We start from the raw sequence: 84298 nt of genomic DNA on the forward strand, positions 1-84298 counted from the left end.
ACCAAGAGGGCTACCTCAACCGATCCAAGATCGGCCGCCGTAACCGCTACACGGTCAACCCGGATCGCAGCTTCCGCTACCCCACCGAGGCCGATATGCCCGTCGGCGTACTGCTGGACATCTTCACCCGCCACCAGCGACGCGACATCGATCAGTTGCCGGGACGGTAGGGCGGCCCCCGTGCCACACGGTGCGGTGGACGCGAGCATCAGTGCTTCAATCCGCCGATCACGCCGGCGACCTGCTTCCACAGCTCCGGATTGCCGAACAGGTAGCTGAGGAAGGGGATGAACAACGCGAGGTTGTTGAGGCTGACGGCGCAAGAGCGCAGGTTTTCCGCCGCTCGTCTTTCTGTAACTCCAACGGCGGGTGCGTGGAAGTCGCCCGCGACGCCCGCGGCGCGGCGGTCCGGGACGCCAAGAATCCGGACGGGCCCGTTCTCCGCTTCACCGACGACGAGTGGCACGCCTTCGCCCTGGGCGTGCGCGCGGGCGAATTCGAATAGTCAGGAGTTTCAGAAGCGGACCAGGGCGTGTACCCCATCTCCACGTGTCTCCGTGCCTCGCACGGTCAGGGGAGGCGGGCACCGCCTGACGGGATCGCCGAGGACCGGCCAGTTCCCCTGGGTCGACTCCGACCGCGAACCGTGCAGCTCCACCCGCCTCGGAGAACCCCACCAGCAGCCGCGAGGTGAACCGCAAAGACACCGGCGCCTACGCCGCCGGGGGTGGATCGGGCTGGTTCATCGCATACAGGGCACGCCTGATGAGGACGTCGAGTTCGTTGGCGTCCGGCAGGCCCAGGTCGTAGAGCAGACGGTAGTGCAGCGGGCCGTAGAGCAGGTATAGCGCGACGTCCAGGTCGGCGTCGGGGCGTAGCTGCCCGTGTTGTTGGGCGCGGCGCATGCGTTCTCTGAACAGGTCGAGCTGTGGTTCGAGCAGGTGTTCTCGTAGCTGGCGGGCGACGTCGGGGTTCTGGAGCCCTTCGGCGATCACACCGGCCAGCGGTGAGGTCTGTGGCGGGTCGAGGGCGCTGATCAGGCCCAGCATCTGGGTGCGCAGGTCGACGGCCAGGTCGCCGGTGTCGGGATAGCCGGTGGTCTGCTCGGCGATCTCGCCGAGCAGGTCGATGGTCACCATGGCCTTGGACGGCCACCAGCGGTAGATGGTCGGCTTACCGACACCGGCGCGGGCGGCGATGGCCTCGATGGTGACGCCTGCGTAGCCCTTTTCAGCGATCAGTTCGGCGGTGGCATCCAAGATCGCACGGCGGGCACGGGAGCTGCGCCGCGCCGGGTCGGGCGGGGTGGCGGCGGTCGATCGCATGCCGAGATCCTACCTCTCGGGTTACGTAACGTTTCGTTTTGACACACGCGCCGAGCTCGGTCTAACGTCATCAACGTGACGGAACGTTTCGTCACGTTGGTCGAACGAAAGAGGAGCACGGAATGAAGCACGGACGCGTGACCGCCAACGGGATCGACTTCTCCTACGTCGAGGAGGGTGAAGGTCCCCTGGCGCTGCTCCTGCACGGTTTCCCCGAGTCCGGAGAGGCGACCTGGCGGCACCTGATCCCGGCCCTGGCCGAAGCCGGTTACCGAGCCGTCGCCCCGAACATGCGGGGTTTCGCACCCACCGCGCTGCCGGCCGACGGCAGCATGCTGATGGCCGACCTGGTCGCCGACGCCAATGCCCTGCACGAGAAGCTGGGCGGCGGAAGCGACGCGGTCATCATCGGCCACGACTGGGGCGGCGGCACCACCTGGGCCGCGGCGGTGGCCGCCCCGGAGCGGTGGTCCAAGGTGGTCGTCAGTGACGTCCCGCCCCTGCAGTTCTTCGGCGACTACGCCGGCACCTACGCCGGCATCGAGGCGCTGAACCACTTCTGGTTCTTCCAGATGGACATGGCCGAGCACATCGTGGCCGCTGACGACATGGCCTACCTGTTCCAGCTGATGCAGAACAAGTGGACGGCACCTGACTACGACGCCACAGAGGACTTCGAGGCCACCCGCAAGGCCATCGGCGACCCCGAGCGCCTGCGGGCGGCCCTGGGCCTGTACCGGCAGAACTTCGGAGCCAAGATCATGGGAACCCCGGAGTGGCAGGCAGAGCAGGGTGCACTGTGGGGGCCGCTCCCGCAGCAGCCGACGCTCTACCTGCACGGCACCAAGGACAACAGCGTCGTCCTGGACCAGGCCGGCTTGGACGCCATCAGGGCCCTGCTCTCCGAAGGCTCCCGGACGGCCTTCATCGAAGGCGCCGGGCACATCGTCCCCGCCGAGAAGCCCGCCGAATACAACAGCCGAGTCCTGGAGTTCCTGAAGAACTGACCCGTTGGGCCGACAGGAATCCTCGGGTGTATCGGGCTCGAGCAGCCACGTACATCTGCGTCCCTCGGCCGCAGGTCAGCACCTCTTGTCGGCCCAGGCCCTGGTGTGCGCGTTGGCGTAGTGGCCCATCGCCGGTGGCAGAGCCTCGTCCAGGTGGGTTCGACAGGTGCCGATCATTTGTGGCCGGGCAAGCTTGCGGCCATGACCAGGCCGCTGGCGGTGAGGATGAACATCCAGGTGAGGGCTGGGGCGAAGCCGCCGGCCTGGAGGATGACGGCCATCAGCGCGGTGCCGGCGGCGGCGCCGATCCGTTGCACAGTGGTGCTGGCGCTGGTGGCGTGCGGGATGGCGGCCGGGCGCAGGGTGCGGTAGACGGCGACGCTGACGGGCAGGCCGGCGACGCCGAATCCGACTCCGCGCAGGAGCAACGCCACGCTCAGCAGGAGAGTGTCGGTGTCAGGGGTGGCGAAGGCGAACGGAAGGGTGCCCATGGTGGCCGCGGCCATCCCGGCCAGGGCCAGCGGACGCGGCGGCAGACGGTCCACGTACCGTCCCACCAGCAGGGACGCCACTGCGATACCGAAGGTTTGGGGAGCGAGCGCGAGCCCGGCGTCGAGCGCGGACAGGTTGTGCAGTCGCTGGTAGTACAGCGGCAACAGGAACATCGGCCCCCAGCTCGTGACGCCGAGGACGAACATCATGACCGTCCCCGACCGGAAGGCGCGATCGGCGAAGAGCCGCAGGTCGAGCAGGCTCGCCTCGGCCCGGCGGAGCGAGCGCGTGATGAACGCGGTCAGGAGTCCGGCCCCTGCCACCGCCGTCAGGGCCGCGGCCCCGATCCCGGCCTGTGTCTCCAGCCCGGTCAGCGCGTGCAGCAGGGCGACCACTCCAGCCGGCAGCAGGAGCAGCCCGACAAGATCGAGATGACGTTGGTCGCGCTCCTCATCCCGGGGGAACCACCGCCATGTCATGGCCAACGAGACCAGGATGAGCGGCACGTTGACGAAAAAGACCCAGCGCCAGCCCCAGCCGTCGATCAGCACGCCGCCGAGCACGGGCCCGGAGATCGGGGCGATCTGCCCGACGAAGCCGACCTTGCCCATCACCCGGCCCAGGCGCTCGGGTCCGGCCGCCCGGGCCAGGACGAGCTGCGTCACAGGCAGGATCATGCCGCCGCCCAGCCCTTGCAGCACGCGGAAGGCGATGAGCGAGCCTGCCGACCACGCGGCGCCGCACAGGATCGACCCGAGCAGGAACAGCCCCAGGGCCGTCAGCCACACGGCGCGGGCGCCGAAACGGCCGACCGACCAGCCCACCAGCGGGATGACGGCGGTCATGGCCAGCACGTAGGAGGTGGTGACCCACTGGATCGTCGTGACCGGCGCGGCCAGGTCCCTGGCGAGCTCGTCCAGTGCCACCGCGACGATCGTGGTGTCCAGCAGCGCGGCCATCGCGCCCGTCAGCACCGTCACGGTCAGCGGCAGCAGGCCGCGCGTGCTCGTGGCCGACGGGATCTCGTTCGCGGACGGCGCTCTCATGGGATCAGCAGGGTCTTGCCGACCGTGGCCCTGGCCTCGATCGCCCGGTGCGCCTCGGCTGCCTCGGCCAGGGGGTAGGTCTGGCCGATGACCGGACGCAGCCGTCCGGCCGCCGCGTGCGCGAGTGCCTGCTCGGCCAGCGCCCGGATCTGCGCCGGGGACGGTACGCCGCCGTCAGGGACGAGCGTCACGTGGGTGGCCGGCTCGGTCCAGGAGCCGGAGGCCATGCCGTACACACTGGCCCGGCCGCCGGGCCGCACGGCGCGCATGCCCTGTGCGCCCACGACGCCGCCGACTCCGTCGAAGACGAGATCGACGCCTCCGCTCATCTCGGCGACCTCGCGTTCCCAACCCGGCTGGGAGTAGTCCACGTACGCGGACGCACCCAGCGAGGTGACCAGCGCCTTCTTGCCCGGGCCGCGGGCGGCGCCGACCACCTTCGCCCCCGAGGCGGCGGCCAGCTGGACCAGCAGGCTGCCGACACCACCGGCGGCCGCCTCCACCAGCACCCACTCGCCCGGACGTACCTCGGCCTGCCGGTGCAGCAGCACCGCGGTCCGTCCATCGGCCAGCAGCGCCACCGCATCCCGCAGCGTCACCTCCGCCGGGACGGCCACGAGGTCCTCCGTCCGGGCCACGGCCAGCTCCGCGTAGCCGCCGGTGCCGCCCGTCGTGGTCACCACGGTCTGCCCGATCCACGCGGCGTCCGTCCCCGGGCCGACAGCCGCGACGCGCCCGCCCACCCCGTTGCCGGGGACGCGCGGCAGCGGTGGCCGCTTATGAGCCGCTGGACCGCGACCGGCCCGCACCTGTGTCTCGACATAGGTGACGCCGGCGTAGTCCACGGCCACGAGCGCCTGACCCGGCCCCGGCACCGGGTCGTCGACCTCCCGGATGCGCAGCACCTCCGGCCCGCCGAAGCGGTCCATGACCACAGCATGCATGACTGCCTCCTCAATAGGAGCAAAACGCTCCGCTTGGAAGACTGTATGACCGGAGTGATTCGCTCCGCAAGTTCGGTATGCTGCCGGCATGACCGAATCCAAGCGCCGCGGTCCCCGGCGGGCGGAGGCCGAGCGCAACGACCGGGCCCTCCTGCGGGCGGCGCGCCAGGTGCTGGCGGCCGACGGGGAGCATGCTTCGGTCGCGGCGATCGCGGCGGCCGCCGGGGTCGGCATCGGCAGCCTCTACCGCCGCTACCGCACCAAGGAGGAGCTCTTCCAGCGGCTGGCCGAACTGTCCCTCGACAACTGGAATCAAGCGGCCGAACGAGGTCTCGCCGAGGACGATCCATGGGAAGGACTGGCCGGCTTCATCGTCGCCTGCGCCGAGTTCGGCCAAGGGTCGCTCGCCCCCGTCGCGGGCACTATCGAGGTCACCACGGAGATGCAGGCCAAGTCCGACCGCTCGGATGAACTGCTCGCTGCGCTCGTCGCGCGCGCCCACCAGGCCGGCGCGCTCAGGCCGGACGTCACACCCGTCGACATCTCGCTGCTGATCGAGCAGTTCGGCAGGTCGCCTGCCCTGGACCAGCTGCGCAAGCAGGGGCGCGAGGACCTCGTCGAAGCCGCCGCCGACGCTCACAAGCGCGTTCTCGCCATCGCCGTGGACGGCCTGCGCGCCTGCCACCCGCGTCCGCTACCCGGCGCCCCGCCCACTGACCGGCTCTTCACCGAACGCTGGGTACACGAAGGCGGCCAATCTCGCCGCTCGTCATCGACGAGCGCCTGATCGCTTCCTAGCCGCCTCGGTCCGGGCTCAGGCCGGCCGGGCGGCGGGCCGGAGGCCGTCCATCAGGAGGTCCAGCAGGCGACCGGCCTTGGCTTCCTGCTCGCGCCGGGGGGCCACGGTGAAGATGCCGATGAGGGAGGCGGCGATGTCTTCGGCGGTGATGTCGGAGCGGAGGTCGCCCGCTGCGCGACCGGCGTCGAGAATCGTGGTGATGGCCGCCAGTAGCTCGCTCCGGGTCTGTGCATGGGCGATCTCGCCCGACTCGATCATCGCCAGCAGCGTGTCGAGCATGCCGTTCTTGGTCGCGATCCAGTCCCCGAACAAGTCCATCCAGCGCCGCATCGCCGCAGCCGGGGGCAGCCGGCCGAGCAGCTCGCGGGCGCCGGTCGTCAGCCGCACGACCTGATCCCGGTAGACCGCGTCGACCAGCGACTCGCGGGTCGGGAAGTGCCGGTAGAGCGTGGCGATGCCGACTCCGGCCTCGCGGGCGATCGCACGCATCGACGGCTCTGCGTCAGCCGACGCGAACACGCGGGTCGCCACCGCGAGCAACTGGTCGCGGTTACGGGTTGCGTCCGCCCGTGGCGCACGCGTCTCCGCCTCGGTCAAAACGGATCGCGCTCCGGTTGTGTTAGGGTCACCCATGGAAACGGAGCATAGTCCGTTTCGAGGTGTTCCCTCCATTCGCAAAGAGGCAGGCGTACATGCAGGAGCAGAGCGATCAGCCGCCGGCGGGCAGGAGCAGGGCGGTCCGGCTCGATTCGTTCGGCGGCCCCGAAGTCCTGGACATCCGTGAGGTTCCCGCTCCACAGGCCGGCCCGGGACAGATCCGCGTGCGGGTCACCGCGGCCGGCCTGAACCCGATGGACTGGATCATGACCGCCGACGCGGACACCGCCGCCCGGTTCGGCTTGAGCCTCCCGGCCGGGTTCGGGACCGACTACGCGGGACTGGTCGACCAGGTCGGTGACGGGGTGACCGGCTTCGCGCCCGGCGACCGGGTGTTCGGGGGCGCCTTGTCCCGCGCGGTCGCCGACTTCGTGGTGATCGACCCGGCCGGGGGGATCGCGGCGAACGAGGCCCATCACACTCCCGACGGCGTCGACGACCGCACCGCCGCCACCCTCACGATCGCCGGCCGCACGGCATCCGCCGCCCTCGCCGTGGTCGACCCCGGCCCGGACGACACAGTGCTGATCGGCGGCGCGGCGGGCGGGGTCGGGGTGTTCGCTGTCCAGCTGGCCCGGATCGCAGGAGCGCGCGTGATCGGGACGGGATCGGCGACATCATCCGACTTCCTGCGCGATCTCGGAGCCGAGCCGGTCGCCTACGGCGACGGCCTGGCCGACCGGGTCCGAGCCCTCGCTCCCGGCGGTGTCACCGCCGCCGTCGACCTGCACGGGACGGAGACAGTACACGCCGCAAGGGAACTCGGCGTCCCGGACGGCCGCATCTGCACCATCGCCGCTCAGGTCGACGGCGTGCCGACGGCGAACGGCGCGAACGCCGCCCCCGGCGCCCTGGAAGAGGTCGCCCGCCTGGTCGCGGCGGGCCGACTCCGAGTGCCTATCGCGGCGAGCTTCCCGGTCGAGCAGATCCGACGCGCGGCCGAGATGCAGGCCGGCCGGCACGTGCATGGCAAGGTCGTCATCGACCTCTAGATCAAGGCCGTCGCGACGATGAACGCCAGGCCGAGGAGATGACGATCAATAGTGACTCTAAGCTACCTGGAATTACAATGAGTGACTCCGGCTTTCGGGAGGAGCACCAGGCGATACCCAGGACTCCCAGCGTGTGTCACCAGCGCAGCCCTAGCCGCTGCCACCTTGATATGGCGCTTGCGCAAGTAGGCGCGATTACCGCGGGAGGAGTAGGACCGCCCTAGGCGGACCGGCCCGGTGCGGACAGCGCGGCGTGCAGGTCCTCGCGGAGGCTGCCGGCGTCGCGGAAGTGGATGGCGCTCATGCCGGCCGACTCGGCGCCGTTGACGTTCACCAGACGGTCGTCGACGAAGACGAACTCCCCCGGCAGGGCGCCGAGCCGCGCGGCGACCCGCAGGTAGATCTCCGCGTCCGGCTTCACCAGGCCCATGCGGCCGCTGTAGAAGCGGGCGTCCATGGCCTGGATCCAGGACAGGCCCTCGATGCCGTCGGCCAGGCAGGCCGGGGCGTTGGACAGCAGTGCCACCCGATGCCCCGCGTCCTGGAGCTCCGAGAGAAGAGCCACGGTCTCGTCGTTGGCGTGCGTCCAGCTCTCGATGTCGAGCTCGACCAGCCGTTCGATCTCGGCGTCGGCCGCCCGGCGGTCGAGCACCTCCGACCAGTACGCGCCGGGGGTCAGGGTGCCGCGGTCGAACTCCAGCCGGTGCTCCCAGTAGCGCTGCCAGAACCGGTCAGGGTCGACGCCGGCGGCCCGCGCCAGCTTCTCCCGGTCGGCTTCGGGCTGCGCGTGGCACAGCACTTCCCCGTAGTCGAAAAGCACCCATTTCATGATCGTGATAGTACCGAACTTCAAACCTTGAGGTACGGCTCCACGTGCTCGTTGACGGCGCCGCAGCCGAGGTAGTTGCGCACGGTGTGGAAGTCCGCCCAGTCGATGTTGACCTTTTCGTCGGCGGTCACACCGTCGAAGTGGCTCTTCAGCACGCCTGGAATGGCGGCGATGTCGTCCTTGTCGGCGATGTTCACCCAGCGGCGCACACCCCGGGGGCATCGGCCGCGACCGGCCTGCGGCAGCGGCTGCAGCCGTTCGAAGACGACGCCGCGCATCGCGAGCGGGCTCCCCAGGGTGATCAGCAGCTCGACCGAGAGATCGGGATGCGCCCACAGCGCCTCGTAGGCGACGACGCTGCCGAGGGAATGGGCGATCACCACCTGTGCCCGGGTGCGGCGGATCACCTCGGCGACCGCGTCCCGGGACCGCACCCGGGCGGCGGCGTCGGCGCCGGCGAGGTAGGCGGCGACCTCCGGGCAGAAGTCCTCGGCGAAGTCCTTGGCGTGCGGGCCGAGCCGGACCAGCAGCCATTCGGCGAAGCGGTGGATGAGCCCGGTGACCGTCTCGCCCGGGCCCGTGCAGGAGGCCGCGACCTGCCTCATCCAGTCGGCCAGCACCAGTTGCGCGGCCGGGTCCATCCTGCGCAGGTCGCCCTTGGTGGCGGGCGGCTGCTCCTTGCGGAGCAGGTGGGCGTAGTAGGCGACCTCGGCGAGATAGGTCTGCCCCGTGTACGGCGCCCCTCCGGTGAGCCCGGCGTGCAGGTAGCGGTCCCACTTGGCCCGCATCACCTCCGCGGCCCCCTCGGCCGAACCGGCGGCCAGGAAGTAGCGGTACTTGCCGATGCCGTGAACCCCCACGATCCTCGCCACCGCGCGGCCTCCCACCATCACCGGCCCCGCCCAGCGGGGGCGATCACACCGGCTCGAGAACACCGTCACTGTGCACCAGACCCTTGATCATCACAAGAGGCCGGCCGAGCCACGATCGCCCTCCGATCGGACCTTCGCGTCCGGTTCGACGCGGGCGTCCGGGGCCGTCGCGCTTCACATCGGAAGCCGGCCGCGCCCCCTTGCGGGGGAAATAGGGTGATCATTTATGCGATTGATGGCCGCCCTCCTTCTCGTCGTCCTCCTCGCGGTGTGCGGCGCCGACGAGGGCTCGACACGGGTGCCCAGGTGGCGGCTGACGTACGCGGCGCGTCAGGTGGCCTCGACGGAATTCGGCGCGATAGGCGTCACAGGGCAGGGCCAGGCATGGGCCCTGCTGCTCGAGAAGAACCGGCGAGACCCCAGCAGGCCCCGGTGGGCGATGCGCCGCTGGGACGGCGCTTCCTGGCGGCCCACCGCGCTGCCGGAGGGCGTCAGGGGCTTCAACCCGAAGTTCGCCGCCTCCCCCTCGGGTGACGACCTGTGGATGTTCACGGGCGACCGCCCGTTCCAGCTGACCGGCGGCCGGTGGGTTCACCGCGCGTGGGGCGGCAGGTTCGAGCGTGGTTCCGTCGCCGTCGTGGCCGAAGACGACGTCTGGATCTCCGAGTACGGCGGTCCCGACGACTACATGGAGGCCGGACTCGGTCACTGGGACGGCCGCTCCTGGAAACCGGTGCCCAGGCCGAGCACCTTCGGCTACGCGATCTCGCACCTGGCCGCCCCCGGCGGAGGCGAGTTGTGGGCCTTGATCGAGACTGGGAAGGGGAGCGCGGTGATCCGGCGGAACGGCTCCGGATGGGTCCCCACTCCCTCCCTGCCTCCCGCACCCGGCTGCCCCCCTTCGCCCGCCGGCGGGTTCTCCGGCATGACGGCCCGCGCCCAGGACGACGTGTGGCTGTACACCGCCGCCGGCGCCCGGCGATCCGGGTCCTGCAAGGTGCCCGACCGCGGCATGGTCGCGCATTGGGACGGCACCGCGTGGACGTGGCCGAACCTGCCGCTGGCCGAGACGTGGCTGCCCGCCGTCCGCGCCGACCGGGTCGGCGGTGTGTGGTACAAATCGGTTGATCAGGGGTGGGAGCTCCCGGTTACCCTGGGGGCATGCCTGGTCACCTTCACGTCCGCGGCTCGATCTCGATACCCGAGGCCGAGCTCGCCTGGCGTTTCTCCCGGTCGTCCGGGCCGGGCGGCCAGGGGGTCAACACCACCGACAGCCGGGTCGAGCTGAGCTTCGACCTGCTCGCCACCGGCGCGCTCCCGCAGCCGCTCAAGGCCCGCGCGCTGGAGCGGCTGGGGTCACGGCTCGTCGACGGCGTGATCACGATCGCCGCCTCCGAGCACCGCTCTCAGCTGCGCAACCGCGAGGCCGCCATGGTCCGGCTGGCGCGCCTGCTCGACGAGGCCATCGCTCCCCCGCCGAAGAAGCGCCGGGCCACCAAGCCCTCCAAGGGAGCCGTCGAGAGGCGCCTGACGGCCAAGAAGCACCGCGCCGACCTCAAGCGCCTGCGCCGCTCCGACGGCCTGTGACCGCGACGCCGCCGGTCACAGGCGGCGGTCCTCCATCTCCCAGATGTGGTCGACGACGTGCCAGGCGATGCGCCGGGCGGCGTAGCGCGCGGGCCAGCCGCCCGGCACCAGGGGCCCGCCGTCGGACGGCTTGGACAGCACCTCGGCGATGTCGTCCCGCATCGCGGCCAGCGCCACGGCGTCGTCCGGTCTGAAGGGCTTGTGCCGTACGCCGATCTTGCGGGCGTACGACCGTTCGGCCTCGATCACGTGCGAGATCATCTTGTCGCGGTCCCGGCCGCCGCCGCGCGGCCCCTTGCGCAGCTCGGCGGGTGAGGCGGCGGCCACCTCGTCGAAGACCTCCCACGCGGCCCGGACCAGGGCGGTGTCCCGCTCGGCGACCGGCGCGTCCACCGGCCGGGCGTCCAGGCCGGGGACGGCGAACGGGGCGCCGAAGTCGGTCATCGCGTCGCCGGGCACCCGTTCCACCACCACCGGAGCGCCGGGCTCGAACGGCAGCCCCGCCCGTCCGGCGATGACGCGGTAGCGGGGCGCGTACTCCTCCAGCCGTTCGAGGGCGCCCTCCTCTCCCTTGCCGACACGGCACCACCCGGGCCAGTCGAGCGAGCAGGCGAAGACCTTCTTCGGGCCGATCTCCAGATAGACGTCGGTCATGCCCGCATCCTCCCCCAGGAACGTGACAGGTCCTGTCAGCTACTCGACCAGCTCGATGAGATCGGCCACCGACTCCACGACCGTGGAGGGGCGGAAGGGGAAGCGGTCGATCTGGTCCCTGGTGGTGACGCCGGTCAGCACCAGGATGGTGTGCAACCCGGCCTCCATGCCCGACACCACGTCGGTGTCCATGCGGTCGCCGATCATGGCGGTGGTCTCGCTGTGGCCGTTGATCGCGTTGAGGGCGCTGCGCATCATCATCGGGTTCGGCTTGCCGACGAAGTACGGCTCGACCCCGGTCGCCTTGGTGATCATCGCCGCGACCGCGCCGCAGGCGGGCAGCGATCCCTCGGCGGACGGCCCGACGGGGTCGGGGTTGGTCGCGATGAACCGGGCGCCGGCCTCGATCAGCCGGATGGCCTTGGTTATCGCGGTGAAGCTGTAGGTGCGGGTCTCGCCGAGCACGACGTACTCGGGGTCGATGTCGGTGAGGATGTAACCGGTCTCGTGCAGGGCGGTGGTCAGGCCCGCCTCGCCGATCACGTACGCCGATCCGCCGGGCCGCTGGTCGTCGAGGAACCGGGCGGTGGCCAGCGCGGAGGTCCAGATCGACTCCGGCGGCACCTCCAGCCCGGCGCCGCGCAGCCGTACGGACAGGTCACGCGGGGTGTAGATCGAGTTGTTGGTCAGCACGAGGAACCGCTTGCCCGAGTCGCGCAGTCTGCGGATGAACTCGTCCGCCCCCGGAACGGGCTTCCCCTCGTGGACCAGGACTCCGTCCATGTCCGACAGCCAGCATTCGATGGGCCTGCGCTCGTTCACCGTGCCCCCGCGTTTCGCACCTGGATGGACCAGACCAAGGATGGCAGGTATCTGGAAGACATTTCACCTTGTACAGCCCATCTTGTCCGATTGGCGAGACATCACCGCATGGTGCGCCAGGTCTGCTCCTCGACCAGCTCTCTGCTACGCCAGCCGGCGGGCGTGCGGACCATGCGGTGGTGGTACCAGCCGCCGCCCTGGATGAGGCCGGAGGTGTCGGCGGCGATCGCCTCGCGCGAGGGGGCGAGGGTGTCGGCGAAGGCGGCCGAAACCGCGGCCTCGTCCCCGTCCCCGTCGAAGGTGACCGACATGACCCCGATGAGGTGCAGGCGGCCGGGCCAGTGCCGCAGGACGTCGGCCAGCCAGGCCTTGGCCTCGTCCCTGCGTCCCCGGACGCCTCCGGCCGAGGTGTAGTCGATCAGCGCGTCCTCGGTGAAGACGCTGTCGAGCCGGTCCCAGTCGCCGCTGTCCACGGCGTAGGCGTACCGGGCGAGCACGTCGGCGATCTCCAGCCGGTCGGCGGTCTGCGTGGTGAGCGTCATGACCGCCATTCAACCAAACGCTTGGTCGGCTCGCCCGGGAAAGCCGGTCAGCCGTTCCCCGGCGCGAAGGGACCGCCGTCGCCGAACACCAGCCGGGCGAAGTTCTCGCCGATGCGACGGTGTCCCTCGGGGCCGGGGTGGACCTCGTCGGGCAGCGGCAGTTCGGCGTAGTCGGCCTCGCCGTAGAGGGCACGACCGTCGAGATAGTGCAGGTTCGGGTCGTCCGCCGCCCGTTCCGCGACGATCCGGGCGAGCTCGTCGCGGATGACGTTGAGCGTCAGGCGCCCCAGGGCCCGCTCGGCCGGGTCGCCCGTGGCCTTGAACCGCGGCGTCGTGCCGTCGAAGTCCGGCATGAGGGGGCCGGGGGTGTCCTCCTGCACCGGGCACAGGATGGGCGAGACGACCAGCAGCGGCACGGCGGGATGCCCCTCGCGGACGGTGTCGAGGAAGCCGTGGACCGCCGGGGTGAAGACGCGCAGGCGCATCGCGTCGGCGTTGACGATGTTGATGCCCATCTTGATGCTGATCAGGTCCGCGGGGGTGTCGCGCATCGCGCGGGCGGTGAACGGGTCGAGCAGCGCGCTGCCGCCGAACCCCAGGTTGACCAGGTCGACGCCACCCTGCGCGGCGGCCAGGGCCGGCCAGATGGCGGTCGGGTGGACGGCGTTGGAGCCCTGGCTGATGGAACTGCCATGGTGCAGCCACACCCTGCGCCCGCCGTCCGCCGCCGGCTCGACCGGGGCGTCGGTGCGCAGGGCGATCAGCTCGGTGATCTCCGTGTGCGGCAGCCAGATCTCGACGTCCTTGCCCCCGGCGGGCAGGCCCGCGAAACGGGCGGTGCCGGGCGGCCCCTCCCGCAGCTCCACGGCTCCGGTGGTCATGTCGAGAGTGCGGACGTTGCCGCCGGTCACGGTGGCCTGGGCCGTGAGGCGGCCGTCGACGAGCAGGTCGTACACGCCGTCCGCGGGGATGGGCAGGCCGCGGTAGGCCCTCTTGGTGGGCAGCGTGTCCAGCTCGACGATGGTGGCCCGGGTGCGGAAGGCCAGCCGTACGCCGGACGGCTGGGCCTCGGCCACGGCCAGCTGCTGGTCGGGGATCTGCCGCCGGGCCCGGGCCGGCAGCCGGTGCGGCAGCAGGCCGCACGCGGTGCGTTCGGTGTCCAGGGCGCCGCGCAGCATGTCCGCGGTGACAGGGGTGGTGATGAGGGTGTGCTCGCTGCTCATTCTCTCGGCTTTCGATGGTTCGGGTGGGCGGCGCGGTCAGGAGGCGGACCGGTTCCGCAGCAGGGCGTCGAGGGAGTCCAGGACCCACGCCCAGGACTCCTGCGTGTCGACCGGGGTGTGGCTGAAGCCTCCGGCCAGCTCCAGGCTGACGTAGCCGTGGAAGACGCTGCCCAGCAGCCGGACCGCGTGCGTCTGGTCCGGTTCCGCCAGGTCGTAGCCGCGCAGGATCGCCCGCATCATCCGCGCGTGCCGCACGCCGGCGCTGGCCGCGGCCGTCTCCGGGTCGAGCCTGAGCCGCGCCGCGGCGTAGCGGCCGGGATGCTCCCGCGCGTAGTCGCGCAGGACGTCGCCGAAGGCCGCCAGGGCGTCCTTGCCGGCGCGCCCGGCCACCGCGTCGGCGGCCCGGTCGGCCAGTTCCTCCAGGGCGAGCAGGGTGATGCGGGTCGTGAGGTCCTGGGAGTTCTTCAGGTGCGAGTACAGGCTCGCGACCTTGACGCCGAACCGCGCGGCGAGCGCCGAGACCGTCACGTTGTCGAGGCCGACCTCGTCGGCCAGCTCCGCTCCCGCCTGGACCAGGCGTTCCGTCGTGAGCCCTGCTCGCGCCATGTCCTGCCTCCCGTCTTCCGAAAAGGATTATGCACTTACCTAAAGTCTTTAGGCAAATCGCACCCTTGCTTAGGGAGGCGGATCCGGCACGAGACCTCCTTATTTCCGATCACCACGTGCCCGGCTAAGGTTCGGGAGGGTGGAAAAGATCGAGATAAACGGGCGGCTCGCGACGGTGGACGACCTGCGCCACACCGCCCTGCGCGGATACGGCCACTTCACAGCGATGCAGGTGCGCGACCGGCGGGTACGCGGCCTGGACCTGCACCTCTCCCGCCTCCGCAACGCCACGCGGGAACTCTTCGACCGCGACCTCGACACCGAGCTCGTGCGCGCCCGCGTCCGGCACGCTCTGGAGGGCGAGGACGGCGACGCCTCCGTGCGGGTGTACGTCTACGGCCACGACCTGCCCGTCTGGGACGAGGTGGAGCCGCAGATCATGGTCTCGGTGCGGCCCCCCACCGAGCCCCCGTCCACCCCGCGGGGCCTGTGGCCCGCCCCCTTCCAGCGCGAGGCCGCGCACCTCAAGCACATCGGCGGCTTCGGGCAGGCCTACTTCTCCCGCCTGGCCGAGCGGGCCGGCTTCGACGAGGCCCTGCTCGTCGCGGCCGACGGCACGATCGCGGAGGGGGCGATCACCAACATCGGCTTCTGGGACGGCACCTGCGTCGTCTGGCCGGAGGCCCCCATGCTGCGCGGCATCACCATGATGCTCGTCGAGCGAGGGCTGGCCGACATGGGCGTCCCGGTCCGCCACCAGGTCGTACGCCTGTCCGACCTGCCCTCCTTCCGCTCGGTGTTCCTCACCAACTCCTGGGGGGTGATGCAGGTCGACCGGGTGGACGACCTGCGGTTCGCCCTCGACGAGCGGATGATGGCGATGATCAGGAAGGCTCACGAGCGCAACCCGTGGGACCTCATCTGACCCGCTGGCCGGCCCGGAACACCGCCGAGCCGGCCGGGTGAGGGTCAAATCGACGCGCGGTGGGTCCAGCGGCCGGCCAGGAGCGTGCCCAGGACCTCCATGCGGCGCAGTTCCCCGGGGCTCGCCTGCGCCGGGTCGGAGGCGACGACCACCAGGTCGGCGGGGTCGCCGGCCGTGACCGTCGTACGTCCCCGGCTCGCCGCGGCGAGCGCCGTCGAGACGGGGATGGCCTGCTCGGGGTGCCACGGCGGCCGCTCGTCGTCGGTCCGGCCCACGGCCGAGGCGATGCCGTCCCACGGGTCGAGCGGCGCGACCGGCGCGTCCGAGCCGAGCTCCAGGGTCGCCCCCGCCGCCAGCAGCGCGGCGTAGGCGTACGACCGGCCGGTCCTGTCGCGCCAGAGCCGGTCGGCCACCTCGCGGTCGTCGGGAGCGTGGGCGGGCTGGACCCCCGCGACCAGTCCGGGTCTGGCGAACCTCGCGAAGTCCTCCGGCCGGACCAGCTGGGCGTGCTCGATCCTGCCGGGGCAGCCGATCCGCTCGAAGGCCTCCAGGGCCAGGCTCACGGCCGCGTCGCCGATCGCGTGCACGGCGGGCTGGATGCCGTGCGCCGCCGCCTGCGACATGACGTCGTACAGCTCCGCCTGCGGCGTCTCCAGCAGGCCGCGGTCCTCGGTGCCGGGGTAGGGGTCGTCGCAGTAGGCCGTGCGGGTGTTGAGGGAGCCGTCCACGAACAGCTTGACCGGGCCGACCTCCAGCAGGCCGCCCGATCCGGCCACTTCCTGGCCCGTGCGCCATCCGCGCGCGATGGCCTCCTTCAATCCGTGACGGGGGATCGAGCAGCGGACCCGCACGTCGACCCGCCGCTCCCGCACGCGGCGGCTCCAGTCGTCGACGTTGTCGGCGAACTCGAAGTCCAGCACGCCGACCACGCCGCGGGCCGCCGCGGCCGTCATCGCCTCGGCCACCCACCCGTCCAGCTCGTCCTGCGGCGGCGGGGGCAGCGCGGCCATGGCGGTGTAACACTCATGCTCACGCAGCACGCCGGTCGGATGGTCGGCCATGCCGACGGCCGCCAGGGCGGCGGGACTGAACCAGGCGGTGTGCAGATCGTTGCCGACCAGCACGATCTCCCGGTCCGGCGCCGCCGCCTGCAACAGCGACTTGTGCGGCTTGTCCGGCCACAGCGCGTCCCGGAAGCCGTACCCGACCGTGAACCCGGCGTGCGGGAGCACGAGCTCGACGGCCTCCCGCGCGGACGCGGCGGAGCCGAGGTCCACGCGGCGGCGCGTCTGCGCCCACTGGACCGAGTGCACGTGCGCGTCCCACAGGCCGGGCAGCAGTGTCGCCCCCTGGACGTCGACCGCCTCGCCCGAGGCGGGGCCGGGCATCGGCTCGGCGCTGACCTCCTCGACCCGGCCCCTGACGATCAGGACATCCCGCAGCGGCCCCGCAGGGCCCAGACGCGCGTTACGCAACAGCAGAGAAGACATGCGACCGACGGTACGCGCCACAGCCGGAGACTCATCGTCCGGACCGGACCGGTCCCCGCCCGGAACGTACGGGGCCCTCTACGACCCCGGGGCCAGGGCCTCCAGGGCCTCCTCGGCGCGGCGCATCGAGACGGCCGGGTCGGCGTCCGGGGCGCCGATCTCGGGGTCGAAGTTCAGGTCGTGGAACAGCTCGGTCACCCCGGCGCCGGCGAGCGCCTCGGCGTCGGCGCGGATCTCCTCCAGCGAGCCGGTCAGCGGCACGCGGCCGGGCAGTCCGGCCTCGCGTACCTTGGTGACGCCCCGGCAGACGAACCGCAGCGCCTCGGGATCGCGCCCGGCCTCCCGGGCCGCATCCTTTACGATGTAGATCTGTTCACTGATCGTGGCGAGGTCGGTGCGGCTGGAGCTGATCCAGCCGTCGGCGAGCTGCCCGGCGCGCCGCAGCGCCACCTCGGCCGCCCCGCCGAGCAGCACCGCCGGCGCGGGGTGCGGCTTGGGGTCCTGGTGCGACGGCGGCACCTCGTAGAACTCCCCCTTGTGCGAAATCATCTCCTCCTGCCACAGCTGCCGCAGGACCTGCAGGTATTCGACCGCGCGCCGCCCGCGGCCCTCCATCGGCACGCCGGAGGCGACGAACTCCTCCCGGAGCCAGCCGAGGCCGAGGCCGACGTCCAGGCGCCCGCCCGCGACCTCCTGCAAGGTGGCGAGCTGCTTGGCGAGCAGCGCCGGGGAGTAGTACGGCATGTTCAGCACGGCGACCGACAACCGGACGCGGCTGGTCACGCCCGCGAGGTACGCCAGGGTGACGATGGGATCCTGCACGTCGCGGTAGGTCGGGCCCATCTCGTGGCCCACCGGGTAGAGCAGCCGCTGGAACGTCCACAGCGACTCGTAGCCGAGCTCCTCGGCGCGCCGGGCGACGCGGAGCATGTTCGCGGGCCTCGCCCACGAGCCGGAGACGGGCACTCCGAAGCCGATCTTCATGGTCTCCACCCTACGACCATGAACGTAGATTGGGCGGATGACCGTTCAGGACGGAGCGGACGTGGCGCACGGCGATCGGCCCGGGCGAGACGGCGCCTCCGGCTCACCCCCGCCCCCGCCGGACATCGCCGCAAAGCTGGCCGGGATCGCCGGCGACGGTCCCTTCGCCGTCCTGAAGGACACGCGGGTGACGGTCGTGCGGGTGGGCGACGTCGTGGTGAAGGCGCACCCGGCGGACACCGACGAGGCGGCCCTGACCGCGCGCGTGCGCGCCGCACGCGCGCTTCCCGGGCTCTTCCTGCCGCCTCTGGACGACCGGGTGCGGCGCGTCGAGGGCCGTCCGGTGACGCTGTGGCCGACCGGCGAGCCGGTGGACCCCTCCGACCCGGACGCCGCCCCCTGGGAGCCGGCCGCCGAACTCCTCGCCCGGCTGCACGCGGTGCAGGCCGCCGGCCTCCCGTCCCTGCCTCCCGCGGGCGGACCGGCGAGGCTCCTGCGGGCCGTCGCGTCCCTGGACGGCCTCGACAGCGCGTACGCCGCCGGCGCGCGCGCCATCCGGGAGGCCTTCCGCTCCCTGCCTCCCGGGGCCGCCGCCACGGTCCCGGGCACGCGGCTCGCGCACGGTGACTGGCACCTGGGGCAGATCGTGCGGTACGAGGGCGAGTGGCTGCTGATCGACGTCGACGACCTCGGCGCCGGGAGCCCCGCCTGGGACCTGGCACGACCCGCCGCCTGGTACGCCACGGGGTTCCTCGCCCCGGAGGTGTGGCAGCGGTTCCTGGCCGCCTACACCCGGGCGGGCGGAAGCGCGGTGTCGCAGGCGGATCCGTGGCGGGAACTCGACGTGCCGGCCCGGGCGTTGACGGTCCAGTTGGCGGCCACGGCCGTGGCGGCGGCGGGCGCGGCGGGCGTCCCACTCGGCGAAGTGGAGCGCTCCCTCGTCTCCTCCTGCGGGAGGATCGCCCGCACCCCCGCCGCGCAGTAGGGTCGCCTCAGACCACCTACAAGGAGAAGCACTCGATGTCCATGCATTGCCCGAAGTGCCACGGAACCATGCGGACCTACGACCGCAGCGGCGTCCACATTGAGCAGTGCGAGAACTGCCGTGGCATCTTCCTGGACTACGGCGAGCTCGAGACGCTGTCGCGCATCGAGAGCCAGTACGCCCAGCAGCACTACGCGCCCCCGCCCGCGCCGCACGGCCCCGCCTGGGGCAGCCACCACCACGGCCACCACCACGGTCACCACGACCGCGGTTTCCTGGGCATGCTCTTCTCCAGCTGACCCCGCCGCAGCCCGTCAGCCGGGGAAGTCGTCCGGGTCCACCTCACTGGTGCGGGCGTTGCCACCGACGACGGGCTGCAGGGTGAGCTTCCAGGTGCTCCACCTGATGAGGGTCGCGGTACGGATCGTCCGGAACCTCAGCGAATCCTCGAAGCGCTTGAAGGAGCAGTCACGGGTAAAGGCCCGTGCCCTGTCGTCCCAGTCGGCGCCTCCCGTGAAGAAGATCTTGTAGGTGCCGTCCGGCACACCGTTGACGGTCGCCTTGCGGCCCTTGCGGACGTAGAAGCTCGTCACCTTCTTCGTGCCGCGCACCAGTGTGAGGACCGCGTCCTGCCCCCCGCCGTTGTCGACGGTCAGCTGCCCGCGCCCGGAGCGGCTTCCGGAACGGATGAAGGCGCCGTTGGCCAGACGGCGGTCGAGCGCCTTGGGCGCCTTCAGCTTCACGACGTCGGCGGGGTAGTCGCCCTTGGCGGCCAGGTGGCCGCCCGCCGACTTCACCGCGCCCAGCCCGTCCGCCTTGCCGAGTTCGGCCAGGACCGCCGACGCCGTGCACAGACGCCGGCCGTCCACCGACTCGCGCGCGTCGCCGAGGTCGTTCCCCAGCCCGCGAAGCGCGGCGACGTAGTCGGAGTGTTCGGCGCCGATCTCCGGCGGCGGGGTGAGCCCTCCCAGTCGCTCGGCGGCGTCGCCGACGGCGCTCTCGGCCTGTTCCAGCCGCTTTCCGAGCGACTTCAGCGAACGCGACCCGGCCACGGCGTCGAGGGACGAGCCGACCGGCCCGAGCGCCGTCGTGAGCGTGGAGCGGTACTCCTCGGGCGAGGTTCCGGGCGGGACGCTGGACGACGCGCCGGGAGCCGGCGTCGCCGCGGCGTCCGCCGAAGCGCTCGGCGAGGGCGGTACGGGCTTCTCACCCGGGCTGCACGCGGCGAGGGCCGACATGAGGACGAGTCCAGGGGCGAGCAACCGGGGGGAACGCATCCGCCGATGATCGGCGAGCACCGCGGTGCTGTCAAGGCGCCGGAGGGACGCTCAGTCGACGGGACGGAAGACCAGCAGGGAGCGGGGGCGCTTGGTGAGGACGACCTCGGCCGGGGCGGTGAAGGTCTCCCCGTCGCGCGCCAGGCGCAGGCCCGCCTCGGGGACGCCGGCGGAGGTGACGCTCAGGTGGTCGGCGCGCCACTGCAGGTAGTGGCGCGACAGGCCGAACCCGCCGAGGAAGGTGCTGGCCATGGCGCGCAGGCGGGGCAGCCGTGAGGTCGCCGCCAGGAGCCGGATGTCGAGCACCCCGTCCTCCAGCCTGTCGCGGCGGGTCGGGGCGACGCCATGCGACTGGTAGGCGCAGTTGCCCGCGAACAGCAGCCACACCTTGCGCCGCACCCCGTCGACGACCAGCTCCTCGGGGCGGCGGTCGTGCATGAGCACGTCGGCCATGGCCAGCATCAACGCCGGCCACTTGCCGATCTTTCCTTCCCAGTCCTCCCGCCGGTCGACGACCAGCGGGTAGATGCCGAGGCTCGCGGTGTTGAGGAACACCCGGCCGGCCACCTCGCCGACGTCGACCGCAACGACGTGCCCGGCCCGGTAGGCGGCGACCGCCTCCTCGATCGTCTCCAGGCCGAGCGTGCGGGCGAAGTGGTCGAACGTGCCCGCCGGGATGGGCAGCAGCGGGATGCCGCGCTCCATGGCGGCCTGCGCCCCGCAGTTCATCGTGCCGTCGCCGCCCGCCACGGCGAGCACCCGGGCCCGTGCCGCGGCGTCCTGGAGGACCTTCATCAGCTCGTCGCCGGGCTCCGCCTCGACGACCTCGGCCTCGGGCAGGGCCCGCCGGACGGCCTCGGCGGTGCTGGGGTCGCGCCCGGCCCCGTTGTTGACCACGACGACGACTCCGGCACCGCCGGGGTCGAGGTCGTGCAGGGGGGCGGTGACGGCGACACGGGCGTCCCCCAGCACGGTCTGCCCCGGCCACAGCCGCTTGGTGACGAGCGCGGCGGTCGCGCCGATCGCCATCCCCGCGAGCACGTCGCCGGGATAGTGGACGCCGGTGTAGACACGCGAGAAGCAGACGGCCGCGGCCGTCACGGCGACCGGCACGGCGATCTTCGCCGGCGCCTCCATCGCCACCGCCGTCGCGAACGCGGCCGCCGAGGCGGAGTGCCCGGACGGGAACGAGTGGGAGCTCGGCACCCTGCCGAGGCGTTTGAGCGGGAAGTCCACGATGGAGGGCCGCGCCCGCGCGAACGCCTGTTTGCCGAGCAGGTTGACCACCGGGCTCGCGAAGCTGATCGCCAGCAGGCCCCGCGTGGCGGCCCGGCGCATCTGCCGGCGCCCGCTGAGCGCGAGGGCCCCGGCGACGCCGGCCCAGAGCAGGGAGTTGTCGGCCGCCCGCGACAGGCGCGGCAGCACGTGGTGCAGGCCGGGCAGGTGGGCGTCGGCGACCGACCTGAACAGCCGCCGGTCGAGCGCGCCCAGCCGCTTCTTCAGCCCGGCGATGTCGAACGGGCCGCCCGTCCCCGCGGCGACCGGCATCCCGAGCCGCCCGGCCACCCCGGTGGCGTCGAGCCGTCCCATCAGCCCCGTGTCGTTGCTCGTGACCTTCCGCATGCCGTCGTTACTGCCCAGCGAGGGCCCGGTCAGTCCCCCGGACGCCGATCGGTCTCGAACGTCGGCGCACGTCAGGGGCGGGTCGGAGACGGTGCGGCTCACGGCGGGCGGTGCGGGCCGGCGGGAGCGGCGCCGTCACGGGAGGCGGCGCCTGCCGGGGAAGCCGAGCTCGCTCCGGTGGTACCAGGCGAGGCCGGCCTCGCCCTCGATCCAGCACAGCCGCACCGACACGCCGCCGAGCTCGGCGGGGAAGTCGACCAGCACCGGCGCGATGCCCTTGACCTCGATACCCTGATCCTCGAACCAGCTCAGGATCTCGGCGATGCGCGCCTCGAACGCCTTGGCCTCGGGGATGCCGCCGAGCGCGGAGAAGCCGGCCGTGTTGAGGTCGTGGGCGAGCTCGGCGAGGTCGGCGCGGATCGCGACCAGTTCGTCGACGTGCTCACGCACCTGCGGCATCAGGCTCCGCGCCTGGTCGACCGTGAAGATCTTGTCCACCCTCAGAACGGTATCGGCCCGCGCGGGCCCCTGTTCACCGGGGTTCGGCGGGGCCAGGGACGTCGGCGCTGAGGGCGGTGTTCAGGACCTCTTCGAAGTCGAGCTCCACTACCCACGTCTCACCGCCGCCGGCGCCGGGGGCGCCGCATTCGTGCTCGGGCCGCACCGGGCTGAACGCGGCGCTGAAGAAGCGCTCCTCGCCGACCAGGCGGCACAGCTGGATCACCCGGGTGTAGAGGCGCGGGTGGTCGGCGGCCGCGAAGCGGTGGCCGGCGGACGGCTGCCTGTGCTCACCGAGTGCTCCGGCCACGGCGTTCGACGGCATCGGATCACCGCTCATGCCCACCTCCCGTAACAGAGTGTGTCGCTATGGTGACACCAAAGCGTCGATCCGGGGGCGGGAAGGCGCGGCGTGGGAGAGATTTCTTCTCCCCGGGGTGAGCCTCTGTGCCCAGGCGAATAAGTCGCCACGTTGCGGGCGCATCACCGCAGGCGGCCCCAAGCCGCCGCCTCCGAGCGGGTCTCAGCGCGGCAGGCGGGTCACGTAGACGCGCCTGGCCTCGTCGATGAGGTCGAGGTGGTCCTCGAGCTGTTCCTTGGTGTCCAGGCGCGCCCGCGCGCGGATCAGCTGCTCCAGCAGCTCCAGCCACGACAGGCACCAGCGCAGGTCCTCCTCCCGGGCCACCCGCCGGCCGCGCACGTCGACGTACACCGGGCTGGTGTGGGCGAAGACGTGGCTGTAGAGCGAGCGGGGGTGCGGTCCCCCGTCGGCGATCGCGACCACGTACGTCGGCGCGCCGGCGGTGAACTCGGCGCAGATCTCCCCCGGCGGCCCCTCGGCGAGCAGGCCGTCCGCGGTGTGGATGGCGAGCCGCTCGACCTCCGGGCCGATCACCCTGGCCGTCACGCTCACGCGGTCCCCCGGCGCGAGGTCGACGGTGTCCCCCGGCTCGTGGCCGTTCACCAGCAGCTCGACGAACGGGCCCGTGGTGGCGAAGGTGCGCCCGCGGCGGACCGCCTCGGCGTAGGAGGCGGCGGTGAGGGGGCCGGTGACCTTCGCGTAGGTGCGCTCCCAGCCCGGCGGGCCGGCGACCATCTCCATCCGCTGGCGGGTGAACGACAGCATCGAGTCGGTGCCGGCGACGGCGGCGAGCCGGTTGCCCGCGCCGAGCAGCCGGCGGTAGACGGCGGCCGACCCGGCGGCGGAGGCGTAGTGCAGGATCTCCATGCCGTCGACCAGGCCGAGCGCGGCGTCCACGACGGCGGCGCGGGCCGAGCACTGGGGCCGGCCGGTGCCGAAGATGTCGCCGGGGTCCTCGATGGGCGACTTGAAGGTGTGCGCGTAGCCGACGAGGGCGCCCAGCGCCTTCAGCTCCTCGCACACCCTGCCGCTCGGCGGCCAGTCAGGGGCGCCGCCGAACCCGCTGTGGTACCGGCCCGGCGCGGCGGTGAGGCCGAACGCGTGGAGGTGCCCGAGCAGGTCGTTGCGGTACTCGACGCCCATGCGGGCGACGTGCGTGGCGTCCGACCACGGCAGGTCGCGCCCCGCCCAGTGCTCCAGCGCCTCGCGGTCCAGCACGCGCGTCCCGGCGACGTTGGCGGCGAGCAGGTTGAGCACGTGCAGGTCCTCGCCGTGCTGCGCGGCGGCGGCCATGCCGGGGGTCGCCACCACGTCCCCGACGAAGTTGAGGTGGACGTGCAGGTCCCCGCCGTACCAGCCCTCGGCCGCCGCGTCGTACAGCCGGTCGGGAGTGAGCCGGACCAGGGTCACGTCGGAGGGGGCGGGGGTGACCGCGCGTTCGGCGAAGTCGTATTCCATGCCGCGCGTCACTCGCACGGTCAGCGGCTCGGCGGGCACGTCGAGCACGACGTCGTCGCCGTGGAAGTACGGCACGCCGTGGTGGTCGCGCCTCGGCGGCGCGCCCTCGGGGTACCAGCCCTGGCCGTCACCGCTCCACACGCTCCACCGGCACGGGAACCCGGCGCGCAGCCGCAGCCGCGCCGCCGGGGCGGGCCGGGTGAGCCCGGACAGTTCGACCCGGGCGAGGTCCCCTCGGAGGGTGGGCACGGTGACCTCGGTGGCGGTGTCCAGGTCGATCAGGCGGGCGCCTCCCGGGGCGAGCCGGTACGTCCGGTCGCCGGCGCGCACCTCGGCGGCCGAGGGGCGGGCGTTGTCGACCAGGAGGGACAGCGGCACCGGGCGTTCGTCCAGCACGGTGCGCGCAGCGCCGTCCAGCCGGTGCCCGGCCTCCGTCAGCCGCAGCACGGCGAGCCCCTCGGGCGGCTCCCCGCCGCGACCGGCGAGCGCGTCGCGCAGCACCTCGTCGAAGTCGAGCTCCAGGACCCGGGTCTCGAGGTCGGCCTGGTCGCCGTCCGGCAGTTCCGCGCGGGCGCGGGCGAAGGCCGCGCCGGAGAACGTCTCCTCGTCCAGGAACCGCGACAGGCTCATCGACCTGACGTACGGGGTCGCGGGCTCGCCCCAGCTCATGCCGTGCTCGGCCAGCGCTCTGCGGTACCCCTCGAGCGCCTCTGCCACGGCCTGCGGAAGCATCCGGTCGTCGTGCACGTGGACCTCCTGTGACGGAATGTGCCGCCATGGTCACATCCACGCAAGCCGTCGATTTCCGGGGGCGAGCGCGTCGGAGGACTTTTCTTCCACTCCGGATGACCTGTCTGCACAGGCGAGTAATTCCTGCGGTTTGTCAGTACGATTCCCCCGATCACCCTGTAGATCGGTCCAAAACGGCGAGATCAGCTGTCGGCCGCGGCGTCGCTCGTGCTGGCCGCGGGCAGGATCCGCGACTGCTGCGGTTGCTGCGACCGCAACTGAGGCGGGCGGGAGCGCCGGGGGCTCACGAGAACAGCTGGTCCAGGTGGCGGTCGAGCAGGCGCAGGGCCTCCTCGGGGGTGTGGACCTCCAGTAGGACGTAGGTGGTCAGGCCGTCGACCAGGGCGATCAGCAGCATGGCCTCGTCGTCGGGGTCGCGGTGCGGGGCGATCTGCCCGTTCTGGACGGCCTCGCGCAGGCGGCCGGCGATGAAGGCCCGCAGCGCGGGAATGCCCTCCTTCGCGGTGGCCCTCAGCCGCTCGTCGTGGACGGCGCGGATGAAGTAGGCGATCTGCACGAGGATGCCCGAGCGGCTCTTGTCGTCCAGCGGCAGCATCTCGGCGAGCGTCTCGCGCACCACCTCGCGGGGCGAGGGCGAGCCGCTCAGCGCCCTGATCCGCGCGATCACACGGCGTTCGGACAGCTTGCCGATGTGGTCGAGGGCGAAGACGAGCATCTCGTCCTTGGTCGTGAAGTAGTGCTGCAGCCGTCCGAGCGAGATCCCCGCCTCCGCCGCCACGTCGCGCAGGCTCGCGCTCTCCAGGCCGCGCGTGCTGGCGATGCGCCACAGCGCCTCGGCGATCTGCTGCCTCCGCTCGTCGTGGTCGACCTTCTTGGGCACCCGTCACCCTTTCACAAGTCAGTTGTATTGCTATAGTCGTGCCGTATTTAATACAGATGACTTGGAAAGTCTAACCGGACGCCGGACCGCGGCGAGGACGAGGACATGCCCATGACAGAGCACCTGCCGCCGAGGCTGCGGCCTCCGCGCCACAAGGCCGACCCCCTGGCCCGGCGCTGGTGGACGGCCCAGGCCCTGCTGACCGTGACGGCACCGGCGACGCTGACCGGCCTCGCCCTGTTCGTACCGGCGCTGCTGTTCTTCCCCGGGGCGCTGGTCTGGCTCGGCCCGCCGCTCGCGCTGCTGGTGGCGCCGGCCCTGGCGTACGCGCTGGTCATGCCGTCCTGGCGCTACAAGGTGCACGGATGGGAGCTCGGCACGCTGGCGGTGTACGCGGCCAGCGGGTGGTTCTGGCAGAAACGACGCATCGTGCCGCTCTCACGCGTGCAGACCGTCGACACCGTCCGCGGGCCGCTGCAGCGCTCCTACGGGCTCGCCACCGTCACCGTGACCACCGCTTCGACGCACGGCGACGTGAAGATCGCGGGCCTCTCGGACGCCGACGCCGAGCACCTCGCGCGGCGCATCGGCGAGGCCGCGCAGTTGGTGCCCGGGGACGCCACGTGAGCGAGTACCTCGCGGACCGGTCCGCGAACGTGAAAGAGACCGCCGCGGCACCGTGGCGCGGCCTCGATCCCCGGACGATCGCCGTCCACTGCTCCTGGCTGGCCGCGCCGCTCGGCTCCCTCGCCCTGACCGCCGCGGCCTCGGGCGGACGGCTCGGGCCCGGCGAGTGGATCACCGTCGCGTCGATCGGTGTCGCGTTCTCCGTGGTCACCGCCCTGGGACTGGTGCGCCTCGCCCGCACCCGGTACCGCGTGACGGAGGACGCCTTCGAGGTCCGGACCGGGCTTTTCGTGCGGAGGTACCGGTCGGTCCCGCTGAACCGGATCCGCGGCGTCGACCTGACCGCGAACCCCGTGCACCGGCTCTTCGGGCTCGCCGTGCTGCGGGCCGGCACCGGGGGCGGCCCGGGCTCCGGCTCGGGCGAGCTGGCCCTGGAGGCGCTGTCCCGGCCCGCCGCGGAACGACTGCGGGCCGAGCTGCTGTCCCGTGCCGGCGTGGCGGCGTCGGCGGACCCGGTCGTCTCGGTGCTCGACCCGCGCTGGACGCGGTACGCGCCGCTGACGTTCTGGGTGTTCGGCGGGGTGTTCGTGGTGATCGGCACCGCGTACCGGATCCTGCACGACCTCGGCGTCGAGCCGTGGCGCATCCCCGTGGTCCGGCGTGCTCTCCTCACGCTGGGCGGGGTGTCGCCGTGGACGGTCGTCCCGGTGTCCGTCGCGCTGATCGCGGTCGTCGGGTCGGTGGGCGCGGTCGTGCTGTACGTGGAGAACTGGTGGCGGTTCCGGCTGGAATGGACCGACTCCGGGACGCTCGCGGTACGCCGGGGGCTGCTGACGACGCGGTCGGTGTCCATCGAACGCGCCCGGCTGCGCGGGCTGGTTCTGCGCGAGCCGCTGCTGCTGCGCGCGGCCGGCGGCGCGACGCTGAAGGCGGTCGCCGGCGGGCTCGGCGACGCGGACGAGAACCGCCGCCGCAGCGCTCTCCTCCCCCCGGCGCCGCGCGCCGAAGCCCTGCGCGCCGCGGCCCGTGTGCTCGCCGGGCCTGGATCGGCGCCGGAGCCGCGCCTCACCGCCTCGCCCCTGGACGCGCCGCGTCTGTCCCCGTTGGACCGTCCGCGGCTCACCGCGCATCCCGCGGCCGCGTTCCGGCGGCGGGTGCTGCGGGGGATGATTTTCGTCGTGCTGCCCGTCACCGCGGCCCTCGCCGTGCCGGGCGTCCTGTTCACGACGGTGCTGGTGCACTGCGCGTGGGTCTTCCTGCTGGTGGGCACGCTCACGACGTTCTGGCTGGCCCGGGACGCCTACCGCGCCCTCGGCCACGGCCTGGACGGGCCGTATCTGGTGACCCGCTCCGGCACGTTCAGCCGCGACACCGTGGCGTTGCGGCGGGACGGCATCGTGGCGTGGACCTTCTCCAGCTCGCCGTTCGCCCGGCGCGCGGGCCTGGTCACGCTGACGGCCGCCGTCGCCGCCGGAGAGAACGGCTACCGCGTACCGGACATGGCAGAGCGGGAATCGGCGCGTCTCGCCGAGACGGCCACCCCCGGAATCCTCACCGAGTTCCTCGAACGGGCCTGAGCGGCCCCCACCGCGTCGGCGCGGGGGAGAAACCCGACCCGCGGCGACGGGGTTCTCGCGATGACTACGGGAGGGGTCAGGGGGTGTGGTGGGTGAAGGTGGACAGGAGGCGGTCGGCGGCGAGGGTGGGGGTCAGGGTGCCCTCGAGGACGTCGCGTTCCAGCTGGGCGGTGATGGCGGCCACCTCGGGGTCCTGCTTCAGCCGGGCCAGCAGGCGGTCCTGGACGAGGGTCCACATCCAGCGGACCTGCTGGCGGCGGCGCCGGGCGGCGAGTTCGCCGGAGGCCTCCAGGAGGTCCTGGTGGCGGGCGATCTGCCGCCACAGCTCGGCAAGGCCCGTACCGGTGAGGCCGCTGCAGGTCAGCACCGGGGTGTCCCACGAGCCGCCGCCCGCGCGCAGCAGCCGGAGCGCGCCCGCGAGCTCGCGGGCGGCCTTGCGGGCGTCCATCTCGTGGGAGCCGTCGGCCTTGTTGACCGCGATGACGTCGGCCAGCTCCAGCACGCCCTTCTTGATGCCCTGGAGCTGGTCGCCGGTGCGGGCCAGGGTGAGCAGCAGGAAGGTGTCGACCATCTCGGCGACGGCGGTCTCGGACTGCCCGACGCCCACGGTCTCGACCAGCACGACGTCGAACCCGGCGGCCTCGACCACCACCATCGCCTCGCGGGTGGCCTTGGTGACCCCGCCGAGGGTGCCGGAGGTGGGCGAGGGCCGGATGTAGGCGTTGGGGTCGGCCGCCAGCCGTGACATGCGGGTCTTGTCGCCGAGGATGCTGCCCCCGGTGCGGGTCGAGGACGGGTCGACGGCCAGGACCGCGACCCGGTGTCCCTCCCCCGTCAGGTGGACGCCGAGCGCGTCGATGAACGTCGACTTGCCGACCCCCGGCACGCCCGTGACGCCGACCCGGCGCGCCTTGCCCGACAGCGGGGTCAGCTCGACCAGGAGCCGCTGCGCCAGCTCACGGTGGTCGGCGCGGCTGGACTCCACCAGGGTGATCGCCCGCGCGATCCAGGCGATGGACCCTTCGCGCACCCCCTGGACGTAGTCCTCAAGCGGTGGCATGGCCCAGCCGGGCGGAGAGGTCGCGCAGCAGGTCGAGGGCCGCCTCGGCGACCACCGTGCCGGGCGGGAAGATCGCCGACGCGCCCGCGTCGCGCAGCGCCTGGAAGTCGCCCGGCGGGATCACCCCGCCCACGACGATCATGATGTCGTCCCGCCCCAGCTCGGCCAGGCGCTCGCGCAGCTCGGGGACGAGCGCGAGGTGACCGGCCGCCAGCGACGAGACGCCGACCACGTGCACGTCGGCCTCGATGGCCTGCCGGGCGACCTCGGCCGGGGTCTGGAACAGCGGGCCCACGTCGACGTCGAAGCCCAGGTCGGCGAAGGCGGTGGCGATGACCTTCTGGCCGCGGTCGTGGCCGTCCTGGCCGATCTTGGCGACGAGGATGCGGGGCCGGCGGCCCTCCTCGTGCTCGAACGCGGCGCACGCGGCCCTGACCTTCTCGATGTTGGCGGCGTCGCCCGCCTCGTCGCGGTACACCCCCGAGATCGTACGGATCTGGCCGGCGTGCCGCCCGAAGACCGTCTCCAGGGCGTCGGAGATCTCCCCCACCGTGGCCTTGGCGCGGGCGGCGTCGACGGCGAGGGCGAGCAGGTTGCCGTCCCCGGCGGCCCCGCGGGTGAGGGCGTCCAGGGCGTCGCGGCAGGCCCGCTCGTCGCGTTCCTCGCGCAGCCGGCGCAGCTTCTCGATCTGCTGGGCGCGGACGGCCGAGTTGTCGACCTTGAGGACCTCGATGTCCTCGTCGGATCCCGTGCGGTACTTGTTGACCCCGATGACCGGCTGCTTGCCGGAGTCGATGCGGGCCTGGGTGCGGGCCGCGGCCTCCTCGATGCGGAGCTTGGGCAGGCCCGCGTCGATGGCCTTGGCCATGCCGCCGGCCCGCTCGACCTCCTGGATGTGCGTCCAGGCGCGGCGCGCCAGCTCGTAGGTCAGCCGCTCGACGTACGAGCTGCCGCCCCACGGGTCGATGACCCGGCAGGTGCCGGACTCCTGCTGCAGCAGCAGCTGGGTGTTGCGGGCGATGCGCGCGGAGAAGTCGGTGGGCAGGGCGAGCGCCTCATCCAGGGCGTTGGTGTGCAGCGACTGGGTGTGTCCCTGGGTGGCCGCCATGGCCTCCACGCAGGTGCGTACGACGTTGTTGAAGACGTCCTGCGCGGTGAGCGACCAGCCGGAGGTCTGGCAGTGGGTGCGCAGCGACAGCGACTTGGGGTTCTCGGCCCCGAAGCCCTTGACGAGCTTGGCCCACAGCAGCCGGGCGGCGCGGAGCTTGGCGACCTCCATGAAGAAGTTCATGCCGATGCACCAGAAGAACGACAGCCGGGGCGCGAACGCGTCGACGTCCAGCCCCGCGCCGACCCCCGCCCGCAGGTACTCGACGCCGTCGGCCAGCGTGTAGGCCAGCTCGAGGTCGCAGGTGGCCCCGGCCTCCTGGATGTGGTAGCCCGAGATGGAGATCGAGTTGAACTTCGGCATCTTCTGCGAGGTGTAGGCGAAGATGTCGGAGATGATCCGCATCGAGGGTCCGGGCGGGTAGATGTAGGTGTTGCGGACCATGAACTCTTTGAGGATGTCGTTCTGGATGGTCCCGGCCAGCTGCTCCGGGGCCACCCCCTGCTCCTCGGCGGCCACGATGTACAGCGCGAGCACCGGCAGCACCGCGCCGTTCATGGTCATCGACACGCTCATGCGGTCCAGGGGGATGCCGTCGAACAGCTGCCGCATGTCGTAGATCGAGTCGATGGCGACGCCCGCCATGCCGACGTCGCCCGCCACCCGCGGGTGGTCGGAGTCGTAGCCCCGGTGGGTGGCCAGGTCGAAGGCCACCGACAGGCCCTTCTGCCCGGCGGCGAGGTTGCGCCGGTAGAAGGCGTTGGACTGCTCGGCGGTGGAGAATCCGGCGTACTGGCGGATCGTCCACGGCTGGGTGGCGTACATCGTGGGGTAGGGGCCGCGCAGGTACGGCGCGATGCCGGGGTAGGTCGACAGGAAGTCGAGCCCGTCGAGGTCGGCGGCCGTGTAGAGCGGCTTGACGGCGATGCCCTCGGGGGTGTCCCACACCAGGTCGGCGGGGCTCTTGCCGACCTGGTCCTGCACGGCGCGGGCCCAGTCGGGAAGGGAGGCGCCGGCCTCCGGCCGCTCCCCCGGGTGCAGCGGGATGCCTGAGAAGTCGGGGATCATTCGCTCACTCCCAGGTCGTCGAAGGTCGTGCGCAGCACCTCGAGGGCGTCGCATCCGGCGTAGAGGTTGGCGTCCACGCCATCATGGTCCCCCTTCCCCGCCAGCCAGATCCTTCTCGCCCCGGCCCGGCGCAGCTCGGCCGCGACGGCCGCGGCGTGCTCGCCGTACAGCTTGTCACTGGAGCACAGGCAGGCCACGGTGGTGCCGCCGCGGCGGAAGGCGGCGGCGATCTCGGCCGGGTCCGTCGAGGGCCCGCTGGTGACGGTGGCGATGCCGCCCGCCTGGAAGAGGTTGGCGGCGAACGAGGCCCGCGCGGTGTGCGCGGCCACCGGTCCGATCGTCGCGAGGAAGACCTCCGGGCGCGGCTCGGCGCGGTCGGCGCGGTCGCGCAGGGCCTCGAACTCCTGGGCGTAGTGGACGCGGGGCAGGCCGCCGCCGGGTGGCTCGGGGGCGGGCTCGCGGGCGGGGCGGCGCTCGTCGAGGTGCGGGAACTCGCTGACCCCGGTGATCGGATCCTTGCGGCGGGCGACGGCGCGGGCCCGGCGCGACCAGGTGGCCGAGAGCCGCTGGGGGATCAGCCGGTCGAGGGCCGCCTCGACGCCGCCCGCGCGCTCGATCTCCTGGAACCACTCCCAGGCCTTCTCGGCGAGTTCGGCGGTGAGCCGCTCGACGTACCACGAGCCGCCCGCCGGATCGGCGACCCTGGCGACGCCGGCCTCCTCCACCAGCAGGCTGTGGGTGTTGCGGGCGATGCGCCGGGCGAAGGCGTCGGGCAGGCCGAGCCGGGCGTCGAACGGCTGGACGGTGACGGCCTCGGCGCCGCCGACGCCCGCGCCGAAGCAGGCGAGCGTGGTGCGCAGCATGTTCACCCAGGGGTCGCGGCCGGTCATCATCGCCGAGGAGGTGACCGCGTGCTGGGTCTGGCCTCCGCTGCCAGGCGCACCGCAGGCCTCGGCGACGCGGGCCCACAGCAGCCGCGCGGCGCGGAACTTCGCGATCGTGAGGAACTGGTCGGCCGTGGCGGCGTAGCGGAACTCCAGCTGGCCGAAGGCGTCCTCCAGCGGCAGGCCGGCGTCGGTGAGGGCCCGCAGGTAGGCGACCCCGGTGGCCAGGGAGCAGCCGAGCTCCTCGGCCTCGCCGCCGCCCGCGTCGTGGTACGGCGTGGCGTCCACGGTGATCGCCCGCAGCGAGGGGACCTCCAGGGCGCGCCGGGCCAGGCCGGCGACCGTGGACGGCGGGAGCACGACGCCCGTCCTCGCCCGCAGGCCGATCGGGTCGGCGCCGAGGTTGCCGCCCGCCGGCGCGACGCCTCGCTCCTCGGCGAGCCGCAGGAAGGCGTCGGCGGCCTCGGCGGTGCGCGCCCCGGCGTCGAGGACGACGGGGGCGAGGTCGAGGTAGACGCCGTCGAGCACCCGGGGCAGGGCGGCGGGGTCGAGCCCGCCGTCGCCGAGGACCAGCCACAGGGAGGTGACGCCGTTCTCCAGGTCGGCGAGCACGGCCTCGCGGAACACCTCGGGGTCGGGGTGGGCGTGCCGCTGGCGGACGTCCCAGCCGGACGGCACGGACCCGGCGGGGCGGGCGCCGCGGGTGTAGGGCGCGAAGCCGGGCAGGCCGGGATCGCCGGGCAGGTCGGCGGCGTCGTACAGCGGCGCGACGGGCACGCCGTCGTGGGTGGTGAAGGCCAGCGCCTCTTCGGGGGAGTCGACGTCGGCGCCCGACCTGCGCAGCACGCCCACGGCGAGTCGCCGCCAGTCTTCCCGCGTGACCGGCGGGAAGTCGGCGGCGGTCTGGAGTTCCTCAGGCTGCACGGTCATGTCCCGGATGGTAGGCGCTGCCGTACCAGAACAATACTTCGGGGCCCCCGAACGCCCCGGCGCGCCCGTGCTTGATCGCCTCGCTGCGCTCGGCGGCGAGGAGCGCGGGTCAGGTGATGGGGGCCTCGAAGGAGGCGTTCCAGGTCGCCTTGTCGACGACGCCGTCGTCCTTGAGGTTCTCCTGCTGCTGGAAGCCGACGCAGACGTCACGGGACTGCGGCCCGTAGGCGCCGTCGACGTCGAGGGTCCAGCCGCGCTTCTCCATCTGCGCCTGCCAGGTGCGCACGTCGTCGCCGCGCATGATCGGCGGGTACTTCAGCGCCCGGCCGGGCCACTGGGGGTGGGTGGACGGCGGCCCGGGCGGCGTCGGCTGCCGGTCGCCGGGGCGCGGGGCGCCCTTCTTCACCCAGGCGTACAGGGCGTCGCCGGGGCAGTCGGTGGAGTACCCGTCGCGGTGGCCCTTGATCTCCTTGCCCGCTCCGCCGTGCTCGCGCAGGTAGTCGACGGCGTCGAGGATGCCGTGGAGCATGGCGTCCGGCGGCTGGACCAGGCCGGAGTTGCCGACCAGGCCGAGCACGGCGTAGTGGCCGGAGTTCAGGCCGGGGCCGTTGGCGGCGGGCAGGTGGCCGGGGCCGCGCCCGACGAAGACCTTGCGGTGCGGGCAGGCGATCATCGAGTAGCCGATGTCCAGCCAGCCGTTTCCATCCATGTGGTAGTTCTGGATGGATTTCACCATCGCGACGCACTTGGTGTGGTCGTTCACGATCGCCGGCTCGACCCGGCCGCCCGTGTAGTGCACCTTCACGCCCTTCGTGGAGGTGAGCGTCGAATAGGAGCCGCGCGGGGCACGGGCGCCCCACTCTTTGCGCGACACGAGGTCGATGGCCACGAACTTCTCCAAGGGGGAACGAACATTCCGGACGACGACCCACTGTCCCCGCACCGGGTCTCCAAACCGGCCCATTGCGGATCGCAGCGGATCGAATCCGCTTGGCTAACCCTAACCGGGGATTCATCCCGCATCAGGCGGTTTGCGGATGTGCGTTCCCTGAACAACAGCTGAAGACCGGCTCTATACCCTGATTTGCGCGGTCAGCGGGGGAAAACCCTTGGACGGCACCCCGCTCCGGACTGAATCATGAATATATGTCTGTTGTGGAGGAGGTACGTTTCCCCGCCGCCGAGGCTCTCCCGATGAAGGTGTGGCTCGACGACGGCGACTCACCGATCGATGTCATCGACGCGCTCGCGCTGTCCCCGTTCGCCCTGGGGAACCAGCCGTGGGCCCGTTCCGCCGACCTGGAAAGGGTGCGTCCCGACGCGCCGCTGATGCCGGCCAAGGCCCGGCTGACCCGCTCGGCCAAGGAGGAGGACGGCCGCGAGTCGCGGCTGGCCTGCGGCGACGGGTGGACCCTGCGGGTGGTCAGGTACCGCAACCGCTCGGCGACGCTCACCGTGACCGCCGTCAGCGACGAGCTCGCGCGCTCGGTGCTGGAGGAGGCGGTCAAGGACGCCGTCGAACGGCCGCAGGAGGACGGCCAGGTCGAGATGGGCTTCTGGTGGACGGGCGGCCACGGCCCCCGCCGCAACCAGCGCCCGATCACCGCGCCCCGCTGGGAGGCGATCCGCGCCAACTACACGCGGCGGGCGGGCGAGTCGCTGGGACGGCTGATGGCGATGACGCCGTCGGAGGTCAACGGGCGGCTGATCCTCCTGCACGGCCCGCCGGGCACCGGCAAGACCACGGCGCTGCGCGCCCTGGCCCGCGAGTGGGCCGAGTGGTGCCAGGTCGACTGCGTGCTCGACCCCGAGAAGCTGTTCGGCAGCCCCGGTTACCTGATGGAGGTCGCGGTCGGCTACGACGAAGGCGAGGAGCGGCGCCGCTGGCGGCTGCTGGTCCTGGAGGACTGCGACGAGCTGATCCGCGCCGAGGCCAAGGACGCCACCGGCCAGGGGCTGTCGCGGCTGCTCAACCTGACCGACGGGCTGCTCGGCCAGGGCAGGGACGTCCTGGTGGCGGTGACCACCAACGAGGACCTCGCCCGGCTGCACCCGGCCGTCGTCCGTCCGGGCCGCTGCCTGGCCCAGGTGGAGGCGGGCCGGCTGTCGCGGGAGGAGGCGGCGGCGTGGCTCGGCTCGCCGGACGGCCTCGGCCCCGCGGGGGCGACGCTGGCCGAGCTGTTCGCCCTGCGCGCCGGGCGCACCGACGTCGTCCCGCCCGCGCCGGCCGAGACGACCGGCCTCTACCTCTGACGGTCGCGGTCCGCGGACGGCTCCCTCGCCGTCCGCGGACCGCCCGTCCGCCGTCACGGGACGTGACGGCGCCGGACGATCTTCGGCGACGTCCCGGAATCTCACAAATACGGTACGTAAACCTGGCTGTGCCCGCACACGTAAACGCGCCCGTCAAGGCGGGCACGGACGCAATCATCCTCACTATCCGTGAAGTCGTGATGGCGATTAGAAATATCGGGCGACCGCTTCCTATGGCTGAATCCGCGACGTAAGATCCCGATGAGGTTTAACAGGGAGTGCCCCGCGCGCCCCGCGTATGCCATGGCATTCCCTCTATTTCGGGAGGTTTAATGAGCAACGCTTTCCTGCTGGACGACGCCACGACCGACATCGAGAACCTGGACCTCGACCTGCAGGTCTCCTTCGACGCGCAAATGGCCGACGTGAACGGCTTCGACATGCTCGGTTCGCGTACCTCTCCGAACCGGACCTACAACCACCAGTCGATGTGCCCGACCTGCTGCTGAACCAGCGCTGACGGGTCAAGGGAGGGCGCCGCTCCTCGGCGCCCTCCGCCTTTTCCCGACCATATGAATTCGGTGGCGAGCGCGAGGGAACCGGTTTTTGCGAGACGACCTTTTCGAGACGGCCGACGCGATCCTCGTCCGGATGGGCACCGTTCCCCGGGATGGCGTGAAGCACGACGGTGCCGCCGATCCGCATTCTGTGATTCGACAGGTACAGGCCGATCCCCTGCTTCGCGAGGCGATCCGGGTGGCGAGCGGAAGCCTGTCGGGATTCCTCGACAAATTCGCGGACGGCACTGCGGGGAACAGCGAGAAAAAGCTGCTGCGGGCGGCGATTTCCGCGACCCGGTACCGGCTGCGCATGGGCGGCCGGCCGACCCCCTTCGGCCTTTTCGCCGGCGTCGCCGCGGCCCGGTTCGGACCCGAGGCCCGGGCCGAGGTGCGCGGGCCCGGCGAGAAGTCGGTCCGCCTCGACGGCGACTGGCTGCTCGGCCGCGTCCGCGCCTGGCTCGAACTGCCCGCCGTACGTCGGCGCGTGCACGTCATGGTCAACGACCTGTGCTTCCCGCGCGACGGCCGCCTGTTCATCCGGCAGGCCGACGGCGAGATCTCGATCCGTGACACGCCGGTGGTCGCCTGGATCCGCGAGACCGCCGCCTCCCCCGTCCCGTACCCCCGCCTGCTGCGGGACGCCGCCGGGCGCTTCCCGGACGTCCCGGAGGACAGGATCGACGGCGTGCTGGCGCAGCTGATCCGGCACGGGTTCCTGGTCACCTCGATCACGCCTCACCTGTTCGACGCCCACCTGCTCGACCGTCTGGAAGCGGCGCTGGGTGAGGTGCCGGGCGCCGTCGACGACCTGCGCGGCATCCGTTCCGCGCTGGACGCCTACCGCGCCACCGAACCGGGCAAGGGCGAGGACGAATGGCTCCGCCTGGTGCGCCGCCTCGACCCGGCCGGCACCGCGCCCCACCCTCCGGTGCACGTCGACCTGGCCATGGACGCCACCGTCGTGCTGCCCCGGCAGGTGGCCGACGAGGCGCGCCGCTACGCGCACGCCATGTGGGCCATCTCCCCCGAGTGGGTCACCCACGGCCACATGCGCGAGTACTGGGACCGCTTCGTGGAGCGGTACGGGGTGGGCGACGCGGTGCCGCTCGCCGAGCTGGTCGACCCGCACCGCGGGCTGGGCCTTCCCGCGAGCTACCTGACCCCGCCCTCCGCGCACGCGCCCGCGCCCACCGGCGCGGAGACCGAGCAGGGCCGGGAGCGGCGCGCCCTGATCGCCGAACTGGTGCAGGAGGCCCTGCTCGGCGAGCGCCGTGAGCTGGTGCTGACCGAGGCCGACATCGACCGGCTCTCCTGCGCCTCCCCCGCCGACCCGCCCCGCACGCTGGAGCTGTGCTTCCAGCTCCTCGCCGACAGCGTCGCCGACCTGAACCGGGGCGAGTTCCGCCTGCTGTCCGCCCTGCACGCCGGCTCGTGGATGGCCGGGGCGACGGCGGGCCGGTTCGCCGCGCTGACCGGCATGAGCGGCGACCTGTCCCGGATCATGGCGAGCGGCGCCGGGGAGGCCATGGCCGCCCAGGTCTCCTTCCGGCCGCTCAGCGACCGGGGCGCCAACCTCGTGCAGGTGCCGCGGCTGCTGCCGTACGAGATCCCCGTGGGCGTCTTCGCCGACCGGGAGGACCCGCATGTCCTGGACTGGCGGGAGCTGCTGGCCACCGCGACCCCCACGGGGTTCCAGCTCGTGTGGGGACGGGACGGCCGGCAGGTGATCCCGGTGGTCCCCCACATGCTGGCCCTGGATCGCGAGGCGCCCGCCATCGTGCGGCTGCTGGTGGACATGGCCCTCGGCGCGCCCAAGACGCTGACCGGCTGGGACTGGGCCGGCCTGGCCTCCATGCCCTTCCTCCCCCGGCTCTCCTTCGGCAGGGTGGTGGCGGCTCCGCAGCGCTGGAAGCCGGACCGGCGCGTGCGCGAGGCCGCCGCCGACCCCGCCGCGTGGGCCTCCGCGCTCGCCCGGTGGCGCGACCGCTACCAGGTGCCCGACCGGGTGCAGATCGTCCAGCAGGACCGCGTGTACGGCATCGACCTGAGGGACGACTGGCACCAGAGGCTGCTGCGGCACGAGCTCACCAAGGGACGGCTCCTGCTGGTGGAGGACGTGACGGCCGGCGGGCGCGGGCTCGGCTGGGCGGGCGGCCACAGCACCGAGGTGGTCGTGCCCATGACCCGCCGGGACGGCGTCGCCGCCGCCCGGCGGCCGTCGGTACGACTGCGGCCCCGTGAGGAGTACCAGGCGCACCTGCCCGGCGAGGAATGGCTCTACGCCAAGCTGTACGCGGTGCCCGAGGCCCAGGACCCGCTGCTGCGCGACCACCTTCCCCAGCTGCTGCGCGAGATCGACGGTTCGGTCGACCGGTGGTTCTTCATCCGCTACCTCGACCCGGACCCGCACATCCGGCTGCGCCTGCACGGCGACCCCGAGGCCCTGCGCGCGACGGTGCTGCCCGCGCTGGCCCGGCACTGCAGGGCCTGGCAGCGGGCCGGGGCGATGCGCGCGCTGACCCTGGACACCTACGAGCCGGAGACCGGCCGGTACGGCGGCCCCGCCGCGCTGCCGCACGCCGAGCGGCTGTTCTGCCTGGACAGCCAGTCGGTGATCGCCCAGCTGCGGGCCCGCGCCCGCGGCGGCCCGGCGATCCCGGACGAGGTGCTCACCGCGGCCGGCCACGCGATCCTGCTGGAGTCCCTGGGCGACTGGGACTGGTGCGCCTGGGTCGAGCGCACCTTCCGCAAGGGGCCCGAGCACGCGACCTTCCAGCGGCACCGCGCACTCGCGACCGATCTCATCCGTCCCGGACGGACGGCGGAGCGCGTCGCCGAACGCCTCTCCCTCCCCGGGCTCGCCCGGCTGTGGACCGGTTCGCCCGAGGCGCGCGCCTACGGGGCGATCGTCCTGCCGGACGGAGAGCCGGGGGAAGCGTCGCGCGACATCCTGCTCGCGCTGCTGCACATGCAGCACAACCGGCTGATCGGCGTCGACCGGGCCAAGGAGACCGCCGCCGCGGCGATCCTCCGAGGCGTCGCCCGCGCCCACACCGGACGGCTCCGGCACGGCGCCGGGCTCGGCTGACCGCGGCACCAGGCAAGGGGAGGACATGAGCAGGCAGGACCAGCGGGAGCGGGCACGCGAGGTCGTGGACCGGTTGCTGGAGCGGCTGGCCGATCCGGACGCCACCGCGGCCGCCACCGGATTCGCCGCAGAGGTGTCCGACGACGGGCGGGCGCAGTCGCTGTGGGAGGACCTGTCGCTGGCCGACGGGTACCCCGGCGTCTCCCTGGCGTTCAGCGGCACCACCCACCGAGACAAGCGGCAGGTCGTGGCCGCCCACCGCTACCTGGCCCGCGCGACGGCCGCGGGCGAGGGGGCCGCGGGCACGGTGAGCATCTACGGCGGCGTCGGCGCGCTGGCGTTCGCCACCCTGGTCGCCCACCGGCGGACCGGCGGGTACGTCGCGGCGCTCGGGCGGCTGGACGACTACGCCAGGCGACTGACGCGCGCGGCCCTGCCCTCGGTCACCGGCGCCCCGGTGGCGAGCAACGGCGAGTTCGAGGTGGTCCGCGGGATGAGCGGCCTGGGCCGCTACCTGCTCGCCCGCGCCGAGACCTGCGGCGCCGAGCTGGAGATGGTGCTGACCTACCTGGTGTCGATGTCGCGGGGCGACGTCGCCCACCGGGGCCTGCGGGTGCCGCACTGGTGGTCCATGGCACCGCCGCGGGCCGGCATGGAGGACAGGCTGCCCGACGGGCACCTCAACCTGGGGCTCTCGCACGGCGTCAGCGGGCCGCTGGCCCTGCTCTCCCTCGCCTGGCGGGACGGGCACGTGGTCGAGGGGCAGCGGGAGGCCATCGAGAGCATCGTCGGGCTGCTGCGGCGGTGGGCGGTGGAGGACGAGCACGGCCCGCACTGGCCCTCCCACGTGAGCATCGAGGAGTGGGCCGCCGGACGGGCCTCCCCGCGCACGCGGCAGCGCCCGTCGTGGTGCTACGGATCGCCCGGGGTGTCCCGTGCCGTACAGCTGGCCGCGCTGGCCCTCGGGCGGGACGACTGGCACGAGCTGGCCCACGCGTCCGTGCTGGCCGTGCTCGCCACCCCGTGGGAGGAGTGGAGCGTCCCGGACGCCGGACTGTGCCACGGCTGGAGCGGGCTGCTGCACCTGGTCGGGCTGCTCAACGGGCATCTCGGCGACGAACGGCTCGACCGGGCCCGGGACGAGCTGGCCGCGACCGTGATCACGCGCTTCCGCGAGGACCTGCCGTTCGGGTACCGCTTCGCCCAGGGCGCCGACATGTCCGGGTTCCTGGAGGGCGCCGCCGGGGTGGCGCTGGCCCTGGACGCCTACGCCTGTGACGGGCCCACGGTCGGCTGGGACGCCGCCCTGCTCGTGTCCTGACCGGCGCGCCGGGTCAGGGGGAGGCCGGCCGGGGAGCGGTCCTCGCCTCCGGCGACAGCAGTGACGGGTCCGAGCGCGCCAGCAGGGCCGGCTCGGTGCGGGGCAGGCCCCATCTCTCGCCCCCGGACGGGCCGGGCGGCGCCGGGGCGTTGTCCCAGAACGGGCCGACCAGGCCGAGCTCGCGGAAGAACGCCCGCGCCTCGTCGGGGGTGCGGCGGCGGTACTCCCGGGTGAGCCGCCCCTCGTACCAGCGGGTGGCGAGCAGCCACAAGGTGTGCATGTCGAGCAGGACGCCCCGCGGGTAGCGGGTCTCGCGCAGCCACCGTCCCACGTGCTCCTCCGAGCAGAACAGCGACTGGTGCGAGCAGGCGAACCGCACGTCGTCCCACATGCGCGCCACCGGCACCAGGAAGTGCGCGACCAGCTCGGCCGTGGTCGGCTCGTCGGGGCACACGTCGACCGCCAGCGCCCTGCCGCAGCCGGGGCAGTGGGTGGCCACCAGGCACTTCTGGCCCACCAGGGCCGGGATCGCGAAGGAGTCCCACGCGCAGCCGCCCCACCACTTCACCTTCTCGCCGGCGACGACGAATCCGAGCGGCACCGCCGACCACGGGTGCGCCATGATGACGCCCCGCCGCTCGGCGTCGAGCACGAGCAGGTTGGAGTCGTGCAGCAGCCGCAGCGCCGCCAGGGTCTCGTCCAGGCCGATGCCGAACTGGGCGGCCACCTCCTCGGGGGCGGGTGGGTCGCCGGTCTCGGCGAAGCGCCGGTAAACGAACACCCGCACGTCTGCCAGGTCGTCCATGCGTGTGGCCATACCCGCCCTGACCTGGATCGATACCGCTCCAGGTCCGCCGAGGCGGGCCGTCGTGACACGGCTGGTAGCCTCGTGGATCCGCTTCCGCCGCGGCGACGGAACGAAGGAGAAGCCTGGGAGGCACCGGTGGGCAGGCCGAGGAAGGGCTCACGGCGCATCGTCGTCGACGGCGCCGTCTTCCGCTGGCGGGTCCCGAGGAGGCCCCGCTACCGGCAGGGCGACGACCGGATGCCCCTCACCTTCACCGTGGAGCGGGCCGAGGAGCCGGGGTCCGTCCTCGTGGTGTCGCTCCCCTGCGCCCGGCCGGACAACCAGGTCGGAGAACGCACGATCGCGGTCCGCCCCCTCCTGGTCGCCGGCTGCGTCCGGCGGGCCGTCGAACAGGGCTGGGACCCCGGGAGACGCGGATCGGCCTTCCCCCTCACCGTCACCGAGGACGAACTGGCCGTGCTCCTGGGCGGCCCCCCTCAGTACCTGATCCCCTTCCTCTGGGGCATGATCCCCGAGGGCGGAGGCATCAGAGACCTCCCCCGATGCACCCAGATCCGGAGCCGGGACCAGCAGGACACCGGCCAGGGTCGGTAGGGACGGACGGAGCACCTCGTCGGCGGCTTCTCAGGCGTCGTCGGGTGACTCCGACGCCGGCTCCAGACCGAGGCGGGCCGGCAGGCTGCTCACGGCGGCCGTCAGGTCGGGCGGTGCGGGGCGACGGGTCACCATGAAGAGGGTGAGCCTCCCCGGAACCGCCACCGCCGAGATCCGCTCCTGGGGCTCGGCGTAGGAGAGGCCCAGCCCACGGGGCATGACGATCGGGCAGCGAAGCAGGCGCCCCATGCGTACGGCCGTCTCCGCCGTGGCCGCCGCCCGGGGGCGCCCGCCCAGCTCGGAGAGCCGCCGGTGCAGCGTGGCGGTGGAGGTGTCGTAGGTGTAGGCGACCACGTCGAGGCCCGCGAACGGCTTGCGCCCGGAGCCGAGCGGCACGTCCGGCGGGGTGAGGACGGCGAGCCGGTCGCGTGCCACGGGCACGCCCTTCACCGTACCGGGCAGCCGCATCTGATCGGCGATCGCGACGAAGGCCGCGTCCAGCGACCCCTCGCCGACCCACTCGACCAGCCGTTCGCCGTGGTCGGTGACCTGGTGCACCGTCACCTCGCCCAGCAGTTCCTGCAACGCCGGGAACAGCCACGGGGCGAGGCTGCCGAACGTGCCGACGGTGAGGATGGCCGCGCGCGCCGCCGCCCGGGTCCGGTCGAAGATCGCCTCCAGGTGCCGGAGGACATGTGCCGCCTCCGCGGCGAGCGCCCGCCCCGCCGGCGTCGGCCGGGCACCCGTGGTGTCCCGGTCGAAGAGCCGTTCGCCGATCCTGCGCTCCAGCGCGGCCAGCCGGTTGCTCGCGGCCGGCTGGCTGATGAGCAGTTCCCGCCCGGCCGCGCCGATCGAGCCGTGCCGGGCGAGCGCCTCGACGAGCCGCAGATCCTCGACCGTTGGTAATGAGCTCATATGCCGACATTATGAGCTGACAGGGCGATCCGCCATCTACCTGGGGATCTCACCCGATTCCAGGATTGGCTCCGTGACTGCTCGCCGTGACATCGCCGCAATGCTGACCACGACGTTCCTGACCTGGATGGGGCAGCGGACGACCGCCGTGGCGCTCCCCCTCGTCGCCCTCGCCGAGACCGGATCCCCCTGGACCACCGGATTGGTCGGCGGCGCCGTCGGGCTGCCCATGCTCACATCGGCGTGGTGGGCCCGGGGACTACGGCAACGCCTGACGACCGGCCGCGCTCTCGCCGTCGTGCTCGCCGTCCAGGTGGTGGGGCTGCTCGTCGTCCCGATCGGCGCCGCCGTCGGCACCGTCGGCCCGATCCACCTGGCCGCCACCGGCCTGATCACCGGCTGCGCCACCGCCGTGAGCGCCCCGGCCCAGCGGGCGCTGCTCGCCGACATCTGCGACCGCCTGGGCTCCGGCGTCGCCTCCCGGATGCTCGCCTGGCAGGACTTCGCCCACCGCAGCACGATGATCGTGGCGCCGCCGCTGGCCGGCTGGGCGATCACCGTCGGCGGCCCGTTCCGGTTGCTCTGGGCGGAGGCGGTGGGCGTCGGTCTCGGTGCGGCCGTGCTGCTGACGGTGAGAGGCGGCGCGGCCCCCGCCACCGGCGGCGGGATGACGGACGCGCCGGCCCTCCGGCACGTACTGGCCCGTCACCCGGAGGTACGCCGCGCCGTGACCATGTCCGGTGTCGGCGGCCTCGTCTGGTTCGCCTTCACCCTCGGGCTGGCGATCCTCGGCGCCGAGACCGGCCGGCCCGGCCTGCTCATCTCGGCCGGCATGACCGGTTACGGGGCCGGCTCCATCGTCGGGGCGCTCATGGCGCCGGCGCTGGTCCCCCGGCTGCCGTCACTGGGCACCATGGCCACCGGATGGATCATCCTCGGGGCGTCCTTCGCCGCCCTGCCCGCGGTGACCTCGTCGCTCACGCTGATCGCCTGCCTGGCCGCGGTCGGCGGCCTGGCCATGCCGCTCGGCATCGGAGCGATGAACCGGCTGATCACCGTTCGGACCGACGGCGCGGAACGGCGGGCGGCCTTCGCCGCCGAGAGCCTGGTGCACGACGGGGCGGTGTCGCTCGGCCTGCTCGCCGGCGGAGCGGTCATCGGCCTGGCCGGCGCGGGGCCGACACTGATCGTCGCCGGGGCCGCGCAGGTCGCCGTCGCGCTCCTGGCCGGGCCCTGGGTGATCCCGGTGCCCGCTCACCAGGTGCGGGACGACTCCCCCCTCCCGGCCGGACGAGCCCGATCCGCGTCCAGCACCTGACCGTGCGGTGCGCGGGGCCGGCTCGGGGAAACGGCGCCCGGGATGCGTTCGACGGTCAGGGCGGCGGGCCGGGCGAAGGCCGCCGCCGCCGGGCACCTCCCACGCGTGTACGCTGCGGCTTGCACTGGCGGAACCCTCCTGAAGGGGCGCGAACGGGGCAGGTCAGCGGCCCTCCCCGAGCCTCGGGGCGGCCTTCGGGATCGCCGGCGCGACATCGAGACAGGTGGGCACGGCAGATGCTGAAGCTGGACCGGTTGGTGAACGTCCTCGGCGGCTACGGGGCGCGGCTGTGCTGCGCCGTGCCGTCACGGGACGTGGAGCTGCGCAGCGTGGTGGTGCACGATCCGACCGACCCCCGCCCCGCGACCGGTGACGTGTTCCTTTCGGTCGGTGTGGAGTCCGCGGCCGACGCCGTACGGCTGGCGCGGTCGGCGCGTGCCGCCGCGGTGCTGGTGCGAGGGAAGCCGCCCCTCGACGAGAGCGCTCTGTCGGACGCGCGCGACAGCGGGATCGCCGTGCTGCTCGTGGAACCCGCGGTGTCCTGGAGCCAGCTCTTCGGCGTGGTGTACGGCCTGACGCTCGAAGGCCGGGAGACCGAGGCCGGGCGAGGGCCGACCGATCTGTTCGCCTTCGCGGACACGCTCGCGACCGATATCGGCTCCCCGGTGACGATCGAGGACCAGATGTCGCGGGTTCTGGCCTACTCCCGCTCGCAGCAGTCCGCCGACCCGGTACGGCTGGAGACGATCCTGGGCAGACGGGTACCGGACGCCATGCACCGCCTGCTGGAGAGCAAGGGCGTCTTCGCGCACCTGACGGCCTCCGACGAGCCGTTGTTCGTCGAGCCCGCGCCCGAGCACGGGCTGCGGGGCCGCATGGTGGTGGCCGTACGCGCCGGACGCGAGCTGCTGGGATCCATATGGGTCGAATGCGAGCGCCGGCTGTCCGACGATCAGCAGATCGTCCTGTGCGACGGAGCACGGGCCGTCGCGCTGTACCTGCTGCGTTCCCGGGTCAGCGCGGATCTGGAACGGCAGGTGGAGTCCGACCTCGTCATCCAGCTGCTGGAGGGCTCGGCCGACACCCCCCGGGTGATCAGCAGGCTCGGCCTGCCACAGGGGCGGTTCCGGGTGATCGCACTCCAGGCGCACATCGCCGAGGAGAGGCACGCGGCGGTCCTGCTCGCCTTCGAGCGCGCGACCACGGGGTTCGGCTGGTCACGGCCCGGGCGTAGCGCGCTGTTCGGCAACACCCTGTACACGGTGCTGCCCTGCGCGAGCGACGTCACGCCCGCGCGCGACTGGCTCGCCTCGATCTCGGGCGTCCTGCCGCGGCCGGTCACCGTGTTCGCCGGCATCGGCGGAGCGGCGGAGGCCGCCCAGCTGCCCGCGAGCAGGCGGGAGGCCGACGAGAGCCTCGCCCTGCGGGCCGCGCGGCCCGGCGGTGCCCCGGCGGTCGTGTACGACGAGTCGTGGGACGAGATCCTGCTGCAGCGCCTCCGGGCGGCCGCGGCGTCGGGGCGCACCCCCGCCCGCGGGCCGGTCGCCGAGCTGACCCGGTACGACGCGGAACGCGGCACCCGATACGTCCCGACCCTGCGCGCCTGGCTGGAGGCCCAGGGGGACCTGGGCACCGCCGCCGAGCGTCTCGGCGTCCACCCCAACACCGTGCGTTACCGGCTCAGGAAGATGGCCGAGATCACGAACCTGCAGCTCGACGTGCCGGAGAAGCGACTGGCGATGATCATCGCACTCGCCGTCCACCAGGACACACAACCCTGACCGCCCGCGCTTGTCGGAGCAGGACAAACCGCCCCGTCGCGCTTGTCCGACGCGGACAGCACGTTTCCCGTTCACATCGGCGATCCTCATGGCAGGCAAGAGACGCGAGCGGAGAAAAAGGGCAATGCATATCGACGGTGGGCCGCGTTCCGCGGTAGTGATCGGCGCCGGTGTCGTTGGACTGTCCACTGCGTGGTTCCTGCAGGAACGCGGCGTGGACGTCACCGTGGTCGACCGCGGCGGGGTGGCCGCGGGCGCCTCGTGGGGCAATGCGGGCTGGCTCTCGCCGGGGCTGGCGATCCCGCTGAACGAACCCGGCGTCCTGCGTTACGGTCTGAGCTCCCTGCTCAACCCGAACGCCCCGCTGCACGTGCCGGCCACTCCCGACCCGGGCCTGTGGGCCTTCCTCACCCGGTTCGCCCTGAACTGCAGCTGGAAGTCCTGGGGCCAGGCCGTACGGGCGAACATCCCGCTCAACGACGAGTGCCTCGAGGCGTTCGACGTGCTCACGTCCAACGGCGTCGAGGCGGCCACGATCGACGCGCCGATCATGGCCGCCTTCGAGACCGAACGCCAGGCGGTGGGGTTGCTGCACGAGCTCCGGCGCATCAACGAGTCGGGGCTGAAGATCGAGTACACCGCGTTCAAGGGTGACGAACTCGGCAAGCTGCTGCCGCAGATCTCCCCCCGCGTCCGGGCCGGCATCCGGCTGGAAGGGCAGCGCTACATCGACCCCGGGGAGTTCACGCACTCGCTGGGCCGCGCCGTCACCGCACGCGGCGCCGAGATCCGGTCCGGCTTCGATGTCGCCGACGTGCGCACCGGGACCGGCGGGCTCACCGTGGTGTCGAGCGCCGGCGACTCGGTCACGGCCGACGCCGTCGTCCTGGCCACCGGCGCCTGGCTGAACCGTCTCGGCAAGGCGTGGGGCGTCCGGGTGCCCGTGCGCGCCGGACGCGGCTACTCCTTCACCGTGCCCACCAAGGAACCCGTGCCCGCGCCGATCTACCTGCCGGCCGTACGCGTCGCCTGCACGCCGTACCAGGGCAAGCTCCGCGTCGCGGGGACGATGGAGTTCCGCGGCCCGGACCACCCGCTGGTGCGGCGGCGCATCGACGCGATCATCAAGTCCGCCGAGCCGCTGCTGGCCGGGGTCGACTGGGACGCGATGACCGACCTCTGGGTCGGCCCCCGGCCCGTGACCCCCGACGGCCGGCCTCTCATCGGAGCCACCAACGTCCCTGGCGTCTTCGTCGCGGGCGGGCACGGCATGTGGGGGATCACCCAGGGGCCGATCACCGGGCGCATGCTCGCGGAGCAGATCACCACAGGAAAGCAGCCCGCCGCCCTGCGGGCCTTCGACCCCACCCGCTGACATCAGCTCGGCCGGCGACGGCGTCGTGCCCCTCGGTTACAGGCGCTTGGCCAGGAAGGACAGCACCGCGTCGGCCATCTCGTCGGGTACTTCCTCGGCGAGGTCGTGACCGGCGTCGAAGACGTGACCGGTGACGTCGTGGGCCATGAGCCGCATCTGCGCCTCGTTCCGCTCGCCGATGAACGCCGAGCCGCCGAGCGCCAGCACCGGGATGTCCAGCTTCTTCTGCGCCGCCTGCCGGTTCTGTTCGGCGTCCACGAGCATCGCCCGATAGATCGACAGCATCGCGCGGATGCCTCCGGGCATCGAGTAGCAGCGCACGTATTCGTCGACCGCGTCGGTGGTCGCGGTGTCAGGGTGGCTGCGCTCGTTCTTGATCATGTAGGTGATCAGTTCGCGTTCATGGCCGGCGATCAGCAGCTCGGGGACGTCCGGCTGGAAGTAGAAGCCCAGATGCCACAGGTGCAGGCCGCTGGAGACGTTCTCGGGGGTGAGAGCGGTGTGGTCCTCGAAGCCGAATCCGGGGAAGAGCGCCTCGGCGAAGACCAAGGCGTTGACGTGATCACGGTGCCGGGCGGCGAGCTGGTAGCCGATCACCGCTCCCCAGTCCTCTCCGATCACTACGTAGGACTTGTGCCCGAGGTGAGCCATCAGGGCGGCGATGTCGTCGCTCATCGTCGCCGAGTCGTATCCGTCAGCGGGCCGGGCTGAGTCGCCGAGGCCACGCAGGTCCGGTACGACCACGGTGTAGTGCGGCGTCAGCTTCGGGAGGAGGTGCCGCCAGTGGTAGCCGGTCTTGGGCACGCCGTGCAGCAGTACGACTGCCGGGCCGGACCCGCCCGTCCGGTAGTGCAGACTCGTTCCGTTGACCGTGGCACGGCCCGTGCGGACCGGGTCTCCGTGGTGGTCGAACATCATTTGCCTTACCAACTTCCTGTGTTCCTCGGTGCGGCGGCGGCGGAGGCCGGTGCCCGCCTCAGCCGTCTGCCACCGCATCTTCGGCGGTCTGTTCTAGCGGTCGGTGATGTCGTGGTCCGGCAGGTCGATGACGAGGCGGCTCGGCCCGTTGCCGCCCGCCGTCACCGGTTCGGCGCGATGGCCGGCGGGGCGCAGGACGACGTTCTCCGGGTAGAGCCGGCCGAGCAGTGCCAGCACGACGGTGTCGTCCTGACCGGTGGCGTCCAGGGTGACGTCGCCGCCCTCCGTCCACACCAGCCCGGGTGCGCGCAGTGCGGCCCACACGTCCGCGGTCCGGGTGTCGCCGGCGGTCGCGTTGCCTGTGGTGGGGCGGTGGCGGTGGCGGTGGGCGAAGCGGTGGCCGCGCAGGGCCTGGCCGAGGTCGACGCAGGCGGTGGTGCCCTCGTGGGCCACGGCGATGTGGGCGGTCCGGGTGCCGTCGGCGACCGGCCCGATGACGATACGGAAGGGGAGCGGCCCTTCTACCGGGGCGGCGGGCGGCAGATCCTCGATGAGCGTGCGAGGCGCGGCGTAGTAGTCGTCCAACTCGGCGACGTAGGTGGCGGTCTCGCCGACGGCGGGGTCGGGGCGCCAGGTCAGCAGGTGCTGGGGCGCGGTGAGCGGCGGTGCGTCGATGACGGCGGGCAGGGCGGTGCCGCCGTCCGCGTCGAAGCCGTAGCCGTCGGGGCCGGAAGTGCCGGTGACGACGTGGCGGGCGAAGTCGACGATGCTGGTGTGCCGGATCTGGCGGACCAGGAGTTCGGTGAGGAATCGGTCGCGGGCCGCCTCGGTGTGCCGCAGGCCGCTGGGAGTGACCAGGAGCGGGACGTCCTGCCAGTTCGTGAAGGGCAGCAGGGCATCCCGCAGCAGGACCATCTGGTGCAGCCACTCGTTGTAGAGCTGCATCGTGACGGGCCCGCCGCGGCGGCCCCGGAGCAGGTCGGCCGCGGGCGGGGTGAGCAGGTGACCGTAGCAGTGGCTGCGGACGACGAGCGGGCCCGCGGGGAAGGGGATCGGCTCGGTCAGCAGCCGGTCCAGCGCCGTGGTCGCCCATGAGGCGATCACCCGCCCTATGGCCTCGGCCTGCGCGCCCACTTCGCGGGCGGCCGTGGCGCTGTCAGGGCCGACGGCCAGCGGAAGGGAGGTCTCCCGTGTGCCCAGGCCGAGCGTCGCGCGGATCTGGGCCTGAAGCACCTCACCGTCCGCGCTCGTCAGGGCGTTGTCATCAATGATGCCCTGCAGCAGCGGCAGGGCACCGGTGAAGAACTCGCGGGCGGTCATGGTGCTCGCCTCGGGGAAGGTGTTCCATCGGCTGCCGCCAAGGACCGGGGCGGTTTCGGTGTGCGAGGGTGGCATGGTTCCTCCGATGTCGTGGACGAGGCCGCAAGCGGCCTCACCGGCGTCGGTGTCGACGGCGGCGACTTATCTGGATCGCCCGATACAGATTCCGGGCGTGAAAAATCAGCCGAGCGTGCTCAGGGCTACCTCCACGAGGGGTTCGAGGGCACGGGCGTCCGGGGTGATCTTCGAGGAGACGAGGAGCCCGTTGAGGAAGGTGACAAGGAAGGCGGCGAGGGTGTGCGGGTCGTGCCGCGCCGAGATCTCGCCGCGCTCCACCGCCGCGCGCAGCAGGTCGGTGAGCGCGTCCTGGTTGGCGCCCAGCACGTCACGCAGGGTGCGCCGGGTCGGCTGGTCCTCCGGCAGGCGCTCGGTGGCGGCATTGACCAACAGGCAGCCCCGGCCGCCGTGTTCGACGGCGATCCGGATCCGTTCGACCAGCAGCGCGCGGATCGCCGAGCGGGCGTCCGTCCCCTCTTCAAGGCTGCGCAGGGCGGCCGCGGCGAAGGTGGCACGATAGTGCTCCAGCGCGGCCCGGTACAGGCCGTCCTTGTCGCCGAACGCGGCATACAGGGAACCCTGCCCGATCCCGAGGTGCCGGGTCAGGTCCCGCACCGAGGTCGCCTCGTAGCCACGCGCCCAGAACAGCTCCATCGCGCGACGCACCGCCGCCTCGGTGTCGAATTCCCGGGTCCTTGCCATGCGCTCACCCTAGCGTATCTGGATCGCCCGTTCAAGAAAGCGGGTGGCGGGCGCGACCGGCACGGCTCTGCTCTCGTATGGCTACGGCGAACGAGCACGTGGCGCTGTGTGATGCTCGGGATCGAGCCCGCCGCGAGGGCCGGCGGTGCTGTCGCGCCCGTAGGGCCGTCGACGAGCGGCTGTCCGGCATCATGTCGTCCCAGGGCGCGCACGAACCGATCGCCGCTGCGGAGTGCGGGTTCTGGTCGTCGCCGCACGGCGAAACCCCGTCCCGCTTCACCGCTGGACGGGGTTTCCGCACATCAACGCCTACTTCAGCAGCTGCCTCGCCATGACCATGCGCTGGATCTGGTTGGTGCCCTCGTAGATCTGGGTGATCTTGGCGTCGCGCATCATGCGCTCCACCGGGTAGTCACGGGTGTAGCCGTACCCGCCCAGCAACTGCACCGCGTCGGTGGTGATCTCCATGGCCGCGTCCGAGGCCGCGCACTTGGCCGCGCTGGAGAAGAACGTCAGGTCGGCCACCTTCTCCCCCCGCATCGCCTGCTCGGACTTGGCCGCCGCCGCGTAGGTCAGCTGCCGGGCCGCCTCCAGCTTCATCGCCATATCGGCGATCATGAACTGCAGGCCCTGGAACTCGGCCACCGGCTTGCCGAACTGCCGGCGCTCCTTGACGTACCCGATCGCGTAGTCCAGCGCCCCCTGCGCGATCCCCAGCGCCTGCGCGGCGATCGTGATGCGGGTGTGGTCCAGCGTCGCCAGCGCGGTCTTGAACCCCGTCCCCGGCTCACCGATCATCCGGTCCGCCGGGATCCGCACGTCCTCCAGGATCACCTGACGGGTGGGCGAGCCCTTGATGCCCAGCTTCTTCTCCTTGGCCCCGAAACTCACCCCCGCATCCCCCTTCTCGACCACGAACGCCGAGATCCCCCGCGCGCCCGCCTGCGGATCGGTCACCGCCATGACCGTGTAGAACTCGGAGATGCCCGCGTTGGTGATCCACATCTTGGTGCCGTTGAGCACATAGTGCTCACCGTCGCGCACCGCCCGCGTCTTCATCGCCGCCGCGTCCGACCCCGCCTCGGGCTCGGACAACGCGTAGGAGAACATCGCCTCGCCCCGCGCCACCGGCTCCAGGTAGCGCCGCTTGAGCTCCTGCGACCCCGACAGCAGCAGCGGCACCGTCCCCAGCTTGTTCACCGCCGGGATCAGCGAGGACGAGGCGCACGCCCGCGCGACCTCCTCGATCACGATCACCGTCGCCAGGGCGTCCGCCCCCGCCCCGCCGTACGCCTCCGGGATGTGCACGGCGTGCAGATCCGCCGCGACCAGGTCCTTGTAGACCTCCCAGGGGAACTCCTCGTTCTCGTCGGCCGCCGCCGCACGCGGCGCGATCTTCTCGTCGGCGAGGGCGCGGACCGTCTCACGGAGCATGGGGTACTCCTCGGCCGCGGCGTGCAGGTGGCCATCCAGGCTCATGTGTCTCACCCAATCCCGGGAATCGTGCACTTCGTGCCGTATCGTAAGTCACTGAGTGACGTAAGGAAAGAGCGAGTGTTACGGTGGACCGCCCACCGACGCTCGAAGGGGTCAGATGTCCACGAGGCGAGACGTGCGCCGGGAGTTGATGTCCGCGGCGATCAGCCTGTCCCTCACCACGGGGTTCGACGAGACGACGGTGGACGAGATCGCCGCCGCGGCCGGCGTGGCCAGGCGGACGTTCTTCCGGCACTTCCGCAGCAAGGAGGACGCGATCCTCCCTGATCACGACGAGTGCCTGAAGCGCGTGGTGGCGTTCCTGGAGTCGGCCTCTCCGCTGCGCTCCCCCCTCCTGGTGATCGCCGAGGCGGCCGGCATCGTGCTGGACATGTACCTCGAGGACCCGGAGACGGCGGTCAAGCGCTACGAGCTGACGCGGCGGGTGCCCGCCCTGCGGGAATGGGAGGTCGGCGCCACCAGCCGCTACCAGCGGGCCTTCTCGGCGTACATGAACGACCGCGACCCCGGGGGCGCGGAGGAGGCGGTCCGGCTGCGCAACGAGGTGGCCTGCGCCTCGATGGTGGCCGCGCACAACCACGTGCTGCGGAGCTGGCTGCGGGCCGGCGGCTCGGGCGACGCGCGCGCCCGGTTGACCGCGGCGATGGCCGAGGTCACGCGGGCCTTGCGGCCGTGGGTGGACGGCCGGTCGGCGGGGGACGACTCGCCGTCCGACGAGGTCGTCGTCGTCCTCACCACCCGGCGCGCCCCGCTGTGGCGGATCGCCGAGGAGATCGAGACCGTCACCGGCCGCTCGCCGTCCTGACCGGATCGCCGGCCCGCGACCCGGACCAATACCACCTTTCGGACATGGGAAAACGGCTCCGGATCACGAATACGTAAACCATCCGATGCGCCGCCCCGGAGGCGAAACCACAATCGGCAAGGTGGTCACCCCGTCGCCCGCCGATCCGAGCCGCGTCGTCTTCCACCGATGGACCACCGTGGTCCCGTCGGAGAGCGGCGTGACCGGCTACCTCGATCCCTTCGGCAGCGAGCCCACGACCTGGCCCTACACCCGCTGGACCTCCGAGGAGCGCGAGATCGGCTTCCCGGCCACCGAGCTCGTCCCGTCATGGACGGCCGAGGCGCCCAAGGGGTCGTGGCTGCGGATGGAACTGCAGGCGCGCACCGTGACCGGCGGCCTGACCAAGTGGTACGACATGGGCCGCTGGGCCGAGGGCGACGGCGACATCCACCGCACGTCGCTGCCGGGACAGGGCGACGAGGACGGCGACGTCGCCGTGGACACCCTCGTGGCGACCCGCCCGGTGGTGGCGTACCGGCTGCGGGTCACCCTGCACGGCGCGGGCGCGGCCGTCCACTCGGTCGGGGTGATGGCCTCGGCGCTCCCGACGCGCCCGAGCGTGCCGCCCAGCGTGCCCGGAGAGGGCGCCGGGGTCGAGCTCGACGTGCCGCCGCGCTCGCAGAAGATCCACGCCGGCCACCACCCGGAGTGGGACGGCGGCGGCGACTCCTGGTGCGGCCCGGCCTCGGTGACGATGGTGCTGCAGTACTGGGGACGCGGGCCCGGCCCCGCCGAGCTCTCCTTCGTCGACCCGTCCGACCCGTGCCCCGCCGTCGACCACGCGGCCCGCGACATGTACGACCACAGCTACCAGGGCACCGGCAACTGGCCCTTCGGGGTCGCCTACGCCGGCCGGTACGGGCTGCGCGGCTTCGTCACCCGGCTGCGCTCGCTGGCCGAGGCGGAGCGCTTCATCAGGGCGGGCATCCCCCTGATCACGTCGCAGTCGTTCAAGGAGCACGAGCTGCCGGGCTCGGGCTACTCCACACGCGGCCACATCATGGTCGTGACGGGCTTCACCCCCGAGGGCGATGTCATCGCCAACGATCCGGCGGCGCCCTCCGACGAGACGGTCAAGAGAACCTACCCTCGGTCCGCGTTCGAGAACGTCTGGTTGCGCAGCACCAGCAGCGGGGGAATCGTCCATGTCATCCACCCGCACGACATTCCGCTCCCACCGTCAGAAGGCAACTGGTGATCGAATCTCCTATCACTGCCGTCGATGTCGCACGCGTGGACGACCGCCCGCTGTGGGTGGAGATCGTGCCCGCCTCCACGGGAGAGGAGGTGTGGTGGGACGAGCCGCGCCCGGCGGAGGGCGGCCGGCGCTGCGTCGTGCGGCGCCTGCCGGACGGCAGCGTCCACGACGTCCTGCCCGAGGGCTGGAACTCGCGTAACCGGGTGATCGAGTACGGCGGCCGCTCCTGGCGCCCGCTGCCGGACGGCGGGCTGGTGTTCACCAACTGGGCGGACCAGCGGCTGTACCGGTGCCCGCCCGGCGGCGAGCCGGTGCCGCTCACCCCGCCGGGACCGTCCCGGTACGCCGACCTCGTCCTGCACGGCGGGGAGGTGTGGTGCGTGCGGGAGACCGAGAACGTCCGCGACCTGGTGGCGGTGCCCCTCGACGGCGGCCCGCTGCGCGTGGTGGTCAGGGCGCAGCACTTCATCATGAACCCCCGCGTCTCCCCCGGCGGCGACCAGATCGCCTGGATCGGCTGGGATCACCCCGACATGCCCTGGGACGGCACGTCGCTGTGCGTCGCCCCGCTGCTGGACGACGGCACGGCCGGGCCGTACCGCGTCGTGGCGGGCGGTCGCACCGAGGCGGTCGCGCAGGCCGAGTGGCGTGACGACGGCGCGCTGTACGCCGTCACCGACCCGACCGGATGGTGGAACATCCACCTGGTCCCGCTCGACGGCACCCCGCCGGTCAACCTCACCCCCAGGCCGGAGGAGTTCGGCGACGCGACCTGGAAGCTCGGCTACCGCTGGTTCGCGCTCGCGGGCGACCGGATCGTCACCACGCACGGCACGTCGGACGGCAGGCGGCTCGGCGTGCTCGACCCGGCCACCGGCGAGATCACCGACATCGGCGGGTCGTACACCCACTGGGCGGCGACCATCTCCACCTCGCCGGACGGGCGCCGGGTGGCGGCGGTCGGCGGGTCACCGCGCAAGCCGTACGAGGTGGTGCGGGTCGACGTCGGGACCGGGGCGCACGAGGTGCTCTCCCCGGCCAAGCGACTGCCCGACGCCTCGGTGCTGCCGACCCCCGAGGCGATGGTGTTCGACGGCGTGCACGCCCACGTGTACCCGCCGATCGACGCCGAGGCCGGCCGCCCCTCGCCGTACGTGATCTTCGTGCACGGGGGCCCGACCGGCTCCAGTCCCATGGCCTTCGACCTGGAGATCGCCTACTTCACCAGCCGGGGCATCGGCGTCGCGGAGGTGAACTACGGCGGCTCCACCGGGTACGGCCGGGCCTACCGCGAGCGGCTGCGGCACAACTGGGGCATCGTGGACGTCCGCGACAGCGAGACGGTCGCCCGGGGCCTGGCCGAGGCCGGGCTCGCCGATCTCGAGCGGATCGCGATCCGGGGCGGCAGCGCGGGCGGCTGGACGTCCGTGGCCGCGCTCGTGCACAGCGACGTCTTCCGCGGCGCGGTCGCGCACTACGCGATCACCGACCCGGAGGGCTGGGCACGGGAGACCCACGACTTCGAGTCGCGCTACCTCGACGGGCTCATCGGGCCGCTGCCCGAGACCCGCCAGCGGTACCTCGACCGCTCCCCCACCCTGCACGCCGCCCAGGCCTCCGGCCCCGCGCTGCTCATGCACGGCCTGGAGGACGCCATCGTCGACCCCGTCCAGGCCGAGAGGTTCGTCGCCGCGCTCGACCAGACCGGCGGACAGTGGGCCTACCTGACCTTCCCCGGCGAACAGCACGGGTGGCGGCGGGAGGAGACGATCATTACGGCGCTGGAGGCCGAGCTCGCCTTCTACGGGCTGATCTTCGGTTTCCCGACCCCCGAGGTGCCGCCGCTGACACTGAAGGGAAGATCGTGACCGAGGTCGCCGCCATCTGCTCGGACCTGCTGCGCATCGACACCACCAACGACGGGACCCCCGACGGCTCCGGCGAGCGCCCTGCCGCCGAGTACGTCGCCGGGCTGCTCGCCGACGTGGGGATCGAGCCGACGGTGTTCGAGTCCGCGCCCCGGCGCACCAGCGTGGTCGCCCGCATCCCGGGGGACAGCCCCGAGGCCCTGCTCATCCACGGCCACCTCGACGTCGTCCCCGCCGACCCCTCGGAGTGGAAGCTGCATCCGTTCTCCGGTGAGGTCGCCGACGGGTGCGTGAACGGGCGTGGCGCGGTCGACATGAAGGGCTCGCTGTCGATGACGCTCGCCCTGGTCCGCGAGTGGGCCCGGCGCGGCGCCCGCCCGAAACGGGACATCGTGCTGGCCTTCCTCGCCGACGAGGAGGCCACCGGCGAGTACGGCGCCGGCTACGCCGTCACCCACCACCGCGACCTGTTCGAGGGCTGCACCGAGGCCATCAGCGAGTCGGGGGGTTTCAGCGTCACGCTCCCCTCCGCCGGCGGTGTGGCGGCCGGCGAGCGGCGCGTCTACCCGGTCGCGGTCGGCGAGCGCGGCACGGCGTGGATGAGGCTCACCGCGCACGGCGTGGCCGGGCACGGCTCCAAGCCCCCGGTGGACAACCCCGTGGCCGAACTGTGCCGGGCGCTCGCCCGCCTCGCCGACCACCGCTGGCCGGTGCGGCTCACCCCCGGCGTGGCCACCCTCATCGAGCGGCTCGGCAAGGCCCTCGGCACGACGATCGACCTCGACCGGCTCGACGAGGAGGCCGAGCGTCTCGGCAGGGCGGGCACGCTGTTCAAGGGCGTCATCCGCAACTCCGCCAACCCGACCATGCTGGACGCCGGATACAAGGTCAACGTCATCCCGGGCACCGCCGAGGCGCACGCGGACGGCAGGTTCCTGCCCGGCTTCCGGGAGGAGTTCCTGGAGACGCTCGACCGGCTCCTGGGGCCGAAGATCACCAGGGAGTTCGTCAGCTTCCAGGACGCCGTCGACTCCCCCACCGTCGGCCTCTTCGACGACCTGTGCGCGGCCCTGCTGACCGAGGACCCCGGCGCCCGCCCCGTGCCGTACATCATGAGCGGCGGCACCGACGCCAAGTCGTTCGCCTCCCTCGGCATCAGGGGCTACGGCTTCGCGCCGCTGCTGCTGGACCCCGGGCTCGACTACTTCGGCATGTTCCACGGCGTGGACGAACGCGTCCCGGTGGCCGGCCTCGAATTCGGCGTCCGCGTCCTCGACCACCTCCTCACCACGCCCGCCTGACACGCGGGTCTCCCGGCGGGTCCTCACGGAAACCCGAAGGCGTTCCATCGTGGGCTGATTATTCGGGAATCCTTCCCCCGAAGGGGTCATATCTGTCTTCTGATTTCACCAGAAGGTGCGATACGCCCTTGAGGATCCCGCCGGATATGTGGTTATACATTTGCTTCAGGCGCGCTTCGTTCGGGGGGGAACGTGGGAATTCATCGGCATGTGAAGACACTGATCCATATCGCGGCCGCCGGCGGGCTCGGACTGGCGCTCACAGGCGCGGCCTCGGCGCCGATGCGCTCCCCGGGCCCCGCGGCCGACACCGACCGAGCGGCTCTCGCCCAGCTCTACCAGCGGCAGGCCGACGCCTGGGCAAAGGGCGACGCCAAGACGTACGCGCAGACCTACACCCCGGACGCCGACTTCGTGAACGTCACCGGGGAGCACATGCACACCCGCGCCGAGATCGCGGAGCGGTACGAGGGCTTCCTTCACAAGCAGCTCAAGAACACCCGCATCCTCACGATGGAGGAGCGGATCGACATGCTGTCCCCCTCGCTGGCCCTCATCCTGCGTAAGGGCTGCGTCCTGTTCGGCGCGGAGCGGACCTGCCATCCGAACACCTTGTCGTGGAACACCAGCCTGGTGGTCAAGCAGGCGGGCCAGTGGCTGGTCAGGTCGTTCCACAACACCCTGGTCGACCAGTCGAAGATCGCGCCGAGGGCGCCGAAGACGGCGAGCACGCTCCCACCGCGCGCCTCTCGGTAGACCGGCCCAGGACCGGCCGGGCGGGGCGGACCACCTCCCCCGCCCGGCCTTCGCCGTGCCCGCGCCGCCTCCGCGATCGAGCACCGGCTGCCCATCTCTTGAATGTCGGCAGAACGCGGCAAATGTCTTAATTGCGATGAAAGTGGAGAAATATCTCAACGTCAACTCCGAGACTCACCATGAGGGCACGCCCCGGCCTTCACCGTCGAAGGGATCAATTCTTATACGTTTGGTTCAGATCAACTTCGTACGGGGGTGCAGATGAGAATTCATCGTCGCGTGAGGAGAAGCATCCACTTGGCGGCCCTGGGAGGGATCGGCGCCGCCCTGGCCGCCGGCCCGGCGGGCGCCACCGCAACGACCGGCCCGACCACGCCGGACACCCTGATCACCCAGGCCATCGGGGCCCCCACCACCCCGCGGGGCGCGGTCGTCGCCCCACCGCCCGGCAGCGAACGCGATCTGGCCGCCTTCGAGGAGATCCGGCGGACGCAGGAGGCCGCCTGGGCGCGCGGGGACGCGAAATCGTATGCCGCCACCTACACCGAGGATGCCGATCTCATCAACATCCTGGGGGAACACCTGCACTCCCGTGCCGGGATCACGGAGGGGATCCAGCGGCACCTCGACCATGAGTTGAAGAACACGCGCCTGCACGGCTACGGGGAGCAGGTCCGGTTCCTGTCCCCCACGATGGCGGTCATCGTCCGCAAGGGGTGCGTGCTGTACGGCACCGAGACCGCCTGCCGTCCGGACACCCTCTCGATCAACACCAGCCTCGCCGTCAAGAGCGCCGGCCGGTGGCTGCTGTCGACCTTCCAGAACACCCTGGTGCGGCCGCCCGGACGGCCGCCCGCGGCCGGCACCGAGCCCCGGCCCGCCAAGGTGGCGCCGCCCGCGGCACCGCGGGGATCGCGCACCTGAACCGGCGCGCGGTACGTCACAGGGCGTAGGGCGCGCGCCTCCCCCGGGAGGATTCGCCGGCGCGGCGCGGCCGCCGAGACTGGCCCCATGCGTGGACATGAGCGGTTGGGGTACGGCACAGCGGCCGCGCTCCTGGCGAGCAGCGCCTTCCACCTGGTCGTCTACGCCGTCGACGGCGGCGGCTGGGACGGTCCGGTGTCGTGGCGGAAGCCGATCCTTTTCGGGTTCTCGTTCGGGGTGACGCTGATCAGCCTGGTGTGGGTGGTCGGCCGGCTGCGCGTGCCGTCCCGGCGGGCGTGGTGGCTGGTCGGCCCGCTGGCGGCGGCGAGCGTTGCCGAGGTCGGGCTGATCACGCTGCAGCGCTGGCGCGGCGTACCGTCGCACCTGAACTTCGCCACGCCGTTCGACGCGGTGGTCTCGGCGGTGCTGGCCGGGTTCGCCATCGTGGGACTGATCCCGGCGATCGTGGCCGTCACCGTCCTCGCGTACCGCCGCCTGGACGCCTCCCCCAGCATGCGCCTGGCCGTACGGGCGGGGCTGGCCATGCTGGTGCTCAGCCAGGTGGCGGGCGCGACGCTGATCGCGAACGGACGCGCCAAGGGGCTGCCGCCGCAGGTCACGGACCTGTCCATCTTCGGCGCGGCCGGGCAGCTGAAGGTCCCGCACGCCGTCACGCTGCACGCCTTGCAGGTGCTCCCCGTGCTGGCCTGGCTGCTGACCTTCTCGGCGTGGGAGGAGAGGGTCCGTACCCGCCTGGTGGCGCTGGCCGCCTGCGGGTACGGCTGCCTGGTCCTGGTGAGCGCCCTGCAGGCGGCCCAGGGCCGGGCTCCGGCCGACCTCACGGTCCTCTCCGGCGTCGTCCTGCCGGCCGGATCGGCGGCCCTGGTGACGGCAGGAGCGGCAGCCCTGCTCCCGGCGGCGGCGACGGCACTCCGGGCGGCCGGGACGGGCGGCGGGCCTCGCCCGGCAGTGGTGCCGCCTGGACGGAAGGAGGCCCCGAGCGTGAGTGCTGATCGCTAAGGTAGCCCTCATGGCGCTGCTGTCCCGGCTCGGCGAATTCAACCGGCGGCACCCCTGGAGTCACAACGACCACTACGGCCGCTGGGTCGCCGGCCGGGTGGCCGCGTCCGGGGCCCGCCACGTCCTCGACGTCGGGTGCGGTACGGGCAACCTCGTCGATCTGCTCCGCCGCCGCGCCGCCACCGTCACCGGGCTCGAGCCCGACGCCGCGACCGCTCGCGTCGCGGCGGAGCGCTTCGCCGGCGACCCCGCGGTCACCATCGTCGAGGCCGGCTTCGCGGGGCGTGCGCGGCGGCGCTGGGACGCGATCACCCTCGTCGCCGTCCTGCACCACCTGCCGCTGGTGCCCACCCTGCGGGAACTGCGCGAGTGCCTCACCCCGGGCGGGCGCCTGGTGGTCGTCGGCTGTTACCGGGAGGCCGGGCCCGCCGACCTGCTCGCCGCCCTGCCCGCCATGCTGGCCAACCCGATCATGGGGCTGGTCAAGCACTCGGCCCGCGCCGACGCGCCGCCGACGCACATGACGGCGCCCACCGCCGATCCCCGGGAGACCCTGGCCGAGATCCGGCTCGCGGCCGCACGCGAACTACCCGGTGCCCGGGTCCGTCGCCGCCTGTTCTGGCGGTACACCCTGGTCTACGACGCCCCGGGACCCGAGAACCGGCCTGCCTGACCCGGCGAGTCACGCCCGCCCTGCCCCCACAGAGCAGGCCGGCGAACGCCCGTACCAGCCGAACCGGTCGCCGCGTAAACGGAGTGAGTCCTCACTTCTTCTTGACGGAGTGAGGACTCACTCCTTATGGTGCCGTCATGTCCTCCACTCCCCAGCGGCTTCAGCCGCCTCATGACAGCGCCGCGCCGGACCCGTTCGAAGCGCTGACGCCCGTCCACCGGCGGCTGCTGACCGTCGCGGCGCTCGGCTGCGCGTTCCTCGGCATGCTCGACGGCACGGTGGTCGGCACGGCGATGCCGCGCGTCGTCGCCCAGCTCGGCGGCGGGCAGGCGTGGTACGCCTGGACCGTCACCGCCTACCTGCTGACCTCCACCGTCACCGTCCCGCTGTACGGCCGCTTCTCGGACCTGTGGGGGCGCCGCACGCCGTTGCTGGCGGGCCTGGCCATCTTCCTCGCCGGGTCGCTGGCCTGTGGGCTCGCGGGGTCGATGGGCGCGCTGATCACGTTCCGGGCGGCGCAGGGCGTCGGCGCGGGCGCGCTGCTGACGGTGGGGATGGCGGTCGTCCGCGACCTCTACCCGCCGCATCGCATGTCGGGCATGGTGAGGATGCAGACGGTGCTCGCCGGGGTCATGGTGGCCGGGATGGTCGGCGGCCCGCTGGTCGGAGGAGTGCTCACCGACCACGCCGGCTGGCGCTGGGTGTTCCTGCTGAACGTGCCGGTCGGCGCGCTCGCCGCCGCCGCGATCGCGGCCCTGCTGCCGCGCCACCGTCCGTACGGCGACGGCGAGCGCGGGCTGGATCTGGCCGGCATCGGGCTGCTCACCGGCGGGCTGTCGCTGGTGCTGCTGGGCCTCAGCCTGAAGGGGTACGACGCGGGGGCGGGCAGCCCCTCGTGGGGCTCCCCCGCCGTCGCCGTTCCGCTCGCGGCCGGACTCGTCCTGCTCGCGCTGCTGGTCCCGGTGGAGCGGCGGGCGCGCGTGCCGGTGCTGCCGCTTCACCTGCTCGCGCGCCGCACGTACGCGGCGGTGGTGGCCGCGGGCTTCTTCTTCCAGGTGGCGAACCTGCCCGCCATGGTGTTCCTGCCGCTGTACTTCCAGCAGGTCCGCGGGTACGGCGCCACGGCGTCCGGGCTCCTGCTGCTGCCCGCCATGGTGGGCATGGCCGGGGGTAACCGCCTGACCGCGGCCGTGATCACGCGGACCGGACGCGCCAGGCCCGCCCTGCTCGCGGGGGCCGCCCTGCTCACCGCGGGGACCGTGCTGTTCGTCCTGCTCGGGGCCACGACGCCGCCGGCGGTCACGGCCGTGCTGCTCGCGCTCGTCGGGCTCAGCCTCGGACCGGCCATGGGCGGGGCCAGCATCGTCGCCCAGTACAGCGTGCCGCGCGCCGACGTGGGCATGGCGGTCGCGGGCAGCGCGCTGACCAAGCAGATCGGCGCGTCCGTCGGCCTGGCCTGTGGCCAGTCGCTGCTCGCGCAGCTGCTCGCCCCCGCCGGCTCCGGCACCGCGGACAGCGCCGCCGCCATCGGCACGACGATCGCCTGGATCGGAGGGACGGGCGGGCTCCTCGCCGTGGCCGCCGTCCTCCTCATGCGTGATCTTCCGCTCCTGGCCGGTGACCGGCCGCCGGCGGACGGCACACCGGACCGGCAGAAATGACGCCACTGATCACGCAAAGGCCATAACAGCCCGATATTCCCGGAGTTTTCCGGACGAAATTCCCCCGGCCGTGAAGCGCACGAACGACCATCCGGGAATTCACCCTCCACGGCGATTGACGCCCGCCGGACCGCGGCCATAATGAAGCGTGCCGGCGGAGATTCCCGGCGCGCGCGACCGGGATGCCGCGATCTTCATGGAGCGGGGGCCGAAGATCAGAACACCGATGCACCTGGGGCTCGACCGTAGAGCGCCACGACGGGAAAAGAACGGCAGATCGTTTCCCGCCCGATTCACGTCATCATCGGCAGTGGTCATTTCCATCACATTTCCGATATCGATGGCGACCTCGGCCGCACCGCCGGCGGCCCTCACCGACGACATCGTCTTCCCCTATTCCGGGTTGACGCCCATATCGATCGTCAGCGGCGTCGTGACCCGCGGGGGCGCCCCGGCCGGCGGGGCGGACGTGCTCGCCATCGCCTACCCCGCCGGGGACGCGCTCGACGTCCCCGAGGGGAGCGAGCTTCGCACGCTGGTCGTCGGCGCGGCGAGCACGAGCCCGCTTGGCCGGTTCTCGGTGAACGTCGACCCGGCGGCGCTGCCGGCCCGTTACGCCGACGACCGGGGGCGGGTCCATCTGGAGATCGCGATCTCCGACGGCCGCCGGGAGGTGCGCTGGATGACCACGGCCGTACGGTCCTCCCACACCACCACGATCGGCGACGACCCCGAGGAGCGGTGCGGGCCCGACGTCACCGACGGCTGCGATCCCGGCGATCCCGTCTACGTCGTCCCCGGCACCGAGCCGCAGGTGGTCATGGTCGAGACGGCGGACGGCCGCCCGGTGCGGCCCGTCTGGTCCACCGCGTCGGCCGAGCTGCTCGGAGCGTCCGTGCCGGCGCAGCTCGTGGCCGACCTCGGCGCCCGGCCCACCGTCACCGACGCCAACGACGACCCTTCCGCCTGGGTCACCGCGCCCGCCGGAGAGGACGTCTCCCCGTCACCGCCGCCGAGCGGCACGCGCCCGTCCTCGCCGCCCGGCCGGTCCGTCCCGATCGGGCCGCCGGCCGCCGCCGAGGCGAGCCGGGTGGCGGTGACACCCCGCACGCCCGCCTTCCCCGCCCTGGCCGCGGCCCTGCGCGACGGGGTGATCACGCCGCGGCAGGTGTCGGGCGGTAGGGTCGCCGCCGCCGGCATGGCCCCCGGGCCCTGCACCACCCGCCTGGTCAAGAGATACAACGGGCGCGAGGAGACCTACATGGGCGTCTACGCCTGGCGCGGAGCCCTCGCGACCGTCACGCAGGCGGCCGGCGCCGACCACACGCTCGGCGTCGGGGCCGAGGCGGGCCGCGGCAAGTGGTCCGGCGGCGGTTCGCTCACGCTGTCGGTGAAGGGCGGCAACAGCCACGAGGTGTCGCGGGTCTCCGACGCGTGGGCGATCGGCACCGTCAACTACGGCATCACCGCCGACAGCTGCGACGGCAGGCGCGCCCTGGTCCCGTTGAGCCTCGGAGACCCGCTGAAACGCTTCGCCCGCGCCTACCACCCCGCGTTGGCGGCCTCGTGCGTGACGCTGTACGCCCACAGCTCCACCTGGGTGAAGGACGAGGCGCGCAACGTGAAGATCGGCGCCGCCGTGGGCCTTCCCGGCTTCGAGGCGTCGGCGCAGAGCGGGTACGACCGGCGGTCGAAGCTGTCGTTCCAGCCGACCAGGCCGACCGTGTTGTGCGGCGACCGCGGCACGGGCGTGCGGTCGTCGTCCGTCGTCGAAGCGCACAAGGGCTGATGCCGGCCCCCCACCGGCACGGCCGCCACACGGCCGTGCGACGCCGTTCCCGCCGCGGGCCGCTCACCCGTGCCGCTGTGCGCCGCGTCTGCCGCCACGCGGCACTGGCCTGCCTGCTCGTGGGCACGGCCGCCTGCTGCCCCGGGGAGGCCGTGCGCCTGGCGGCGGTGCCGTTCCCGAGCGCGAGGCTGGTCGAGCCGGGGGACGGCGGCCGGCAGTCGTTCGGGCTGCGCACGACCGTGCGGGGGCAGCCCTACCTGTTCGGCAACCTCGCCCTGTGTCTCGACCGGACCGGAGTCGCGGACGTCGTCGACGTGCGCTTCGACGATCCCACGGGCGGCATGACGGTCGAGGCCTGGGCCCTTCGGCCCTTCTACCGCCCGATGGGAGCCGACGGCGTCGGCTGGGGCGAGCCGGACAGCCTGCGGCGGCGCAAGCTGTCGACCTCGCTCAGCACCGTCACCGAGGTCTGCCGGCCGGACGATTCCTCGCGCGTCGAGTTCGCCGAGCTGGTCGTGCAGACCTCCCGTCCTCGCGGCGTGAGCGCCTCCAGCTCCGGCGTCGTCGTCCGTTACACCAGCGGCGCCTCCGAGGGCGTGCTGCGCATACCGTTCGGCATCACGCTCTGCGCGCCCTCGGAGCGGTCGCTGCCGCTGTGCCAGTCGAAGACCTGAGCCACGACGGCTCCTCGTGCCCTAGTCGCTCGGCGTGAGGAAGCTGTCGATGAGGTACACCGTCGCGTTGCGGGTCTGGATGGCGCCGCAGACCACCTTGGCGTCGTCGACCATGTAGCTGGAGTCGGAACGCCTGACGGTCAGCTTGCTCCCCTCCATCGTCTTCACCGGCCCGGCCAGCAGGTCGTTGAGCGACTTGCGCCCCTGGACGACGTGGTAGCTGACGACCTTGGTGAGCTGGGACTTGTTGCGCCGCAGCCTGTCCAGCTCGTCCTTGGGCACCTTGCGGAAGGCGTCGTTGGTGGGCGCGAACACCGTGACGTTCTTGACGGAGTCGGCGGCGCTCAGCATGCCCGCGCTCTTGGTGGCGTTCACCGCGTCGGACAGCTGCGGGATGTGCTGGGCGGCGGTGCCGAGAGGCTCGTTGGCGAGCTGCGCCGCGCTGCCGGGGCCGGACTTCGGCAGGGAGGCGCATCCCGGTCCCACCGGGGACGAGGTCGGGGCCGGCGCGCCCGGCGAGCCCGGCGCCGACACGGACGGCGACGGCGGCACGGACATCGTCGGCGAAGGCGACATCGGCACCGACATGGTCGGCGACGGGGACGGCGGGACCGACATCGTCGGCGAGGGCTGGTGGCCCATCGGCTCGCCGGAAGTGGTCCGTTCGTTCCCGTTCGTGGCCGCGCCCGCACCACGACCGCTCGCCGGGGTGCCGTACGCGGCCGAGAACGACAGGGCCGCCACGACCGGCAGGGCGAGTAGACGAGTGTTCATGTGCCTGTCCCCTTCTGCTGGTGGAGGGGCCGCCACGCTCGCTCGTGACGAGCGGGCCGTGACGTGGCCGGTGGGAGCGGGAGGCGGCGCGCCCGCCGCCGCAAGAGTCGCCGGCCGTCGGGCCGGTGAGAGGACGGCGGGGAAGCCACCCGGCCCGCCCCGCCCGCGAGAACTGACGTCGATCGCGGGCCCTGCGGCGGCCCTTATGAGAAGGCCGCCCCCGCGGCCCCCGCTTCAAACACGGCACCCGTGCGCGGCACGGTCCGCGGCTCCGCAGGGGAGCCGATCGGGACCTCTCCGCACACGGCGACCCTCTCATTATGGCCGAGCGACCTCCAGCGCCTTACATGCTGCGGGACGGCACGCGACAAAGCGTCCACCATCTTGTGCACTGCCCGGACGCCGCCACGGCGGAGATGCGCCAAGGCGCGGTCGGCGGGCGGAGGTCACGCCGGGCGGCGGGAGGCGAGCAGCGGGCCGAGGACGCGGGTCCCCGGGCCGACCCGGCCGCCGGGGCCGGGGACCTGCGTGGTGTTGCCCACGGTCAGCGGCTCCCCGCAGTGGCCGCAGACCGTGACCGGCGTGGTGTCCTGCCCGCAGGAGAGGTGGTGGACGCGGGCGGGCGGGCCGTCCTCGCCGGAGTACCAGCGGTCGCCCCAGTTCATCAGGGCGAGCAGCACCGGGTACAGCTCCTCGCCCTTCGCCGTGGCGCGGTAGTGCTCGCGGGGCGGCCGTTCCCGGTAGCGCTCGCGCACGAGGATGCCCTCCTCGACCAGCCGGGACAGCCGGGCCGAGAGGACCTTGCGGGAGATGCCGAGATCGGTGGCGATGTCGTCGAAGCGGGTCACCCCGGACAGCACGTCACGCATGATCAGCGCGGTCCAGGCGTCCCCGAAAAGGTCGGTGGCGCGGGCTATGGAGCAGGCCACGTCGGTGAGGGGAGTACGGGTCACGACACAACGGTATACGAGTTCCCTGAGGGAACCCAGACAAGGTAGGGTTCCTTTAAGGAACCGAAAGCCGCACGGGTCGAGGAGAGCAGCATGGCCGTCCCCACCATCGCACTTGACACACGATCGCCCGAGGCCGTCGACGGCAGGCAGATCAGGGCCGTCGCCTTCCAGGAGGTGCGGCTGGCGTACGTGTCCGGGGTGCTGAACGACCACGGCCTGGTCGCCGTCGGACGCCGCGCGCTGGTCGTCGGCAGCGGGCGGGGCCTGCTCGCGCGCGGACTCGCGGGCCTGGGCTTCGAGGTGACCGCCGTCGACCCCTCCCCCACCGCCACGGCGATGGCGCGCGAGGCGGACGACGGTGCGGCCGTCGAGTACCACACGGCCCCCGCCGAGGACCCGCGCCTGCCGGAGGCCGCCTTCGACCTCGCCTACTACGCCGACACCTTCGAGATCACCTCCGACCTCGACCGGGTCGTCGGGCACGCCTCCCGGGCGCTCAAACCGGACGGCCTGCTGGTCTACGACACCGTGAACCGCACGCTGCCGTCCCGGCTCGTCTACCTCCTCGCCTTCCAGACCCTGCCGATGACCCGCATCATGCCCGCGGGCCGCTACGCCTCCGCGCGGCTGCGCACCCCCGGTGAGATGACCGCCGCCCTCGCCCGCCACGGGCTGCGCAACGACGACGTCTGCGGCTTCAAGCCGCGCCGGATACGCAACCTGGTCACCGCCACCCTCGCCCGCCGGCGCGGCGAGATCACCGATGACGGGATCCCCGCCATGGCCGACTTCGTCCTGGACCCGCACGGCCGCCCGGTCGTCACCTACCTCGGCCACGCCCGCAAGGTGTGAACCCCGCCGGTTCCCTGGGTACGGGACAGGTGAGGACGCGCCCCGCCCGGGGCGCCTCGGCTGCGACGCGGAACGTGCACGGCGATGCGCGAGCTTCGGGAACTGGCGGAGCGGACCCCCGCACGGCGGGACCGCCACGTCGACCTGGTGCGGGCCGTGGCGATCACGGCCGTGGTCGCCGGGCACTGGCTGGTGGTGGACGTCACCCACGACGCCGAGGGGTTCCGGGGGCACAGCATCCTGGAGGTGGTCGCCTGGACCCGGCCGCTGACCTGGCTGTTCCAGGTGATGCCGCTGTTCTTCCTGGTCGGCGGGTACGCCAACGCCGCGTCCCTCACCTCGCACCTGGCGCGCGGCGGCCACGCCACGGGCTGGGTGCTCACGCGGACGGCCCGGCTCGTCCGGCCCACCACGGTGCTGCTGTGCGGGCTGGTGGCCGTGGCCGTCGCGGCCCGGGCCTTCGGCGTCGCCCCGTCCCTGATCGGGCTGGGTGTCTGGCTGGCGGTGATGCCGCTGTGGTTCCTGGTCGCCTACATCGCCGTGGTGGTGCTCACCCCGCTCACCTACGCCCTGCACCGCCGCGCGGGCCTGGCCGTCCCGGTCGTCCTCGCGGGGCTGGTCGGCGCCGGGGACCTCGCCCGCGTCGTCTTCGGCCTCCCCTACGGCGGGCAGGCGAACTACCTGTTCGCCTGGCTGGCCGTCCACCAGCTCGGCTTCTCCTGGCAGGACGGCCGGCTGCCGTCCCGGCCGGCCGTGGGGCTGCCGATCGCGGCGGGCGGGCTCGCCGTCCTGCTGCTCCTCACCGTGGCCGGCCCGTACCCGGTCAGCATGGTGGACTTCGGCGACGCGAAGCTGCAGAACACCGCGCCGCCCACGCTCGCGCTGCTGGCCCTCGCCGTGACGCAGGCGGGGCTGGCGCTGGCGCTGCACGACCTGGGCAACCGGTGGCTGCGGCGGCCGGGGCCGTGGACGGCCATCGTCGCGGAGAACTCCGTCGTCATGACGCTGTTCCTCTGGCACATGACCGCGCTGGTGATCGGCGTCGTCGCGCTCTACGGGACCGACCTGATGCCCTCCGCCGCGCCCGGGTCACCGGCCTGGCTGCTGCTGCGCGTCCCGTGGCTCGCCTTCCTGACGGCGACCCTGGCCGTCCTCGTGGCGGTGTTCGGCCGCGTCGAGCGGCGCGGCGTCCTCGGGGACCGGCGGGCCGTCACCCGGCCCGCCGGTGAACGGCCCAGGCGGACGGCGCAGGCCGTCCTGACCGTCGCCGGGGCCGCCGCCGTGCTGGCCGCGCTGCTCCAGGTCGCGCTGGCCGGGTCGGCCTACCACGGTCTCACCGGCCTGCCCCCATCGGCGCTGGCGGTGTACGGCGCGGGCGCGGCCCTGCTGGCCGGCGTCCGCGCGGGCGCCGCTCGTGAGGGGGCCGGGCGCCGCTCCGGCGCCTAACCGGCCCCGGCCGGCACGCCGCGAAGACCGTCGCGCCGTCGATCATCGGCGCGGCACCGCCACCACCGCCTCGATCTCCACGGCCAGATCGGGCCTGGCCAGCGCGGCCACCACCACGAGCGACTGCGCGGGCCAGTCGCCGCCGGGATACCAGCGGCCGAAGGCCTCCCCGATGGCGGCACGGCAGCCGGCGAGATGTTCGGTGCCCGCGACCATCGTGAAGAGCTTCACCAGATGCTCCGGGCCCGCGCCCATGGAGGCCAGCAGCGTCTCGATGTTGGCGAACACCTGGCGCGCCTGCGACTCGGCGTCCGGGCCGGCCAGCTCACCGTCCCCGAGGACGCCGACCTGGCCGGCCACGAACACGATTTCGTGTCCGTCCGGGACGGCGGCCAGGTGGCTGTACCGGCCGATCGGCGGCGCGAGGTCGTCCGGGCTCCAGCGGCGGATCATCGTTCACTCCTTCGGTCGGGGGGGCGGCACACACGCCGGGCCGCCCGAGCCGGCGTGCTCGGCCGGCGGGATGCAGGATTTCATGGCGGAACGCCCCGAGGCGGGAGGAGCCGGAGGCAATGCCGTAGATCAAGCATTTACCCACGTGACGGCGTGGAGCCCGGTGGCGCGGGGGAGTCTCACGATCACACCTGGGTGCGTGTGGGCAAACCTGGGAATCGGGCAAACCGGAGATATCGTGGAAGATCTGTACTTGCCGGCGGTGAGCCGCCGTAAGCTGCTGGGCCTGTCGACCGTCGCCCTGGCCGGCGCCGTCCCCCGCGCCGCCTGTCCCGAACCCGAACCCGACGACTACCCGGCTCCCCCGGCGGCACCCGATCTCACGCTTTACAAGCATGAGAGCAAGCCGCACGGGCATGAGGACAGACCGCCGCTGACGCCGCCGGAGGACCTCATGCGCGAGCACGGGGTGCTGAAAAGGGTCCTGTTGGTGTACCGGGAAGGCATCCGGTGGATCGAGCACGACGAACAGGTTCCCGCGCACGCGTTGCACGCCGCCGCCCGCGTCATCCGCGACTACATCGAGCGCTACCACGAGTACCTGGAAGAACGGTACGTGTTCCCGCGCCTGCGCAAGGCAGGCCGGCTCCGCCACACGGTCTCGGTGCTGGAGGTCCAGCACAAGCGGGGACGCGAGCTGACCACCCGCATCCTGGCCGCCACGAAGCACTCGCACGCCTCGTCCCACCGGCGTGAGGCCCTGGTCGACGACATGGCCGCCTTCATCAGCATGTACGAGCCGCACGAATCCCGGGAGGACACGGTGGTGTTCCCCGTCTTCCGCAAGGTGACGCCGGCCAAGGAGTTCCGGCACCTGGGCGAGGTCTTCGAGGCCGAGGAGCACCGCCGTCTCGGCCAGCGCGGTTTCACCTCGGTGGTCCACCGGGTCGCCGACATAGAAAAGGCCCTGGACATCCACGACCTGTCCCAGTTCACCCCGCCGAAGTCGTCACCTCACCGGGAAGAGGGAGGACGTTCGGCACGGTGATCGACGACCGTGGACCGTCCCGGACCACTTGACCACGCCAAGCTCCGCCTGGCGATCCGCTCATCGCCCCGCGCGCGTCCATGTTATGTTCTCCATACCAAACCTTTTGGTATGGAGAGAGGGAGACGTGGGAAGCACGGGAGAACGGGCGTGGCTGTCGGCGGGCCTGGCGTTGCTGTCCGAGCAGGGCGCCCCGTCGGTGACCCTGGAGCGGCTGTGTGAGCGCATGGGCATGTCGAAGGGCGCCTTCTACCACCACTTCGGATCGATGCCGAGGTTCCGGACCCGCTTGCTGGCGCACTTCGAGGCCGAGCACACCACGGCGATCATCGATGCGGTGGAGGCGCCAGGCGGCCTCCCCGCCCGGGAGCGGCTGACCCGGCTGATGGCGGAGGCGATCAAGAACACCGGCCCGGAGCTGGAGATCGCGGTGCGGGCCTGGGCGAAACAGGACCCCGAGGCGGCGGCGGTGCAGACGCGTGTGGACGCGACCCGTGTCGACTATCTGCGCAAGCTGTGCGAGGAGGCCGGTCATGCCACACCGGACATGATGGCCAAGCTGCTGTACCTCGTGCTGATCGGGGGGTCGCACGTGATGCCCCCGCTTTCCCCCGCCGACAAGCACCGCGTATACGACCTGCTGCTCCCGCTTCTCGGCTGACCGCCACCATCGAGGAGGCCACCTGTTGAACAGCCACGTGTCGGGCATCATCGACACCACCCCCGAACTGGCCGGTTTCGTGTCCGAGGCCGACCACATCGATGTGAAGACGGCCGAATCCCGGGCGAGCCTGCGGGAGTTCACCGCGGGGGCCATGAGCTGGCGGCCCGGCTGGCTGAGGGCGCTGTTCCGCGCCAGGGCGGTGCTGGCCAGGCTGCTGCGGCTACGCGATCCCGACGTCCCGGCCGGCAGGCCTCTGGCCCCGGAGGAGATCTCCCTCGTCCCCGGCGACAAGATCGCCTTCTTCGCCGTCAGCGCCGCCGCCGAGGACCGCTACATCGTCCTCGAGGCGGCGGACACCCACCTGACCGCCCGGCTCGCCATCGTCACCACGCCATCGGCGGACGGTGACGCCAGGTTCGATGTGATCACCGTGGTGAAGTACCACCGATGGACCGGCCCGCTCTACTTCAACCTGATCCGTCCCTTCCACCACCTGGTGGTCGCCGGCATGACCCGCGCGGGTGCCAGTCGGGCACCCGGGAGCACGCCGTCATGAGGAGCTCCGCACCCCCGGAACCCGGCAGGCCCGGCACCAGAGGCCGGTGGCGCGACGCGGCGGACCCGCGCCGGGCCCCGGCAGGACGGCCACTCGCACCGAAGAGCCCGGCACCGCTGGTGGCTGAGGACGGTCGGCGACGCTAGCCCCGCCGGCTCCGGTGGCGGATCTTGATGTCGCGCATGTCGGTGACCGCCACCTTCAGGATCCGGTACGGATGGCCGTGCGCGTCGAGCGCGGCGATCGCCGCGTCGGTCGCCTCCTTCTCGCCGTCGTCCGGGCCGGAGGGCACCTGGCAGCGGAAGGTGAACGCCGAGACGCTCTGGTCGAAGGTGAAGGTGCCCGCCTCGGTGAAGGCCGCGGTGCTCTGCTCGCGGAGGGCGGCGCGGGCGGCGTCGCCCAGCCCCTCGAACGTCCCCCGGATGGTGACCCTGAACATCGTCATTCCTCTCGTACGGCATAGGTGAGGACGCGTTCGCCGAGCAGGCCCTCGACGGCGTCCAGGAGCTCCAGCACGGCTTCGGCGATCACGTCGGGGGAATCCCCCGCCGAGACGCGGGCGCCGATCTCGGCGAAGACCAGCGAGTGGAACCAGCCGATCTGGCCGGCGACCAGGCGGGGCAGCGGGTCGCCGGGCGGGGCGGCCGTCTCCTCGGCGAGGACGGCGGCGAGCTCCTCGACCATCTGCCTGCCGAGGTTCCCCAGGCGGGCGGTGAGGGTGGGCGCGGCGCTCATCATCTCGAAGACCCGCCCGAAACCTTCGGTCAGTCCCAGCTTGCGCTCGCGCCGGCGCAGCTCGCCGCGCAGATGGCCGAGGACGGCCCGTGCGGCGGACTCGCCGGCGGCGCGGTCGCGGACGATGTCGGCGAGCCGCCGCGGCGAGGCCTCGTCCGGCGGCAGGACGAGGTCCTCCTTGGCCTCGAAGTAGTTGTAGACGGTGTTGACCGACACCTCGGCCGCCGCCGCCACCTCGGCGATCGTGACCTGCTCGAAGCCCCGCTCCACGAACAACGCGATCGCCACGTCGGCGATGCGCTGCCGCGTCTGCCGCTTCTTCCGTTCCCGAAGCCCTTCTGACACGGCGAGAAGCTTAACCACATTCAAACTTGCAATCGACTCCATTTTTGTTGTCGACTGCAATGGGATGCCCGCCCGCGGGAGGAACGGCGAAACCCTTCTCAGGGAGGCCCCTTCTCCGACGAGAGGATCACCTCGAGCGGGGCCATCGCGACGAAAGTCGTACCCCTGGAGTCGTCTGCGCGACCGAGGTACGCCCGGGGTGCGCGCCGCGATGATCGTCGCCATGCGAACACCTTTCATCGGCGGCGCACTGGCCGCCGCCGTCACCGTGCTCGTCGTCCTGACGCCCGCGAACCCGGCCGGTGCCGCGGCCACCCCGCCGGGCGACCTGCTCAGCAGGGTGCGGACGAACGCGGTCGCCGACGCCACCCCCACGGGGCGCAGACACGGCCTCCCCCTCGCCGTGCTCGGGTTCCGGTCGTGAGGCGGGACGGCGGAACGCGGAAGGCACACCACCTCCTGGCGCCGGTCATGGCGGCGGCCCTCGCCCTGACGGCGTGCACGACGCCGAAGCGTTCGGCACCCACCGCGTCCACCTCCGCGGAAGTCACCCCGGCCGCCTCGGCGTCCGGCGCGGCGACGGCCGCCCCGGACACACCGGTGGGCAGGCAGCTCGGCTGGTTCCTCGGCACCGTGACCAGGCTGCCGCTGCCGGAGAGCGAGGTGACCGCGCACATGAGCGCCGGCTTCCTCGCCGAGGTGCCGCCGGCCAAGCTGAACGAGCTGCTCGGGCAGCTTGCGGATCTGCGCCTGGACGGGCTGACGGAGGCGAAGCCGACGGCTCTGACGGCCATGGTGACGGCGGCCGGACAGCGGTTGACGCTGACGATGGCGGTCGACGAGGCGGGGAGGATCGAGGAGCTCCGGCTGTCCGGAGCCGACCAGCCGTCCTCCGCCCCGGCCCCCGCCGACTGGAGCGAGGTCGACACCCGGCTGCGGGCCGTCGCCCCGGACGTCGGCTTCCTGGCGGCGGAGCTCACCCGCGACGGCGCCTGCCGCCCGGTGCACGCGATCGAGCCGGCCACACCCCGGCCCCTGGGGTCGATCTTCAAGCTGTACGTGCTGAGCGCCGTCGCCGACAGGATCCGCGACGGGAAGCTGTCGTGGGACACCTCCTTGACCATCACCGGCAAGGTGAGGATCCCGCCGGGCGTGCTCTACGAGAAGCCCGAGGGCAGCACGGTGACGGTTCGCGAGGCGGCCAAGCTGATGATCTCCATCAGCGACAACGCGGGCACCGACCTGCTGATCGACACGGTCGGCCGCCCGGCGGTGGAGGCCCAGGTGCGCGAGTGGTCCGGCCACGCCACGCTCAACATCCCGTTCCTCACCACCCGGGAGTTCGTCCTGTTGAAGGCGGCCGACTACCCGAGGCTCGCCGACACGTACACCGCGCTGAAGGGCGAGCGGCGGCGCCACTATCTGGAGACGACCGTCGCCGGCAGGTCCCTGGCCGGCCTGAAGGACTGGAGCCGGCCCCGGCACATCGGCAGCGTGGAGTGGTTCGGCTCGCCAGGTGACGTCTGCCGCGCCTACGCCGGTCTGGCCGCGCTCGGCGGCGAGCGGCTCCACGAGGTGATGTCCGCGAGCGACGCCGGGCTCAAGCTGGACCCCGGCGGGTGGCCCGCCGTCTGGTACAAGGGCGGGTCCGAGGCCGGGGTGCTGACCATGGCCTTCCTCGCCCGCTCGGCCACGGGCCGGACGTTCGTCGTCACGGTCCTGACCTCCGATCCCCGCACCGCATACGACGAGGCGAAGGCCGCGGCCGAGCCCCTGTCCCTGGTCCGCGGTTCTTTCTCCCTACTGGCCAAGAAATGACGACCATGAACATGAAGATCATGACCCCGGTGACGGCGGCGGTGCTGCTGACGGCGGCGCTCGCCGCACCGGCCGAGGCCGAGGCCCCCCGCGGCGTGGACGGGCTGTGGAAGACCGGCGGCTACGGCCTGGTGCTGTCCGTCCAAGGCGACACGCTGAAGTGGTACGAGGTCACCCGTATCAGCTGCCTGCCGGCCGGTGACCCGTTGAGGAGGCTCGGGCGTGCCGCCGACGGCACGGTCACCTTCGGCACCGCCAAGGGCCCCGTCCTGACCGTCCGAGCCGAAGGGCGCGACCGGGGGCTGGCGCACGTCACGGGCGACGTCGCGGACAAGGACCTGACGCGGATCGGCAGGCTGCCCGAGCGCTGCGCGCGCCCGGCGCGCGAGGACCCGGTGACGACGTTCGACGTCTTCTGGCGGACCCTCCAGGAGAACTACGTGAGCTTCGCGGCCAAGCACGTCGACTGGCGGGCCGTGCGCGACCGGTACCGGCCCCGGGTGAACGCGCGGACGGGCGACGACCGCCTGTTCACGATCATGACCGACATGATCAGGCCGCTCGGCGACCCTCACACCAGCGTCATGCGGGACGAGCGGCACTTCTTCCTCGGCCGGCGTCCCGGCACCCGCCTGCCCGTCGGCGACGACCTGAAGCCCCGGATCGACAAGGTCGTCGCAGCGGAGCTGGGCGGGCCGGCGCGGACCTGGGGAGAGGGGCAGCTGGCGTACGCCGACCTGCCGGGCGGCCTCGGGTATCTGCGGATCACCGGCTTCGGCGGTTACGCCGGGGAGAGCGGCACCCTGGAGGAGGATCGGGCCGAGCTCGACCGGATGCTCGACGAGGTGTTCACCCCGTCCAGGATCCGGGACCTGCGCGGGCTCGTCGTCGACGTCCGGTACAACACCGGCGGGTACGACGATCTCGGTCTCCGGGTGGCGTCCCGGCTGACCGACCGGCCGTACGTGGCCTACACCAAGAGCGCCCGCGACGACGCCGACGACCCGGCGCACCGCGGCCGTACGCGGTCGGTCACGGTGCGGCCGTCCCGCGCCCCCGTCTACAGGGGCCCGATCGCGTTCCTGACCAGTGACATGACCGTCAGCGCCGGCGAGACCTTCACCATGGCGATGATGGGCCGCACGCCCGAGCCGCGCAGGATCGGCGGCGCGACCCAGGGGGCGTTCTCCGACATCCTGGGCCGACATCTGCCGAACGGCTGGCGGTTCGGGCTGTCCAACGAGGACTACCGCGCGCCCGGCGGCCGATCGTACGAGGGCGTGGGGATCCCGCCGCACGAGCGCACGCCGGTGTTCACCGAGGACGAGCTCGCCGCCGGTCGCGACTCGGCCTTCGACCAGGCCGTCGCCTGGCTTTCCCGGCCCCTCTCGGCGACCGCCTCACCGGCTTCGCCGCCCCGGAGCCGCTGACGCCAGCAGGGCCACCACCCTGGTGAGGGCCTCGGGGGTGGCGGTGAAGGGCAGCCGCAGGTAGTGGTGGAGGGCACGGTCGGCCGAGAAGCGCGGACCGGTCGCGAGCGCCAGGCCGGGCACGGGACGCACCGGCTCCGGCAGGCGCAGCCACAGCGAGAGCCCGCCGGGCGGGACGGTGAACGACCACTCCGGGTGCGCCGCGAGCAGCCCGGCCAGATGGTCGCGCTGCTCCCGCAGGCGGGCCCGGCGGTCGTCCAGCAGGCCGGCGAAACCCTGGTCGTCCCCGAGGAGCTCACAGGCGATCAGCTGTTCGAGCGGCGGAGGCGAGAACCGCCCCTGGAGCGGGTTCAGCAGCAGCTCGCGGACCCGGGCGGCGGTGGTCCTGATCCAGCCGACGCCGAGGCCCGCCCAGATCACCTTGCTGGTGGACCCCACCGAGACGACGCCCGGGCCGGACAGGAACGGCACCGGGCGCGGCGGGGTGCGAAGGTCGAGGTCGCGCATGGTCTCGTCCACGATCACGGTCAGTCCGTGGCGGGCGGCGAGCGCGGCCACCTCCGACCGCTCGGCCGGCGGCATGTGGGCGCCGGTCGGGTTGTGGAAGTCGGGGACGAGGTAGGCCAGGCGGGGCCGGTGGGCGCGTACGGCGTCGCCGAGCAGGGCCAGGTCCCAGCCGTCGGCCGTCACCGGAACCGAGACGAGGCGGGCGCGGCGGCGGCGCAGCAGGTCGAGCGCGCCGGGGTAGGTGGGGTGCTCCACCAGCACCGGCGCGCGTCCGTCACGCAGGTGGTCGGTGAGCAGTTCGAGGGCGGCCTGGGCGCCCGAGGTGATCAGGATCTGCTCGGGGCGGGTGGGCAGCCCGTCACGGGTGTACCGGCCGGCGACGACCTCGCGCAGCCGGGGCAGGCCCGCGCTGGAGGTCCCGTCGTCCACCAGGAGCGTCGCGAGCCGGCCGACGGCGCGCCGGGCGGCGGCGAGGTAGGCCTCGTGGGGTGCGGCGGTGACCGCCAGGGTCAGATCGATCTCGGGGCGGGCTCCGCCGTGGTCCTGCGACCAGGGCGCGGTGCGCTCGGTGAGGTCGCGGGGCAGCCGGACGACGCTGCCGCTGCCGTGCCTGGTGTGGATCCAGCCGCCGTCGCGCAGCGCGGCGAGGCCGGCGACGACGGTGCCCCGGCTCAGGGCGAGCGCCTGCGCGAGCGCGCGCTCCGAGGGCAGCGCGGTGCCGACCGGCAGCCTCCCGTCGAGCACGGCCTCACGTACGGCGCGGGCGAGCTCCCGAGCCAGGGGACGCCGCCCGCCGCGCCAGTCGCCGAGGCTCACGACGAAGGAACGGGCACCGGGCGGCTGGACGGTCATCGGTCCAGTTTGCCAGCAGTGGACCAGTACGACGCCGCGCCCGCTTCCTAGGCTGGGCGCCATGCATCCTCTGCTCGCCCGAGATCTCGACTCCCTGCCGGAGCTGCTGGAGGAGGTCCGCGGGTACGCCGCCGGCGTGCTCGGCGGCCTCGCCGACCGCCCCGTGACCCGCCCCGCCGTGCCCTCTTCCTCCGCCGCTTCCCTGCCCGTCGAGGGCGCAGGGACGAAAGGGGCGCTGGACCGGTTCGCCGAACGGTGGGAGCCGGGGTTCAGCGGTAGTGCCGGGCCGCGCTACCTCGGCTTCGTCACCGGCGGCGCCACGCCCGCCTCGCTCGCGGGCGACTGGCTGACCGGCACGTTCGACCAGAACCCCACCAGCCGCGCCGACTCCGCCGCCACCGAGCTGGAGCGCGAGACGCTGGGGTGGCTGCGCGGCCTGTTCGGGCTCGGCGAGGAGCACCACGGCATGTTCGTCAGCGGCGCCACCATGTCGAACTTCACCGGCCTGGCGATCGCCCGGGAGTGGCTCGGCGAGCGGCTCGGGGTCTCGGTCACCACCGACGGCGTCGCCGCCCTCGGGACGGTGCCGGTGCTGTCCGGCGCCGCGCACTCCAGCGTCGGCAAGGCCCTGTCGATGCTCGGGCTCGGCAGGGGCGCGCTGCGCCCGGTGCCCCTCCTGCCCGGCCGGGAGGCCGTCGACGTGGGCCGCCTCGCCGAGGCGCTGGCCGCGCTGGACGGACGCCCCGCGATCGTCGTGGCCAACGCCGGAACGGTCAACACCGTCGACTTCGATGACCTGCGCGCCGTCGCGGCCCTGAAGGACCGGTTCCCGTTCTGGCTGCACGTGGACGCCGCGTTCGGGGGCTTCGCGGCCCTCTCCCCCCGCCACGCCCATCTGCTGGAGGGCCTGGAGGCCGCCGACTCGGTCTGCGTGGACCTGCACAAGTGGCTCAACGTCCCCTACGACGCCGCCGTCCAGTTCACCCGGCGGCCCGACCTGCAGGTCGCCGCCTTCCACAACGCCTCCCCCTACCTCGGCATGCCCACCGGCGACCCCGACCCCGTTCACCTGACGCCGGAGAACTCCCGGCGGCTGCGCGCGCTGGCCACCTGGTTCACCCTGGCAGCGTACGGCCGGGCAGGGCACCGCGAGATCGTCGAACGCAACGCGGCCGAGGCGTCGCGCCTGGGCGAGGCCCTGGAGGCGCACCCCTCCTTCCGCCTGCTGGCCCCGGTCCGGCTGAACGTCGTGTGCTTCACCCTCGCCGGGGCGCCCGCCCAGGAGCGGGTGGACGCGCTGCTCCGGCACGTCGCCGCCTCCGGGGAGGCGTTCCTGACCCCGACGGTGTACGCCGGCGTGCCGGCCGTCCGCGCGGCGTTCAGCAACTGGCGTACGACGGCCTCGGACACCGCGCGCGTGCTCGCCGCCCTGGACGAGGCGGCCGCCTCCCCCGCCTGAACGGCCGGCCCATCGGTTCAGGCGGGCAGCGGACGGGTCGCGGCGTCGAGGATCTCGAGCACGTGCCGATACGGGTGCCCGGTCGCCCGGGTCATCCCGAGTTCGCAGGTGCGGTTGACCGACACGTGGGCCGTGGCCCGGTGCCCCTGGACGGCACGGGCCTCGGCGGCGGTCGCCGAGGCGGTCAGCTCCGGATGCAGCAGCCCCCGGTCGCCGGCGAAGGCGCAGCAGCTCCAGTCCTCGGGCTGCACGACCTCCTCGGCCGCCGCGGCCGCCACGCGGAGCAGCGCGGGGTTGATGCCGAGCTGGGTGGACGAGCAGGTCGGGTGGACGACGATCGACGGGACGCGCCGCGCCGCGGGAAGGTGCGGCAGGACGGCGGTGTCCACGAAGGCGACCGCGTCCACGACCTGGACGCCCTCCTCGGCGAGCATGCGCACCAGGCCCTCGGTGCACGAGGCCGCGTCGACCACGACGGGGAGCGCGCCGTCGCCGGTGGCCCGGCGCAGGATCGGCACGACCTTCTCGCGCATCGCGGCGTAGCCGTCGGTCAGCCCCTTGGACTTCCAGGGGGTCCCGCAGCACAGGGAGGCGATGCCCTCCGGCACCCGCACCGAGACGCCGGCCCGGTCGCACAGCGCCAGGAAGGCCTCACGGACGCCGCCGCCGTCGTCCGCCGGGCCGAACATCGTGGACACGCAGGCGGGGAAGTAGACCGCCGCCGGGGCGTCGGCCGGCCGGGGACGGCGACGAGTGCCGCCGCGGGGCAGCTCCGGCGACCACGCGGGCACCACGTCCTCCCCCAGCAGTGCCCGCCCGGCGGCGGTGGCGCCGGACGGCAGGGGCGCGGGCACGGCGTGGGCGGCGGTCAGCGCGGCCGCGGCCGCGCGCGTGGTGCCGTCCCAGTGCCGTGCGGCGGTCTTCCACGCCTTCCGTTCGATGCGGCCGCGCTGCTCGGCGCGCAGCCGCCGGGTCAGGTCGCCGGTGTCGATGAGGACGGGGCAGGCGGTCTGGCACATGCCGTCGACGGCGCAGGTGTCGACGGCGTCGTACTGGTACTCCTGCTCCAGCCGGCCCAGCAGCTCGGCGTCCCCGTTCTCGCGGGCGCGGGCGATCTCGCGGCGCAGCACGATGCGCCGGCGGGGTGTGGTGGTGAGGTCCTTGCTGGGGCAGACCGGTTCGCAGTAGCCGCACTCCACGCAGCGGTCGACCTCGGGCTCGACGGTGGGCGTGGACTTCAGGTGGCTGATGTGGACGGCCGGGTCGTCGTTGAGCAGGATGCCGGGGTTGAGCAGCCCGTCCGGGTCGAGGAGGCGCTTGACCTCGCGCATGACGTCGTAGAGCTCGTCACCGTACTGCCGGCGGACGAAGGGGGCCATGATCCGGCCGGTGCCGTGCTCGGCCTTGAGCGTGCCGCCCTGCCCGAGGACCAGGTCGACCAGGTCGTCGGTGAAGGCCAGGTAGCGTTCCACCAGCTCAAGCCGGTCGAAGTCCTCGTTCAGCAGGAAGTGGACGTTGCCGTCCTTGGCGTGGCCGAAGACGACGCTGCCGGTGTAGCCGTGCCGGTCGAACAGCCCGGTCAGCTCGGTGCAGGTGGGCAGCAGCCGGCCGACGGGGACGGCGATGTCCTCCAGCAGCGCGGTCGTGCCGGACGGCCGCGCGCCGGCGACGGCGGTGTAGAGGCCCTTGCGGATGTGCCACAGCGCGGCCCGCGTGCCGGGCTCGGCGGTGAGCGTGGCCGGAGCCGCCAGGGGCAGGGCGCCGAGGACGGCGGCCGCGGCCTCGGTGCGGTCCCGCAGCTCCTCGGCGGTCGGCCGCTGGTGCTCGACCAGCAGGGCCGCGTGATCGTGGACGGCCAGCCCGCGCAGGTCCGCCGTGGCCTCCGGGTCGCGCTGGGCGACGCGCAGGCTCGTGGCGTCCAGCAGCTCGATGGTGGCGAAGCCCGCCTCGACCAGGGCGGGCAGCGCACCCGTGGCCGCGGCGAGGTCGGGGAACAGCAGCAGCCCGGTGGCCGCGTGGGGGTGGGCGGGGACGGTGCGGAAGGTCGCCTCGGCGACGAAGGCGAGCGTGCCTTCGCTGCCGATGACCAGGTGGGTGAGGATGTCGACCGGGCGGGTGTGGTCGACGAACGAGTTCACGCCGTAGCCCATCGTGTTCTTGATGGCGTACAGCCGCCGGATCGTCTCCACCGACGCCGGGTTGCCGCGCACCCGGTCGCGCAGCCGGGTCAGCCCGGCGTGGATCTCCGGTTCGAGGGCGCGCAGCCGTTCGTCGGCGTCCGGCGCGCCGGTGTCGACGACCGTGCCGCCGGGCAGCACGAGGACGGCCGACTCCAGCGTGCGGTAGGTGTTGAGCTCGGTGCCGCACGCCATGCCGCTGGAGTTGTTGGCGACGACGCCGCCGATCGTGCAGGCGGACTCGCTGGCCGGGTCGGGGCCGAGTTTGCGCCCGTACCGGGCGAGCCGGCTGTTGACGGCGCGCACCGTCGCGCCGGGCTGGACCCGGACCCGGGCGCCGTCGTCGAGGACCTCGATCCCGCGGAAGTGGCGCCGGGTGTCGACGAGCACGCCGTCGGCGGTGGCCTGCCCCGACAGGCTGGTGCCGCCGGAGCGGAACGTCAGCGGCACGCCCCGGGCGGCGCTGACGCGCAGCAGGGCGGCCACCTGCGCCGGGTCGCGCGGGGTGACCACGGCCTGCGGCACGAGCAGGTAGTGGGAGGCGTCGTGGGCGAAGGACAGCCGGTCGGAGGCGCGGGCCGCCACGGCGCCCGGCGCCGCCTCCTCCAGGGCGGCCACCAGGGCCGCGTCCGGCGAGAGCGGGCCGTACGACGACTGGGTGCTGCGGAGCTTCACTCCCGGCTGCCTTCCGATAATCGGTACGGTGAGTCCAGCATCTGGAACGTCATGAAGAATATGCGGATTTTCGGGTAAACGTCAGATCCAGGCGATAACAGTGCGAACCGGACCGGCGACGGCCACCTCCTCGAGGCGGACCGCGTCCTCGCGGTGCCCGGGAGCCGGCCCGGCAGGCACGTGGCCGCCCTCAGTTCAGGAGGGGGACCAGGCCGAGCCCGAAGACGACGTAGAAGCCGGCGGCCACCGCGAGCCGGGTGGGGGTCAGCTTGTGCGCGGCCATCGTGGCCAGCAGGTAGACGATCGCGGCCATGGTGATCAGGCCCGACCAGAGCAGGGCGGCGTCGAACCGCCAGGGGGTGAACAGCAGGCCGAGACCGCTGGGGACGGTGGCCTGGATCATCATGGCGCCGGAGATGTTGGCCAGCGCCAGCTTGGTCTTGCCCTGGCGGACCCAGATGACCGCGTTCATGATCTCGGGCAGCTCGGTGGCGACCGGGGACAGCAGCAACGCGGTGACCGACGCCGAAAGCCCGATCATGGGGCCGATGGCGTCCAGCTGGTGCACGAACAGCTGCGACGCGAAGAAGATCACCACCAGGGTGAGCAGGGTCTGCGCCACGACCGCCCAGGTGGCCGGGGAGGCGGCCTTCGGCTGGAACTTCAGCGGCTCCAGGTCGGGACCCTCGTCCTCGTCGTCCCCGCCGCGGATCTCCCGCCAGAAGTAGACGGCGTAGGCGGCGAAGAACAGCAGGCCCAGGACGGGCTTGAACGCGAAGGCGGCCAGGCCCAGACCGACCTTGACGATGAAGATCGGCAGGAACCACGTCTGGTCCTTGGCCAGCCGCCTGGTCTCGCTCTCCGTACCCAGGACCTGGGCGCCCGCCGCCGGTGAGACGTCGGCGCCGGGTCCGGCCACGGCCACCGGCCGTGCCGCCCGGTCCTTGCGCCGCTTGAGCAGCAGCATGGCGCCCGTCACGCCGTAGGCGACGGTGGCCAGGGCGAGCGGGCCGCCCATGGCGGCGCCGACCCCGATGTCCTTGGCCTGCGGCGTCGTGCCGGTGGTGACCGCGACCAGCGTGACCACGGACTCCGGCAACGCGGTGCCGAAGGCGGCCAGAATCGTGCCGACCGCCATCTTCCCGACGTTCAGCCGCTCACCCAGCCACTCCACGGCATTGACGAACCACTCGCACGAGAGGTAGATCGCCACCGCGCAGGCGATGAGCAACACGAAATGGATCACTGAAACGTCCAGCCTTCCCGCCTCGGCGGGGGCTTCGAGGACGACCGGCGCGAGGGGCGGTGCGGCTTCGACCCCGCCGAGACGTAAATCGTCATCGACAAAGGTCGAAGGTCTCGCCCGCCCGCATGGCGCGGGCCCGGCCACCGGGAGCCCGGACAGGGGCTCCAGCATGTCGACGACCGGTTCGCGGGGCTACTCCCCTTCGCAGGGGCCCAGTGTAGGCGACGGGGAGGAATGCCGCCATCGGGGGTCACCTGTGATCGTCAGCGGAGCTTGGGGTCCAGCGCGTCGCGGACGACGTCGCCGAGCATGAGGAAGCTCAGGACGGTGGCGGTGAGGAACAGGGCGGGGAAGACCAGCAGGTGCGGGTAGTCCGCGAAGAACTGCTGGGCCACGTTGAGCTGCAGGCCCCACGACACGTCCGGGTACTGCAGGCCGACACCGAGGTAGTCGAGGGTGGCCTCGCCGGAGATCACGTTGCCGACGTTCAGCATGGCGACGACGAAGACCGGCGCGATGGCGTTGGGGAGGATGTGCTTGATCATGATCCGCCGGTCGCTCGCCCCGAGGGCCTTGGCGGCCTGGACGTAGTCGGAGTCGCGTACGGCGATCACCTGGCCGCGCATGAGCCGGGTCATGGTGGTCCAGCCCAGGAGAACGAGCACGATCGTCATGGCCCAGATGCCGTGCCCGGGGAAGGCGACCAGGATCACCGTGGAGCCGAGCACGAACGGGATGCCGAAGAACACGTCGGTCACCCGGGAGATGACCGCGTCCAGCACGCCGCCGTAGTAGCCGCCGACCAGCCCGAGGGCGATGGCGATCACGAGCGCGAAGACCGTGACCGCCAGGCCGATGAGCACCGAGGCGCGGGTGCCGTGCACGATCTGCGACCAGTAGTCGCAGCCCTGGAGGTCGTACCCGAAGATCGCCGAACCCAGCGGGCCCTTCTTGGACATCCGCAGGTTGCACTGCTCGTTGGGGCCGAGCCGGGCGAACAGCGACGGGAAGGCCGCCATGGCGACGGCCAGCACCAGGATGACCACCGAGATCCAGAAGATGACGCGGCGCCGCAGTTCGAGCCAGGCGTCGTACCACAGCGAGCCGCGCACGTTGCGCGCCGGCTTGGCGCCGGGTGCCGTCGCCTCCACGGAGGCCTTGAGATCAACCACGGCGGATCCTCGGGTCGAGCACGCCGTACAGCAGGTCGACGAGCAGGTTGGCCAGGATGAAGATCATCACAAGGAGGGTGGTGACGCCGACGACGACCGGCCCCTCCTGGAGCTGGATGGACTGGAAGACCTGCTGACCGATGCCCGGCAGGTTGAAGATGCCCTCGGTGACGACGGCCCCCGCCATGAGGTTGCCGAAGTCCACGCCGAGGTAGGTCACCACGGGGATCAGCGAGTTGCGCAGGGCGTGCCGGCCGATGATGCGGGTGCGCCGCATCCCCTTGGCGGCGGCGGTGCGCACGTAGTCGGCCCGCAGGTTCTCCACCACGCTGGTGCGGGTGAGCCGGGCGACGTACGCCAGGCCGAACGAGCCGAGCACCATGCCCGGCAGCAGGTAGCTCACCGGCCAGCCGTCGTCGGTGCCGGCGGTCGGGAACAGGCCGAGGTTCAGGCCGAGCAGGATCTGGGCGGTGTAGCCGACGACGAACACCGGCACCGCGATCACGAAGGTCGTTCCGGCGAGCACGGCGGTGTCGGCCAGCTTGCCGCGGCGCAGGCCCGCCAGGACGCCGAGGCCGATGCCGACGACCAGCTCGAAGATCCACGCGGTGACGCCGAGCTGCGCGGTGACCGACCAGCGGTCCTGCAGCAGCTCGCTGACCGGCTGCCCGGTGAAGGTCTCCCCCAGGTCGCCGCGCAGGAAGACCCCGGCCATGTAGAGGCCGTACTGGACGATCAGCGGGTCGTTGAGGTGGTAGTGCTCGCGCAGGGTCTGCAGGACGTTCTCGGGGAGGGGCTTGTCCCCGGCGAGCGTCAGGATGGGGTCGCCGGGCAGGGCCCACACCATCGCGTAGATCAGGAAGGTGGTGGCCACGAAGACCGGGATAGCCTGCAGGAGGCGGTGGACGGCGTACCTCACTGGCGTGCCCCCGGCTCCCGGCCGCCGGTGACGCGGCCCGCCGGGCACGCGCCGGCGGTTCCGCGGGCGGAGGCCGCACGGCCGGCGGTCCCGCCACCCTGGGCGGGACGGCCGGCG

At 72.6% G+C, this 84298-nt stretch carries 78 protein-coding genes; 39 read left to right on the forward strand and 39 right to left on the reverse strand.

Going from position 1 to position 84298, the window contains the following annotated elements; all coding sequences use genetic code 11:
- The first annotated feature begins 373 nt into the window (after window positions 1-373).
- Window positions 374-505 (forward strand): DUF397 domain-containing protein, encoded by a 132-nt coding sequence (locus KIK05_RS49240; RefSeq protein WP_308250337.1) that lies wholly within the window; start codon window positions 374-376, stop codon window positions 503-505.
- Window positions 506-713: 208 nt separating this feature from the next.
- On the opposite strand, the gene KIK05_RS40705 is transcribed toward KIK05_RS49240, so the two are convergent.
- A complete protein-coding gene (locus tag KIK05_RS40705) occupies window positions 714-1325 on the reverse strand; it encodes a TetR/AcrR family transcriptional regulator (RefSeq protein ID WP_214416243.1) in 612 nt (203 codons plus the stop codon).
- Window positions 1326-1447: 122 nt separating this feature from the next.
- Here KIK05_RS40705 and KIK05_RS40710 point away from each other — a divergent pair, with 122 nt between their 5' ends.
- A complete protein-coding gene (locus KIK05_RS40710; RefSeq protein WP_214416244.1) occupies window positions 1448-2332 on the forward strand; it encodes an alpha/beta fold hydrolase in 885 nt (294 codons plus the stop codon).
- A gap of 173 nt (window positions 2333-2505) precedes the next feature.
- Here KIK05_RS40710 and KIK05_RS40715 read toward each other — a convergent pair whose 3' ends face one another.
- Together KIK05_RS40715 and KIK05_RS40720 are read right to left on the reverse strand one after the other, a co-directional pair.
- The gene (locus KIK05_RS40715; protein WP_214416245.1) at window positions 2506-3870 is read right to left on the reverse strand and encodes an MDR family MFS transporter; all 1365 of its coding nucleotides are present in this window, start codon (window positions 3868-3870) and stop codon (window positions 2506-2508) included.
- A complete protein-coding gene (locus tag KIK05_RS40720; protein ID WP_214416246.1) occupies window positions 3867-4814 on the reverse strand; it encodes a zinc-binding dehydrogenase in 948 nt (315 codons plus the stop codon). Before KIK05_RS40720 ends, KIK05_RS40715 begins: the two co-directional genes overlap by 4 nt.
- Window positions 4815-4902: 88 nt before the next feature.
- Between KIK05_RS40720 and KIK05_RS40725 the strand changes: the two genes are divergently transcribed.
- Window positions 4903-5601, forward strand: a complete 699-nt coding sequence (locus tag KIK05_RS40725; protein WP_214416247.1) for a TetR/AcrR family transcriptional regulator — start codon at window positions 4903-4905, stop codon at window positions 5599-5601.
- A 27-nt stretch (window positions 5602-5628) separates the two neighbouring features.
- On the opposite strand, the gene KIK05_RS40730 is transcribed toward KIK05_RS40725, so the two are convergent.
- Window positions 5629-6210 carry a TetR/AcrR family transcriptional regulator gene (locus tag KIK05_RS40730; RefSeq protein ID WP_214416248.1) on the reverse strand — a complete coding sequence of 194 codons (582 nt, stop codon included), beginning with the start codon at window positions 6208-6210 and terminating at the stop codon, window positions 5629-5631.
- 95 nt (window positions 6211-6305) lie between these two features.
- On the opposite strand from KIK05_RS40730, the gene KIK05_RS40735 reads away from it, so the two are divergent.
- On the forward strand, window positions 6306-7262 hold the full coding sequence (locus tag KIK05_RS40735) for an NADP-dependent oxidoreductase (protein ID WP_214416249.1): 957 nt from the start codon (window positions 6306-6308) through the stop codon (window positions 7260-7262).
- A gap of 220 nt (window positions 7263-7482) precedes the next feature.
- Here KIK05_RS40735 and KIK05_RS40740 read toward each other — a convergent pair whose 3' ends face one another.
- On the reverse strand, window positions 7483-8091 hold the full coding sequence (locus KIK05_RS40740) for an HAD family hydrolase (protein ID WP_214416250.1): 609 nt from the start codon (window positions 8089-8091) through the stop codon (window positions 7483-7485).
- 20 nt (window positions 8092-8111) lie between these two features.
- Complete coding sequence (locus KIK05_RS40745; RefSeq protein ID WP_214416251.1) at window positions 8112-8963, reverse strand: GPI inositol-deacylase; 852 nt, start codon at window positions 8961-8963, stop codon at window positions 8112-8114.
- Window positions 8964-9189: 226 nt separating this feature from the next.
- Between KIK05_RS40745 and KIK05_RS49245 the strand changes: the two genes are divergently transcribed.
- Entirely contained in the window at window positions 9190-10251 is a 1062-nt protein-coding gene (locus tag KIK05_RS49245) for a hypothetical protein (RefSeq protein WP_308250329.1), read from the forward strand.
- Complete coding sequence (gene arfB, locus KIK05_RS40750; protein ID WP_308250338.1) at window positions 10161-10550, forward strand: alternative ribosome rescue aminoacyl-tRNA hydrolase ArfB; 390 nt, start codon at window positions 10161-10163, stop codon at window positions 10548-10550. The genes KIK05_RS49245 and arfB overlap by 91 nt, the downstream gene beginning before the upstream one ends.
- Before the next feature lie 15 nt (window positions 10551-10565).
- On the opposite strand, the gene KIK05_RS40755 is transcribed toward arfB, so the two are convergent.
- The 5 genes from KIK05_RS40755 to KIK05_RS40775 form a co-directional block, all read right to left on the reverse strand.
- Window positions 10566-11204, reverse strand: a complete 639-nt coding sequence (locus KIK05_RS40755; RefSeq protein WP_214416253.1) for a cytochrome P450 family protein — start codon at window positions 11202-11204, stop codon at window positions 10566-10568.
- Between the two features lie 39 nt (window positions 11205-11243).
- A complete protein-coding gene (locus tag KIK05_RS40760) occupies window positions 11244-11987 on the reverse strand; it encodes an HAD-IIA family hydrolase (RefSeq protein WP_214416312.1) in 744 nt (247 codons plus the stop codon).
- 140 nt (window positions 11988-12127) lie between these two features.
- Window positions 12128-12568, reverse strand: a complete 441-nt coding sequence (locus KIK05_RS40765; protein ID WP_214416254.1) for a nuclear transport factor 2 family protein — start codon at window positions 12566-12568, stop codon at window positions 12128-12130.
- Window positions 12569-12615: 47 nt separating this feature from the next.
- On the reverse strand, window positions 12616-13791 hold the full coding sequence (locus KIK05_RS40770; protein ID WP_214416255.1) for a GDSL-type esterase/lipase family protein: 1176 nt from the start codon (window positions 13789-13791) through the stop codon (window positions 12616-12618).
- 36 nt (window positions 13792-13827) lie between these two features.
- Window positions 13828-14397: a TetR/AcrR family transcriptional regulator gene (locus KIK05_RS40775; RefSeq protein ID WP_214416256.1), complete on the reverse strand. Its 570-nt coding sequence runs from the start codon at window positions 14395-14397 to the stop codon at window positions 13828-13830.
- Between the two features lie 139 nt (window positions 14398-14536).
- On the opposite strand from KIK05_RS40775, the gene KIK05_RS40780 reads away from it, so the two are divergent.
- Window positions 14537-15322 carry an aminotransferase class IV family protein gene (locus KIK05_RS40780; protein ID WP_214416257.1) on the forward strand — a complete coding sequence of 262 codons (786 nt, stop codon included), beginning with the start codon at window positions 14537-14539 and terminating at the stop codon, window positions 15320-15322.
- A gap of 44 nt (window positions 15323-15366) precedes the next feature.
- On the opposite strand, the gene KIK05_RS40785 is transcribed toward KIK05_RS40780, so the two are convergent.
- Both KIK05_RS40785 and KIK05_RS40790 read right to left on the reverse strand, forming a co-directional pair.
- Complete coding sequence (locus KIK05_RS40785; protein WP_214416258.1) at window positions 15367-16812, reverse strand: amidohydrolase; 1446 nt, start codon at window positions 16810-16812, stop codon at window positions 15367-15369.
- A 78-nt stretch (window positions 16813-16890) separates the two neighbouring features.
- Entirely contained in the window at window positions 16891-17796 is a 906-nt protein-coding gene (locus KIK05_RS40790; RefSeq protein ID WP_214416259.1) for a TIGR03619 family F420-dependent LLM class oxidoreductase, read from the reverse strand.
- A 37-nt stretch (window positions 17797-17833) separates the two neighbouring features.
- Between KIK05_RS40790 and KIK05_RS40795 the strand changes: the two genes are divergently transcribed.
- On the forward strand, window positions 17834-18781 hold the full coding sequence (locus tag KIK05_RS40795; protein WP_214416260.1) for a phosphotransferase family protein: 948 nt from the start codon (window positions 17834-17836) through the stop codon (window positions 18779-18781).
- Between the two features lie 35 nt (window positions 18782-18816).
- Window positions 18817-19080, forward strand: a complete 264-nt coding sequence (locus KIK05_RS40800) for a TFIIB-type zinc ribbon-containing protein (RefSeq protein WP_372455654.1) — start codon at window positions 18817-18819, stop codon at window positions 19078-19080.
- Window positions 19081-19095: 15 nt separating this feature from the next.
- Here the strand turns inward: KIK05_RS40800 and KIK05_RS40805 are convergent, their stop codons facing one another.
- The 6 genes from KIK05_RS40805 to KIK05_RS40830 all read right to left on the reverse strand — a co-directional run bounded on the left by KIK05_RS40805 (window position 19096) and on the right by KIK05_RS40830 (window position 25628).
- A complete protein-coding gene (locus tag KIK05_RS40805; protein WP_214416261.1) occupies window positions 19096-20058 on the reverse strand; it encodes a hypothetical protein in 963 nt (320 codons plus the stop codon).
- 51 nt (window positions 20059-20109) lie between these two features.
- A complete protein-coding gene (locus KIK05_RS40810) occupies window positions 20110-21681 on the reverse strand; it encodes a bifunctional phosphatase PAP2/diacylglycerol kinase family protein (protein WP_214416262.1) in 1572 nt (523 codons plus the stop codon).
- 135 nt (window positions 21682-21816) lie between these two features.
- Complete coding sequence (locus KIK05_RS40815; protein WP_214416263.1) at window positions 21817-22179, reverse strand: DUF2203 domain-containing protein; 363 nt, start codon at window positions 22177-22179, stop codon at window positions 21817-21819.
- Window positions 22180-22213: 34 nt separating this feature from the next.
- A complete protein-coding gene (locus KIK05_RS40820; protein WP_214416264.1) occupies window positions 22214-22519 on the reverse strand; it encodes a hypothetical protein in 306 nt (101 codons plus the stop codon).
- A 183-nt stretch (window positions 22520-22702) separates the two neighbouring features.
- Window positions 22703-24745, reverse strand: a complete 2043-nt coding sequence (locus KIK05_RS40825; protein WP_308250331.1) for a CehA/McbA family metallohydrolase — start codon at window positions 24743-24745, stop codon at window positions 22703-22705.
- 286 nt (window positions 24746-25031) lie between these two features.
- Window positions 25032-25628: a TetR/AcrR family transcriptional regulator gene (locus tag KIK05_RS40830; protein ID WP_214416265.1), complete on the reverse strand. Its 597-nt coding sequence runs from the start codon at window positions 25626-25628 to the stop codon at window positions 25032-25034.
- A 111-nt stretch (window positions 25629-25739) separates the two neighbouring features.
- On the opposite strand from KIK05_RS40830, the gene KIK05_RS40835 reads away from it, so the two are divergent.
- Together KIK05_RS40835 and KIK05_RS40840 are read left to right on the forward strand one after the other, a co-directional pair.
- Entirely contained in the window at window positions 25740-26255 is a 516-nt protein-coding gene (locus tag KIK05_RS40835; protein ID WP_214416266.1) for a PH domain-containing protein, read from the forward strand.
- Window positions 26252-27832: a PH domain-containing protein gene (locus tag KIK05_RS40840; protein WP_214416267.1), complete on the forward strand. Its 1581-nt coding sequence runs from the start codon at window positions 26252-26254 to the stop codon at window positions 27830-27832. Before KIK05_RS40835 ends, KIK05_RS40840 begins: the two co-directional genes overlap by 4 nt.
- 76 nt (window positions 27833-27908) lie before the next feature.
- On the opposite strand, the gene meaB is transcribed toward KIK05_RS40840, so the two are convergent.
- The 4 genes from meaB to KIK05_RS49250 all read right to left on the reverse strand — a co-directional run bounded on the left by meaB (window position 27909) and on the right by KIK05_RS49250 (window position 33771).
- Complete coding sequence (gene meaB, locus KIK05_RS40845; RefSeq protein ID WP_214416268.1) at window positions 27909-28892, reverse strand: methylmalonyl Co-A mutase-associated GTPase MeaB; 984 nt, start codon at window positions 28890-28892, stop codon at window positions 27909-27911.
- The gene (scpA, locus tag KIK05_RS40850; protein WP_214416269.1) at window positions 28879-31068 is read right to left on the reverse strand and encodes a methylmalonyl-CoA mutase; all 2190 of its coding nucleotides are present in this window, start codon (window positions 31066-31068) and stop codon (window positions 28879-28881) included. The genes meaB and scpA overlap by 14 nt, the downstream gene beginning before the upstream one ends.
- Complete coding sequence (locus tag KIK05_RS40855; RefSeq protein WP_214416270.1) at window positions 31065-32882, reverse strand: methylmalonyl-CoA mutase family protein; 1818 nt, start codon at window positions 32880-32882, stop codon at window positions 31065-31067. Before KIK05_RS40855 ends, scpA begins: the two co-directional genes overlap by 4 nt.
- Before the next feature lie 109 nt (window positions 32883-32991).
- A complete protein-coding gene (locus KIK05_RS49250; protein WP_214416271.1) occupies window positions 32992-33771 on the reverse strand; it encodes a peptidoglycan recognition protein family protein in 780 nt (259 codons plus the stop codon).
- 257 nt (window positions 33772-34028) lie between these two features.
- Here KIK05_RS49250 and KIK05_RS40865 point away from each other — a divergent pair, with 257 nt between their 5' ends.
- The 4 genes from KIK05_RS40865 to KIK05_RS40880 all read left to right on the forward strand — a co-directional run bounded on the left by KIK05_RS40865 (window position 34029) and on the right by KIK05_RS40880 (window position 40104).
- The gene (locus tag KIK05_RS40865; RefSeq protein ID WP_250564275.1) at window positions 34029-35135 is read left to right on the forward strand and encodes a DUF5925 domain-containing protein; all 1107 of its coding nucleotides are present in this window, start codon (window positions 34029-34031) and stop codon (window positions 35133-35135) included.
- Between the two features lie 332 nt (window positions 35136-35467).
- Complete coding sequence (locus KIK05_RS40870; RefSeq protein ID WP_214416272.1) at window positions 35468-35644, forward strand: hypothetical protein; 177 nt, start codon at window positions 35468-35470, stop codon at window positions 35642-35644.
- Window positions 35645-35786: 142 nt separating this feature from the next.
- Window positions 35787-38783: a lantibiotic dehydratase gene (locus KIK05_RS40875; RefSeq protein ID WP_250564286.1), complete on the forward strand. Its 2997-nt coding sequence runs from the start codon at window positions 35787-35789 to the stop codon at window positions 38781-38783.
- A 25-nt stretch (window positions 38784-38808) separates the two neighbouring features.
- Window positions 38809-40104, forward strand: a complete 1296-nt coding sequence (locus KIK05_RS40880; RefSeq protein WP_214416274.1) for a lanthionine synthetase C family protein — start codon at window positions 38809-38811, stop codon at window positions 40102-40104.
- A 13-nt stretch (window positions 40105-40117) separates the two neighbouring features.
- Here the strand turns inward: KIK05_RS40880 and merB are convergent, their stop codons facing one another.
- On the reverse strand, window positions 40118-40909 hold the full coding sequence (gene merB / locus KIK05_RS40885; RefSeq protein ID WP_214416275.1) for an organomercurial lyase: 792 nt from the start codon (window positions 40907-40909) through the stop codon (window positions 40118-40120).
- 138 nt (window positions 40910-41047) lie between these two features.
- Here merB and KIK05_RS40890 point away from each other — a divergent pair, with 138 nt between their 5' ends.
- Window positions 41048-41506, forward strand: coding sequence for a hypothetical protein (locus KIK05_RS40890; protein ID WP_214416276.1), 459 nt, complete (start codon window positions 41048-41050; stop codon window positions 41504-41506).
- Window positions 41507-41536: 30 nt separating this feature from the next.
- Here KIK05_RS40890 and KIK05_RS40895 read toward each other — a convergent pair whose 3' ends face one another.
- Window positions 41537-42421, reverse strand: coding sequence for a LysR family transcriptional regulator (locus tag KIK05_RS40895; protein ID WP_214416277.1), 885 nt, complete (start codon window positions 42419-42421; stop codon window positions 41537-41539).
- Between the two features lie 73 nt (window positions 42422-42494).
- Here KIK05_RS40895 and KIK05_RS40900 point away from each other — a divergent pair, with 73 nt between their 5' ends.
- From KIK05_RS40900 to KIK05_RS40910, 3 genes are all read left to right on the forward strand, one after another.
- The gene (locus KIK05_RS40900; protein WP_214416278.1) at window positions 42495-43739 is read left to right on the forward strand and encodes an MFS transporter; all 1245 of its coding nucleotides are present in this window, start codon (window positions 42495-42497) and stop codon (window positions 43737-43739) included.
- 236 nt (window positions 43740-43975) lie between these two features.
- The gene (locus KIK05_RS40905; RefSeq protein ID WP_214416279.1) at window positions 43976-45520 is read left to right on the forward strand and encodes a PucR family transcriptional regulator; all 1545 of its coding nucleotides are present in this window, start codon (window positions 43976-43978) and stop codon (window positions 45518-45520) included.
- A 124-nt stretch (window positions 45521-45644) separates the two neighbouring features.
- The gene (locus KIK05_RS40910) at window positions 45645-46895 is read left to right on the forward strand and encodes an NAD(P)/FAD-dependent oxidoreductase (protein WP_214416280.1); all 1251 of its coding nucleotides are present in this window, start codon (window positions 45645-45647) and stop codon (window positions 46893-46895) included.
- Between the two features lie 36 nt (window positions 46896-46931).
- On the opposite strand, the gene KIK05_RS40915 is transcribed toward KIK05_RS40910, so the two are convergent.
- The 4 genes from KIK05_RS40915 to KIK05_RS40930 all read right to left on the reverse strand — a co-directional run bounded on the left by KIK05_RS40915 (window position 46932) and on the right by KIK05_RS40930 (window position 51371).
- A complete protein-coding gene (locus KIK05_RS40915; protein ID WP_214416281.1) occupies window positions 46932-47813 on the reverse strand; it encodes an alpha/beta fold hydrolase in 882 nt (293 codons plus the stop codon).
- 93 nt (window positions 47814-47906) lie between these two features.
- Complete coding sequence (locus KIK05_RS40920) at window positions 47907-49208, reverse strand: hypothetical protein (RefSeq protein WP_214416282.1); 1302 nt, start codon at window positions 49206-49208, stop codon at window positions 47907-47909.
- Between the two features lie 105 nt (window positions 49209-49313).
- Complete coding sequence (locus tag KIK05_RS40925; protein WP_214416283.1) at window positions 49314-49892, reverse strand: TetR/AcrR family transcriptional regulator; 579 nt, start codon at window positions 49890-49892, stop codon at window positions 49314-49316.
- Window positions 49893-50201: 309 nt separating this feature from the next.
- A complete protein-coding gene (locus tag KIK05_RS40930; protein ID WP_214416284.1) occupies window positions 50202-51371 on the reverse strand; it encodes an acyl-CoA dehydrogenase family protein in 1170 nt (389 codons plus the stop codon).
- A 115-nt stretch (window positions 51372-51486) separates the two neighbouring features.
- Between KIK05_RS40930 and KIK05_RS40935 the strand changes: the two genes are divergently transcribed.
- The 11 genes from KIK05_RS40935 (at window position 51487) to KIK05_RS40980 (ending at window position 64100) form a co-directional block, all read left to right on the forward strand.
- Window positions 51487-52194, forward strand: a complete 708-nt coding sequence (locus KIK05_RS40935) for a TetR family transcriptional regulator (protein ID WP_214416285.1) — start codon at window positions 51487-51489, stop codon at window positions 52192-52194.
- Window positions 52195-52315: 121 nt separating this feature from the next.
- The gene (locus KIK05_RS40940) at window positions 52316-53434 is read left to right on the forward strand and encodes a C39 family peptidase (RefSeq protein WP_308250332.1); all 1119 of its coding nucleotides are present in this window, start codon (window positions 52316-52318) and stop codon (window positions 53432-53434) included.
- Window positions 53431-55302: a S9 family peptidase gene (locus KIK05_RS47670; RefSeq protein WP_308250333.1), complete on the forward strand. Its 1872-nt coding sequence runs from the start codon at window positions 53431-53433 to the stop codon at window positions 55300-55302. The genes KIK05_RS40940 and KIK05_RS47670 overlap by 4 nt, the downstream gene beginning before the upstream one ends.
- Window positions 55299-56603, forward strand: coding sequence for a M20/M25/M40 family metallo-hydrolase (locus KIK05_RS47675; RefSeq protein WP_308250334.1), 1305 nt, complete (start codon window positions 55299-55301; stop codon window positions 56601-56603). Before KIK05_RS47670 ends, KIK05_RS47675 begins: the two co-directional genes overlap by 4 nt.
- Before the next feature lie 210 nt (window positions 56604-56813).
- Entirely contained in the window at window positions 56814-57359 is a 546-nt protein-coding gene (locus KIK05_RS40950; protein ID WP_214416287.1) for an SgcJ/EcaC family oxidoreductase, read from the forward strand.
- A gap of 297 nt (window positions 57360-57656) precedes the next feature.
- Window positions 57657-58283, forward strand: a complete 627-nt coding sequence (locus KIK05_RS40955) for an SgcJ/EcaC family oxidoreductase (protein ID WP_214416288.1) — start codon at window positions 57657-57659, stop codon at window positions 58281-58283.
- Window positions 58284-58370: 87 nt separating this feature from the next.
- Window positions 58371-59303, forward strand: a complete 933-nt coding sequence (locus tag KIK05_RS40960) for a hypothetical protein (protein WP_214416289.1) — start codon at window positions 58371-58373, stop codon at window positions 59301-59303.
- A 10-nt stretch (window positions 59304-59313) separates the two neighbouring features.
- Window positions 59314-59976 carry a class I SAM-dependent methyltransferase gene (locus KIK05_RS40965; protein WP_214416290.1) on the forward strand — a complete coding sequence of 221 codons (663 nt, stop codon included), beginning with the start codon at window positions 59314-59316 and terminating at the stop codon, window positions 59974-59976.
- Between the two features lie 137 nt (window positions 59977-60113).
- Window positions 60114-61637 carry an MFS transporter gene (locus KIK05_RS40970; protein WP_214416291.1) on the forward strand — a complete coding sequence of 508 codons (1524 nt, stop codon included), beginning with the start codon at window positions 60114-60116 and terminating at the stop codon, window positions 61635-61637.
- Between the two features lie 340 nt (window positions 61638-61977).
- Window positions 61978-63426: a hypothetical protein gene (locus KIK05_RS40975; protein WP_214416292.1), complete on the forward strand. Its 1449-nt coding sequence runs from the start codon at window positions 61978-61980 to the stop codon at window positions 63424-63426.
- On the forward strand, window positions 63426-64100 hold the full coding sequence (locus KIK05_RS40980; RefSeq protein ID WP_214416293.1) for a hypothetical protein: 675 nt from the start codon (window positions 63426-63428) through the stop codon (window positions 64098-64100). Before KIK05_RS40975 ends, KIK05_RS40980 begins: the two co-directional genes overlap by 1 nt.
- Window positions 64101-64121: 21 nt before the next feature.
- Here the strand turns inward: KIK05_RS40980 and KIK05_RS40985 are convergent, their stop codons facing one another.
- Together KIK05_RS40985 and KIK05_RS40990 are read right to left on the reverse strand one after the other, a co-directional pair.
- Window positions 64122-64874: a fasciclin domain-containing protein gene (locus KIK05_RS40985; protein ID WP_214416294.1), complete on the reverse strand. Its 753-nt coding sequence runs from the start codon at window positions 64872-64874 to the stop codon at window positions 64122-64124.
- Window positions 64875-65320: 446 nt separating this feature from the next.
- Complete coding sequence (locus KIK05_RS40990) at window positions 65321-65827, reverse strand: winged helix-turn-helix transcriptional regulator (RefSeq protein WP_214416295.1); 507 nt, start codon at window positions 65825-65827, stop codon at window positions 65321-65323.
- Window positions 65828-65917: 90 nt separating this feature from the next.
- Between KIK05_RS40990 and KIK05_RS40995 the strand changes: the two genes are divergently transcribed.
- Both KIK05_RS40995 and KIK05_RS41000 read left to right on the forward strand, forming a co-directional pair.
- Window positions 65918-66679 (forward strand): class I SAM-dependent methyltransferase, encoded by a 762-nt coding sequence (locus KIK05_RS40995; RefSeq protein WP_214416296.1) that lies wholly within the window; start codon window positions 65918-65920, stop codon window positions 66677-66679.
- Between the two features lie 84 nt (window positions 66680-66763).
- Entirely contained in the window at window positions 66764-68125 is a 1362-nt protein-coding gene (locus KIK05_RS41000) for an acyltransferase family protein (RefSeq protein ID WP_214416297.1), read from the forward strand.
- Window positions 68126-68167: 42 nt separating this feature from the next.
- Here KIK05_RS41000 and KIK05_RS41005 read toward each other — a convergent pair whose 3' ends face one another.
- Window positions 68168-68578, reverse strand: a complete 411-nt coding sequence (locus tag KIK05_RS41005) for a RidA family protein (protein ID WP_214416298.1) — start codon at window positions 68576-68578, stop codon at window positions 68168-68170.
- 262 nt (window positions 68579-68840) lie between these two features.
- Here KIK05_RS41005 and KIK05_RS41010 point away from each other — a divergent pair, with 262 nt between their 5' ends.
- The 3 genes from KIK05_RS41010 (at window position 68841) to KIK05_RS41020 (ending at window position 70846) form a co-directional block, all read left to right on the forward strand.
- A complete protein-coding gene (locus KIK05_RS41010) occupies window positions 68841-69626 on the forward strand; it encodes a hemerythrin domain-containing protein (RefSeq protein ID WP_308250335.1) in 786 nt (261 codons plus the stop codon).
- 127 nt (window positions 69627-69753) lie between these two features.
- Window positions 69754-70287 carry a TetR/AcrR family transcriptional regulator gene (locus KIK05_RS41015; protein WP_214416299.1) on the forward strand — a complete coding sequence of 178 codons (534 nt, stop codon included), beginning with the start codon at window positions 69754-69756 and terminating at the stop codon, window positions 70285-70287.
- Window positions 70288-70312: 25 nt separating this feature from the next.
- Entirely contained in the window at window positions 70313-70846 is a 534-nt protein-coding gene (locus tag KIK05_RS41020; protein ID WP_214416300.1) for a DUF2867 domain-containing protein, read from the forward strand.
- Between the two features lie 142 nt (window positions 70847-70988).
- Here KIK05_RS41020 and KIK05_RS41025 read toward each other — a convergent pair whose 3' ends face one another.
- Window positions 70989-71285, reverse strand: coding sequence for a DUF6204 family protein (locus KIK05_RS41025; RefSeq protein WP_214416301.1), 297 nt, complete (start codon window positions 71283-71285; stop codon window positions 70989-70991).
- 2 nt (window positions 71286-71287) lie between these two features.
- A complete protein-coding gene (locus KIK05_RS41030) occupies window positions 71288-71926 on the reverse strand; it encodes a TetR/AcrR family transcriptional regulator (protein ID WP_214416302.1) in 639 nt (212 codons plus the stop codon).
- 223 nt (window positions 71927-72149) lie between these two features.
- Here KIK05_RS41030 and KIK05_RS41035 point away from each other — a divergent pair, with 223 nt between their 5' ends.
- Genes KIK05_RS41035 through KIK05_RS41045 form a run of 3 tightly spaced genes read left to right on the forward strand, consistent with a single transcriptional unit; the run spans window position 72150 to window position 75174 of the window.
- On the forward strand, window positions 72150-72350 hold the full coding sequence (locus KIK05_RS41035) for a hypothetical protein (RefSeq protein ID WP_214416303.1): 201 nt from the start codon (window positions 72150-72152) through the stop codon (window positions 72348-72350).
- 47 nt (window positions 72351-72397) lie between these two features.
- Window positions 72398-73744 (forward strand): serine hydrolase, encoded by a 1347-nt coding sequence (locus KIK05_RS41040; RefSeq protein ID WP_214416304.1) that lies wholly within the window; start codon window positions 72398-72400, stop codon window positions 73742-73744.
- A gap of 5 nt (window positions 73745-73749) precedes the next feature.
- Window positions 73750-75174 (forward strand): S41 family peptidase, encoded by a 1425-nt coding sequence (locus KIK05_RS41045; RefSeq protein ID WP_214416305.1) that lies wholly within the window; start codon window positions 73750-73752, stop codon window positions 75172-75174.
- On the opposite strand, the gene KIK05_RS41050 is transcribed toward KIK05_RS41045, so the two are convergent.
- Window positions 75145-76533 carry an aminotransferase-like domain-containing protein gene (locus KIK05_RS41050; protein WP_214416306.1) on the reverse strand — a complete coding sequence of 463 codons (1389 nt, stop codon included), beginning with the start codon at window positions 76531-76533 and terminating at the stop codon, window positions 75145-75147. The two genes, KIK05_RS41045 and KIK05_RS41050, sit on opposite strands and share 30 nt — an antisense overlap.
- Window positions 76534-76594: 61 nt before the next feature.
- Between KIK05_RS41050 and KIK05_RS41055 the strand changes: the two genes are divergently transcribed.
- On the forward strand, window positions 76595-77992 hold the full coding sequence (locus KIK05_RS41055; RefSeq protein WP_214416307.1) for a pyridoxal phosphate-dependent decarboxylase family protein: 1398 nt from the start codon (window positions 76595-76597) through the stop codon (window positions 77990-77992).
- Window positions 77993-78009: 17 nt separating this feature from the next.
- Here the strand turns inward: KIK05_RS41055 and KIK05_RS41060 are convergent, their stop codons facing one another.
- From KIK05_RS41060 to KIK05_RS41075, 4 genes are all read right to left on the reverse strand, one after another.
- Window positions 78010-80844: an FAD-binding and (Fe-S)-binding domain-containing protein gene (locus tag KIK05_RS41060; RefSeq protein WP_214416308.1), complete on the reverse strand. Its 2835-nt coding sequence runs from the start codon at window positions 80842-80844 to the stop codon at window positions 78010-78012.
- A gap of 190 nt (window positions 80845-81034) precedes the next feature.
- Window positions 81035-82090, reverse strand: coding sequence for a sodium:calcium antiporter (locus tag KIK05_RS41065; protein WP_214416309.1), 1056 nt, complete (start codon window positions 82088-82090; stop codon window positions 81035-81037).
- Between the two features lie 263 nt (window positions 82091-82353).
- Window positions 82354-83262 (reverse strand): ABC transporter permease, encoded by a 909-nt coding sequence (locus KIK05_RS41070; RefSeq protein WP_308250336.1) that lies wholly within the window; start codon window positions 83260-83262, stop codon window positions 82354-82356.
- Complete coding sequence (locus tag KIK05_RS41075) at window positions 83255-84229, reverse strand: ABC transporter permease (protein ID WP_308250339.1); 975 nt, start codon at window positions 84227-84229, stop codon at window positions 83255-83257. Before KIK05_RS41075 ends, KIK05_RS41070 begins: the two co-directional genes overlap by 8 nt.
- Window positions 84230-84298 lie beyond the last annotated feature (69 nt).

The organism is Sphaerisporangium fuscum (genome assembly GCF_018531465.1).
In the GTDB taxonomy this organism is placed as follows: Bacteria; Actinomycetota; Actinomycetes; order Streptosporangiales; family Streptosporangiaceae; genus Sphaerisporangium; species Sphaerisporangium fuscum.

Coding starts and splice junctions, on each gene's coding strand:
- KIK05_RS40895 (WP_214416277.1), bottom strand. CDS start 42,421: ATGAGCTCATTACCAACGGTCGAGGATCTGCGGCTCGTCGAGGCGCTC.
- KIK05_RS40770 (WP_214416255.1), bottom strand. CDS start 13,791: ATGAGCAGCGAGCACACCCTCATCACCACCCCTGTCACCGCGGACATG.
- KIK05_RS40715 (WP_214416245.1), bottom strand. CDS start 3,870: ATGAGAGCGCCGTCCGCGAACGAGATCCCGTCGGCCACGAGCACGCGC.
- KIK05_RS40795 (WP_214416260.1), top strand. CDS start 17,834: ATGACCGTTCAGGACGGAGCGGACGTGGCGCACGGCGATCGGCCCGGG.
- KIK05_RS40870 (WP_214416272.1), top strand. CDS start 35,468: ATGAGCAACGCTTTCCTGCTGGACGACGCCACGACCGACATCGAGAAC.
- KIK05_RS40965 (WP_214416290.1), top strand. CDS start 59,314: ATGGCGCTGCTGTCCCGGCTCGGCGAATTCAACCGGCGGCACCCCTGG.
- KIK05_RS40765 (WP_214416254.1), bottom strand. CDS start 12,568: ATGACGCTCACCACGCAGACCGCCGACCGGCTGGAGATCGCCGACGTG.
- KIK05_RS40975 (WP_214416292.1), top strand. CDS start 61,978: ATGGCGACCTCGGCCGCACCGCCGGCGGCCCTCACCGACGACATCGTC.
- KIK05_RS40980 (WP_214416293.1), top strand. CDS start 63,426: ATGCCGGCCCCCCACCGGCACGGCCGCCACACGGCCGTGCGACGCCGT.
- KIK05_RS40835 (WP_214416266.1), top strand. CDS start 25,740: ATGACAGAGCACCTGCCGCCGAGGCTGCGGCCTCCGCGCCACAAGGCC.
- KIK05_RS40740 (WP_214416250.1), bottom strand. CDS start 8,091: ATGAAATGGGTGCTTTTCGACTACGGGGAAGTGCTGTGCCACGCGCAG.
- KIK05_RS40855 (WP_214416270.1), bottom strand. CDS start 32,882: ATGACCGTGCAGCCTGAGGAACTCCAGACCGCCGCCGACTTCCCGCCG.
- KIK05_RS40925 (WP_214416283.1), bottom strand. CDS start 49,892: ATGGCAAGGACCCGGGAATTCGACACCGAGGCGGCGGTGCGTCGCGCG.
- KIK05_RS41000 (WP_214416297.1), top strand. CDS start 66,764: ATGCGCGAGCTTCGGGAACTGGCGGAGCGGACCCCCGCACGGCGGGAC.
- KIK05_RS40985 (WP_214416294.1), bottom strand. CDS start 64,874: ATGAACACTCGTCTACTCGCCCTGCCGGTCGTGGCGGCCCTGTCGTTC.
- KIK05_RS40775 (WP_214416256.1), bottom strand. CDS start 14,397: ATGGCGCGAGCAGGGCTCACGACGGAACGCCTGGTCCAGGCGGGAGCG.
- KIK05_RS41050 (WP_214416306.1), bottom strand. CDS start 76,533: ATGACCGTCCAGCCGCCCGGTGCCCGTTCCTTCGTCGTGAGCCTCGGC.
- KIK05_RS40960 (WP_214416289.1), top strand. CDS start 58,371: ATGCGTGGACATGAGCGGTTGGGGTACGGCACAGCGGCCGCGCTCCTG.
- KIK05_RS41040 (WP_214416304.1), top strand. CDS start 72,398: ATGGCGGCGGCCCTCGCCCTGACGGCGTGCACGACGCCGAAGCGTTCG.
- KIK05_RS40800 (WP_372455654.1), top strand. CDS start 18,817: ATGTCCATGCATTGCCCGAAGTGCCACGGAACCATGCGGACCTACGAC.
- KIK05_RS41035 (WP_214416303.1), top strand. CDS start 72,150: ATGCGAACACCTTTCATCGGCGGCGCACTGGCCGCCGCCGTCACCGTG.
- KIK05_RS40865 (WP_250564275.1), top strand. CDS start 34,029: ATGTCTGTTGTGGAGGAGGTACGTTTCCCCGCCGCCGAGGCTCTCCCG.
- KIK05_RS41005 (WP_214416298.1), bottom strand. CDS start 68,578: ATGATCCGCCGCTGGAGCCCGGACGACCTCGCGCCGCCGATCGGCCGG.
- KIK05_RS40820 (WP_214416264.1), bottom strand. CDS start 22,519: ATGAGCGGTGATCCGATGCCGTCGAACGCCGTGGCCGGAGCACTCGGT.
- KIK05_RS40710 (WP_214416244.1), top strand. CDS start 1,448: ATGAAGCACGGACGCGTGACCGCCAACGGGATCGACTTCTCCTACGTC.
- KIK05_RS40755 (WP_214416253.1), bottom strand. CDS start 11,204: ATGACCGACGTCTATCTGGAGATCGGCCCGAAGAAGGTCTTCGCCTGC.
- scpA (WP_214416269.1), bottom strand. CDS start 31,068: ATGATCCCCGACTTCTCAGGCATCCCGCTGCACCCGGGGGAGCGGCCG.
- KIK05_RS49245 (WP_308250329.1), top strand. CDS start 9,190: ATGCGATTGATGGCCGCCCTCCTTCTCGTCGTCCTCCTCGCGGTGTGC.
- KIK05_RS40880 (WP_214416274.1), top strand. CDS start 38,809: ATGAGCAGGCAGGACCAGCGGGAGCGGGCACGCGAGGTCGTGGACCGG.
- KIK05_RS40930 (WP_214416284.1), bottom strand. CDS start 51,371: ATGAGCCTGGATGGCCACCTGCACGCCGCGGCCGAGGAGTACCCCATG.
- KIK05_RS40915 (WP_214416281.1), bottom strand. CDS start 47,813: ATGATGTTCGACCACCACGGAGACCCGGTCCGCACGGGCCGTGCCACG.
- KIK05_RS40705 (WP_214416243.1), bottom strand. CDS start 1,325: ATGCGATCGACCGCCGCCACCCCGCCCGACCCGGCGCGGCGCAGCTCC.
- KIK05_RS40970 (WP_214416291.1), top strand. CDS start 60,114: ATGTCCTCCACTCCCCAGCGGCTTCAGCCGCCTCATGACAGCGCCGCG.
- KIK05_RS40720 (WP_214416246.1), bottom strand. CDS start 4,814: ATGCATGCTGTGGTCATGGACCGCTTCGGCGGGCCGGAGGTGCTGCGC.
- KIK05_RS40810 (WP_214416262.1), bottom strand. CDS start 21,681: ATGCGGAAGGTCACGAGCAACGACACGGGGCTGATGGGACGGCTCGAC.
- KIK05_RS40790 (WP_214416259.1), bottom strand. CDS start 17,796: ATGAAGATCGGCTTCGGAGTGCCCGTCTCCGGCTCGTGGGCGAGGCCC.
- KIK05_RS40875 (WP_250564286.1), top strand. CDS start 35,787: ATGGGCACCGTTCCCCGGGATGGCGTGAAGCACGACGGTGCCGCCGAT.
- KIK05_RS40735 (WP_214416249.1), top strand. CDS start 6,306: ATGCAGGAGCAGAGCGATCAGCCGCCGGCGGGCAGGAGCAGGGCGGTC.
- KIK05_RS40805 (WP_214416261.1), bottom strand. CDS start 20,058: ATGCGTTCCCCCCGGTTGCTCGCCCCTGGACTCGTCCTCATGTCGGCC.
- KIK05_RS40905 (WP_214416279.1), top strand. CDS start 43,976: ATGCTGAAGCTGGACCGGTTGGTGAACGTCCTCGGCGGCTACGGGGCG.
- KIK05_RS40785 (WP_214416258.1), bottom strand. CDS start 16,812: ATGTCTTCTCTGCTGTTGCGTAACGCGCGTCTGGGCCCTGCGGGGCCG.
- KIK05_RS41055 (WP_214416307.1), top strand. CDS start 76,595: ATGCATCCTCTGCTCGCCCGAGATCTCGACTCCCTGCCGGAGCTGCTG.
- KIK05_RS40910 (WP_214416280.1), top strand. CDS start 45,645: ATGCATATCGACGGTGGGCCGCGTTCCGCGGTAGTGATCGGCGCCGGT.
- KIK05_RS40995 (WP_214416296.1), top strand. CDS start 65,918: ATGGCCGTCCCCACCATCGCACTTGACACACGATCGCCCGAGGCCGTC.
- merB (WP_214416275.1), bottom strand. CDS start 40,909: ATGGACGACCTGGCAGACGTGCGGGTGTTCGTTTACCGGCGCTTCGCC.
- KIK05_RS41045 (WP_214416305.1), top strand. CDS start 73,750: ATGAACATGAAGATCATGACCCCGGTGACGGCGGCGGTGCTGCTGACG.
- KIK05_RS41025 (WP_214416301.1), bottom strand. CDS start 71,285: ATGTTCAGGGTCACCATCCGGGGGACGTTCGAGGGGCTGGGCGACGCC.
- KIK05_RS40935 (WP_214416285.1), top strand. CDS start 51,487: ATGTCCACGAGGCGAGACGTGCGCCGGGAGTTGATGTCCGCGGCGATC.
- KIK05_RS40920 (WP_214416282.1), bottom strand. CDS start 49,208: ATGCCACCCTCGCACACCGAAACCGCCCCGGTCCTTGGCGGCAGCCGA.
- meaB (WP_214416268.1), bottom strand. CDS start 28,892: ATGCCACCGCTTGAGGACTACGTCCAGGGGGTGCGCGAAGGGTCCATC.
- KIK05_RS40760 (WP_214416312.1), bottom strand. CDS start 11,987: ATGGACGGAGTCCTGGTCCACGAGGGGAAGCCCGTTCCGGGGGCGGAC.
- KIK05_RS40725 (WP_214416247.1), top strand. CDS start 4,903: ATGACCGAATCCAAGCGCCGCGGTCCCCGGCGGGCGGAGGCCGAGCGC.